90 protein-coding genes (2 of these 90 running past the window's edge) are annotated in these 115,343 nt (G+C 67.7%); 42 read left to right on the top strand and 48 right to left on the bottom strand.

From position 1 onward, the window contains the following. From murJ to EAX62_RS17025, 4 genes are all read right to left on the bottom strand, one after another. Positions 1-3,549, bottom strand: partial view of a murein biosynthesis integral membrane protein MurJ gene (murJ, locus tag EAX62_RS01735; protein ID WP_121899951.1) — the 5' portion only. The gene continues 6 nt to the left of window position 1, outside the view; only the first 3,549 of its 3,555 coding nucleotides appear in the window; the start codon lies at positions 3,547-3,549; its stop codon lies beyond the left edge, outside the window. Further along, entirely contained in the window at positions 3,546-5,492 is a 1,947-nt protein-coding gene (locus EAX62_RS01730) for a DUF6049 family protein (protein ID WP_121899950.1), read from the bottom strand. Before EAX62_RS01730 ends, murJ begins: the two co-directional genes overlap by 4 nt. Next, positions 5,489-6,931 (bottom strand): CCA tRNA nucleotidyltransferase, encoded by a 1,443-nt coding sequence (locus EAX62_RS01725; protein WP_121899949.1) that lies wholly within the window; start codon positions 6,929-6,931, stop codon positions 5,489-5,491. Before EAX62_RS01725 ends, EAX62_RS01730 begins: the two co-directional genes overlap by 4 nt. A gap of 355 nt (positions 6,932-7,286) precedes the next feature. Then, positions 7,287-7,514 carry a hypothetical protein gene (locus EAX62_RS17025; RefSeq protein ID WP_233557762.1) on the bottom strand — a complete coding sequence of 76 codons (228 nt, stop codon included), beginning with the start codon at positions 7,512-7,514 and terminating at the stop codon, positions 7,287-7,289. Between EAX62_RS17025 and EAX62_RS17430 the strand changes: the two genes are divergently transcribed. The 5 genes from EAX62_RS17430 to EAX62_RS01700 are packed head-to-tail and all read left to right on the top strand — an operon-like array spanning position 7,477 to position 13,591. Further along, positions 7,477-8,511, top strand: coding sequence for a peptidoglycan DD-metalloendopeptidase family protein (locus EAX62_RS17430; protein WP_407703304.1), 1,035 nt, complete (start codon positions 7,477-7,479; stop codon positions 8,509-8,511). The genes EAX62_RS17025 and EAX62_RS17430 overlap by 38 nt on opposite strands. Positions 8,512-8,534: 23 nt before the next feature. Continuing rightward, positions 8,535-9,413, top strand: a complete 879-nt coding sequence (locus EAX62_RS01715; RefSeq protein WP_121899948.1) for a mechanosensitive ion channel family protein — start codon at positions 8,535-8,537, stop codon at positions 9,411-9,413. Between the two features lie 47 nt (positions 9,414-9,460). After that, the gene (locus EAX62_RS01710) at positions 9,461-9,877 is read left to right on the top strand and encodes a DUF5318 family protein (protein WP_121899947.1); all 417 of its coding nucleotides are present in this window, start codon (positions 9,461-9,463) and stop codon (positions 9,875-9,877) included. Next, entirely contained in the window at positions 9,870-12,167 is a 2,298-nt protein-coding gene (locus tag EAX62_RS01705) for a transglycosylase domain-containing protein (RefSeq protein WP_121899946.1), read from the top strand. Before EAX62_RS01710 ends, EAX62_RS01705 begins: the two co-directional genes overlap by 8 nt. A gap of 29 nt (positions 12,168-12,196) precedes the next feature. Further along, on the top strand, positions 12,197-13,591 hold the full coding sequence (locus EAX62_RS01700) for a hypothetical protein (RefSeq protein WP_121899945.1): 1,395 nt from the start codon (positions 12,197-12,199) through the stop codon (positions 13,589-13,591). 23 nt (positions 13,592-13,614) lie between these two features. Here the strand turns inward: EAX62_RS01700 and EAX62_RS01695 are convergent, their stop codons facing one another. The 3 genes from EAX62_RS01695 to EAX62_RS01685 all read right to left on the bottom strand — a co-directional run bounded on the left by EAX62_RS01695 (position 13,615) and on the right by EAX62_RS01685 (position 18,356). After that, positions 13,615-14,637 (bottom strand): alanine racemase, encoded by a 1,023-nt coding sequence (locus EAX62_RS01695; RefSeq protein ID WP_121899944.1) that lies wholly within the window; start codon positions 14,635-14,637, stop codon positions 13,615-13,617. A gap of 1 nt (position 14,638) precedes the next feature. Continuing rightward, the gene (locus EAX62_RS01690; protein ID WP_121899943.1) at positions 14,639-15,778 is read right to left on the bottom strand and encodes a lipid II:glycine glycyltransferase FemX; all 1,140 of its coding nucleotides are present in this window, start codon (positions 15,776-15,778) and stop codon (positions 14,639-14,641) included. A gap of 61 nt (positions 15,779-15,839) precedes the next feature. Beyond that, positions 15,840-18,356, bottom strand: a complete 2,517-nt coding sequence (locus EAX62_RS01685; protein WP_121899942.1) for a sodium-translocating pyrophosphatase — start codon at positions 18,354-18,356, stop codon at positions 15,840-15,842. 238 nt (positions 18,357-18,594) lie between these two features. Here EAX62_RS01685 and EAX62_RS01680 point away from each other — a divergent pair, with 238 nt between their 5' ends. Then, positions 18,595-18,942 carry a GntR family transcriptional regulator gene (locus tag EAX62_RS01680; protein ID WP_121900941.1) on the top strand — a complete coding sequence of 116 codons (348 nt, stop codon included), beginning with the start codon at positions 18,595-18,597 and terminating at the stop codon, positions 18,940-18,942. On the opposite strand, the gene EAX62_RS01675 is transcribed toward EAX62_RS01680, so the two are convergent. Both EAX62_RS01675 and EAX62_RS01670 read right to left on the bottom strand, forming a co-directional pair. Continuing rightward, a complete protein-coding gene (locus EAX62_RS01675; protein WP_121899941.1) occupies positions 18,932-19,564 on the bottom strand; it encodes a maleylpyruvate isomerase family mycothiol-dependent enzyme in 633 nt (210 codons plus the stop codon). The genes EAX62_RS01680 and EAX62_RS01675 overlap by 11 nt on opposite strands. 41 nt (positions 19,565-19,605) lie before the next feature. Then, positions 19,606-20,022, bottom strand: coding sequence for a DUF6578 domain-containing protein (locus EAX62_RS01670; protein ID WP_147453968.1), 417 nt, complete (start codon positions 20,020-20,022; stop codon positions 19,606-19,608). Between the two features lie 263 nt (positions 20,023-20,285). Between EAX62_RS01670 and EAX62_RS01665 the strand changes: the two genes are divergently transcribed. After that, positions 20,286-23,291 carry a hypothetical protein gene (locus EAX62_RS01665; protein ID WP_121899939.1) on the top strand — a complete coding sequence of 1,002 codons (3,006 nt, stop codon included), beginning with the start codon at positions 20,286-20,288 and terminating at the stop codon, positions 23,289-23,291. 139 nt (positions 23,292-23,430) lie between these two features. On the opposite strand, the gene EAX62_RS01660 is transcribed toward EAX62_RS01665, so the two are convergent. Next, the gene (locus tag EAX62_RS01660; RefSeq protein WP_121899938.1) at positions 23,431-24,903 is read right to left on the bottom strand and encodes an MFS transporter; all 1,473 of its coding nucleotides are present in this window, start codon (positions 24,901-24,903) and stop codon (positions 23,431-23,433) included. Positions 24,904-25,122: 219 nt separating this feature from the next. Between EAX62_RS01660 and EAX62_RS01655 the strand changes: the two genes are divergently transcribed. Next, the gene (locus tag EAX62_RS01655; RefSeq protein WP_147453967.1) at positions 25,123-25,665 is read left to right on the top strand and encodes a hypothetical protein; all 543 of its coding nucleotides are present in this window, start codon (positions 25,123-25,125) and stop codon (positions 25,663-25,665) included. Between the two features lie 247 nt (positions 25,666-25,912). Next, on the top strand, positions 25,913-26,440 hold the full coding sequence (locus EAX62_RS01650) for a GNAT family N-acetyltransferase (protein ID WP_121899936.1): 528 nt from the start codon (positions 25,913-25,915) through the stop codon (positions 26,438-26,440). 26 nt (positions 26,441-26,466) lie between these two features. On the opposite strand, the gene EAX62_RS01645 is transcribed toward EAX62_RS01650, so the two are convergent. Further along, positions 26,467-27,309 carry a phosphoenolpyruvate hydrolase family protein gene (locus EAX62_RS01645; RefSeq protein WP_121899935.1) on the bottom strand — a complete coding sequence of 281 codons (843 nt, stop codon included), beginning with the start codon at positions 27,307-27,309 and terminating at the stop codon, positions 26,467-26,469. Positions 27,310-27,336: 27 nt separating this feature from the next. Further along, entirely contained in the window at positions 27,337-28,572 is a 1,236-nt protein-coding gene (locus EAX62_RS01640) for a Tm-1-like ATP-binding domain-containing protein (protein ID WP_121899934.1), read from the bottom strand. Between the two features lie 183 nt (positions 28,573-28,755). Here EAX62_RS01640 and EAX62_RS01635 point away from each other — a divergent pair, with 183 nt between their 5' ends. From EAX62_RS01635 to EAX62_RS01625, 3 genes are all read left to right on the top strand, one after another. After that, positions 28,756-30,000 carry an exonuclease SbcCD subunit D gene (locus EAX62_RS01635; RefSeq protein WP_121900940.1) on the top strand — a complete coding sequence of 415 codons (1,245 nt, stop codon included), beginning with the start codon at positions 28,756-28,758 and terminating at the stop codon, positions 29,998-30,000. Further along, complete coding sequence (locus tag EAX62_RS01630) at positions 30,000-32,999, top strand: AAA family ATPase (RefSeq protein WP_121899933.1); 3,000 nt, start codon at positions 30,000-30,002, stop codon at positions 32,997-32,999. Before EAX62_RS01635 ends, EAX62_RS01630 begins: the two co-directional genes overlap by 1 nt. Before the next feature lie 267 nt (positions 33,000-33,266). Further along, positions 33,267-33,833: an HdeD family acid-resistance protein gene (locus EAX62_RS01625; protein WP_158600459.1), complete on the top strand. Its 567-nt coding sequence runs from the start codon at positions 33,267-33,269 to the stop codon at positions 33,831-33,833. Positions 33,834-33,854: 21 nt separating this feature from the next. Here EAX62_RS01625 and EAX62_RS01620 read toward each other — a convergent pair whose 3' ends face one another. Together EAX62_RS01620 and EAX62_RS01615 are read right to left on the bottom strand one after the other, a co-directional pair. Beyond that, positions 33,855-34,181 carry a hypothetical protein gene (locus tag EAX62_RS01620; protein WP_121899931.1) on the bottom strand — a complete coding sequence of 109 codons (327 nt, stop codon included), beginning with the start codon at positions 34,179-34,181 and terminating at the stop codon, positions 33,855-33,857. A 201-nt stretch (positions 34,182-34,382) separates the two neighbouring features. Further along, positions 34,383-35,396 carry a DUF2332 domain-containing protein gene (locus EAX62_RS01615; RefSeq protein ID WP_233557759.1) on the bottom strand — a complete coding sequence of 338 codons (1,014 nt, stop codon included), beginning with the start codon at positions 35,394-35,396 and terminating at the stop codon, positions 34,383-34,385. A gap of 48 nt (positions 35,397-35,444) precedes the next feature. Between EAX62_RS01615 and EAX62_RS01610 the strand changes: the two genes are divergently transcribed. Continuing rightward, positions 35,445-36,332 (top strand): pyruvate, water dikinase regulatory protein, encoded by an 888-nt coding sequence (locus EAX62_RS01610; protein WP_121900939.1) that lies wholly within the window; start codon positions 35,445-35,447, stop codon positions 36,330-36,332. 203 nt (positions 36,333-36,535) lie between these two features. Beyond that, positions 36,536-39,190, top strand: a complete 2,655-nt coding sequence (ppdK, locus tag EAX62_RS01605) for a pyruvate, phosphate dikinase (protein WP_121899929.1) — start codon at positions 36,536-36,538, stop codon at positions 39,188-39,190. A 21-nt stretch (positions 39,191-39,211) separates the two neighbouring features. On the opposite strand, the gene EAX62_RS01600 is transcribed toward ppdK, so the two are convergent. Then, positions 39,212-40,237, bottom strand: a complete 1,026-nt coding sequence (locus tag EAX62_RS01600) for a zinc-binding alcohol dehydrogenase family protein (protein ID WP_121899928.1) — start codon at positions 40,235-40,237, stop codon at positions 39,212-39,214. Positions 40,238-40,498: 261 nt separating this feature from the next. Here EAX62_RS01600 and EAX62_RS01595 point away from each other — a divergent pair, with 261 nt between their 5' ends. Then, positions 40,499-41,200, top strand: coding sequence for a pentapeptide repeat-containing protein (locus EAX62_RS01595; RefSeq protein ID WP_121899927.1), 702 nt, complete (start codon positions 40,499-40,501; stop codon positions 41,198-41,200). Here EAX62_RS01595 and EAX62_RS01590 read toward each other — a convergent pair. The 5 genes from EAX62_RS01590 to yaaA all read right to left on the bottom strand — a co-directional run bounded on the left by EAX62_RS01590 (position 41,169) and on the right by yaaA (position 46,980). Further along, positions 41,169-42,131 carry a 1-phosphofructokinase family hexose kinase gene (locus EAX62_RS01590; RefSeq protein WP_121899926.1) on the bottom strand — a complete coding sequence of 321 codons (963 nt, stop codon included), beginning with the start codon at positions 42,129-42,131 and terminating at the stop codon, positions 41,169-41,171. The two genes, EAX62_RS01595 and EAX62_RS01590, sit on opposite strands and share 32 nt — an antisense overlap. A gap of 7 nt (positions 42,132-42,138) precedes the next feature. After that, on the bottom strand, positions 42,139-42,279 hold the full coding sequence (locus tag EAX62_RS01585) for a methionine/alanine import family NSS transporter small subunit (RefSeq protein ID WP_121899925.1): 141 nt from the start codon (positions 42,277-42,279) through the stop codon (positions 42,139-42,141). Continuing rightward, positions 42,276-43,847 carry a sodium-dependent transporter gene (locus EAX62_RS01580; RefSeq protein WP_121899924.1) on the bottom strand — a complete coding sequence of 524 codons (1,572 nt, stop codon included), beginning with the start codon at positions 43,845-43,847 and terminating at the stop codon, positions 42,276-42,278. The genes EAX62_RS01585 and EAX62_RS01580 overlap by 4 nt, the downstream gene beginning before the upstream one ends. Before the next feature lie 169 nt (positions 43,848-44,016). Next, the gene (gene acs, locus EAX62_RS01575; protein ID WP_121900938.1) at positions 44,017-45,915 is read right to left on the bottom strand and encodes an acetate--CoA ligase; all 1,899 of its coding nucleotides are present in this window, start codon (positions 45,913-45,915) and stop codon (positions 44,017-44,019) included. 294 nt (positions 45,916-46,209) lie between these two features. Next, on the bottom strand, positions 46,210-46,980 hold the full coding sequence (gene yaaA / locus EAX62_RS01570) for a peroxide stress protein YaaA (protein ID WP_121899923.1): 771 nt from the start codon (positions 46,978-46,980) through the stop codon (positions 46,210-46,212). Between the two features lie 121 nt (positions 46,981-47,101). Here yaaA and EAX62_RS01565 point away from each other — a divergent pair, with 121 nt between their 5' ends. Next, positions 47,102-47,797, top strand: a complete 696-nt coding sequence (locus EAX62_RS01565) for a GntR family transcriptional regulator (RefSeq protein WP_158600457.1) — start codon at positions 47,102-47,104, stop codon at positions 47,795-47,797. A gap of 30 nt (positions 47,798-47,827) precedes the next feature. Here the strand turns inward: EAX62_RS01565 and heR are convergent, their stop codons facing one another. Both heR and EAX62_RS01555 read right to left on the bottom strand, forming a co-directional pair. Next, positions 47,828-48,673: a heliorhodopsin HeR gene (gene heR, locus EAX62_RS01560; RefSeq protein WP_121899921.1), complete on the bottom strand. Its 846-nt coding sequence runs from the start codon at positions 48,671-48,673 to the stop codon at positions 47,828-47,830. Between the two features lie 134 nt (positions 48,674-48,807). Then, complete coding sequence (locus EAX62_RS01555; RefSeq protein WP_121899920.1) at positions 48,808-49,755, bottom strand: carbamate kinase; 948 nt, start codon at positions 49,753-49,755, stop codon at positions 48,808-48,810. 63 nt (positions 49,756-49,818) lie between these two features. Here EAX62_RS01555 and EAX62_RS01550 point away from each other — a divergent pair, with 63 nt between their 5' ends. The 6 genes from EAX62_RS01550 to EAX62_RS01525 all read left to right on the top strand — a co-directional run bounded on the left by EAX62_RS01550 (position 49,819) and on the right by EAX62_RS01525 (position 58,968). Next, the gene (locus EAX62_RS01550) at positions 49,819-50,424 is read left to right on the top strand and encodes an ankyrin repeat domain-containing protein (protein ID WP_121899919.1); all 606 of its coding nucleotides are present in this window, start codon (positions 49,819-49,821) and stop codon (positions 50,422-50,424) included. Between the two features lie 4 nt (positions 50,425-50,428). Further along, positions 50,429-51,283 carry an oxamate carbamoyltransferase subunit AllH family protein gene (locus EAX62_RS01545; protein WP_158600455.1) on the top strand — a complete coding sequence of 285 codons (855 nt, stop codon included), beginning with the start codon at positions 50,429-50,431 and terminating at the stop codon, positions 51,281-51,283. Beyond that, positions 51,283-52,842 carry an acyl-CoA synthetase FdrA gene (fdrA, locus tag EAX62_RS01540; RefSeq protein ID WP_121899917.1) on the top strand — a complete coding sequence of 520 codons (1,560 nt, stop codon included), beginning with the start codon at positions 51,283-51,285 and terminating at the stop codon, positions 52,840-52,842. Before EAX62_RS01545 ends, fdrA begins: the two co-directional genes overlap by 1 nt. After that, positions 52,839-54,257, top strand: coding sequence for a YlbE family protein (locus tag EAX62_RS01535; protein WP_199711058.1), 1,419 nt, complete (start codon positions 52,839-52,841; stop codon positions 54,255-54,257). The genes fdrA and EAX62_RS01535 overlap by 4 nt, the downstream gene beginning before the upstream one ends. Positions 54,258-54,317: 60 nt before the next feature. Next, positions 54,318-55,988, top strand: a complete 1,671-nt coding sequence (locus EAX62_RS01530; RefSeq protein ID WP_199711057.1) for a hypothetical protein — start codon at positions 54,318-54,320, stop codon at positions 55,986-55,988. 214 nt (positions 55,989-56,202) lie between these two features. Continuing rightward, positions 56,203-58,968, top strand: coding sequence for an alpha/beta hydrolase-fold protein (locus EAX62_RS01525; protein ID WP_158600453.1), 2,766 nt, complete (start codon positions 56,203-56,205; stop codon positions 58,966-58,968). Here EAX62_RS01525 and EAX62_RS01520 read toward each other — a convergent pair. The 9 genes from EAX62_RS01520 to EAX62_RS01480 all read right to left on the bottom strand — a co-directional run bounded on the left by EAX62_RS01520 (position 58,961) and on the right by EAX62_RS01480 (position 69,682). Further along, positions 58,961-59,794: an HpcH/HpaI aldolase/citrate lyase family protein gene (locus tag EAX62_RS01520; RefSeq protein ID WP_121899915.1), complete on the bottom strand. Its 834-nt coding sequence runs from the start codon at positions 59,792-59,794 to the stop codon at positions 58,961-58,963. The two genes, EAX62_RS01525 and EAX62_RS01520, sit on opposite strands and share 8 nt — an antisense overlap. Next, positions 59,791-60,993 carry a CaiB/BaiF CoA transferase family protein gene (locus EAX62_RS01515; protein WP_121899914.1) on the bottom strand — a complete coding sequence of 401 codons (1,203 nt, stop codon included), beginning with the start codon at positions 60,991-60,993 and terminating at the stop codon, positions 59,791-59,793. Before EAX62_RS01515 ends, EAX62_RS01520 begins: the two co-directional genes overlap by 4 nt. Then, entirely contained in the window at positions 60,990-62,924 is a 1,935-nt protein-coding gene (locus EAX62_RS01510) for an SUMF1/EgtB/PvdO family nonheme iron enzyme (protein ID WP_121899913.1), read from the bottom strand. The genes EAX62_RS01515 and EAX62_RS01510 overlap by 4 nt, the downstream gene beginning before the upstream one ends. Continuing rightward, the gene (locus EAX62_RS01505) at positions 62,921-64,330 is read right to left on the bottom strand and encodes an ADP-ribosylglycohydrolase family protein (RefSeq protein ID WP_121899912.1); all 1,410 of its coding nucleotides are present in this window, start codon (positions 64,328-64,330) and stop codon (positions 62,921-62,923) included. The genes EAX62_RS01510 and EAX62_RS01505 overlap by 4 nt, the downstream gene beginning before the upstream one ends. Beyond that, the gene (locus EAX62_RS01500) at positions 64,327-65,469 is read right to left on the bottom strand and encodes an ADP-ribosylglycohydrolase family protein (protein WP_199711056.1); all 1,143 of its coding nucleotides are present in this window, start codon (positions 65,467-65,469) and stop codon (positions 64,327-64,329) included. The genes EAX62_RS01505 and EAX62_RS01500 overlap by 4 nt, the downstream gene beginning before the upstream one ends. Before the next feature lie 77 nt (positions 65,470-65,546). Further along, positions 65,547-66,869 carry an ABC transporter substrate-binding protein gene (locus EAX62_RS01495; protein ID WP_121899911.1) on the bottom strand — a complete coding sequence of 441 codons (1,323 nt, stop codon included), beginning with the start codon at positions 66,867-66,869 and terminating at the stop codon, positions 65,547-65,549. Positions 66,870-66,895: 26 nt separating this feature from the next. Further along, complete coding sequence (locus tag EAX62_RS01490) at positions 66,896-67,723, bottom strand: carbohydrate ABC transporter permease (RefSeq protein ID WP_121899910.1); 828 nt, start codon at positions 67,721-67,723, stop codon at positions 66,896-66,898. Further along, positions 67,723-68,649, bottom strand: coding sequence for a carbohydrate ABC transporter permease (locus EAX62_RS01485; protein ID WP_121899909.1), 927 nt, complete (start codon positions 68,647-68,649; stop codon positions 67,723-67,725). The genes EAX62_RS01490 and EAX62_RS01485 overlap by 1 nt, the downstream gene beginning before the upstream one ends. After that, positions 68,642-69,682 carry a LacI family DNA-binding transcriptional regulator gene (locus EAX62_RS01480; RefSeq protein WP_121899908.1) on the bottom strand — a complete coding sequence of 347 codons (1,041 nt, stop codon included), beginning with the start codon at positions 69,680-69,682 and terminating at the stop codon, positions 68,642-68,644. The genes EAX62_RS01485 and EAX62_RS01480 overlap by 8 nt, the downstream gene beginning before the upstream one ends. 221 nt (positions 69,683-69,903) lie before the next feature. Between EAX62_RS01480 and EAX62_RS01475 the strand changes: the two genes are divergently transcribed. Further along, positions 69,904-71,484 carry a cation:proton antiporter family protein gene (locus tag EAX62_RS01475; protein ID WP_121899907.1) on the top strand — a complete coding sequence of 527 codons (1,581 nt, stop codon included), beginning with the start codon at positions 69,904-69,906 and terminating at the stop codon, positions 71,482-71,484. Positions 71,485-71,625: 141 nt separating this feature from the next. Here the strand turns inward: EAX62_RS01475 and EAX62_RS01470 are convergent, their stop codons facing one another. The 3 genes from EAX62_RS01470 to EAX62_RS01460 are packed head-to-tail and all read right to left on the bottom strand — an operon-like array spanning position 71,626 to position 74,601. Beyond that, on the bottom strand, positions 71,626-72,459 hold the full coding sequence (locus EAX62_RS01470; RefSeq protein WP_121899906.1) for an ABC transporter permease: 834 nt from the start codon (positions 72,457-72,459) through the stop codon (positions 71,626-71,628). After that, on the bottom strand, positions 72,446-73,387 hold the full coding sequence (locus EAX62_RS01465; RefSeq protein ID WP_121899905.1) for an ABC transporter ATP-binding protein: 942 nt from the start codon (positions 73,385-73,387) through the stop codon (positions 72,446-72,448). The genes EAX62_RS01470 and EAX62_RS01465 overlap by 14 nt, the downstream gene beginning before the upstream one ends. Next, on the bottom strand, positions 73,384-74,601 hold the full coding sequence (locus tag EAX62_RS01460; RefSeq protein ID WP_121899904.1) for a LolA family protein: 1,218 nt from the start codon (positions 74,599-74,601) through the stop codon (positions 73,384-73,386). The genes EAX62_RS01465 and EAX62_RS01460 overlap by 4 nt, the downstream gene beginning before the upstream one ends. 91 nt (positions 74,602-74,692) lie before the next feature. Between EAX62_RS01460 and EAX62_RS01455 the strand changes: the two genes are divergently transcribed. Together EAX62_RS01455 and EAX62_RS01450 are read left to right on the top strand one after the other, a co-directional pair. Beyond that, on the top strand, positions 74,693-75,346 hold the full coding sequence (locus EAX62_RS01455; protein WP_121899903.1) for a response regulator transcription factor: 654 nt from the start codon (positions 74,693-74,695) through the stop codon (positions 75,344-75,346). Beyond that, positions 75,343-76,713, top strand: a complete 1,371-nt coding sequence (locus tag EAX62_RS01450) for an ATP-binding protein (RefSeq protein WP_121899902.1) — start codon at positions 75,343-75,345, stop codon at positions 76,711-76,713. The genes EAX62_RS01455 and EAX62_RS01450 overlap by 4 nt, the downstream gene beginning before the upstream one ends. Here EAX62_RS01450 and EAX62_RS01445 read toward each other — a convergent pair. After that, positions 76,703-77,392: a FadR/GntR family transcriptional regulator gene (locus EAX62_RS01445; protein ID WP_121899901.1), complete on the bottom strand. Its 690-nt coding sequence runs from the start codon at positions 77,390-77,392 to the stop codon at positions 76,703-76,705. The genes EAX62_RS01450 and EAX62_RS01445 overlap by 11 nt on opposite strands. 128 nt (positions 77,393-77,520) lie before the next feature. Between EAX62_RS01445 and EAX62_RS01440 the strand changes: the two genes are divergently transcribed. The 5 genes from EAX62_RS01440 to EAX62_RS01420 are packed head-to-tail and all read left to right on the top strand — an operon-like array spanning position 77,521 to position 85,024. Further along, the gene (locus tag EAX62_RS01440; protein ID WP_199711055.1) at positions 77,521-79,194 is read left to right on the top strand and encodes an L-lactate permease; all 1,674 of its coding nucleotides are present in this window, start codon (positions 77,521-77,523) and stop codon (positions 79,192-79,194) included. A gap of 29 nt (positions 79,195-79,223) precedes the next feature. After that, positions 79,224-79,994 (top strand): (Fe-S)-binding protein, encoded by a 771-nt coding sequence (locus EAX62_RS01435; protein WP_233557758.1) that lies wholly within the window; start codon positions 79,224-79,226, stop codon positions 79,992-79,994. 2 nt (positions 79,995-79,996) lie between these two features. Further along, positions 79,997-81,499, top strand: a complete 1,503-nt coding sequence (locus EAX62_RS01430; RefSeq protein ID WP_121899898.1) for a lactate utilization protein B — start codon at positions 79,997-79,999, stop codon at positions 81,497-81,499. Between the two features lie 17 nt (positions 81,500-81,516). Further along, complete coding sequence (locus EAX62_RS01425; protein WP_121900935.1) at positions 81,517-82,161, top strand: LutC/YkgG family protein; 645 nt, start codon at positions 81,517-81,519, stop codon at positions 82,159-82,161. 1 nt (position 82,162) lies between these two features. Further along, a complete protein-coding gene (locus EAX62_RS01420; RefSeq protein ID WP_233557757.1) occupies positions 82,163-85,024 on the top strand; it encodes an FAD-binding and (Fe-S)-binding domain-containing protein in 2,862 nt (953 codons plus the stop codon). A 36-nt stretch (positions 85,025-85,060) separates the two neighbouring features. Here EAX62_RS01420 and EAX62_RS01415 read toward each other — a convergent pair whose 3' ends face one another. Next, positions 85,061-90,571: an ATP-binding protein gene (locus tag EAX62_RS01415; protein WP_233557756.1), complete on the bottom strand. Its 5,511-nt coding sequence runs from the start codon at positions 90,569-90,571 to the stop codon at positions 85,061-85,063. Positions 90,572-90,927: 356 nt separating this feature from the next. On the opposite strand from EAX62_RS01415, the gene EAX62_RS01410 reads away from it, so the two are divergent. The 5 genes from EAX62_RS01410 (at position 90,928) to EAX62_RS01390 (ending at position 93,890) form a co-directional block, all read left to right on the top strand. Then, positions 90,928-91,578 (top strand): TasA family protein, encoded by a 651-nt coding sequence (locus tag EAX62_RS01410; protein ID WP_158600451.1) that lies wholly within the window; start codon positions 90,928-90,930, stop codon positions 91,576-91,578. 132 nt (positions 91,579-91,710) lie between these two features. Continuing rightward, on the top strand, positions 91,711-92,268 hold the full coding sequence (locus EAX62_RS01405; RefSeq protein ID WP_121899895.1) for a hypothetical protein: 558 nt from the start codon (positions 91,711-91,713) through the stop codon (positions 92,266-92,268). Between the two features lie 23 nt (positions 92,269-92,291). Further along, the gene (locus tag EAX62_RS01400) at positions 92,292-92,849 is read left to right on the top strand and encodes a signal peptidase I (protein WP_121899894.1); all 558 of its coding nucleotides are present in this window, start codon (positions 92,292-92,294) and stop codon (positions 92,847-92,849) included. A gap of 70 nt (positions 92,850-92,919) precedes the next feature. Then, positions 92,920-93,204, top strand: a complete 285-nt coding sequence (locus EAX62_RS01395; RefSeq protein WP_121899893.1) for a hypothetical protein — start codon at positions 92,920-92,922, stop codon at positions 93,202-93,204. Beyond that, a complete protein-coding gene (locus tag EAX62_RS01390; RefSeq protein ID WP_121899892.1) occupies positions 93,201-93,890 on the top strand; it encodes a response regulator transcription factor in 690 nt (229 codons plus the stop codon). The genes EAX62_RS01395 and EAX62_RS01390 overlap by 4 nt, the downstream gene beginning before the upstream one ends. 48 nt (positions 93,891-93,938) lie before the next feature. Here the strand turns inward: EAX62_RS01390 and EAX62_RS01385 are convergent, their stop codons facing one another. Beyond that, positions 93,939-94,214 (bottom strand): hypothetical protein, encoded by a 276-nt coding sequence (locus EAX62_RS01385; RefSeq protein ID WP_147453966.1) that lies wholly within the window; start codon positions 94,212-94,214, stop codon positions 93,939-93,941. A 119-nt stretch (positions 94,215-94,333) separates the two neighbouring features. Here EAX62_RS01385 and EAX62_RS01380 point away from each other — a divergent pair, with 119 nt between their 5' ends. After that, on the top strand, positions 94,334-95,080 hold the full coding sequence (locus EAX62_RS01380; protein ID WP_121899890.1) for an FMN-binding negative transcriptional regulator: 747 nt from the start codon (positions 94,334-94,336) through the stop codon (positions 95,078-95,080). Between the two features lie 113 nt (positions 95,081-95,193). On the opposite strand, the gene EAX62_RS01375 is transcribed toward EAX62_RS01380, so the two are convergent. Next, complete coding sequence (locus tag EAX62_RS01375) at positions 95,194-96,651, bottom strand: L-lactate permease (protein WP_121899889.1); 1,458 nt, start codon at positions 96,649-96,651, stop codon at positions 95,194-95,196. A gap of 260 nt (positions 96,652-96,911) precedes the next feature. Here EAX62_RS01375 and EAX62_RS01370 point away from each other — a divergent pair, with 260 nt between their 5' ends. Further along, positions 96,912-97,247 (top strand): hypothetical protein, encoded by a 336-nt coding sequence (locus tag EAX62_RS01370; RefSeq protein WP_121899888.1) that lies wholly within the window; start codon positions 96,912-96,914, stop codon positions 97,245-97,247. On the opposite strand, the gene EAX62_RS16625 is transcribed toward EAX62_RS01370, so the two are convergent. From EAX62_RS16625 to EAX62_RS01345, 6 genes are all read right to left on the bottom strand, one after another. Next, positions 97,248-97,394, bottom strand: a complete 147-nt coding sequence (locus EAX62_RS16625) for a hypothetical protein (RefSeq protein ID WP_158600449.1) — start codon at positions 97,392-97,394, stop codon at positions 97,248-97,250. A gap of 58 nt (positions 97,395-97,452) precedes the next feature. Continuing rightward, positions 97,453-98,886 (bottom strand): glycoside hydrolase family 5 protein, encoded by a 1,434-nt coding sequence (locus tag EAX62_RS01365; RefSeq protein WP_158600447.1) that lies wholly within the window; start codon positions 98,884-98,886, stop codon positions 97,453-97,455. Between the two features lie 110 nt (positions 98,887-98,996). Further along, a complete protein-coding gene (locus EAX62_RS01360; protein WP_121899886.1) occupies positions 98,997-100,595 on the bottom strand; it encodes a sulfatase-like hydrolase/transferase in 1,599 nt (532 codons plus the stop codon). Between the two features lie 103 nt (positions 100,596-100,698). Further along, a complete protein-coding gene (locus EAX62_RS01355; RefSeq protein WP_121899885.1) occupies positions 100,699-102,405 on the bottom strand; it encodes an FAD-binding oxidoreductase in 1,707 nt (568 codons plus the stop codon). Beyond that, a complete protein-coding gene (locus tag EAX62_RS01350; protein ID WP_121899884.1) occupies positions 102,402-103,235 on the bottom strand; it encodes a lysophospholipid acyltransferase family protein in 834 nt (277 codons plus the stop codon). Before EAX62_RS01350 ends, EAX62_RS01355 begins: the two co-directional genes overlap by 4 nt. A gap of 3 nt (positions 103,236-103,238) precedes the next feature. After that, on the bottom strand, positions 103,239-104,015 hold the full coding sequence (locus EAX62_RS01345) for an SDR family NAD(P)-dependent oxidoreductase (RefSeq protein ID WP_121899883.1): 777 nt from the start codon (positions 104,013-104,015) through the stop codon (positions 103,239-103,241). 196 nt (positions 104,016-104,211) lie between these two features. On the opposite strand from EAX62_RS01345, the gene ilvD reads away from it, so the two are divergent. Then, the gene (gene ilvD, locus EAX62_RS01340) at positions 104,212-105,921 is read left to right on the top strand and encodes a dihydroxy-acid dehydratase (RefSeq protein WP_121899882.1); all 1,710 of its coding nucleotides are present in this window, start codon (positions 104,212-104,214) and stop codon (positions 105,919-105,921) included. A 62-nt stretch (positions 105,922-105,983) separates the two neighbouring features. Here the strand turns inward: ilvD and EAX62_RS01335 are convergent, their stop codons facing one another. Both EAX62_RS01335 and pta read right to left on the bottom strand, forming a co-directional pair. After that, positions 105,984-107,180: an acetate/propionate family kinase gene (locus tag EAX62_RS01335; protein ID WP_233557755.1), complete on the bottom strand. Its 1,197-nt coding sequence runs from the start codon at positions 107,178-107,180 to the stop codon at positions 105,984-105,986. A 21-nt stretch (positions 107,181-107,201) separates the two neighbouring features. After that, on the bottom strand, positions 107,202-109,262 hold the full coding sequence (gene pta, locus EAX62_RS01330) for a phosphate acetyltransferase (RefSeq protein ID WP_121899881.1): 2,061 nt from the start codon (positions 109,260-109,262) through the stop codon (positions 107,202-107,204). Positions 109,263-109,363: 101 nt separating this feature from the next. On the opposite strand from pta, the gene aspA reads away from it, so the two are divergent. After that, on the top strand, positions 109,364-110,791 hold the full coding sequence (gene aspA, locus EAX62_RS01325) for an aspartate ammonia-lyase (RefSeq protein WP_121899880.1): 1,428 nt from the start codon (positions 109,364-109,366) through the stop codon (positions 110,789-110,791). A 66-nt stretch (positions 110,792-110,857) separates the two neighbouring features. Here aspA and EAX62_RS01320 read toward each other — a convergent pair whose 3' ends face one another. Continuing rightward, positions 110,858-111,802 carry an NAD(P)-dependent oxidoreductase gene (locus tag EAX62_RS01320; protein WP_121900932.1) on the bottom strand — a complete coding sequence of 315 codons (945 nt, stop codon included), beginning with the start codon at positions 111,800-111,802 and terminating at the stop codon, positions 110,858-110,860. 14 nt (positions 111,803-111,816) lie between these two features. Beyond that, complete coding sequence (locus EAX62_RS01315; protein ID WP_121899879.1) at positions 111,817-112,605, bottom strand: deoxyribonuclease IV; 789 nt, start codon at positions 112,603-112,605, stop codon at positions 111,817-111,819. 252 nt (positions 112,606-112,857) lie between these two features. Here EAX62_RS01315 and EAX62_RS01310 point away from each other — a divergent pair, with 252 nt between their 5' ends. From EAX62_RS01310 to EAX62_RS01300, 3 genes are all read left to right on the top strand, one after another. Further along, positions 112,858-113,979, top strand: a complete 1,122-nt coding sequence (locus tag EAX62_RS01310; protein ID WP_233557754.1) for a winged helix-turn-helix domain-containing protein — start codon at positions 112,858-112,860, stop codon at positions 113,977-113,979. Positions 113,980-114,148: 169 nt separating this feature from the next. Continuing rightward, a complete protein-coding gene (locus EAX62_RS01305) occupies positions 114,149-114,934 on the top strand; it encodes a transporter substrate-binding domain-containing protein (RefSeq protein WP_121899877.1) in 786 nt (261 codons plus the stop codon). Then, positions 114,934-115,343: the 5' portion of an amino acid ABC transporter permease gene (locus tag EAX62_RS01300; RefSeq protein ID WP_456119767.1), read on the top strand. It continues 244 nt past the right edge of the window; the window shows 410 of its 654 coding nt (coding positions 1-410); it begins with the start codon at positions 114,934-114,936; its stop codon lies off the right edge, out of view. The genes EAX62_RS01305 and EAX62_RS01300 overlap by 1 nt, the downstream gene beginning before the upstream one ends.

Raw genomic sequence — 115,343 nt, 5'->3', positions numbered from 1 at the left:
GTTGACCACCACGTTGTTGATCTGCGCCTGGTAGCGGGACGTGCTGACCTCCGGAAGGTTCGTGAGGTAGAGCAGCAGGTACCGGGTGTTCGTGGCGGCGTCGGGGGTCAGGGTGGTGGTGCCGGGGGCGTCGGCCTGGCTGGCCACCACGGTCCACTCCGACTGTGAGGCCATGGGGGCGGCGTCGACGCCCGCCTCAGTGGGGACGCGTAGCTCAACGGTGGCGCCGGGGGCCGCGAAGAGCACCTCCACGGACGAGACGTCGCGGTTTTCCCCGAGGTCGAGGACGATCCCCACACCCGGCTTCAGGCCGCCCAGATTGGGGCGGTTGTGGTACTCCAGCGTTGCCCAACCGGTGGCGGGGTCGTCGTCGAACGCGAGCGGCACCTTGGGGGTGTTCTCCTCGTCGTTGCCGCCGTCGGCCTGCGGATCGAAGTCTGCGCCGGCGACGATGGCCAACTGTCCGCCGGGGGTCTGGCTCGCCGAGGCGGAAGTGGTGATCTCCGGCCCCGCGTCCTGCTGGCCGGCGCGCTGGGACGCGACGACGACGAGTGTCACCACCAACGTGCCCACGGCGAGGGCGGCGATGATCCAGAGCGCGGGACGCCCTGTGGACATCAACCGTCGCTGCTCCTCGAGTGGGCTCTCCCGGACGGGTTCGGCATCCTCGGGGATGAACTCATGGGTGGCCGCCTCCGCGAAGGCCTCCCCGTGGAGCGATTGGTGGAGCGCCGCGGACCCCGCCACAGCCAGGGGCGACGGCGTCGCCGTGCTGTCACCGCCGTAGCGGATCCTGTCCTCCAAGTCGGGTGACGGGTCGGCCGTGCCGAGCACGGACGCGAGCGCCGACGCCAGCTGGGCTGCGGTGGTGATGCGGCTCTCGCCGGCAACCTCCCGGTCGGTGAGGATGGTGGTGCAGATCCGGTCCAGGCGGGCGGGGACGTCGGCGCGCAGCCTGCGGGGGCCGACGAGCGCGCCACCGATGACCGGGGCGGCTGGGAGGCCCCACGCTGCGGTGCCCGGCCAGTGGTTGGACAGCAACGCGTACAGCAGCGCTGCCATGGCGGTGACGTCCGAGGACTCCTTCGCGCTCCAGCTGGAGGGCCGCTCACCCTGGGCCAGGACCGACTCCACACCGAAGCCCACGAGCCGGACGGCGCCACTGGAGGTGATGATCACGTTCTCGGGTGTGACCTGCTCGTGGAAGAGGCCGTTGACGTGCATGGCGGAGAGGGCATCGGCCAGTTCGCGCACGATCCACGCGGCCTCGAGCGTGCTGAGCTGCTCCTTGCCGAGGAGCTGTGACAACGGTTTGCCGGCGGCGAACTCGCACACCACGTACCCGCCCACTGCGCCCCCGTCGTCGATGGCGACAGCGTCGAGGACCCGAAGGAAACGGGAGTCGGTGGCGGAGGCGCCGGTGCGGGCGGCGTCGAGCACTGCCGGGATGCGGGGGTCCCCGGCCGGCATGACGTGGGCGAGCACGTCGCGGGACAGCTGGAGGTCGTGGGCACGCCAGCTCTCGATCCCGGCTCGCCGGGCCATCGGCTCCTCCAGGCGGTACCGGGTACTCAGCAGTTCACCGGACTCCCCGAGCAGTGGTGCGTCCTGTTCTGCGGGCTCCTCGACGGCGTCGCCCGCATCCGTGTCGCCGGTAGTGGCGTCGAAGCGATCGTCGTCGATGTCCCCGGGTGCGACGTCGTCGATGATGGCCGGGCGGATGGCGGTGTCCACCATCGACTCGGGATCCCAGGGGGTGGGTGCCTCGGTGGGCTCCTCGTCGTCCTGGATGGCGGCGTGCACCTGGGTGGGCATCATGTCCTCGGCGATGGCACCGGAGGAGGGGAGGTCGTGCTCGATGTCCTGCGGCTCGTCGGAGACGGCGTTGGAGGAGCGGCGACCGCGTCCCAGTCGGGTGCGGAGGAGCTCGGTGACGCTGCTCAGCTCGCGGACCTGCAGCAGTTTGCCGACAACGGCGTAGACGATCCCGATGATGGCGAGGCCGGCGAAGACGGCCAGCAGTGCCCCCACCTTGCTGTCCTGGAATGCGCCGAGCAGGCCGCGGGCCGCGAAGTAGGCGCCGATACCGCCCAGCGAGGCGCCGAGCACCAGTCGGACGATGTGCAGACCCATGTCGGCGCCGTCGAGCGCGGGCACGTCACGCTTCAGGAGTCTCCAGCTCAGCACCACACCGATGGTGTAGGCCAGTGAGTACGACAGGGCCAGGGCGGGGGCGGACAGGTTCGGATCCCCGGCCCACCACACCAGCAGCAGGGCACCGCCGGCGTTGACTGCGGCGATGACGCACTGCAGGAAGAAGGGGGTGCGGGTGTTCTCCATGGCGTAGTAGGTGCGCAGGCACACGAACTGCACGGTGAACGGCACGAGGCCCACCGCGAACGCGATGAGGGTGAGGGCCACGAACTGGGAGTCCTGGGCGCCGCGTCCACCGCCGAAGAGCAGCTGGGTGATGGGCGCGGCCAGCGCGATGAAGCCGACGGTGGCAGGCACAAGCGCCACCAGTGCCAACCGCATGGTTTTGGTGGCCTCGGCCGCCACACCCACCATGTCCCGGGACGCCGCCAGCCGGGAGGCGTTGGGCAGCATGGCCGTGGCCAACGACACCGTGATGAGCGAGTGGGGGAGGATCCACAACAGGTGGGCGTTGGAGTAGACGGTCAGGCCGGCACCGCCCTGGGCACCCTCCGCCGTGGCGGCTGTGGCGAGACGCTGGACGACCACCAGTGCGAGCTGGTTCACCGCCACGAAGCCGAGGGTCCACTTCGTCAGGGAGAAGGTTTTGCCGAGACCGGTGCCCTTGAGGTCGAAGCGGGGCCGGAACGTGAAGCCGACCTTCCTCAGGTAGGGCAGCAGCACGGCGGTCTGGACGGCGATTCCGACGGTGCTGCCGAGCCCCAACGTCCAGATCTGGGCAGTGGTGAAGGCCCCCGAATGGTCGCCGCCGCTACCCCACACCACCAGGTAGGTCGACAGGACCAGGATGGCGATGACGTTGTTGGCGATGGGTGCCCACATCATGGGGCCGAACTTGTCGCGTGCGTTGAGGACCTGCCCCAGCAGGAAGAACACGCCGTAGAAGAAGACCTGCGGCAGCGTGAGGTAGGTGAGCGCCACCATCGACGCATACTGGTCGGCCAGCTCCGGGGCACGCCATTGGGCGCCCGAGTAGATGGTGGTGACGACAGGGGCTGCCAGTGTCACCAGCACGGCGACCACGCCGACGATGAGCATGAAAGCCGTCATGATGCGGTTGGTGTAGGCCTCGCCGCCGTCGTCGTCGTGCTTGATGGCCCGCACGATCTGCGGCACCAGGACGGTGTTGAGCGCCCCACCCGCGAACAGGATGTACAGCGAGTTGGGCACTGATGTGGCGAGGCTGAAAATGTCGGCCTGCCGGGTGGTGTTGCCGAGGATGAAGACGATGAGCATCACCCGCACGAGCCCCAGGATCCGCGAGATGAGGGTGCCGGATGCCATCAGCGCACTCGCTGAGACCAGCTTCTTGGTGGTACTGACCTGGCTGCTCATGCGTCCTCCTTGGAACGTTCGGCCTGCACCGCTCTGATCCGCCACACGGTGCCACCCAGCACCACAGCCCCGGAAACGATGATGATGATCCAGCCGACACGGCCGAATTCGGTGGCGGTGATGTCAATGGCGACGGGGGTGCCGAACCTGGCCCCGCCGCGGGTCTCCATGTGTCCGTGCACCGTGACGACTCCGTTGCTGGATGCCTGCGGTGCCAGGATCATGGTGAGATTCTCGCCCGGTTCCAGCGTCTTGAACTCGGTGGCGGGCACCGCGATGCGCTGCGGGCTCTCGCTGTCGAACACGAGCCGCAGCGTGACGGCCACGTCCAGACCGTTGGTGATGCTGACGGGGAAGTCGTTGGTGCGCGACCCCATCACGAACTGGCTGGCGGCGCTGATGGTGATCTTTGACGGGTCCACCTCGGGCGGCGCGTCGGCGGCCAGCCAGGCGAGGGCGGTTGTCTCGGAGGTGAACGCGGACGACATGGCGGCCACGGCCACCCGTTCGAGCTGCGGTCGGTCGTCGTTGCCCGTGAGGTCGCGGCGGAAGGAGGCGTTGTCCATGAGAGTGGCCACGCGCGTCGACAACGCCTCCCAGAGGGGCGCATCCACGGCGTCGGTGAAGGTCGCGGCTGCGTCGTCGGAGGGAATGGCCACCCCGGTGCGGTGGGCTGGTAGGACCTTGGCGGTCGTGGCCTCAGCGACGCTCCGGGCCAGGTACGTGGGGGGTGTGGAGGCCACGGCCTCCTGGGCAACGCGTCGCCCCAGTTGTTGCGCTGTCGTGTTGTCCCCTCCGGGGCCCATGCCGGGCAGGGCCACGTCGTCGACCTGCACCACCCGCACGGGGCCGATACTGCCGCCGCTGGTGTTGAGGGCAAAAACTGTGGTGACCCCGAGCTCGCCGAGTTCCTTCACCAGGTCGGGGCTGGCGGAGGCCCCCAGGTTCGCGGCGAGGGGCAGGCGGCGCAGGGTGTCGTCTGTCACGGCATCGTCGGCCCATTGCAGGGCCTCCCTCAGATGGCCGGACTTCTCGGCGCGGGGGAGGTCGACGTCACCCCAGGGGAGTCTCAACACACGGCCGTCGCTGATGAGCGTGTCCATGCGTCCCGCCCATGCACCGGCGACCTCGTCGGCGGGGGTCAGGACGCCGTTCACCATGTGCTCCTCGGACAGCGCCCGCACATCCATGAGCAGCATGGGGTCGAGCAGCACGGTGGAGTCCGCGGCCTCGGCGGCGGCCAGGAGTTCACCCAGGTCGTTCGACAGGGAGGTGGCCAGGGAGTCGTCGACGAACCCGCCGTCCTTCGTCCGCTGCGGTTTCGCAGTGAGGGCGACGACGCGACTGGATTCCAGCGGGGCGGTGGCGGCGGCCACGAGGATGCGGCCTCGTCCCACCACCTGCTTGTCGCCCTCCTCCGGGATGCCGCGGACCTGGACACCCACGAGGTAGGCGGCGTTGTCCGCGTCGAATCCCAGCTCACCGACGGTGGCGTGCACGGTGAAGGAGGCGCGCTCACCCGTTTCGAACCAGTCCTCCCGCGAGATGACCTGGGTGTGGCCGGACTCCTCCGTGTAGGGCGTCTCGCGTTCCCCCTCGGGCACCGTCGCGGGGGATTCCAGCGTTTCCGCCAGCGCAGAGTCGGTGGTGATCGGCGTCGTGGACTTCCAGAACTCCACCGTGGTGTAGCGGGTGCGGGAGGTCGACGTGTTGATGATGGTGCCGCTCAACTCCACCACCTGCTCGGGATTGGAGAGGTCCATGACGGGGGTGCTGTTCGCGGTGATGCTGACGTCGAAGAGTGCCGGCCCCTCGGCGTGAGCCAGCGATGCTGTGAAGGCCAGTGCGGGGATGACCAGCGCCGATGCCACGAGGGCACGCAGGATCCACGGGGCTTTCGGCACCGCTCCATCGTAGACGTCCATCATCTCCGGCGGGGTCACGCCTCCTGCCGCGAGCCCCACCAGTCCAGCAGGAGCGCCTCGGCCTCCGCCCTGTCGCAGGGGCCGTTCTCCGTACGATGTTCCAGCAGGAAGCGGTACGCCTCACCCACCTCACGGCCCGGAGGGATCCCCAGGATCGCCATGATCTCGGTGCCGTCCAGGTCCGGGCGCAGCGAATCGAGCTCCTCGGCCTTGGCCAACTCGTCGATCCGCCACTCCAGCTCTTCGTAGTTGCGGCGCAGTCGGGTGGCCTTGTCCCTGTTGCGGGTGGTGCAGTCGGAGCGCGTGAGGATGTGCAGCCGCTCGAGCTCGTCGCCGGCGTCGCGGACGTAGCGGCGGACCGCCGCGTCGCTCCACTGCCCTTCGCCGTACCCGTGGAAGCGCAGATGCAGTTCCACCAGCTTCGCCACCGACTTGATGACCACGTTGGGGTAGTTCAGCGCCCGCAGCCGCCGCTTCACCTGTTTGGCGCCCACGATGTCGTGGTGGTGGAACGTCACCTTGGAGCCCTCGAAGCGGCGGGTGTCGGGTTTCCCGATGTCGTGCAGCAGTGCCGCCAGGCGCCCCACGAGGTCCGGGGCGTGGCCGCGGGCCTTCTCCAGATCGATGGACTGCTCCAGCACCGTCAGGGAGTGCTCGTAGACGTCCTTGTGCCGGTGGTGCTCGTCCAGTTCCAGTTGCAGCGCCGGCAACTCCGGCAGCACGTACTCGGCGATGCCGGTGCGCACCAGCAGGTCCAGACCGGCGCGGGGGGAGTCGGTCAGCAGCAGGCCGGACAGCTCCGCCTGGATCCGTTCAGCCGAGACAATGGTGATGCGTTCCGCCATGTCGGTCATGGCGGCCACCACCTCCGGCGCCACCTCGAACCCGAGGCGGGACGCGAAGCGGGCGGCGCGCATCATGCGCAGTGGGTCGTCGGAGAACGACGTCTCGGGTGCGGCAGGGGTCCTCAGGACGCCCTCCGACAGGTCCCGCAGTCCGTCGTAGGGATCCACGAACTGTTTCGTGAGGACGTCCACGGCCATGGCGTTCACGGTGAAGTCCCGGCGGATGAGGTCGCCCTCCAGTGTGTCCCCGAACGCCACGACGGGCTTGCGGGACTCGCTGCGGTAGATGTCGGCGCGGAACGTGGTGATCTCGATCTGCCATTCGTCGCGGCCGTCACGCTTGAGGGCGCCGATGGTGCCGAAGTCGCGGCCGATGTCCCACGTGGAGGGGGTGAAGCGCTTCAGGAGCTCATGCGTCAGGTCTGGCTGGGCGGAGGTGGTGAAGTCCAGGTCGCGTCCGAGGCCGCCGAGGAGTGCGTCGCGCACCGAACCGCCCACCAGGTACAGGCGGTGCCCCGCGTCCTCGAACAGGTGTCCCAAGTGGTCGATGATGCCCGAGATGCGGAGCAACTGCTCCACGGCATTGCTCTGGGCTTGGGTGAGGCTTGGCATGGGCGCTCATCCTACGCCCATCCTCTGGGGACGAAGCGTTCACGGGTTCTGCACGACACGCCGCCCGGGGTGCACCAATCTGCCCTGACCTATGGCGGACTACGGGTGATGTGTGCTTCGATGGTGCCCTACGCGGCAACGATCGGCCGAGGAACACGGCTCGGGGGAGTCTCATGCGAGTGCAGGGCATCAAGTCGCTGGTGGCGGCCGTGTCTTCCGTGCTCACCGTCGGCCTGGTCCTGTCCATCGGCAGCCAGCCGGGCGATCTCGCGGCGGTACCCGTGGCACCGGCAGCCCACGCCGCCGCCCCCCGCGTTCTCACCACGACGCTGCCCGACCTGCCGAGTCTCTCCCGTCATGTCCGCGCCCCTGTCAGCGACGACCTACCGGGCATCTTCTCCTCCACGGCTGCATCCGGGTATGCCACCAGCCAGCCGCCGGAGGAGGCCCCGGGCGAGGACACGAAGGTGCTGATCACACCGTCCAGTGTCCCCACCATCGCCATTCCCTCCGTGACGAAGCAGACCTCGGGGGCGCTCCTGTCGATGCCCATCCAGGGGCGCAAGACGTCACGGTTCGGCATGCGGTTCCATCCCGTCCGCCACATCTGGAAACTTCACTCGGGCCTGGACCTCGCCGCCCCGTGCGGTACCCCCGTCGGTGCGGCTGCGCCCGGCACGGTGGTGCGCACAGGGTGGGCCGGAGGCAATGGCATCCAGGTCAAAATCGACCATGGCACCATGGCCGGACACCGGGTCATGACCACCTACAACCACCTTTCGGCCATCGGCGTCAGCGTGGGTCAGAAGGTGGAAACACACCAGGGGGTGGGCCGGGTGGGCACCACCGGCTTCTCCACGGGGTGCCACCTGCACTTCGAGGTCATCGCCGACGGCCAGTTCACCAACCCCGAGCCATGGCTGAACGGCAGCGCCGTCGTGGTGGACACCCAGGGCATGGGCACGGGCCAGGCAGTCATGTCCGGCTCGACGAGGCCGGGCACGCCGTCCTCCACGCTGCCGGTGTCACCCACCCGGACAGCGTCCCCCTCACCGAGCCCGTCAAACTCCCCGAGTCCGAGCGGGGCGCCGTCACTTTCCGCTTCGCCCTCGCCCTCGGCGTCGACCAGCCCGAGTCCCAGTGCCTCGCCCAGCGTGACCGGGTCGCCCAAGCCGTGCAGCAGCCCGTCGGTCAAGCCCTCCCAGGCACCCACGCCCTCGCAAAGCCCGTGCGCATCGGCGAGCCCATCCCCTTCCCCATCGGCGTCCACGCTGCCCGCTTCTCCGACACCCACGCCCAGCGATTCACCGGACCCGTCGGCCAGTGGCTCACCATCCTCCACCGGCACCCCGGCCCCGTCCCCCTCCACTGCGCCGCCGTCGAGCAGCTCCGCGGCACCTGTGACCACCAGCGCGCCACCGCCGTCGAGCCCCGGCACGGACAGCAGCGTCACGCGCACCATGAGCGAGTCCGCGCCGGCCGCACCCGCCACGTCCACGACGCCCCCGGCTGATTCCCCGCCGGCCAGCACGATGAGCGTGCTGCCGCCCCCCGAGGGGGACTCGACTCCGCAGATCTGATCCCGGGCAGGCATCATGGCTCCATGACCGATCTCACCCAACGGCTCGTCTACCTCGCCGTGGTCCTGGCCTTTGCCCTGGTGCTGCGCGTGGTGCTGGTGTTCCTCATCAAACGCTCCGTCAAGGCGCTCCTGGCGCGTGGACCCGCGACGCAGGCGGGCGCCGACCCCAACCTGGGCACCCGCACGAAAATGGCGATCGCCCGGGCCAGCGGGCTCAGCATCGAACGGCAACGCCAACGCGTCACCACCCTGGGGTCCCTGTTGCGCAACGTCGTCGACGTCGTGATCGCCGTCATTACCCTGCTGACCGTCCTGTCCATCATCGGCATCCCCATGGGTCCCCTGCTCGCCTCCGCCGGTGTCGGTGGTGTGGCCCTCGGCTTCGGGGCCCAGTCGCTGGTCAAGGACTACCTGTCCGGGATCTTCATGCTGTCGGAGGACCAGTTCGGCGTCGGGGACCTCATCACGGTGGGCGACACGAAGGGCACCGTTCTGGAGGTCTCACTCAGGGTCACGAAGCTCCGCGACCCCATGGGGACCGTCTGGTACATCCGCAACGGGGAAATCCTGACGCTCGGCAACATCTCCCAGGGCTTCTCCGCGGTCCTTGTGGACATCCCCGTGGCCATCAACGAGGACCCGGAGAACGTGATGGCGGTGCTGGGCCGGGCGGTCGCCGGCATGCAGGAGGACCCGCAGTGGGCCGACGTCCTCATGGAGGAGCCGTCGGTGGTGGGTGTCGACTCCATGTCGGGCGGCACCATGGTCATGAAAATTGCGCTCAAGACGGGCCCGAACCAGCAATGGGGTGTCATGCGCGAAGTGCGGCAACGCGCACAGAAGGCCCTGGCCGAGGCCGGTGTCCGCGGCCCCATCCTGTATCCCTCCACCCCCCAGTAGAAACACTTCACTTCCTGGCACTCGCCTGGCCATTTACCCTTGACGTGATGTGGTCGCGTAGGGAAGTGGTGGATTATTCGCTCCAACGGCGTGCGACTCTTGAGTCGTGGCGTCGCACTTCTCGCGCCGTCAGGGCGGACGTATGTGACGCGGAACCCATTCTCATCCGCTCCGCGCTGCACCACGGCACGGAGGTCGACACGCCCTGCCCCATCTGTGATCACGAGCGCATGTCCCACCTGAACTACGTCTTCGGTGACCAATTGGGGCAGTATTCAGGACGGATCAGGTCGACGGTTGAACTCGAGGACATGCAGGACGAGTTCGGCGAATTCAAGGTGTGCGTGGTCGAGGTGTGCACCGAATGCGGCTGGAACCACATGATCATGGCCTACCTGTTGGGGGACGGCCACAAACGCAAGCCGCCTCGACGGCGCAAGACCGTGGAGGACATATATGGCTGAGGTAAAGCGCGGCAAGCGCACGAGGACGACCGCCCGGAAGGTGTGGGGTCGGATCGGGCTGACAGCACTCGTCGCGTTCCTCGTCCTCGGCCTGTCCGGGATGGGCGCATTCCTGTACGTGTACTCCACGACGGACCTGCCGGACCCCAACAGCGACTTCACCACCAACACCACATTCATCTTCTACAACGACGGGCGCAACCAACTCGGGTCGCTGGCAGTGCAGAACCGCGTGACACTGGCCTATGCCGAGATGCCGCAGGTGGTCAAGGACGCCGTCGTCGCCGCCGAGAACCGCACCTTCTGGACTGATCCCGGATTTTCCATCCGCGGCATCGCCCGGGGAGCCTGGAGCATCGCCCGCGGCGGCGAGGTGCAGGGCGGCTCCACCATTACGCAGCAGTACATCAAGATCCTCTACCTCGACTCCGAGCGGACCCTCAGCCGCAAGGTGCGGGAGCTGATGCTGGCCATCAAGATGGGCCGCGAACTCCCGAAGGAGGACATCCTCGAGGGCTACCTCAACACCATCTACTTCGGTCGCGGGGCCTACGGCATCCAGGCGGCTGCCAAGTCGTTCTTCCTGAAGGACGCCAAGGACCTGACCATGCCCGAGGCGGCAGCCCTGGCGGCCATCCTCAACAACCCTGCCGGGTTCAACCCATCGGGTGGCGAGAAGAAACTCCAGGCGCTGCTGGGTCGCTACCGCTACGTCCTCGACGGTCTCCAGGAGACGGGCAAGATCACCGCCGCCGAGCATGACGAGGCCTACGCAGCACTTCCGGTGTTCCCTGAGGTCCCCGTGAACAACCGCTACGGCGGCCCCAAGGGCTTCCTCATCAAAATGGTGGAGGACGAACTGGCGGCGAAGGGCTTCGACGAGGGCCAGATCAACGGTGGCGGGCTGAAGATCACCACCACCCTGAACAAGGGGATGCAGACGTCTGCCCAGACCATCGCCGCCGACTACGCCAAGAAGGCCGCGGAGGATGCGCGCAAGCCCCAGAACCCGGCGGACCTGCACGTGGCCATCTCATCGGTGGACACCGCCACCGGCGGCATCCTCGCGCTCTACGGCGGCGCGGACTACGTGTCCAACTCCCGCAACTGGTCCACCACCAAGCGGCCGGCCGCGTCGACGTTCAAGGCGTTTGCCGCTGTGGCCGGCATGCGCGAGGGCTTCTCACTGAAGTCGGTCCTCAACGGTGACACCTTCACGCCGCGCGGCGACTCCAAGACCATCCGGAACGAGTTCTCGTACCAGTACGGCCCCGTGACGCTGCGACGAGCCATCGCCGAATCCATCAACACGGCGTTCGTGGACATGACCGAGCAGATCCCCGATGGTCCGCAGAAGGTCATTCAGGCCGCCAACGACGCGGGCGCCCCCGGCGTGACCGACGAGGCAGGCTGGAGCCCCAACAACCGCATCGCGCTCGGCGCCGCGGAGGTCAGCCCCGTCAACATGGCCAACGCGTACGCCACGTTCGCCGACTCCGGTCAGTACAAGCCGGCCCACATCGTCGCCAAGGTGGAGGACGCCGACGGCAAGGTGGTCTACGAGGCAGACACGAAGCCGGAGCAGAACATCGAGCAGAACGTGGCCGCCAACCTCACCGACGCGCTCACCAGCGTCGTGTCCGAGGGCACCGGCCGCAAGGCGTCAGCGCTGGGGCGCCCCGTGGCCGGCAAGACCGGCACCAACGGCGTGAACGACGACATCACCTCCGCATGGTTCGTCGGGTACACACGCCAGATCTCCACGGCTGTCATGTATGTGGCCGGCGACTCCGGCAACGAGGACCTCGACAACTACAAGCGGCCCCAGGACTCGACGTTCTTCGGGTCCTCGTACCCGCTCATGACGTGGGTTGACTTCATGCAGGAGGCCACCGACGGCATGGAGGTGCTGGACTTCGACAAGCCCAAGAAGCTTGAGGGCAAGGCTGAGACCAAGTCCCCCGAGAAGGAGTCCTCACGGCCGGCCGAGCCCATCGATTCCCCGAGCGCCACGCCCACTGAGTCGGCGACCCCCACGGAAAGTCCGACTCCCAGCGAGACCCCCACCGAGGTACCCTCCGAGACCCCGACGCCCAGCACACCGGAGACCACCGAGGCACCCTCGACCCCCGAACCCCAGCCGACGCAGACCACGAGGGCCCCTGAGTCGACGCCGACCACGCAGAAGCCCACGGCCGAGCCCACCAAGCAGCCCACCAAGAAACCGACGCAGGAGGCAACAGCGCCCCCGCCGCCGGCCGCCAGCGGCAATCCCGGCGCCCAAGGGTGAACGGGCCGTCGTAGCCTAGTGTTGTGCCCGTGAAGAACGCGTTGCTGCCGGGACTCGGCGGGCCCATGGGGCGCCACGCCAAGGCGTCCGGTCCCTGGTTCAACCCCCTGCCATGGACGATCCTGGTGGCCAGTGCGGTGTTCGCCGTCCTGGCGGTGCGGCAGGTGCCGTGCATCCAGACTGACGCCACCAACCGCGTCGATGCCTTCGTCCGCCTCTGCTACTCCGACATTCCGCTGATGTGGACCGGGCAGGAGTTCGGGCTGGGCAACCCGCCGTTCGGTGGCGAAACCATGGTGTTCTCCCCGGTGCTCGGGGTACTGATGCTGGTGGCCGTGAAACTCGCCGGCGCGTTGGGCGCCGTGATCAGTCCCGACGCTGACGTGCAGGTGCAACTGGACGGTGCCCAGGTGTTCTTCGCGGTCAACGCTGTGCTGCTGTTCGTGTTCTTCCTGGCCTGGGTGGTCTCCATGACCCTCATGGGACGTGAGTCGCGCGGTACGTACCGCAGCTGGGACGGGATGCTCATCGCCGCCGCCCCCGTGGTGCTCGCCAGTGGGCTCATCCACTGGGATCTTCTCCCCATCGGCCTCACCGCCATTGGGCTCTATCAGTTCTCCCGTCGCCGGGTCATCGAGAGCGGCATCGTCCTCGGCCTTGCCGCTGCCGCGGGCACCATGCCGCTGGTGGTCATCCTCGCCGTCACCATCTGCATCGCCCTGAGGGGGCGGGGCAGGCATGTACTCCAGTTCCTCCTGCCAGCCGCGGTCACGTGGGGGGTCGTGCACCTGCCGTTGCTGCTGCGCGACTGGAAGCCGGTACTTGCCTACTACCAGGGGCAGGTGGGTGGTGAGTCGTCGTACGGCTCGCTGTGGTTCTTGCTGCAGCTCGTCGGCTGGAACGTGCGCGGCGCCGGATATTTGGGCTTTGCCCTGCTGCTTGTCGTCCTGTCCGTCACCATCGGCTGGCTGTTCGCCACACGGCTGAAGCCACGCGTGGGGACCCTCGTCGGCATCTTCGTCTTCGTCACCTGCATGCTGGGAGCCGCGTTCTCCCCCCAGACGGCGCTGTGGCTGCTGTTCGCCCTCGTGCTGGCTCGGCCCCTGCGACGCGAGTACATCGCGTTCACGGTGGTGCAGGTGGTGTACTACGTCGCCATCTGGGGGTACCTCTCGGGCCACCTGACCCCGGAGAAGACCGGGAACCCGCGGCTCTACTTCCTGGCCATCGGCCTGCGGCTGCTCGTGGAGGCGGGGCTCGTGGTGCTGTTCTACCGCGACATCCTGCGTCCCACCAACGACCCCCTGCGGGCGCCCGACTGGAGCGACCCGCTGGGTGGTGTCCTCGTCGACGGCGAAAACCTGGATCGCCTCGACGACGGCGGAGACGTACCGGCGACACAGTCGCCGCACCTCGTCTCCTGAGCCTTCGGTCCAGCGGGTGGAGCCTAGGTGAGGATGACCTCGTCGAAGGAGGTTGTGGTCATACGGCAGGTGACGGGGATTTCGTCGCCCACCTCGACGCCCGGCTCGGCGCCCGTCATCCACAGCATGGAGCTGTGCATGTGCGGGGGCTCCGCGAAGGGGCGTTTGCGGCCGGCGATGGTGAACGGGGACAGGGTGCGGCCCGCCGCCGCCATGAGGCCCTCGGCCACCGTCACGCCACGCTGCCGCAGGCTGCGTTGCGGCACGGGCGCGGCCAGGGCGATGCCGTGGGCTGTGCCGCCGCTGACAATGACGATGAACCCGTCCCGCGGTGCCTTGGTCTGGTGGTAGCCGAGCCGCTCGCCGCGGCTGATGCGGTGGACGTCCAGGACGGTTGCCGTGGTCTCCAGCGCCGACGGCGCACCCAGCCACAGCCGGGTCCCGATGCGCATGCGCGTCTGGACGCCGACGCTGGTCCGCAGCACCCGGTAGTCGGCCACCGACAGGTGCGACATCCAGATGGCGCCGCGACGGCACGACAGGGCCATGCTGGCCAGAGCCGTGGCCTCCTTGAGGGAACCCTCGGAGGGCAGGTGGATGGACCAGCCCTCGAACTGCAGCGTCCCCAGGTCCAGCGGCAGGTCGCTGCCCAGCATCCCGTGGCGGTGCATGGACGTCTGGATCTCCAGCTGCACCCGGGCGTGGGGGTGGGAGTGCTGGATGGACTCCAGGTCGGAGGCACGGGAGACCATGGTGATGACCCGGGGGTCCGCCAGCAGGTCCGTGGCGGCTGTGTCGCCGGGGCGCCACGGGTTCAGCACCACGACGTCGCGGTTCCAGCCGGCGGCCCGCACCGTGGCCACCTCCTGCGCGATGCCGACGGCGAGCGCGTCGGTGCGGAGCTTGGAGGCCTCCACCGCAAGGACGTCGAGGCCGAATCCGTAACCGTTGCCCTTCGCCACGGGGACGGCACCGGGGACGTCGGCGATGAGGGAGCGTTGGTGGGCGCGCCACTGGCTGGTGGCAACGGTCAGTCGTAGCGTCATGTCAGCGCCGCTTCATGTAGGTGAGGAATGCGAAGTGGAGCGGTTTGTTGATGGCCCTGTCCCATTCGCCGAGGTGCGCGACGGCCTCCCCGCCGGTGCCCACCTTGAACTGGATGAGGCCGATCTCCGGGTCGTCCGCGCCGACGCCCTCGGTGATGCCGCGGAGGTCGTAGACGTGGCAGCCCCTGGCGGCGGCGTCGCGGATCATGCGCCACTGGACGGCGTTGGAACCGCGGACGTCACGCTTGGCGGTGGTGGAGGCGCCGTAGGAGTACCAGGCGTGTGTGCCGACGCGGATCATGGTGGTGGCCGCCACGAGGTCGCCGTCGTGTTCGGCGAGGTACACCTGCATGCGGTCCTCGTCCTCGGCGTTCAGGGCGTCCCACATGGTCTCGAAGTAGGACAGTGCGCGGCCGGTGAAGCCGTCGCGCTGCGCGGTCTCGAGGTAGATCTCGTGGAACCTGGCCAGGTCGGCGCGCTCGCCGGTCCTGACCTGGACGCCGGCCTTCTCAGCCTTCTTGATGTTGCGGCGCCACAGCTGGTTCATGCCCTTGAGGAGTTCGGCCTCCGTCCTTGCTGTCCCGTCGGTGTGGAGGAGGGGGAGCTGGAAGTTGAACATGGGCTGGCCTGCGGCGAAACCCTCGTCGCCGTCACTGGTGGTCCAGTTGCGGTGCTGGAGCAGTCGCAGGACACGGGTGGCAACCAGCGACGTGTCGTCCGGTTCCACCTGGGACAGGCGGGTGACGGCGTCGTCAGCGATGGCGGCCTTGATGGTCTCGGCGGACCACCGGCGGTGCACGATGGCCGGGCCGATCCGCACGGCGAACGCCCTCGCCTTCTTCGCGTAGGCCACGAGTGCGTCGAGTTGCTCGTCGACGTCGGGGCGCGCCCAGTCAAGCACCGGACCCTCGGGGAGGTAGGCCAGGTAGCGCTTCAGCTTCGGCAGCTTTCGGTACAGCACCAGGCCGACACCGATCAGCTGGTCGGCGTCGAACCAGCCCAGCGACTCACCCCTCCACTCCTTTTTCACCGATGCCCACGCAGGAGTCTGCAGGAAGCTGGCGGATCCGCGCTCGGTGATGAAGGCGAGATGCTCCGCTGCGGGAATGGGTTTGACCGTGATGCTCACGCACCCCAACATATCCTGCCGGGCCACGTGGACCCCGGGCAGAGAGCGGTGTAAGGGTGATGCAGCTCATCGGTCAGCGCTCGATGGCATGGACCTCCGGGGTGCGGTCGATGACGATGTCCTCGATCGTCTCGTTGATCCGCATGCCGTAGAACGAACGGTGGACGAAGAACGCGGAGATGAGGAAGAACACCACGGCAAGAATGCCGGTCAGCAACCGGCCGCTCGTGGCGGTGAGTTCCACGGCGAGCGCGACGGCCAGCAGACCGAAGAGTGTCGTGAACTTGATGACGGGGTTCAGGGCGACGCTCGAGGTGTCCTTGTAGGGGTCGCCGACGGTGTCACCCACGATGGTGGCCTCGTGCAGGGCGGTGCCCTTGGCGTGGAGGTCCACCTCCACGAGCTTCTTGGCGTTGTCCCATGCACCACCGGCGTTGGCCATGAAGATGGCCTGGTAGAGCCCGAACAGGGCCATGGAGATCAGGTAGCCGATGAACAGGAACGGCTCCACGAAGGCGAAAGCCAACGTCGCGAAGAAGATGCCCAGGAAGATGTTGAGCATGCCCTTTTGTGCGTACTGCGTGCAGATCTCCACCACCTTGCTGGAGTCCTTGTCGCTGGCGCGGTTGGATCCGTCGAGCTTGATGTGCTCGCCGATGTACTCCACGGCACGGTAGGCGCCGGTGGTGACTGCCTGGATGGAGGCGCCCGTGAACCAGTAGATGACTGCGCCGCCCAGCAGCAGTCCGAGGAGGAACGGGGCGTGCAGGAGGGAGAGTTTGTCGACGTCGGTGGTCAGACGGTCCGTGAGGCTGATCATGATGGAGAAGATCATCGTCGTCGCCCCCACGACGGCGGTGCCGATGAGGACGGGCTTGGCGGTGGCCTTGAACGTGTTGCCGGCGCCGTCGTTGGCCTCCAGCAGGTACTTGGCAGTGGTGAAGTTGGGTCGGATGCCGAAGTCGCGCTCCAGTTCGTCCTCGATGCCGCCGATGTCCTCGATGGTGGAGAGCTCAAACACCGACTGGGCGTTGTCGGTGACGGGGCCGTAGGAGTCGACGGCGATGGTCACGGGGCCCATGCCGAGGAAACCGAACGCCACGAGGCCGAACGCGAACACGGCCGGGGCGATCATCACGTCACCCAGGCCCATGGTGGAGATCCAGTAGGAGACGGCCATGAGGCCGGTGATGGCCATGCCGATCCAGTAGGCCGAGAAGTTGCCCGAGACCAGGCCCGACAGGATGCCGAGCGACGGGCCACCCTTGTTGGCGGAGATCACCACCTCCCGGGTGTGGAGGGAGTTCGTGGAAGTGAACACCTTCACCAGTTCCGGGATCAGCGCCCCGGCCAGGGTGCCGCAACTGACGATGAGCGACAACTTCCACCACAGCCCGTCACCCAGACCGCCGATGAGCAGCACCGAGGCGATAAACGTCGAGAGTATGCAGACCAGCGAGGTGATCCATACCAGCGAAGTCAGGGGCGCCTCGAAGTCCATTTCGGTGGCGTCGCGGTAGCGGGAACGGGTCAGGGCACTGTTGATGAAGTAGGAGATGCCGGAGGCCACCAGCATGACGGCCCTGATCACGAACAGCCACACCAGCAGCTGAACCTGGACGGTGAGGTCGTCGACGCCCAGCAGGATGAAGGTGATGAGCGCGACGCCGGTGACTCCGTAGGTCTCGAAACCGTCGGCGGAGGGACCCACGGAGTCGCCCGCGTTGTCGCCCACGCAGTCGGCGATGACGCCGGGGTTGCGTACGTCGTCCTCCTTGATGCCGAAGGTGATCTTCATGAGGTCTGCGCCGATGTCGGCGATCTTGGTGAAGATGCCGCCCGCGATGCGCAGCGCTGAGGCGCCCAACGACTCGCCGATGGCGAACCCGATGAAGCAGGCGCCCGCCACTTCGGCAGGCAGGAACACCATGATGATGAGCATCATCGCCAACTCCACGGAGATCAGCACCATGCCGATGCTCATGCCTGCGCGCAGTGGGATGTCGTGGCACGGGTATGGCTTGCCGGCCATGGCGGCGTGGGCGGTGCGGGAGTTTGCGAACGTGTTGATGCGGATGCCGTACCAGGCCACCGCGAAGGAGCCGCCCATCCCGATGAGGGAGAACAGCACGACGATGGCCGTGCGGCCGATGCCGATCTGCTCCAGGAACAGGTAGTAGAGCACGATGATGGCGGCAATGAACGCCCACAGCACCAGGAGAAACTTTCCCTGCTGCTTCAGGTAGGTCTTGCACGTGGCGTAGATGAGCTCGGAGATTTCACGCATCGACTGGTGGACGGGCATGCTGCTCAGCTGGCGGTACGTGAGGATGCCGAACACCAGACCCAGCGCACACACGATCAGGCCCAGACCCAGGAGGACGTTGCCGGGCAGGCCGAGGAAGTTCACGGACGCGAAGTCGGGGAGCTTGAGGTTCGCCTCGCCCATTTTCTGGGCCTGGCCGGGGGTGTCCGGCGTGGTCGCGCACGACGTCAGCGCCACAGAGCCCAGAGCGAGCGCCACCACCGCCCAACGAGGACGTCGTCCAGTGCCAGTGGTTGTCTGATCCGTCCGCGGTGTCGCGTCCATCGTGTCCACTCCTCAAGAGGTCCACCGACGGCGCCATTACCGCCCGTGGGCCTGATGCTACGCCGGGGGTTCTGGTGCGGTGAAGGGGGGTGGGTTTCCGCCGTGGACTGCCACACGGCTACGCTGTTCGGCGAACTGTGTCAATACATAATGGGGGTCGCGATGCGCATCAGCGCCGGGTTCGTGATGATGGTGACATGTGCCCGCCGCCGTCGGGGCAACGACGGAAGCTTTGCTGATGCTGAGCATTGATCCCGGCTCGTCAACGCCACCGTTCGAGCAGCTTCGCCAGCAGATCACGGTCCAGGTTGGGACGGGTGACCTGGTGCCCGGTGACCGCCTTCCCACGGTTCGTCGACTCGCAGATGATCTGGGCATCGCACCGAACACCGTGGCGCGTGCCTACCGGGAACTGGAGCTGGCAGGGGTCCTGGTGGGACGGGGACGTGCCGGCACGTTCGTGGCCGACGACAACGAGAACCAGGCCGCAAAGGCCGCCGCACGCGCGTACGCCGACACGGTTCGATCCCTGGGGCTCGATGCAGCGGAGGCCCTGTCGTTGGTCCAGCGGGCGCTCAAGGGTTGATGTGGTGGCACCGACCTCGCAGGACGGTGACCGCGTCGCCGGTGAGGTCGTCGCAGAAGACAGCGCGGCCAGCCATGGCCATGGTCAGGGCCAGCGTCGTCCCCCGGACCAGAGGCCCTTCGCCGGAGGAGAAGGGGCCGTCGATGGCCTCCAGTCGGAGGCCCTTCGCGGCGCTGCGGCTGGGGACTGCGAAGTCCCGACTCGCGTAGAAGCGTGCAACCTCCGTGACCACCTCCACGGGAGGTGTGCGGTCGATGCCGAGTGGACGCCGGATGTCGGCCGTGTGGACCACCACCTCGCCGAGCCAGGCGGCGGCCGGCCCCATGGGGGCCGTGGTGCTGGGGATGATGCGACGAAACTCCGCCAGGGTGTCGGCGTTCGTCGCGCCCAGATGCTCGGCGAGCCGCCGCTGGTTGTGGAGGCCGAAGTCGAACCGGGCGCCCAGCACGCTGCGGAACCACCGCAGCCGTCCCACGCTGGCCGCCGCGCTCATGTGTGCGACGACTTCCCGGATCGTCCACTCGCCACACAGTGATGGTGAATCCCACTGGGTGTCGTTGAGAGTCGCGAGGTCCTCGGCGAGGGCGCCCCTTTCGGCATGAATCAGGGGCCACAGGTCCATGGCGTTCCTTCCGTCGTGGGGCAGTTGCCCGCCACCCGAGCCTATGAGAAAGCTTCGACTATGCGGACGATCCATCCCGTGGTTGATCCGGTGTGCGGTTGCTCCGGCCAGATCGACGGGACCGTGTGCACAACGGCCGCACCTCGCTCTGGAACACTGCCTGTTCCTGACGGGTCAGTGGGCTGGACGTAGCGCACCGAGACGTGCTCAATGCGCTGGACGACGCCACTCATCCGGGTCCATTCGGGGGCGTCGGCGGGTTCCGAGTGTCCGGCATAGGTGTCGAGCTGCAGCGGGACTGACCGTCGGTCGGCGAAAAGTTTCGAGATCCAGTCCTGGTCCATGGGCACGAGGTCCCACATGACTGTTTCGCCGAGCAGGACCTGACGACGGTCCTCGGCGACTTGCCATTCCCACAGCCACACATCGACCTCGCCCGGGCGAAGCGGTGGTGACACCACTCCCGTCCCTGTCCCCCGGGATGCCGCGGAAGGGGTTGTGGTCGGCGCGCCACCAGGCGCTGGCGGTTCGTATGAGTAGAAGCCAAAATCGTCGATGTGCGACGATTCGATGGACGGCTCGCAGGGTTGTGGACCGTCTTTCGGTGTGGAATCCTCGTCGGCGGGCACTCTGGAGATCCTACGACGCCTTCGGCTCCCGCTGTTGGCCTCATCTATTGATGGATCCTCCGGAGCGCGGTCACGCGGACGATGATTGCTCCATGGATGCGCAGTCAGCGGAGGCTGTGGCCTCGGAGGTCCGCAGCGAACTCCCCACACGTGAGCTCGTGCTCGTCACCGTCATCGTGGGCGTCTACATCGCGCTTGGCGAGGTGGATCGGCTCATCTCCCGCGTCTCCAGCGAGGGCTACGCCGCCAGCATGTCAGCGGCCAGCGCGGTGCACTCCCCCGTGCCGTTCCCGACGTCGCAGTCCCATCCCTGGCTGACACTGCACAATCTGGGGTCCAGCGCCGACGGGTTCGTGTGGGCCTACACGGTGATCGACTCCGGGCTGGCCCTCACCTACGGCTTCTTGCTGTGGAGTCTGCTGCATCAGCTGCGCAAGCGCCGCGTCATCTCCTACTGGGCCCCCGTCAGGGTGCTCACGAGCGTGCGGCCGGGACTCGCCTGGGCGGCGGCAGCGTTCGACATCCTGGAGAACGTCCTGCTGCTCCTGATCGTGGTGACAGGTTCCCCACAGACGGACATGAGCCCTGGTCTGGCGCTCGCCGCCAGCGTCGCCACGGACCTGAAGTGGGTGGCACTTCTGATGGCTGTTGTTCCCCTGCTCTACGCCGCCGTCGCCACGGTGCGTGGGCGGGCGTGGATGGGGCGGTGGGGGCAGGCGCTGTACAAGCAGCGGTTCTCCCTACTGGCGGTGGTGCCCATCGCCGCGCTGGCACTGGTCCCGGGGCCGGGAATCTTCGACCAGCTCCCCGACGTGCAGCGGTCATGGCTGGAGGTGGGCAACGGCCGCGGGTACGCCGGGCTCGTCCACGCCAGCGTGGCTGTCGTGGTGTTGGGTGTGGTGACGTTCGGGTTGTTCATCCTCGGACGACTCTTCACCGACGACGCGATCCGCCGCTCGCTGGACGCCGGTGACCGCCCCCGCACCCTGCTGTGGCAGTGGTTGTTCGGCCCCGTGGTGGCGGGGGCCGCGGCCGTCGTCGTCGTCATCGTCCCCGGCGGCTCCATCAGGTGGCTGCCGCTGATCGCGTTCTGCTCCGTGCCGCTGATCATCGTGGGGGTGTCGTGGTGGCTGCGCACACATCGCAGCCAGCTGAAGCCACCGCCCGCCGTCGCGCGGCCGCTGCCCATCTCCGAGATCTGGCGGGTGGGGGACATGCTGGCTCTGGCCGGTGTGGTGGTGGCCTCCCTAGGGTTGCTGCGCTCCTACACCGTGCTCCTGATGCTGTGGGAGGGCAACGTCGCCCAGTTCATGATGCCGGTCATCGGTCTGGTGTCGGCAGCGCTGGCGTGGCGGCACGGGGTGTGGGCCCTGACGTGGTTCGGGTCGAAAATCCCGCTGGTGCGAGAACTCATCACACCGGCTGTGGGCGCGAACCTCGCACAATCCTCCACACTCGCAGCGCAAAGTCACGTCCCCGTGAGGCCCGAGCAGCGCGGCCCCTGGCTGCTCGCCTGGGTATGCATCCTTTTCAGCACCGTCTTTCTCGTCGTGCTGGCCGTCGCGCCCGTGCCGGTGGCGGCAGCAATCGGGGTCCTCGGCGCGGTGATGGTGGGACTCGGCCTCCTCATGCTGCTGGTCGGCGCGTCAGCGGCGGTGCATGCCCTGTGGGCGCCGCCGGAGATCTTCTGGACCAAGTGGCTGCGGATACGCGAGTCGCCGGTGGTCACGCTCGTCACCATCGCAGTGGTGGCAGCCTCCGCCGCCGGGAGCAGCCCTGACATCCATGGCATCAGGGCCGACGCCTCCACCCCGGCACCCTCCACCACATACGCGGCCGCCGTGGCGCAGTGGCAGGAACGCACCACCGATTGTCTCGTCACCGCGCCCAACGGCACCCGGGCACGCCCGATGTTGCTGGTGGCCGCCAAGGGCGGGGGCATCCGAGCGGCCTACTGGACCGCGGCAGTCCTGAAGGTGCTGGCCGAGAACACCGACTGCGGCATTGCCTCCATCGCCGTCGCCTCCGGCGTCAGCGGCGGGGCCGTCGGACTGGAGGTGGCGAGGGTGGTCCCCGTGGATGCCTCAGCCGAGGCGGTGTGGCAGATGGGCGACGGCAACGCCCTGTCCCAGGCCAGCCTGGGATTGCTCGTCCGCGACCCCGCCTTCACCGTCACGGGCGTGCCGCCCCTCATCGACGGCCGGTGGCTGGACCGTGCGGGGCTCATGGAGACGGCGTGGGAGGAGAAGGTGCCGGCGTTGGCCGGCGACTTCTACGCACCCCCCACCGACGGCGGTCTCGACGCCCCGTTGGTCCTCAACTCCACGGACGCCACCTCCGGTTGCCGGGTGCTGGTCACGCACCTGGCGGTGGGTGTCGACGCCGATGCCGCGATCCGCTGCACGGACGCCGGGGCACCGCTGGCCTACAGCCGCGACATCCGCACCTACATGCCACGGGCAGGTGTGGAGCCGGGACTGGATGATGTCTGCCTGCGCGGGCTCCGAGGCTCCACGGCGGCCATGCTGGCGGCGCGATTCCCGTACGTGACACCCTCGGGTGTGGTGGGCCCCTGCGGTGCCACGCCTCGCGCCCAGCTCATCGACGGCGGGTACGCCGAGGGAACAGGCCTTGGGTCCCTGGTGGACATGGCACCGAAGCTCTTGGCGAAGGTGCCCGAGGACGTCCCCGTCCTCCCCATCGTGGTATTCCTCGACAACGGCCGCGGTGGGGACCTCCTGCCCACGCCTCCCCAGACCCGTTCCGAACTGCTCATCCCGCCGTTGGGTTCTCTCACGGCCGGCAAGACCCAGAACTCGACGGCCGCATGGCTCCAGCGCGCGCAGGCCCTGGCTGCGGGGCCCAACGTCGTGAAGCCAAAGGTGTTCGTCATCGCCCAGGGCAGCGCGCCTGCCGTCGAGGCGCCACTCGGCTGGGTCCTGTCCCATGCAAGCAGGGCGGACATGGACGGCTCACTCGACGAGCAGGTGCTGGCTGCCTGCCAGGGCCAAGCGGTCGTGGATGATCCGGGGGAGGCGCAGAGCCAGAGCCACCCCAACCTGCAGGTGCTGCTCAGGCTGTTGGGGTCGTGCGAGTGAGTGGGTGATGCGGTGATCGATCGGCCCCACCACGCTCTGAGGAGTATCAATCCATGATGTGGGTGAACACCGCCGTGGCGCGCGAAGTGAGCGCGGAACTGGAGCGTCAGGACCTCACACCCACGGCACTCACCTGCACCTATCCACGGCCGAGCGATGGATGGCTCCGCCGCAGGCGCAGGTCGTTGTAGGCGACGAACAGGGTGGCGACCACCACCAGCATGATGGCGGCGAAACCGGCGATGAGCGCCCAGGACCAGCCGCTGCTGGCAAGCACCCTGAACGCCAGCGCCGTGATGACGGCGATGCCCACGGATGTGCCGATCCGCTGCCCGGTCTGCATGATGCCGCCGGAGCTACCGGCGTAGGACAGCGGCACGTCGGCAAGCGTCAGGGTCTGGTTGGGGCTGATGACCATGCCTTGCGCGACCCCTATGAAGCAGAGGCTGAGCAGCAGCCACCATTCACTCACGGTGCCGAGAGAGTGCAACCACACCACGAGGATGCTGCTGAAGAGCCCGACCAGCGCCACATACAGCCCGCCGATCACGAGCCGTCGGCCCAGTCGGGCGACGTGGCGGCCACTCCACAGCGCGGCCAGACCGGACAGGATCGCACTCGGCAGACCGATCAGGCCCGCAGCCAGTGCTGTGTGACCCAGACCGTCCTGCATGTAGAGCGCGATCAGCACCCAGACGCTGGTGATGCCCACGAAGTACAACGACACGAGCAGCGCGCCGTTGGCGAAACTTGCCACGCGAAAGAGGTCCAGGTCGACCATGGGGCTGCGGTCGTGCCGCTTCTGCCGTCGCTCCCACCACAGCCACACCGCCACGAGAGCAAGACCAATCGGCAACGACACCCAGGTCCACGCTCCAGCCCCGGCTTCGACGAAGGGCAGCAGGAGTGCCAACACAGCGAGCCCCAGGAGCACGGCCCCACCGGGGTCCAGATCGCGGATCACCGACGGCGCCCGCGCACCCTCGGCCGGCTGATGGCCGAACAGCGGCTTGGGGAACCAGCGCGCCGCCAGCGCGATGGCGGCGATACCCACGGGCAGGTTGACGAAGAACACCCACCGCCAGCCGTGCTCCATCCCGAACGCCTGGATCAGCAGCCCGCCAAGCACGGGGCCAATGGCCACCGAGACTCCCACGGCTGCGCCGAAAAACCCGAAGGCACGTCCGCGTTCCTCACCACGGAAGTGCTGCTGGATCATCCCGACGGCCTGCGGGTTCAACAAGCCGGACCCGATTCCCTGGAACGCACGGGCGATGTTCAACGTGGTGGCGTCCTGCGCCAGCCCACAGGCCATCGACGACGCGGTGAAGACCGCGACCCCAGCGATGAACAGTGCCCCGCGACCGTAGAGATCACCTGCGCGTCCCGCCGCCACCAACCCGACCCCGAACGCCAACGCGTAGCCGGAGAGTACCCATTGCAGCTGCGACTGGCTGGCGTCGAGGCCCAACTGGATCGAGGGGAGGGCCACGTTGACGATGCTCACATCAATCAGCGACATGAAAAGCGCCACCATCAGCACCGCGAGGATGAGCCAACGCCTCGGGTCGGGAGAGTAGTGCTCCCCGGGCGGACGGAGGGATGGCTGCATCACCAAACTCTAGTCCCGCTGCCGGACCAGGCCCCCGGTGTGATGGCTGTTCCACACACTATGTACAAGTGTTCTATAAATGTCAGTGGTGCGCGGGATCATGGAACATGGACACGGAGCGGGCGAACACGGGATCAGCGGCGAGCCTCGGCGCTGGGGATACTGGCGGATCCTGCGACGGCGTTGTCGTGGCTCACGGCAAGCGCAGCCTCCCAGCCCATGACTCCCGGCTCGCCGCGACCGTGGAATCCCAGGGGTCGAACCGTCGTGTACGTCCATCTCGCGGAGGAGACACTGGTGGATCCGGGGTCCGGGGTGGCGCGCATCGAGGGCTTCGGTCCGCTGACGGCGGCGTCGTTGCCGGAGTTCCTGGCCGGCACGCGCGTCACCGTTCGACCTGTTGTCGATGACTCGAGCATCCCTGCCGTGGACTCCTACGAGATCCCCGAACAGGTCCGCGACGCCGTGAGACGACGGTTCCCGTGCGAGGCGTTTCCCTTCAGCTCCAGCAGTTCTGAGCACCTGGACCTGGACCACCTCGTGGCGTATCGGTTCGGCCACCTCTGGAAGACCGGGCAGACGAGCGTCACGGGATTGGCCCCCTGTGCACGGCTCGTGCACCGGGCCAAGACGCTGGGCGCCTGGAAGGTCCGCCGCAGGGGGCTGGCCGAGTTGTGCTGGACGTCACCGCTGGGCAGGACCTACATCGTGGGTCCGCGCGGGAGCAGGCCGTCTGCCACGATGGTGCGACGGCGAGAATAGTCCGAACCAGAACGAATCCGCGTGGGCCACGGAGGCCATGCAGGGGAGCGACGTCGTGAGCGAGGCCAGGGGCCGAGACCCAAACTCGTGGTGATCCTCCGACCACCAAGGCCGGGTGGGACCCGGAAATGGCGGGTCGTTCATTCCAGGGAGCCAGCCCCGAGCATCGGAGCTTTCGATGGTGTCCGCCCACGGGGAACGGAGACGGCATAGTTGTGGTCACCCACCCAAACGGAAGGGCGCGATCATGACGGACGAGAGTCCTTCGGGCCCACGCGTGCCGTGGCTGCCGCAGGACTGGCAGCATCCCGTGCGCGTCGAGCTGGCCACCGGCCACCACCTGCGACCCATCCGCGCCGACGACACGGAGCTGGACATGCCCGCCGTCATGGGCTCGCGTGAGCGGCTGTGGTCCATCTACGGCGAAGCCTGGGGCTGGCCCCCGGCCACGATGACGGCCGAGCAGGATCGCGAGGACCTCCAGCGCCACGCCGAGGAGATCGAGGCGCACGAGTCGTTCAACTACGCGCTCCTCGATGCCCACGAGACGGAGCTGATTGGCTGCCTCTACATCGACCCGCCCGAAAAGCCGGGCGCGGACGCGGAGATCTCGTGGTGGGTGCGCGACGAGTACGTCGGCTCACCCGTCGAGGAGGCACTGGATGCACTGGTCCCGACCTGGATTGCCGAGGACTGGCCACTGACGGCGCCCCGCTACGTGGGCAGGGACCTGACGTGGCAGGACTGGATGGCGCTTCCTGATCTCGAGGCCTGAGCAGCAGCGATGCGTTCGCTGCCCGGTCAGCTGCCTGACCGATGCGGGCGTCGGGTGAGGTTCGTGAAGGCCTCCGTCTGCTGCCGGATGCCGACTTCGGTGGGGAAACGTTCGATGGAGCTGGCCCCGTAGAATCCGACGATGCCCTCGGTGTTGTCCAGGACGTACTGGGCGTCCTCGGGGTTGGCAATCGGTCCGCCGTGGCACAGGCACAGGATGTCCGGGTTCACCCGTCGTGCGGCGTCTGCAAGGCTCTGGACCTTCTTCGCTGCCTCCTCCAGCGTCATGGCGGTCTGCGCGCCAATTGTTCCGGAGGTGGTCAGCCCCATGTGGGGGACGAGGATGTCAGCCCCCGCACGGGCCATGTCGGTGGCTTGGTCCTCGTCGAAGACGTAGGGGGAGGTGATGAGATCCATCTCGTGCGCCGTACGGATCATGTCCACCTCCAGGCCGTAACTCATGCCGGTTTCTTCGAGATTGGCCCGGAACACCCCGTCGATGAGGCCCACGGTGGGGAAGTTCTGCACGCCGGCGAACCCGATGTCCTTGATCTGCCGGAGGAAGTGGGGCATGACCCGGAACGGGTCGGTGCCGTTGACCCCGGCCAGGACGGGGGTGTTCTTGACGACGGGAAGGACCTCGCTGGCCATGTCCATGACGATGGCGTTGGCGTCGCCGTAGGCCAGCAGCCCTGAAAGGGAGCCCCGTCCCGCCATCCGGAAACGTCCGGAGTTGTAGATGACGAGGAGGTCGATGCCCCCGGCCTCGGCGGATTTGGCGGTGATGCCTGTTCCGGCGCCGCCGCCGATGAGGGGGCGTCCCTGGGCAATCTTGTCGCGGAATCTGTCGAGGATTTCCTGGCGTGACATGAAGTCGTTCTCGCTTTCGCTGGGGGATCAGGTGTGATCAGGTGTGGTGCGGGTGATGAGTCGGTGCAGTGCCTCGGCGGCGGAGCGGCCGAAGCCCGGGTCGTTGATGGCCTGGTCCAGTTCGTGGACCATGACGTGGGTGCCCTCCAGACCTGCGCGGATCTCGTCGAACAAACCGGCGTCGGCGTCGGCGTCGCGGAACGGCCCATTCTCGACGTCGATGCCGGAGACCCCCCGAAGAGGGATGAACACCTCCGTGGGGCCGGTGGCTTTCGCGAGTTTCCCGGCGATGCGGCGGCCGAGTTCGCGCATCTCCGACTCAGTGGTGCGCATCAGCGTCACCGTGGGGTTGTGGACGATGAAGTGTCGTCCGGCAAACTTTTCCGGCACGGTGTCCTCGGGCCCGAAGTTGACCATGTCGAGGGCGCCGAGGCTCACCACTTGGGGGACCCCCTTCACGCCCGCCATCTCCAGGCGATCAGGACCGGCGGAGAGGACCCCACCCAGGAGGTCGTCGCAGAGTTCGGTGGTGGTCAGGTCGCACACCCCGGCCAGGAGGCCGGACTCCACGAGCTTCTCCATGGCGCGCCCGCCCGAGCCGGTGGCGTGGAACACCAGAACCTCATAGCCCAGTGCCGTGAGGGTTTCGCGGGCCTCATCGGCAGCGGGCGTGGTGAGTCCGAACATCGTGAGGCCGATGTGTGGTTTCCCGTCCGGCGTGGACGTGGAGCGTTCGGCGTGCACCTTTGCCATTGCTGCGATGGCTGCGGCGGCGTTGCCCATGACCATCTCGGAGATGCTGTTGATGCCCGCCACGTCCACCACCGAGTACATCAGTGTGCTGTCCACCTCACCGACGTACGGTGTGACGTCCCCGGAAGCCATCGTCGAGACCAGCAGCTTGGGGAATCCGACGGGAAGGGCCTGCATGGCGGGGGCAGCCACGGACGAGCCACCCGAGCCACCCACCGCCAACAACCCATGGATGCCGCCCTCCTCCGCGAGTCGACGGACGACGGCTGCGGCGCCACGGCCCATGACGGTCATCATCTCGCCGCGGTCGTGGTGTGCACGCAGTGCCTGGACGTCCTCCCCGGCCTCCCTGATCACCTCATCCGAGCTGATGTCGGCCAAAGGACTCCGCGAGAATGACCCCACGTCAATGGTGAGGACATCCACACCATGCTCGATGAGGCGCTTGGTGAGCCACCGGTATTCCTCGTCCTTGGTGTCCAACGTCCCCAACAGGGCAACCGTCGCCATCTCGATGCTCCTTCGTGTGATGATCACCCACCCTATGAGTCTGCACGCCCCCCTGCTGGACAAGCGGGTAAGGCCGGTGTTGCCGTTCAGTCGCAGGTCCTCGTGGAGGGTGTGGGGCAACCCTTGTGGGGCGCGCCGGGACCCCTGTCCGATCCTGTCGGTGGCCCCGGTTACGGTGATGTCATGCGGCTCCTCCACACCTCCGACTGGCACCTGGGCCGCACCCTGCACGGCGTCGACCTCATGGAACACCAGGCCGCCTTCCTCGATCACCTCGTTGACGTGGTGCGCAGCGAGCAGGTGGATGCCGTGCTGGTGGCCGGCGACGTCTACGACCGCGCCATCCCACCCGTGGCCGCCGTCGAGCTGCTGAACGACACGTTGCTCCGGCTCACGGAACACACTCGGGTGATCGTCACGCCGGGCAACCACGACTCCGCCACTCGGCTGGGTTTTGCGGCGTCGCTGCTGCGTGACCGCCTCGTGGTCCGGTCACGACTCGAGAACGTGGGCACCCCCGTCGAGGTCCCGAGCCTCGACGGCGAATGCTCGGCCCTGGTCTACGCCGTGCCCTACCTTGACCCCGACATGGTCCGGCACCGCCTCGCCGGCCCCGAGCTCGACGGCGGCGGCGCGCCCATTATCCCCGCCCGCTCCCACGAGGCCGTCGCCACCGCCGCCATGCGCCGCATCCACGATGACCTCCGCACCCGCCGTGGCGTCGGTCCCCGCATCCCGGCCGTACTGATGGCGCACGCGTTCGTCGTCGGGGGCGAAGCGTCCGAGTCCGAGCGCGACATTCGGGTGGGCGGCGTCGACTCGGTGCCGCTGGGTGCTCTCACCGGCCCCGGCAGGGACGCCGCCACGGACCTGAGTGCTCTGGACTACCTTGCGCTCGGCCACCTGCACGGGCCGCAACGTATCGGGCGCGACCTGGATCCGCACCGGCGCGGACCGGTCGCGCGCTATTCCGGCTCCCCGCTGGCGTTCTCCTTCTCGGAAATGCACCACACCAAGTCCAGCGCCCTGGTTTCCATGGATGTGGACGGCGTCAGCGACGTCCAACTCGTGGGTACGCCATTACCGCGCCGCTTGTCGGAGGCCAGCGGAACCCTCGAGCACCTGCTCTCCCGCGCGTTCGACGAGCAGGCGCAGGACTGGGTGCGCGTCCTCGTGACCGACACCGTGCGCCCCGCGCAGCTCCACGCCAAGGTCAAGGACCGCTTCCCGCACGCACTGGTTGTCCAGCACCGCCCCGCGCAGCCCGTGGGCACCGATCCGTTGCGTGCCGTGACCGCGGCGCACGACCCCGTGGAAGTCAGCGTCCAGTTCGTGACCGACGTCAGCGGCGCCTCACCCTCCACCGCCGAGACCGACGTGCTGCGCCGAGCCTACGAGGCGGCCCTGGCGGGGGAGCGGAGCGCCTGATGAGGATCCACCACCTCCACATCGAGGCCATCGGTCCGTTCCCCGGGCGCCACGACATCGACTTCGACACACTCTCCGCCGGTGGCCTGTTCCTGCTGGAAGGGCCCACGGGTGCCGGTAAGTCCACCCTCATCGACGCGATCACGTACGGGCTCTACGGCACCCTTGGCAAGGCGCTCGACAGCCGGCTCCCGTCCGCGCACGCCCCCTTGGCCGACCCGGTCATCGAGGTGGTGTTCTCCACGAACGCCGGCATCTACAAGACGAGGCGAACGCCGCCATGGGATCGCCCCAAGAAGCGCGGCGACGGCTTCACACCCCAGAACGCCACCGCGAAGCTGTGGAGACTCTCCAGCGTAGAGGACACCATCGGCGAACCCGTGGCCGGCAGCGCCCAGGAGGTGGGGGCCGAGATGCAGAGGATTCTCGGGCTCACCCGCGACCAGTTCATGCAGACCGTGGTTCTCCCGCAGGGCCGGTTCTCCACCTTCCTGCGGGCCAAGCCGGACGAGCGCGCCGCAGTGCTGCGGGACGTCTTCGGCACCGCCATCTACCAGGCAGTGCAGGACCAGTTGGCTGAGATGGCCCGCACCGCCAGGCGTGACATCACCGTCGCCCAGGGCGAGGTGAGTTCGGCCCTGAGGTCTTTCGCCGGTCTCCTCGCCGACGATGACCCCGCCGTCCGAGAACTCTGGGAGGCCGGCTCAGCCCTTGACTCCGACGAGATGACCCGCCTCGCTGACAACGTTCAGGCCGGCCTGGGGCGGCAGTGCGCTGAAGCCGACGGCGTGCTGACGGTGAAACACGCTGAAGAGGTTGCGGCACGGGCTGTCCTTGAAACCCGGAAGGAGTTGCACCGCGCGCTGTTGAGGCGCTCCTCACTCATGGCAGAGAACGCAGGGCTGCTCCAGGAGGGTGAGGGGATCGCCATGGACCGTGACCGTCTCGCCGGGGCGCAGCGTGCAGCCACTGTCGCGGGTGCGCTGCGCTCGCACGCGGCCGCGACCTCCGGCATGGAGCGTGCCTCCCAGGCCGTGACCACGGCGTGCTCAGAAGTCCGGCTTTCCGTGGACGACGACCTCGCCGAGGTCAGCGACATCCCCACCCTGCGTGCCACCATCGACCATGTCACCGGCGAGCGTGGTGGCCTCATGGAGCTGGTGCGCCTCGAGGCAGAGCTCCCGGCGCGGGCCCTCGAACTCGGAAGCGATGAGGCACGGCTCGGTCTCTCACGGGCAGCTCTCGAGGAGAAGCGCGCGCAGCTCGGGAGCCGTCCCGCCGTGCGTGACGGGCTCACGAATGCGCTGGAGGATCTGCGGTACACCGCGACACCGGTGGCAGTGGCCCACCAGGTGATGGAGCAGCGTCGCGCCATCAGGGACGCGGCCCACCGTGCGTCGGCGCTTGCGAAGCAGCTCGCCGAGGCCTTGGCCTCCCTGACCAGGGCTGGGGACGTGGCCAGGACGGCCACCGAGCAGGAGAGCGTCATCCGCCTGCGCTGGATCAACAGCACCGCAGGCTCCCTGGCCGCCGACCTCGAGGACGGGTGCCCCTGCCCTGTGTGCGGCGGGACCGAGCATCCGAGCCCGGCCCCTGAGCTGCCGGGCCACGCCAGCCTCGAGGATGCGGATGCAGCCACGAAGCGACGCCAGCAGGCGGTCTCGGCACTGCAGGAGGCAGACCGTGCGCACGTCCGGCTGGCCGGGGACCTCACTGCGCAACAGGAGGCGGCACGGCACACGGGCCTGCGGGATGCCGACACAGCCCTGGCCGTTGCCGAGGCGGATGTCTGCACCGCGCAGGAAACGGTCCGACTCATCACGATGGCAGAGAAGGCTGTGGTGGAGTTCGACGCCGGGACCGACACCATCAGGGCGGGGGTCGCAGCAGCCGAGACCAGCACGGCCACCACCGCTGAGCGGCTGCGGGGCGAGCGCCAGAGGCTTCACGCCGACGAGGGACGATGCCGTCTCGCCGCCACCGACTGCGGAAGCGTGGCGGTGCGCGTCGAACTGCTGGATGCCCGCCTGGCCCGGGCCAGGCAACTGGTGGGCACCCGGCAGGAGCACCACGACGCCGAGTACCGGCTCACCGACGCCTCAGCCACGCTCGACGAAGCCCTGCGTGACGCCACGTTCTCGGATGCCGACGCCGCACGCGCCGCCCAGATGGGAACCCTCGAGTCCGCCGAACTCCACCAACGCCTCCGTAGGTACGACGCCGATCTCGCCCGCGTCTCCAACGGGCTGGCCGAGGAAGCCGTTGCCAGCCTCACGGGAGACGAGGTGGCCGACGTCCCGGCAGCCGCCGCGGCGCACGACGCGTGCCAACACGCCCTCATGGCTGCCTCGGCCGCCGGAGCCACCGCGGCGGCGGCACTGGAGCAGTGCGATCGCGCCCGGCGCGTACTCGTGAAGGTCCTCGCCCGTCACCAACGGTTGGCCGAGGACGCCGCCCCCGTGGTGCGCATGGGGGAACTGGCCAACGCCGGCGAGGGCAACGTGAAGTCCACCACCTTGTCCACTTTCGTCCTGCTGCGCCGATTCGAGGACGTCGTCGCCGCCGCCAACGACCGTCTCACGGTCATGTCCGATGGTCGCTTTGCCCTTCTCCGGATCGACGAGCGGGAGGGCAGAGCCCGCAGGGCGGGACTCGGGCTGACAGTGCGCGACCACCACACGGAGACCAACCGCGACCCCCACACGCTGTCCGGTGGGGAGACGTTCTACGTCTCCCTGTGCCTGGCGCTGGGGTTGGCTGATGTCGTCACCAGCGAGGCCGGCGGCATCAGTCTGGACACGCTGTTCATCGACGAGGGTTTCGGGTCACTTGATTCTGAGACGCTCGACGGTGTCCTCGGTGAGCTTGCCCACCTCCAGGCCGGGGGGCGCGCCGTCGGGATCGTCAGTCACGTGGCGGAGTTGAAGGCCCGCATCCCCGAGCGTGTGGAGATCACTCGCCGGGCCGACGGGGGTTCCACGTTGGTCGTCAGGGCCTGACGCATCCGCGGGATGCCCGACGTGGGGCGGCTCTCAGGTGAGCCCGGCCTCCACCCACACACTGACCCGATCGTTGTCGGCGTCGATCCGGAGTCCTCGCAACGTGACCGACACCAGGTCCTCCTCCAGGCCCATGGGGGCGGAGAGTTCCCGGTTGATCCGGCCGCGGAAACGGCTGGTTCGATGGGAGGGCGATGGGGCCTTTCTCCTCTGACGGTCCCGGTCGCTGGAACAATGGTGGGAACAGCTGCCGAGGGAGGACGTGCCATGAACAACCTTCTGGACCTCACGTGGAAGATCGCGGTGACGCGCGGCGTACTGGGCATCATCTTCGGCCTCATCCTTGCCGTCTGGCCCACCACCGCACTGGTTTTCGTGCTCCTGTGGGGCATCTTTGTGCTCCTGGACGGTCTCGGCTGGTTCGTCACCGGTTTCTCCAAGGGGCAGAGCCCGGGAAACCGACTCACGGCGATCGCGCTGGGGGTACTGGCCGTGGCGGCGGCCATCTTTGCCATCTCCCGGCCGGGCATGACGGCGGCCGCCCTCATCATCGTCGTGGGTATCTGGCTGATCATCCGCGGCGTCGTTGGTGCCGCCATCGGCATCACCGGCGCCACCGGCGCGCCGCGTGGGTTGGTGTTGCTGGGTGCTGTGCTGGACATCCTGTTGGGTGTCCTGTTCTTCCTCAACCCGTACGGTTCTGCGACGGTGATCGTCGTCCTCATCGCCATCACCATGCTCATCTGGGGTGTGGTCTTCCTCACCCTCGGCTTCCTGCTGCGCAAGGGTGCCAAGGCCCTGCGAGTCGACCCTCGAGGCTTCCCCCAGCCGTGATGCCGCAGGGGAACGGGCGCCTCATCCGCCGCTCGGTGCACTAGTCGCGGGCACTGCGTCGGAGGCGTCCGCCGGAGGGGTGGTGGCGTCCGGGAGATCGACGGCGAGCTCGTCGAGCGCCACCACGATCTGGTTGGCGAACGTGGCGGAACCGTCGCTCGAGCCGCCGAACAGGAGGCCGATGATCCGCAGGTCGAGGTCCAGGACCACCGATCCGGAGTCACCCTGGTCGGAGAACTGGGCGGACTGTGACGCGTCGGTGTCGATGCGTATCTGGCGGCGAAGGGTGCGCATGCCGATGCCGTCGCCGTGGTCGATGCTCAGTGACGCGTCGACGGAGGCCACCATTTCCGAACGTGTGGCCCGTGGTGCGGCCGCGCTTCTTCCTCGTCACGGACACGACGATGCCCATCTCGCCGGTGGGTTCACCACCGGTGACCTTCTCTCCGATGTCGACGCCCACCACACCGGGTCGGGCGAGGAGCTCGTCCTCCATGGCCTCTTTGATGGGGCGGATCTCCGCCCTCCTGTGGTCGTCCTGGCCTGTGATCATGGTGAACTCCTGGAGCGGTGGGAGCGGTCGCATGCGGGGAGTGCGTCGATGGCAGCACCATGGGGGTCCGTCAAGGCGTGCGGAATGCCGTCCACGGAGAGCAGGAACCGACCGTCATCGTGGGTCGTCGTGGTGAACGGATGGGGCAGGTCCACGACGCTCTGCCCCTCGTTGCTGATCCAGTGCCCCTGCAGGTTCGTGACCGTCTCCACGAAGCGTGAGCGGTCCTCGGCCTGAAGATAGACCAGCACCGCGGTGTGGAAGACCACCAGCGTCGCGTCGGCGGGGGCCTCCGAGGCCAGCGCGGGGAGGGCCTCGTTCAGATCGCCGCGCACCAGCCGCGGCGGTCTCATCCTCGCCAGGGCCACGGCCGTGCCCAGCCGCGCGCGCCGGTCCTCCTGACCTGGCCAGACCAGCGTTTCCAGCCATGCGCATTCGTCAGGGCTGGTGACATCCACCGGTGCGAGATCGATCCCTGCCCGCCAGAGGATGTCGGGCATGGCCGGTTCCGGGACGCCGGCTCCCAGGCGGCACGGCAGGATCACATCCGACGGCCCGTCATCCGGGTCCAGGGAAGGGCCGTTGTCGTAGCGATAGGAGTAGAAGTCGGGGAGCAGGCACAACCCGGCCGATGCTCCCACCTCCAGCAGGGCCAGTGGTTGGGGCAGGTTCGCGAGGTAGGGCAGCAGGACGGCGCAGCGGCCTGCCTCGTTGGTCTGGGTTGCCCGAGCCAGAATCGTGCACCGCACCTGTGGCCAGCGCTGGAGGAGGGTTGCGCGGAAGGAGTCGTAGGTGGTGTGGGCGCCGTGCCAGCGCGCCGCCGCAAAGACCAGGTTGGGTTGGCGTTTGGGATGCGGCAGGGTCTCCAGTCGCTGGATGATCTGCTCGTCCAGGCTGACGCGTTGCGCCCAGTCCATGTAGATCGGCGACAGCGACACTGCCTCCCGGGCGGCGAACCGGCTGTAGCTCTCGGCGATGGGTGACTGCCCCAGATGTATGGATGGGTCCACCCAGACCATTGTGCCCCTGCCGTGGGGGCCCGTGGCTACAGTGAGGTCATGTCAGCAGAGCTGCTGGAGATCCACATCGTCGCCGACTCCACGGGGGAATCGGCGGTCCGTATTGCACGGGCGGCTGTCGCACAGTTCCCTGAACACCACTTCACCTTCGTGCGCCACCGCAGGCTCAGCACCGTCGAGGCCATGCTGAAGGTGATTGCGACCCTGCGGGAGCGGGCGGGCAAACCGACGGCGGTGATGTACACGCTCGTCAACAAGGAACTCGCCGACCTCATCGACGGTGCCTGCAAGGAATTGGGCCTGCCCCACGCCGACCTCATGACCGGCCCCATGGTGGCGCTCGAGGAGCTGACCGGCACCCCCGCCGACATGGTGCCCATGCGGCCGGTGGGGGTGGAGGCGGACTACTTCGTGCGGATGTCGGCCATCGACTTCGCCGTCCGCAACGACGACGGGGCGCTTCCTGAGGCGTTTGCCGAATGCGACATCTGTTTGGTGGGGGCGTCTCGATCCGGCAAGACACCGCTGTCCATCTACCTGGGCTACCTCGGATACAAGGTGGTCAACGTCCCGCTGGTCCCGGGGATTGACCCGCCGTCGCAGCTGTTCGAACTGGAGCGGTGGCGCATCGTGGGACTCACCATCGACGCGGAGCGGCTGCTGATGATCCGCAGCCAACGGGTCAAGGGTCTGGGCGGGTTCGGCAACAAGGACGGCTACGCCGACCTGGCCAAGATCTACGACGAGCTCGACGAGGTGGGGCGGATCCAGCGCAAACTCAGCTGTCCCATCCTCGACACCACGGGTGTGGCACTGGAGGAGGCGGCCGCCCGCATCATCGACATGGTCGACACCAGGGCCAAGAAGATGGGACAGCGGCTGCGCAAACCTGCTGGCACCACGTCGTTGAGCCCGCCGCCCGCCTGAGAGGCCACTGCAGGTCAGTCACGAGCTAGTGCGGCAGCGGCAGCGGTCCCGGCGGGCACCAGCGCCGTACGTGCCGCCACGGGCCGGTGAACACGATGAGTTTGCCGACCCGCCCACGGTGGGTGAAAACACAGGGATACGCTGGATCGACCGGGACGAGGAAGTCCTGACAAGTTGAGTCGATCTAGGGAGATACGGCGAACATGAGCGAGCAGCGTTTCATCTATGACCTCTCCGACGGCGACGCCACCATGCGCAACCTGCTGGGCGGCAAGGGCGCGGGCGTTGCGGAGATGGCCCGGGTCGGGGTGCCTGTGCCCGACGCCTTCACGGTCACCACGACGGCGTGCGTCGCCGCCATGGAAAACAACGGCACGTGGCCGGACGGGTTGAAGGAGCAGATCAAGGAGGGCCTGGTGCGGCTGGAGGAGCGCACAGGCAAGAAGCTCGGTGCCAGCCAGAACCCGCTGCTGGTCTCTGTCCGCTCCGGAGCCGTGCATTCCATGCCGGGCATGATGGACACCATCCTCAACCTGGGCATGTCCGACGATTCGGCCAGGGCCATGGCCGAGGAGACAGGGAACGCACGCTTTGCGTGGGACTGCTACCGACGCTTCATCCAGATGTACGGAGAAGTGGTCGAAGGCGTACCCGGCCACGCCTATGAGGATGCCCTCGCGCAGATGAAGTCCGACCGTGGCGTCGAACAGGACACCGATCTGGACGCCGACGACCTCAAGGAACTGGTGGCCACCTTCAAGGAGATCTCCTCCGAGCACCTCGGTGGCGACTGGACCAACGACCCACGAGAGCAGCTGGACCGCGCCATCGACGCCGTGTTCCGCTCGTGGGGCAATCCGCGCGCCGAGGTGTACCGCAGGGCCAACAATATTTCCGCCAAGCTGGGCACCGCCGTCAACATCATGCAGATGGTGTTCGGCAACGGTGGCGACACCTCCGGCACCGGCGTCTGCTTCACCCGCAATCCCTCCACGGGTGAGAAGGCGCTCTACGGCGAGTTCCTCGTGAACGCACAGGGTGAGGACGTCGTGGCGGGCATCCGCACCCCCCGCCCCCTGGAGGAGATGGAGGAGATCCTCCCCGAGGCGTACCACCAGCTCGTCGACACCATGCACAAGATGGAGGACCACTACAAGGACATGCAGGACATGGAGTTCACCATCGAGAATGGCAAACTCTTCCTGCTCCAGACGCGCAACGGCAAGCGCACAGCCGCCGCGGCGTTGAAGGTGGCCTCCGATCTGGTGGATGAGGGCGTGCTCGACAAGCACCAGGCGCTGCTCCGTGTGGAGCCTTCCCAGCTGGACCAGCTCCTCCACCCCGCCATCGACCCGAAGCACGGCCGACGTTCCATCGCCAAGGGCCTCCCGGCATCGCCGGGTGCTGCCGTCGGGGAGGTGGTCTTCGACGCCGACACTGCTGCCGAACGCGGCGCCAAGGGTGAGCCGGTGGTGCTGGTGCGTTTCGAGACCACCCCCGACGACATCCACGGCATCATCGTGGCGCAGGGCATCCTGACCGCCCACGGCGGCATGACGTCGCACGCCGCCGTTGTGGCCCGCGGCATGGGGAAGCCCTGCGTCGCTGGCGCCCAGGGCATCCGCATTGATCCCAAGGGCAAGACGCTCACCATCGGGGACCATGTCTTCAAGGAGGGAGACACCATCACCCTCGACGGCACCACCGGCAACGTCTACGGGGAGGCACTCGAACTGGTGCCGCCGCAGATCAACGCCGACTTCCGACGCATGGTGGCCTGGGCCGACGAGGTGCGGGCCCTGGGGGTGCGGGCCAACGCCGACAACTTCGAAGACGCCACCAAGGCCCGGGAGTTGGGCGCCGAGGGCATCGGGCTGTGCCGCACGGAGCACATGTTCATGGCCGCCGACCGGCTTCCCGCGGTGCGGAAGATGATCCTGGCGGACTCCCCGGAGGAGCGGGCAGCCGCACTCGAGGAGATCCTGCCCATGCAGCAGTCGGACTTCGAGGGCGTCTTCACGGCCATGAAGGGGCTGCCCGTGACGGTGCGTCTGCTGGACCCACCGCTGCATGAGTTCCTGCCGGACCTGACGGAACAATCGCTGAAGGTGCAAAAGCTCGAGTTGGAGGGTGGCGATGCCCAGGAGCTGGGGGCCGCTCGAGCGACGCTCGCCCAGGTCAGGCGACTCCATGAACTGAACCCGATGCTCGGGACGCGAGGCTGCCGGCTGGCAATGCTCTATCCGGAGATCCCGGAGATGCAGACCAGGGCCATCGTGCGGGCCGCCCTGGCGGTGCTGGAGCGGGAGGGCGAGACCGCCGAGATCGAGATCATGATTCCGCTCGTGGCACTCACTGAGGAGTTGAAGGTGCAGCGGGGCATCGTCGAGAAGACGATGGCTGACGAGCTGAAGACGTCGGGCAAGACGCTGGACGTCACCATCGGCACCATGATCGAGCTGCCGAGGGCCGCGCTACTGGCCGACCAGATCGCCGAATACGCCGACTTCTTCAGTTTCGGCACCAACGACCTCACGCAGACCACCATCGGCATCTCCCGCGACGACGCGGAGAACGGCTTCCTCACCAACTACGTGGTGGACCACGTGCTGGAGCGGAACCCGTTCGAGTCCATTGATGTGGAGGGTGTGGGCCAGCTCGTGCGGATGGGGGTGGAGCGGGGACGCAGCCGCAAGCCCAAGCTGAAGACGGGTGTCTGCGGCGAGCACGGCGGCGACCCGGACTCCATCGAGTTCTTCCACTCCGTGGGGTTGAACTACGTGTCCTGCTCCCCGTTCCGTGTGCCGATCGCCCGCTTCGCTGCGGCCAGGGCGGTGCTGAACGAGCGCCGGAACTGAGGGCGGGCCACCTCTGGGGGGTCAGCCCTCGAGCACCAGCTTGCCGACCATGGTGGAGCCCTCCAGTTGACGGTGGGCCTCGCGGAGGGTTTCTGCCGTCACCCCGTGGAGCGTGCGCGTGAGCGTCGTCCGCAGGGTGCCGGCGTCGAACATCTGGGCGGCCGCGTCCAACAGCTCTCGCTGTGCTGTGCTGGTGGGGTCAAACAGGGGACGGGCGAACATCGATTCCCAGTGCCAGGTCTGTGCCTTGGCCTTCAGCGGACCCACGTCGAAGCCCTTGGGCCCGTCGATGGCCACCACCTGACCGTGGACTGGCATGAGGTCGGCGTAGACCTGCTCGTTGCCCGCTGAGAAGGGCGAGAAGATGTGGTCGACGCCAGCAGGCGCCACCGCCATGACCTCCTCGCGAAGGTTGTGATGATTCACCACGTGATGGGCACCCATCGCCAGTGCCCATTCCCGTGACTCGTCACGCGATGCCGTGGCGATGATGGTGACCTGTGTCAGTTGGCGGGCCAGTTGCGTCACCATCGACCCGACGCCTCCCGCGCCGCCCACCACCAGCAGGGTGCCGGAGCTCTCAGATGTGAGCTGCATCCGGTCGAACAGGGTTTCCCAGGCGGTGATGGTCGTCAGGGGAACGGCCGCCGCCTCGGTGAAGCTCAGGGAGGACGGTTTGTGGCCGACGATCCGCTCATCCACCAGGTGGCGCTCAGCGTTGGTTCCGGGGCGGGCGAGGGTTCCGGCGTAGTAGACCTCGTCTCCAACGGCGAAGGCCGTCACCGCGGAACCGGTCTCCACCACCACCCCCGCGGCGTCGTAGCCCAGGATCTTGGGGGCGGTAGCCGTGTCGAAGGCGACCCGCGTCTTCAGGTCGACGGGGTTGACGGACACGGCGCGCACCTCCACGAGGAGATCGTGCTCGCCCGTCGGTCCCAACTCAACCTCCACGTCCGCGAAGGATGACGGGGCGTCGACGTCGCCGGGCTTCAGTGCGGCCACTGCACGCACGGTGCGGGACTGGGTGGTGGCGTCGGGGGTGCTCATGGTGGGTTCCTCCTGTCGTGGTGCCGGGGTCAGCCGTCGATGCGGACGTCACCGGTGTCCACATTGACCTGAACCTCCAGCTTCCATCTGGTGATGCGGCCCCGGACGGCGCCGAGAGCCCTTGTCCCGGGCAGTCTCCCATGTCATGGGCGGGGAAGGGTCGATGGGCTGTTCATTCTCGGTTGTGTCGTCCCGGGCTGGTGGGGGTGGGCTCACGATGCGTTTTTCACGGCGCTTGGCTGCGCTGCATAGTGTGAGGCCATGCCAGCAGCCCCCAGCGTGCCATCACCCCGAATCGACCCCCTCGTCCTGGAGAACCTGTTCGACGGCGAGCCAGACCTCCTGGGGCATGGCGCCGACCTGGACGCCCTGCGCTTCGCCGGCATTCGCAGCGAGAGGGTGGACCTCAAGGGGAGCACCATCTTGGGCTGTGAGTTCGAGGACGTGGTGGCCGACGAGTTCAGCGTCGCAACGTCGCGCCTTTCGGAGACGCGGTTCGCTCGGATGGGGGTGACACTGCTGCGCATGGCGCGCTCGGTGCTGCGGGACGTCGAGTTCGACGGCGGGCGGCTCGGTGCCGTCGAGGCCTACGACCTGCAGGGCAAGGCCGTGCACTTCCGTGGCTGCCGACTCAACTACCTGAACCTGCGGGGATCCAAGCTGGCCGATGTGGCGTTCACGGACTGCCAGATCGACGAACTCGACCTCGGGCAGGCCACCGCGCAACGGGTCCAGTTCGCAGGTACGCGCATCGGGATCCTGTCGCTGCACGGCGGAACATTCACCGACGTCGACCTGAGGGGTGCCGGCCTGGAGGTGGTGAACGGTGCCTCCTCGCTCAGGGGTGCCACGATCTCACCGGAGCAGCTGGTGGGGCTGGGGCCGCAACTGGCGGAGGAAGCAGGGATCCGGGTCGCGTCCACGGCCCTGCTCAACCAGCGGGGTGCGGTGAACCAGCGGTGATGGCGACCGCGGCCATGTTCTCGACTGCTCGGACACGGAGGGCTTCGCCCGACAGGCCCGCCACGTGCGCCGCCGCGGCGGCCAGGGCGTGGCGGAGGCAATCCTCGTCCGACCCGCCGTCGAACAGTCCCCACACCAGGCCCGCGACGAAGGCGTCGCCGGCCATGACCGACTGCACGGGCCCGTCAACAGGGCAGGTCATGGTCACCACCTCGCCATCCCGCAGGAACGACGCGCCCCTCCTGCCCAGCGATACCAGCGGGATCCGGACCCCGGTGGAGGCCAGGAGTCTCAACGCCAACGCGACCTGGGCGTCCGCGGCCGCTGCGGTGACTTCGGGAAGCGCGAGGATCTCCTCGTCGTTCGGCTTGAACGCCAGTACCCCGGTCACCGCCAGGGCCTCCCTGAAGGCGGCACCCTGCGCGTCGACGATGACCCGGGCGCCCTGCTCGAGGGTGTCCCGCGCGAACCCGGCCCAGGTGTCGTCGGGTAATCCCGAGGGTGTGGAGCCGTTGAGTGTCACCACGTCCCCACCCTCGATGTCCTCCAGCAGACGCTGCAGCAATGGCCTCACCGCATCGGGGCCGTCGACGGTGTAGCCGGGCGCCACGAAGTGGGCGGCCACGCGGTGGCCGGACCCGTCGATGAGGGTGAGGTTGTGTCGTGTCGCCCCCGGGACGGCAAGGAGGTGATGGTCCAGCCCCTCGAGCGCGAGCCGCCCGGAGTATGCGGGGAGGTCGCTCTCACCGATGAGGGCGTACGCACGGACCGGTACTCCGAGGGCGTGGGCGGCGCGGGCGCAACTGATGCCCTTGCCCGAGGGCACGGAACGAAATGCCGTGCTGCGCCCCACACCGCCCCACGACAGGTCGTGGACGGTGAAGCAGTCGTCGTACCCGGTGTTGAGGGTGACGGTGCGGAGCGTCGGCACGGCTGGGTCAGGTGCTGCTGGGGGTGTGGGGCAGGTCCTCGCCCGCGGACTGGTCGGGACGGCGGAAGAGGTTCACGGCTGCTGCCACGAGCCCACCCCACACCAGGGCGATGGCGACGATCAACATGATGAGTGCTTCGGGATTCACTTGGTCACCCCCTCGGCGCGTGCGGCGATCTCGTGCTCGTTGTGCTCCTCGTTGAACTCCACCACGGCGTTGCGTCGCCAGGGCAGGAGCGTGAGGACGATGGCAGCGACCACCAGAGCGCCAGCCATGCCCCAGCCGAAGACGCCCAGCATCGACAGCGAGTAGTCACCGCCGCCGTAAGGTTCCTTGATTTTGGAAGCGAACTCGCTGTAGAGGATGTACCCGAGGACAACGGGCACCAGCAGACCCACCACCCACATCCAGAACTTGCCGGCGGGGAAGCTGGAGAAGCGGTCCAGGTGGCGCTGCAACTGCGGCAGCTTCCGGACGATCCACGCGATGGCAATGACCGAGGCGAAGGCGCCGGCCAGGATGCCGAACTTGTTGACGAACTCGTCGGTGATGTCGAGGAAGTACAGCCCCGTGGTGGTGGACAGCAGCGCCAGGGAGATGACGGCCATGGGGATGCCGACCACCGCGACGGCGACGGGCTTCGGGATGCCGATCTTGTCGCGGACGCCTGCGATCACCACCTCCATGATCGACATGAGCGACGTCAGGCCAGCCACCACGAGGGAGCCGAAGAACGCCACTCCCATCAGGGCACCCAGGGGGGCTTCGTTGATGATGGTGGGGAAGGCGACGAAGGCCAGGCCAATCCCTGCGACTGCCACGTCGCTGACGCCGACACCGGCCGAGTTGGCCATGAAGCCGAGGGCGGCGAAGACGCCGATGCCCGCCAGCAGTTCGAAGCTGGAGTTCGCGAATCCGACGACGAGGCCGGAACCTGTGAGGTCGGTCTTGCGCTTCAGGTAGGAGGAGTAGGTGACCATGATGCCGAAGCCGACGGACAGGGAGAAGAAGATCTGCCCGTAGGCGGCCGCCCACACGCGCGGCTCAGTCAGCTTGCTCCAGTCCGGGGTGAACAGGGCGTTGACGCCGTCGAGGGCCCCCGGCAGGAACAGGGACTGGCCCACGAGAATGAGGAACATGACCAGGAGAAGGGGCATGAAGATGAGGTTGGCGAAGGCCAGACCCTTGTTGACACCGAGCGCGACGATGACGAGCGTCACCACCCACACCACGGCCATGGGCAGCAGCAGGCCGGGGACGAAGTCGAAACTGACGGCCGGCTTCTCGGCAAGGTGAAGGAAGTCCCCGTACAGGAATGCCTGTGGGTCATTGCCCCATGCCTTGTCAATGCTGAACCACGTGTACATCGCCGCCCAGGCCACGATGGCGGCGTAGTAGATGGCGATGACGAAGCACACCAGCACCTGCCACCAGCCGAGCACTTCGGTCCAGCCACCGAGCCGCCGCATCGCCAACGGGGCGCTGCCGCGGTAGCGGTGGCCGATGGCGTAGTCGAAGAACAGCAGCGGGATCCCAGCGCTGACGAGGGCCACCAGGTAGGGGATCATGAAGGCGCCGCCGCCTTCGCTGAACGCCACGTAGGGGAAGCGCCAGATATTGCCCAGGCCCACGGCGGAGCCGATGGCGGCCAGGATGAAGTAGTTGCGGGAGTTGAACATCTCCCGTTTGGGTGCCTTGGTGGCGGCCTGTGACATGGGTCCTCCGGCTGTCCTGTGTGGGGCCACGGCGACGTCGTCGGTTCCGGGACTCCCAGCCCGCCAGTGTGCCGGGCTTGCCGAATTCAACCACAGGGGTTCGCCACGGGTGGGAAACACCGTCGATTTCTGGACGCGCCGGAGATGACCCGGGTGCTCGGGTACCGCCTCACTCCTCGAGCGTCGTGAGATCCCCCTCGTCCTGACCGAGCGCACGGGCGCGCAGTACCCGCCGCATGATCTTGCCGGAACGCGTCTTCGGTAGCTTCTCGACGAACTCGATGCGCTCCGGCTTGGCGATGGGGCTGAGGTGCTTCGCGACGTGGTCGCGCAACTCCTGCTCCAGTGCCTGGCTGGGTTCCCGGCCCATGGCCAGCACCACGTACGCGTGGATGGCATTGCCCTTCACCTCGTGCGGCAGGCCGATGGCGGCTGCCTCCACAACTGCGGGATGACCACCCAGCGCCGCCTCAACCTCGGCGTTGCCCAGCCGGTGGCCCGAGACCTTGATGACGTCGTCGGTGCGGCCGATGACCCAGAAGTAGCCGTCCTCGTCACGCTTGGCCGCGTCGCCCGTGAGGTAGCGGCCGGGGAACTTCGCCCAGTAGGTGTCGATGTAGCGCTGCTCGTCCTTGAAGATGGTGCGGAACATGGCCGGCGCGGGGTTCTTCAGCACGAGCAGGCCTTCAGTGCCGTCGGGTACGGGGTGGCCTTCCTCGTCCACGACCTCGGCGTCCTGCCCGAACACGGGACGCCCCGCCGCGCCCGGCTTCAGCGGCATCGACGGCACCGTCGTGATCTGGAACATGCCCGTTTCTGTCTGCCACCAGGTGTCCATGATGGGGCAGCGCCCACCCCCGATGACCTCGTGGAACCAGCGCCACGCCTCGGGGTTGATGGGTTCCCCCACCGAACCCAGTAACCGCAGGGACGACAGGTCGCGCCGTCTGGGCCATGCGTCACCGAACCGCATGAGCGACCGGATGGCGGTCGGCGCCGTGTAGAAGGTGGTGATGCCGTAGTGCTCGATGAGCTGCCACCACCGGTCCGGATGTGGATAGGTGGGGGAGCCCTCGTACATGAAAACGGTGGCTCCCGTCAGCAGTGGGCCGTAGACGAGGTAGGAGTGGCCGGTGACCCATCCGGGATCGGCCGTGCACCACCAGCGGTCGTCCTCCCGGATGTCGAATGTCTGTTGCAAGGAGGTGTGAACGCCCACCATGTAGCCGCCGTGGGTGTGGAGGATCGCTTTGGGGCTGCCCGTGCTGCCGGAGGTGTAGAGCAAATAGAGCGGATGCTCGGCGTCCACCTGCACGGTCGGGCAGTGGCCGCGGGCTATGGGCAGGGCGCACAGGTCGTGGTACCAGTGGTCCCGCTCGGGGTCCATGGAGACGTCCTGGCCAGTGTTGCGCACGACGATGACGTTCTCGACGGTGGCGGAGAAATGGATGCCTTCGTCGACGATGTCCTTCAGCGGAAACACCTTGCCGTTGACCCACGAGCCGTCGGCGGTGATGACGAGCTTGGACTCCGAATCCTGGATGCGGCTCGACAGTGCATCGGAGGAGTACCCGGCGAAGATCAGCGAGTGCACAGCGCCCAGCTTGGCGCAGGCGAGCATCGCAAACACCACCTCGGGGATGCGGGGGAGGTAGATGGTGACCACGTCGCCCTCGCGCACCCCCATGGCGGTCAGCAGGTTCGCGAACTGTTCCACCTCGCGGTTGAGGCTGAAGTAGGAGAACGTCCGCACCTTCGAGGTGTCCTCACCCACCCAGATCAGCGCCAGTTTGTTCTTGCGGGCGCCACGGAGGTGACGGTCCACGCAGTTGGTGACGATGTTGGTGCGACCCCCGACGAACCACTTGAAGAACGGGGCGGCGCTGTCGTCCAGGACGGTGTCCCACGGCCTCGACCACTCCAGTTGGGACGCCTGCTCGGCCCAGTAGGCCTGGGGATCCGCTGTGGCGCTGGCCTCGAGCGCCCGCCAGTCCTGGACCGTCGCACCTTCCAGCACGCTGGGATCGGGATGGTAGACGAGCTTCTCGGGCGTGGACTCCTCGGACATGTGGGCCTCCATGGTCTTCCTCGACTGGTCAGCGTCCGGCGGGCGGCACCTGCGACGCTCCTTCCAGCACAGTAACCCCGCGACTCCCTCAGGTCGAGGGGTCGGGTGCGATGAGCCTCCGACCGTGCGCCGTCGGCGCGGGCTGATCCTGGACTGCCCACTGATGACGCCGTCGGCATTGCGGCGGCACCACCCACGGACGAATCCGGCGACCTTGCCATCGCTTACCCCCGGGACGGCACTTCAACAACCTGACCTAACTGCCGTCAGCCCGGAATCTCGGCTTCCTTCCCGTCAGCGGACGAAGATCGGGACATCCCTGGTGGATCGGGTGCTGTCGAAGGTGTAGCCGTCGGCCTCGAACTGCGTGACCGCCACGGCGGTGCGCACCCTGTTTCTGACGAGCCACGACGCCATGAGTCCGCGCGCCCGCTTCGCGTGGAACGACACGATGCGTGGCCTGCCGTCGGCGTCGCGGTCCTCGAAGCGGGGGCTGATGATGCGGGCGCCCAGACGCTCCGTGTCGACGACGCCGAAGTATTCGTTGGACGCCAGGTTGACAACGACTCCGGTGCCGGGGGACTCCTCGAGGTCTGCCTTCAGCAGGTCTGTGACCCGACTACCCCACCAGTGGTACAGATCCTTGCCGCGCTCCGTTCTCAGCTTGGTGCCCATCTCGAGCCGGTGGGGCTGGATGAGATCGAGAGGTCGCAGCACGCCGTACAGGCCAGAGAGGATGCGGACTGTCTTTTGCGCCTCCGTGAAGTCGCGGGCGTCGAACGCCTTGGCCTGCATGCCCTGATAGACGTCGCCGTTGAAGGCAAGAACGGCCGGCCGGGAGTTCTTCCGGGTGTGCTCGTCCTCGTAGGCGGCGTAGCGGGACGCGTTCAGCGAGGACAGGTCCTCGGAGATGTCCATGAGCCGCTCGATGTCGACAACGGATTTGCCCCGCATGACGGCGATCAACTGCGACGCATCCTCCGCCATGCGTGGCTGGCTCCGCTTGTGCGTGGGAAGACGTGACTCAAAGTCCAGCGACTTGGCGGGGGAGAGCAGGGCGAGCATGGCCCGAGTCTAGGCGACCTGTCCGGTGCGCTCCCTGCCCCCTAGTCAGGGCTGAGCCGGTCAGATCGGCAGCCGTCAGCTACCCTTCTCGCACAGGACAATGGTCGGAAGGAGCGGTGCCGTGGCGGTTTCGCCCAGTGGTGCTCGCGATGCTCTTCGGCCGGGGGACGTGCAGATGTCACTCGTGGATGTGTCGAAGGACTACATTCGCGCACGCATCACCGCCGGCGAGTTCCCACCCGGATTCCGGTTGAAGGAACGCGAGCTCTCCGCGGAGCTCGGGATTTCGCGCATACCGATCCGCGAGGCGGTGCGTGATCTCTCCACCGAGGGTTTCGTCACGCTGCTGCCGCGGCGCGGTGCCGTGGTCAGTGAACTGGTGCCCGAGGACCTCGACGACATCTTCGAAGTGAGGATGGCGCTGGAGGTCACCGAGTGCGGGCTGGCCGCCCAGAGGGCCAGCGGCGAGGAGATCTCCCGCATGCTCGGCCACGTGAGCGCCGCCAATGACGCCGTGGCCCGCGGCGACCGGGATGCGGTCAATGCCGCCAACGGTGACTTCCACGACGTGCTCGTCGAGATGGGGCACAACCCGGTCCTCGCGCAGGTTCTGGAACCGCTGAGGAATCGCATCCAGTGGCTCCTGCGTCAGAACAGGGACGTGGGAGCGATCTGTCGGGAGCACGAGGAGATCGCCGAGGCCATCGCCGACCGAGACGTGGAGCGCGCGCGGCGTCTGGCGGCCGTGCACGTCGAGACGTCGCGACGGGTTGCCACTGAGGTCCTGTTCGGGCAGCAGGAGGAATCGAGCGCCTGACGCGCTGCTGATCGTCTCCTCACTCTGGTTTCAGCCGATGAGGACGTTGGCGAACACCTGCCAGGCCAGCAGACTCTTGGCCACGAGGCTCAGAACGATGTAGGTGCGCTCACCGGTGAGGTAATCCTGCCAACGACCCACCTGCTTGTACTGGAGCCACTGGTTGATGGCGAAGCTGTTGAAGAAGACGAACAGCGACACGATGATTCCGTAGACGAATCCGGGAGGGCCCTCGCCGCCCTTGACCCCCACGTTGACGATGAGGTAGATCGCGGCGGCAAGCCACGGGCCGATGCCGGCGATGCAGCCGAACCAGAACGGTGTCCACCAGGCGCGCTCCCCGCGGTCGGAGCGCCCGTGCCTGCCGTGCATGAGGCCGTTGTTGCCCATCTCCATGAGCCAGCCGAAAAGGATCATCGAGACGTTGGCGATGCCCAGGCCGATGAGGGCTGCGATGTCGGAGATTCCCAGCACCAGGCTGATGAGGATGATCATGAGGGTCGAGGAGAGGCTGTACTCCACCCATCGGAACCTGTTGCGCCCCTTCGACAACTCGTCGATGTAGCGGGTGAATCCCCAGGGCGAGGCGATGATGAAGTGGAACAGCGCGGAGAGGAAGAGGAACGACGCCGTGGTGATCCCGAGCGGTACGTCGAACACGAGGTTCGTGACGCCCTGCGACAGGGGCGTACCGGGCGGGCCGTTCAGGGCGAAGGTGGACACGGGCAGCGTGAAGTCGTTGCTGAGGACCACCATGGCCGAACCCGACGCCAGGTGGAGGACCCCCATGACCACGTTGAAGATTCTGAGCCGCTTCGCGGCGCGGGAGGGGACGTTGACGGTGGTGCTCTGCAGCTCCAGCGGGTAGACGCTCATAGGAGGAGTGTTTCACTCCTCGAACGATCTGGCGGCGGTGGGCGCGAGTTCGGCGCGGACCTCAGGAGGGACGGGCCCATCGGCGACCTGATGTCGTCGACGGGCCCGCTGCACCGGATGAGTCGTGTGGTTGCTCAGGCCTGGGTGTCGTCCGGGACCACGACGGTGCCGGCCTTGCCGTCGATGGCCTCGGTGATGCTGTCCAGGTTGGTGATGATGCCCCTGCCACCGGTGGTCTCGACGAAGCGGCAGATGGCCTCCACCTTGGGCCCCATGGACCCTGGCGGGAACTGGCCGTCAGACAGGTGGCCGCGCATCTCCGTGACCGGGACGACACCGAGCGCCCGCGCCTTGTCGGTGCCCCAGTCGAGCCAGGCGTTGTCGACGTTGGTGGCCAGGACGAGCACCTCGGCGTCGATCTGGTCGGCGAGCAGGACGGAGTTGAGGTCCTTGTCGATGACCGCCTCCACGCCCTTGAGCTCATGCTCACCGACGCGGATGACGGGGATGCCGCCCCCGCCGCCGGCCACCACGAGGAAGCCCGCGTCCAGCAGCGCCGCGATGGCGGGCGCCTCGGCGATCTCCAGCGGCTGCGGGCTGGCCACCACACGACGCCACCCCTGCTCGCCGCTGTCCACGAAGTGCTGCCCGGACAGTCCCAGTCGCGCAGCGATCTCCGCGCCCACGAAACGACCGATGGGCTTGGTGAACTTCGAGAAGGCGGGGTCTTCCGGGTCGACGACGGTGCGCGAGACCACCACGGTGGCGCGGGTGCTGAGGCCGGCCCTGGACAGGGACGCATCGAGGGCGTTGAGCAGGATGAAGCCGATGGAGCCCTGGGTGTTGGCGACGCACCAGTCGAGGGGGACGGGCGACAGCACCGGGCTGGCGATGTCGTTCTTGGACAGGATGTTGCCCACCTGGGGGCCGTTGCCGTGGGACAGCAGGACCTGGTGGCCCTCGGCAACAAGGGCGGCGATCTGCGGCGTCGCAGCTTCGACGGCGGCGATCTGATGGGCAGGCTGGACGGATTCTTTGGGCCCGGTGAGGGCGTTACCGCCGAGGGCCAACACGATTCTCATGTATGTGGTATACCATATGTCGCAGAGTAACTACGGATTGTAAGAGACAAAGAGGTATCGAACATGAGGACAGCTCCCCAGAAGGCCCATGAGTGGCCGAGCCTGGCAGCAACGGCACCGTTGGAGGAGATCGTCGGCGGATTGGCCGGTCGTGACCTGAACGCCACCGACACGGTGGGACGCACCGCCGTCCTCATCGCGGCCAAGGCGCAGCGCCACGACGTGGTGGCTGCACTCATCGAGGCCGGGGCCGACCTCAACGCGCAGGACAACATCTCCCTGAACCCGTTCCTGTGGGGCTGCATCTCCGGTGACCTGGAACTCGTCCGCATGACGGTCGAGGCTGGAACCGACCTCACACTGGTGACCCGCTTCGGCGGAGCCGGGATCCACCCCCCGGCAGAGAAGGGCCACGTGGACGTGGTCCGGTACCTCGCCGAGGAGACTGACGTCAACGTCAACCTCACCAACATCTGCGGGTGGACGCCCCTGCTGGAGGCCATCATCCTCCAGGACGGCGGCCCCGTGCAGCAGGAAATCGTCGCGCTGCTCCTGGACGCCGGCGCCGACCCCACCATGGTTGACCAGTGGGGCGTCAGCCCGCTAGAGCATGCCCGGGACAAGGGCTTCACCGAGATCGCCGACCTCCTCACGGCAGCCCAGGGCTGACGCAATGGGCGGCACGGTGTTGCATACGACGGCGGTGGTGGGCGACCGCGAGGTGCTCGCCAGCCTGCGCAACCCCGTCCAAGGACAGGTCCACTCGGCCTTCCGTTCCGTCATCAACGTCTCCACCGAGCAGCCCGAACTCCTGTGCCTCACCAGCGCCTCCGTGCCGCGGGGGCCACGCTCGCTCCAGTTGGGTCTGGACCGGATGGACCACTACGGCATCGCCTCCGGCGACCGCGTGGTGGGCGACGGCCACACCCTGCGCGTGGGGGAGTCCCTGGTCATCATCCTGGCCGCCACCCCGGCCTGGGAGGACCCCCCGACGTGCGGCACGCCCGACCTTGAGCGGGTCGAGCAACTCGATGCGTTGATGGGGACACCCCACAGCCTGCTGGGCGCCACCGCCTTCGAGAAGGCCGTTGCGCTGCGTGTCAGGGCGGGTATTGCGTCGCTGCGTGGCGGCGTGCTCGCCGGTGACGACGAAGCAACCCACCGCGCCGCCTTCTCCCTCGCCGGACTCGGCATCGGCCTGACCCCCACCGGCGACGACGTCCTCACGGGGGCGGGGTTCGTCGCTGCCCGTCTCGGTGGCCGTCTCGACGTGCTGCACCGTGCCGTCGCCGACGTCGTCGAGGCCGGACCCACCAACGATCTGTCACTGACGGCACTGCGCTGCGCCCTGCGCGGACGTGCAGTCCAACCCCTTGAAGAGCTCTACTCCTGGCTCTGCGGAGCCTCCACCGACGACCCGGACCACCTGGTGGCCGACGTCAAAGCCATCGGTCACACGTCCGGAGCGGACCTCGCACTGGGTCTGCTCACCGCTGTCCGCCTCCACCAAGAAAGTCGGGATTGTTGATGTCCACTCGGACTCTTGTCAAGAAGAACACCTACATCGACTCCGTGTCGTTGATGTCGATCTCCACGAAGGCCAACGCCCTGGACGGTGTCACCAACGCCGTGGCAGCCATGGCAACGCCCATGAACAAGGAGATCCTCACCAACCAGGGACTCATCACCGCGGAGATCCGGGACGCCACCCCCGGCGACCTGGTCCTGATCGTCGTCACCTCTGACGAGGAGTCGGCCGACGCCGCCCTCGAGGGGCTCGTCGCCCTCCTGGACCGCAAGCCTGCCGCGGATTCGCCTGACTCCGTGACGTACCACACCCTCGCCAGCGCGGCCGAGGCCCGTACGGAGGCCAACATGGCGGTCATCTCCGTGAACGGCGCCTTCGCGGCCCGGGAGGCGCACTCCGCCCTCGACAGCGGCCTGAACGTCATGTTGTTCTCCGACAACGTGTCGCTGGATGACGAGATCGCGCTGAAGAACAAGGCCCACGAGAAGGGCCTCCTGATGATGGGTCCCGACTGCGGCACCGCCATCCTGAACGGCATCTCGCTGTGCTTCGCCAACGAGGTCCGCCGAGGCCGCATCGGCATCGTCGGCGCCTCCGGTACCGGCTCGCAGGAGATGAGTGTCCGCATCCACGACTTCGGCGGCGGCATCTCGCAGCTGCTCGGCACCGGTGGCCGCGACCTCAGCAAGGAGGTGGGCGGCATCATGATGCTCGACGGCATCGCCGCCCTCGACGCCGACCCCGGCACCGACGTCATCGTCGTCATCTCCAAGCCCCCCGCAGCCGAGGTTGCCGCCATCGTGCTGGACCGCCTGGCCGCGTCCGACAAGCCGTCGGTGGCCTGCTTCCTGGGTGCCGGCGAAGACATCCGTGCCGCCGCCGAGCAGCGTGGCATCCCCTTCTTCGACCGCACGAAGCCAGCCGCGCTGGAGGCCGTCAAGCTGACCGGCATCCGCGAGGAGGACCTGGACCTGCACTCCCTCAACTGGCCCCTCATCGAGGAGGTCCGCGGCAAGCTGACTCCGGAAGCAAGGTACATCCGCGCCCTCTACTGCGGCGGCACCATCTGCGACGAGGCCATGTTCCTCGCCATGGAGAAGTACGACGACGTGTACTCCAACATCCGCAAGGAGGCCGAGTTCAAGCTGGGTGGCACCGACCCGTCGCGCGCCCACACGTTCCTCGACTTCGGCGAGGACGAGTTCACCAACGGCAAGCCCCACCCCATGATCGACCCCTCCAACCGCATCGCGCGGTTCATGGAGGAGGCGAAGGATCCCGAGGTGGGCGTCATCGTTCTTGACTTCGTGCTGGGCTACGGCTCCAACCCCGACCCCGTCGGCGTCATGATGCCCGCGTTCCGTGAGGCCAAGGCGCTGGCCGCCTCCGAGGGCCGCCACCTGGAGATCCTCGCCTACATCCTGGGCACCGATGCCGACTCCCAGGACATCGACGACCAGGTCGCCAAGCTTGCCGAGGTCGACGTCACGTGGGCGTCCTCCTCCACCAACACGGGCCTGCTTGCCCGCGAATTCGTCTCGAAGGGAGACCTGGCATGAGCCCCATCACCGACCTGTTCAGCCGTCCGCTGTCCGTCATCAGCGTCGGCGCAGCCATGTTCGCCGAGGACATCGCCACGCAGGGTGCACCCGTCACCCACCTCGAGTGGAGCCCGCCCGGTGGTGGCCGGCCGGACATCGTCGCCGCCCTGACGACCCTGTCGCAGCCCGACATCGCCGCGCGCATCGAGGCTGCCAACGCTGAGGCGCTGGAGCGCATCATCGGTTCGCAGCCGGTCCTCGTGGGCTTCGCGCCTGCGCTGGAGGTGGTGCCCGGCATGACGAAGACCACCATCCTGCACGCCGGCCCGCCCATCGAGTACGAGCGCATGGCCGGCGCCATGAAGGGTGCCGTCACCGGCGCCCTGGTCTTCGAGGGCCTTGCGGCTGACATCGAAGAGGCCGACGTCGTCGCCCGCTCCGGCACGATCACGTTCTCCCCGTGCCACGAGCACGACTGCGTGGGCTCGATGGCGGGCGTCACATCCGCGTCGATGTTCATGCACATCGTGGAGAACCGCCCCTACGGCAACCGGGCCTTCACGAACCTGTCGGAGCAGCTCGCCAAGATCCTGCGGATGGGCGCCAACGACCAGAGTGTCATCGACCGCCTGATCTGGATGCGCGACGTGCTCGGCCCCATCCTGCGTGAAGCCATGATCTCCGCCAAGGAGATCGACCTGCGCATGATGCTGGCGCAGGCCCTCCACATGGGTGACGAGGCGCACAACCGCAACAACGCCGGCACCGCACTGCTGATCCAGGCGCTGACTCCCCACATCCTGAACTCGTCGTTCTCGACGAAGGACCAGCAGGACGTCTTCAACTTCGTACTGAGCTCGGAGTACTTCTCCGGGCCCACATGGATGGCCGCATCCAAGGCTGCGCTGGATTCCGCCAAGGGCATCAAGGACTCCACCGTCGTGGTGGCCATGTGCCGCAACGGCGTCGACTTCGGCATCCGCGTGGCCGGCACCGGCGACCAGTGGTTCATCGGGCCTGCACAGTTCGTGGAGGGTCCCCTGTTCGCGGGCTTCACCGTCGCGGACAAGGGCCTGGACATTGGCGACTCGGCCATCACCGAGACCTACGGCATCGGCGGCTTCGCCATGGCCTGCGCCCCCGCCATCGTCCCGCTCGTCGGCGGCACCGTGTCGGAGGCCATCGAGTACTCACGCTCCATGATGCAGATCACCACAGCCACCAACCCCAACCTGACCATCCCGATTCTGGGGTTCAGGGGGGTCGCCACGGGCATTGACGTGCGGAAGGTGGAGGAGACCGGCGTGCTGCCCGTCATCAACACCGCCATCGCACACAAGGAGGCGGGCATCGGCATGATCGGCGCTGGCCTCACCCACCCGCCGCTCGAAGCGTTCCACGAAGCCACGCTCGCGCTGGCTGCCTCTTTCTGACCGACCCAGGTGGGCGCCGACGCTGGCGCCCACCTCCCATCCACAAAGGGTTCCCCCGTCATGGCCACTGCCACAACAGTCAACGCCACCACCTTCACACCTCAGTTCTGGGCAAAGGGGGACTGGGCCGCCTACTTCGGGCTCCTCGTCAACAACCTGACCAACCTGCTCACGATGATTGCCCTCCTGACGGTGGTCGTGGGACTGCCTTCCGAGATGGTCCTGGGGCGGATCGCACCGGCCTTCGGGCTTGCCATCTTCGTGGCCAGCGCCTGGTACACGTTCCTGGCGTACCGGATGGCCAAGTCCACCGGTCGCACCGACGTCACGGTACTGCCGTCCGGGCCCAGCGCGCCGTCGATCTTCGCGGTGACGTTCCTCGTCCTGATGCCCGTCTACCAGACCACCCAGAACGCAGAGTTCGCCCTGGGCATCGGGCTCGTCTGGTGCGTGCTGGAAGCGTCGATCCTCATCGTGGGGTCCTTCGTCGGTGACGCGCTGCGCCGCCTCATCCCCCGCACGGTGCTCCTGTCCTGCCTCGCGGGTCTGGGGCTGCTGCTGTTGGCCATGAACCCGATGCTGCAGGCGTTCTCCGCCCCGGTGGTCGGTTTCGTGGTCCTCACGCTCATCTTCATCAACTGGTTCGGCCGCAAGCCGTTGTTCAAGAAGATCCCCACCGGCCTCCTCCTGCTGATCGCCGGTTCCGGTCTGGCGTGGGCCTTCGGCCTCCAGTCCACGGAGGCGATTTCGACAGCGGTCCAGCAGGCCGGGTTCCAGGTCCCGACGCTTCACGTCACCAACTTCCTGGACGGACTGCCCAACGCGCTGCCGTACCTCGCCTCGGCCCTGCCGCTCGGCCTGGCGAACTATGTCTTCGACCTTGAGAACATCGAGTCGGCACACGCCGCAGGTGACCCCTACAAGACACGTTCGGTGATGCTCGGCAACGGCATCACGTCGCTCATCGGCGCGGCATTCGGCAACCCCTTCCCGGTCACCGTCTACGTCGGACACGTGGGCTGGAAGGCGCTGGGCGCCCGCCTGGGCTACTCCGTGGCCTCCGGTTTCAGCATGCTGATCTTCGGCCTGTTCACACTCGGCGGACTGTTGCTCGCGATCATCCCGATCTCGGCCGTGGCGCCGATCCTCGTCTACATCGGCATCGTCACCGCCAATCAGGTGGTGAGGGAAACGCCACGAGTGGAGGTGCCTGTGATCTTCGTGGCGCTGTTCCCATGGATCGGCAACTGGGCCCTCACGCTGGTCGGCAACGTCTTGAAGGCGGCAGGCACCACTCCGGGGGAGGTGGGATCGGAGGCGCTCACGGCGGCCGGTGTCGAGTGGGAGGGGCTGATACATCTGGGAAACGGTGCCCCACTGGCGTCGCTGATCTGGGGTTGTATCGCCATCTTCGCCATCCGCAACCAGCCCATCGCGGGTGCGGTCACGGCCGTCATCGCGGGACTGATCTCCGGTTTCGGATTCATCCACGCCGCCTCGGTGGGCTGGGGCAACGGCACGACGATGACGGTGATGGTTGCCTACCTGATGGTTGCCGGGGTGTTCCTCCTCAAGTGGCTCACGGATCCGAAGAACCGGGAAGCCGTCGACATGCCCGTGGATGAGGCCCCCGACGAAGTTGTCGTGGAGATTGATTCCGACGACGTCAACGCCGCTGAAGTGGCCGGTACCGGCTCCACCTCTGACCAGGAGACCGCCATCAGGATCTGATGTCGCGTCACCTCTCCTCCCGCTGCGGCGGGCCCGTTCCCCCCCGACGGGCCCGCCGCGGCGGGTTTTTTCACCTCTCGCCCCGTCGTGCATGCGTCGTCGACTGCCAGTGTCTCTGCTCCCGATGAGTGCCGCGACGACCCTTGACAGGTTCCACGTCGGGAATCTACGATTGGGACGTTATGTAAACGTTTACAGTAGGGCGGAGACGACGATGTCACAGGTCCAGAACAATGGTGCACGACGCTGGGGGATGCCGATTCTGGGCGCCACCCTGGCGGTGGCGAGCTGGGGCATGGTGGCCTCCCCGTCGCGAGCAGATGATGTGGTCGAGGGGAGCATCGTGACCAGCAGCATGCCAGCCGCCTCGGCCGGTCTGGCCGTCGACTACAACGTGTACCTGCCGGCTGGCTATGACGCCGGGCAGGAACGCTACCCGAGCCTCTACCTGTTCCACGGGCGGGGCGACACCATGGCGGCATGGCCGCGCGTGAAGTCCACACTCGACGAGATGATTGCCGACGGGGAGATCCCCCCGGTCGTGGTGATCATGCCCGACGCCCCCTGGAGCGAGGGTGGCAGCTACTACGTCGATTCGGACTTCGACGGCGGCGGGGGACTGCCCGCTGGGCAACAGGTGGAAACCGCCATGACCAAGGACCTGGTGACTTACGTGGACACCACGTACCGCACGGTGGCCAGCCGCAACGCCCGCGCCGCCGGTGGATACTCCATGGGCGGCTACGGAGCCCTTCGCTACACCCTTGCCCACCAGGATCTTTACGCAGCAGGCATCATCTTGAGCCCCGCCGTGTACATCCCCACGCCCCCCGCAGACTCGTCGGCGCGCGAGTTCGGCGCCTTCGGCTCCGGGACCTCCGTGTTCGACGAGTCCATCTATGAGCAGAAGAACTATCCAGCCCTCCTCCCCGGTCTTGACCCGGCGACGCCGACGCACCTGTTCATCGCCGTGGGGGACGACGAGTGGATGAACCCCGACCCCGCGGACGCGGACCACGACCTCGACTTCGAAGCTGCCCGGCTCTACAACACCGTGCGGCGGTCGCCGGCCATCACGGCGGAACTCCGAGTCCTCAACGGCGGGCACGACTGGGACGTCTGGGGCCCTGCCTTCCGTGAGGGTGTGGCCGACGTGATGGGTCACGTACGAACCTCCGACCCACAGCCTCTGGAGGGATCCCTGCTCGGCACCGTCGGCGATGACCGCGCCGGCGGAATCGTTCCCGGGGCCAACGGCGGCGAGGTCGTCGCACTCAGCGTCGCGGGCGAGTTCGAGGGTCTCGCGCCCCAGGGTGGTCTTGATGGCGTGGTCGTCTCGCGGGACGCTGACGGCAACACCGTGTGGTCGACGTCCCTGGCGACGTCGGAGAATGACCGCATCTACGGCGTGGAGGCGGGGCCCGGGAACGACCACTACGTGGGCGGCTACACCCGTGGCGACCTCGACGGCGACCACGCCTCGCCCGCGAGTGACGACGGGTTCGCGGCCCGCGTCGCGGGTGATGGGGGACTCACCTGGGTCACCCAGTTCGGTGACCCGTCGGCCGCCGACCGGGTCTACGCCACGGCGCCATCGGTGCAGGGCGGCCTCCTGGTTGCGGGCTACACGAAGGGGAGCCTGTCCGGGCAGCCGAACGCAGGGGACAAGGACGCGTTCCTGGCGCTCATGACCCCGGCAGGAGAGATTGCATGGAGTGACCAACTCGGTGGCACGGGGGAGGACAAGGGGCTGGCTATTGCCCAGGCACCCGACGGCGCCGTCTACGTGGGCGGGTTGGCCTCGGATGCCATGCCCGGAGCCCAGTCCCTTGGCGGACTGGACGGTTGGCTGGCCAAGTACACGTCTGAGGGGGTACGGGAGTGGGTCACGCCGGTCGGTACCTCCGGTGACGACCAGGTCTCCGCGCTGGCGATCACGCCTGACGGCAACGTGGTGGTGGCGGGGTTCACCTCGGGTGCCCTCGGTGAGGCGTCTGCGGGCGGCAACGACGCGTTCCTGCGCAAGGTCAGCCCGGAGGGTGACACGCTCTGGAGCACCCAGGTCGGCAGCCCCGGTGACGACCGCGCCACGGACGTCGCCGTCGACATGACCGGGACGGCCACGCTTGCTGGACACACCGACGGGCGAATCGGCGTCAGCGCGGGGGGCACAGACGTGTTCACCTCCACCATCGACGACTCCGGGCACATCCTCGGTCAGCGTCAGGTGGGCACGTCGGAACGCGACGGCGCCGACACCTACGACGAGGGGAACCTCTACGTGGCGCTCGGGAGCGATGGCGACGTCGTGCTCACGGGGCTCACCTACGGCTCCACCACCACCGCCACCAACAAGGGGGAGGGCGATGTGTTCGTGGTGAGGTTGGGGACCGGCGACGGGCCGGAACCCACGCCGAGCCCAACCCCGAGCACCTCACCCAGCGAGACCCGGAGCCCGACACCCACATCGAGTACGTCCCCGATGCCCTCGCCCAGCCAGACGACGACGATGACCTCGCCGAGCCCTTCGTGGAGCATGAGTGACGGTGCCCCGAGCGGTGGGCAGACGGACCTGTACTCGACGCCAGGGCTGCACCACGTCAATGGTCGGTGGTGGTTCACCCAGTGCGAGGACTACTCCCGCACCATCCGCTGCCGCACCGAGATCTGGGCCACCCAGATGAGCTGGACCGGCGGCAAGCTCATGAAGCAGAACGGCTGGTTCTTCAACAACCTCACCTACCTGCCCCGCATGAAGCGCCAACAATGGGCCGGCAACCCGCTGGGCTTCACCGGTGCGTGGACCTCCGCGGACGGTCGCATGTGGCGCACCGAGTGCGACACCCCGCGCACCGGCGGCAACGGGTGCCGCAGCTCGATCCGGACGCGCACCGTGGTGGCGTCGCAGACACCGGGTGGCGGGTACAGCTACACGATGGAGTGGACGTGGGTGGTCAACAACATCGTTCGCTTCAGGTGAGCCGATCCGCCAGGGCCACGGTTTCCTCGGCGCGCCGCACCATGGCGGCGTCGAGGAACCGGCCGTCGGCCAGCACCACGACGCCGTGACCGGCCGCCGTGGCCCCGGCGATGCTGGCCAGCACCTCCTCGGCCCGTTCCAGCTGTTCGGGTGAGGGGAGGAACGCCTGCTCGATGACGACGAGTTGCTTCGGATGGATCGCGACCCGGCCCACAAAGCCCAGCCGTCGACCATCCCTGCAGGATTGCTCGAGCGCGTGTTGCTCGGCCAGGTTAGTGAAGGCGGACATCGCGGGGGCGCCGAGACCTGCCGCCCGGGCCGCGTTGACCAGCCGGGAACGCGCCCACCCCAGTCCGTCGTCGTCGTCGACGCCGAGGCTCGACTTGAGGTCCGCCTCTCCCAGCCCGATGCTGGCGACGCCTGCCATGGCGATCCGAAAGGCGTGCTCGATGCCGAGTGCCGACTCCAGCAGGGCGTGGATGGCCCGGTCGCCGACCACGTCGGCGACGGTGCGGACGTCCTCGTCCGACTCGACCTTCGGGAGCCGCACCGCCACGCAGCGGTCCAGCCGCGCCACCATGGCCAGGTCCTCGTCGAACCATGTCGTGCCGATGCTGTTGATGCGGACCTGTACCCTCCGGCCCGGGTGCTGGGCCAGCAACGACTCCATCAGTTCCGGCAACCCCTGCCTCGCGTCGCCCTTGCCGCCCGCAGCGACTGCATCCTCCAGGTCGACCAGCACCACATCGGCACGGGACGCGAAAGCCTTGGCCACCAGGGCGGGGCGGTCAGCCGGTGCGTACAAGAGGGTCAGCGCGGGTTTCATATGGATCCTTCGTGGCGCATCAGGGCGACGTCTCGTGGACTGAACCCAAGTTCGGCAAGCACTTCGTCGGTGTTCGCGCCCGGTGCGCGGCCCGTGAAGCGGACCGGGGGGACGCCGTCGGAGAGACGAAACAGTGGGCCCTGCATGGCGACTTCGCCGAGATCGTCGTCCGGGAGCGTGATGATGGTGCCCAGTGCCTCGTACTGGGGGTCGACGGAGATGTCGGCGGCATCGTAGATGGGCGCCACGGCCGCCTGGGCCTCCTCGAACTGCGCCACCACGTCGACGCGGTCCCGCGCCACGATCCACGCACTGACGGCTTCGTCGAGTTCCGAGCCGTGCGCAGCCCTCCCGGCGCCGCTGGCGAACCACGGCTCGTTGATGAAATCGGGTCGTCCCACCAGCGTCATCACCCGTTCCGCGATGGACTGCGCGGAGGTGGACACCGCCACCCATTTCCCGTCCCGGGTGCGGTAGGTGTTGCGCGGCGCGTTGTTGGACGAGCGGTTCCCGGTGCGGGCCGCCACGGTGCCCAACGCCGCCCACCGCGTGATCTGAGGTCCCAGCAGCGCGAGGATCGGCTCGATGATGGCCAGATCGATGACCTGCCCCACCCCCGAGGCGTCGCGGGCATGGACTGCTGTCATCACCGCGTACGCGGTGGCAAGGGAAGCGATACCGTCGGCAAGCCCGAACGGTGGCAGCGTGGGTGGGCCCCCGGGCTCCCCGGTGAGGGCGGCGAACCCGCTCATGGCCTCGGCGAGTGTGCCGAATCCCGGGCGTCGCCGGTAGGGGCCCACCTGCCCGAAACCGGTGACCCGGGCCATGACCAGGCGCGGGTTCCTGGCATGCAGGACATCGGGCCCGAGATCCCACTTCTCGAGGGTGTCGGGACGGAAGTTCTCAATGAGGACGTCGGCCGTCTCGACGAGGCGCAGGAGCACCTCGCGTCCACCACTGGTCGACAGGTCGGCGGTCACGGTGCGCTTGTTGCGTCCGAGCGTCTTCCACCACAGATTGACGCCGTCCTTGCTGGGCCCGTGCCCGCGCGAGGGGTCCGGTCGGCGCGGATGCTCCACCTTGATGACCTCGGCGCCCATGTCCCCCAGATGCATGGCGGCCATGGGCCCGGCGAACAGCGTGGAGAGGTCGAGTACGCGAAGGTCCGCGAGCGGACCTGCAGTCTCCTGCCCGGTCATGTGGGTGCCACCTCGTCCCAGGCCACGCGGAACCCGATCCGGGGGGAGCGGGCCAGTCCGAATCCGGGAAGCAGGAACTTGAACGAGAAGTCCGGCGACTGCGGGCCCGGCTCGACGTACCAGTCAGATCCCTGCGCCGCGTGGGCGCTCCCGCCCTTGAGGATGACGAACCGCGAGCGGCCGTCGCTGTGCTCGGACTCAGTCCAGTTCCACACCTCGGGCCGTGCCCTGCTCCAGCCGGGAAGGTCTGCGGCGAGTTGCCACTCGTCCTCGGTGGGGAGTCTGCCGCCCACCCACGCGGCGTAGGCGCGGGCATCCGAGAGGTTCATCCCGGTCGCCGGGCCCGTGCCGGGAACCGGCGCGAAGCGTTGGGTGCAGCGCGGCGCGTAGCCACTGTGGTGGACGAATGAGTGGAATTCCTCCGCGGTGATCTCCGCGGAGACCCGTACCGCCGTTGCCAGGTGGGCGACCCGCTCGAGAGTGCGCAGGTCGTGCAGACGTGGTGGGAGGGGCTTCCATTCGTTCACGAACGGTGCCTCCGCGTAGATCCCCGTCTCGCGCATGCGGTACCGCACCGTCAGTGGGTGACGCCCCGGGGGCACGAGGACACCGGTCCTGGAGGCCGGGGGCCCCACGGGGAACGCATCCCCGTGGAGTCGCACGGTGTCGCGGTGGGGGAAGGCTGCATCCGGGTCGTGGGGATGTTCAGCCACCGCGGCGGCCGCCGCAGCAATCTCGGGTGGCACGTCGCCGCGGACACGGGCGATGCCACCGATGGAGTGGGCCGGGATGCACACCTCGGCGCGGGCCGGCTGCCCCGTCACCAGGTCCAGGCTGGTGGCGCCCCCATCCCCGCCGGGGACCGCCAGCATGTGGTCGCTGCCGCTCGTGTTGGCCACTGCCAGGAGTCGGGTCCCACCCAGGACGAATTCCCCCGCCACGAGGTGCTCGCCCACGTCGACGAGCGGTGTCCACTCGCCGCGGACCAGGACGTCGGCCAGCGCCCGCTGCCAGGTGACCATGCGCGCAAGGGTGGCGGCGTCGCGCCGGTTCCAGCCGACCCAGGCGGAGAACACGTTCTCCCACACCATGACTCCCGCGCCGTTCAGCCAGGCGGAGATCAGCTCGCCGGAGTGGTCGCGGTGCCAGCGCCGGACGTGGTGCTGCATGTGGCGGCGCTCGAACCAGCGGGCCTTGAGAACCCCGGGAACCGGTGAGTCGGCGAACCACTGCGCCCAGGAGAGGTGATGGTCCGCTATCCGCTCGAGGGCGAGCTTGGACTCGCCCTCCAACACCACGCCGGGTTTGGCCTGCTGCAATGTGTCGACCAGTGCAGGATCGGCCTCACGGAGGGTGTCGAGGAAGATGCCGTCGGCATCCAGGTGGGCCACGAGTGCGGCAAGCTCTGCCCGGTCCTCCCCGGATCGGCGCGTACCCGTGTCCCACGGGTTGTAGTCGACGAACACACGCAGACCCAGGCGGTGGAGTTCCGCCACGAGCTCCACGATGCCCGGCACGTCGCGATACCAGTCCCACTGGTTGCGGTCATCGATACCGATGACGGGGTAGGCGTGCCACAGCACCACGGCGTCGAGGCCGCCGAAGCGCTGGAAGTCCGCCACCAGCTTTTCCGGGGTGAAACTGCCCGCGTCGAAGTCGTACAGGAGTTCGTCCCACAGCCAGACCTGCGCCACCGTGAAGCAGGTGGCGGCCCAGGCGGAGCCGGGACGCTGGTAGAAGGCGTCGTCGTAACCGAGCCGTTTTCTTGCATCGGCGCGCCAGTCGGTGATCCGGGCACGGAAGGCGTGCCACTGCGCCCGGTCGGAGGGCGCGGACAGGATCTTGCCGTCGTCGAGGTCGGCCAGTGGCGCCCCGGGCGCCCACGGGCGAGGCAGGTCGATTTCGCGGGGTACAAGCGGGTTGAAGCTCACAGCACCACCCCCCGCGACAGACGCTGCTGCGCGACGGCGCAGGTGCGCCGGGTGAGGTCGTCGACGGCCTGCATCGGTGAACCCGGGATGGAGGTGGAGATGGATGGGGGACCGTCCGTCTCGAAGGGGGCGATCCACGAGCGGGGCAGGTGCGCCGCGCCCACCATGGCGCCCAGGACGGATCCGACCGTGGCCCCCGTGGAGTCGGTGTCCCAGCCGGTTGCCACCGCCGCGGCGATGCCCGCCCCGAAGTCGAGGGCTGGCCCGCGTGCGGCCCAGCGCAGTGCGAACGCGATGGTGGCGGCATTGTTGCGTGCATGCACCCAGTGCATGCCGGAAAAACGCTCATGCAGCGCATCCAGGCCTGCCTCCAGGCTGGTGGCCCGGGCAGCGGTGGCGTCACCGAAGCGAACATCGGCGGCGAACCGGGAGTGGGACGGGACAACGGCCACACCGGCGGCAAGGACGCTCGACACAGGATCTGGGTCGTCCGCGCGCACCACGACGGCGGCGCTGCACAGTGCAGCAGACCACATGGCGGCGTACACCCCGGCGCGACGATGCGTCAGCCTTGCATCCACCCAGGCCTGGCGGGCTGCGGCCACGGGGCGGCCCGGGTTCACCCACCCGAAGACGTCGGCGCGGATCAGGGCACCGATCCATTCCCGGAAGGGGTTGCGGTGCTCGGCCACCTCATCCGTGGGCCACGCGTCCAGCAGGTTGCGGTAGGCGGCCCGCTCGGCCGTGAACACCCGTCCCGCGGGCAGGTTGTTCAGCCACAGGGTCGCGACGTCGTCGGTGTCGAAGTTCCCGCCCTCGGCCAGGGCCAGTGCGAGGAGTGCGAAGTTCAGGTCGTCGTCCTCGGGGATGCCGGAGATCGTCTCCGCGAGGGATGTCGGGGCGCTGCGCCGATTCCACGGCCATCGGCCGGCAACATCGTCGGGCAACCCGACGGCTGTGAAGTACCCCGTGATGGGCCAGTTCCCCGTGAAACGTGCAATCTCCTCGATGCCCTGGCGCGGGATCTTCTCCACGGGCTTGCCGAGGACGCAGCCCGCGGAGCGGCCCAACCAGCCGCCGCGAACCCGGTCGTCGAAGTCGTCACCCGCGCCCTCGAGCAGGGGCAGCGGATCCGCTGCGGCGAGGATCTCCTCGATGCCCTCGGGCTGCGCAGGATCCTCCACAGCCGGGAGCGCGTCCAGTTCGTCCAGGAGGCGGCGGGCCAGGTGGCGCAGGTCGGAGTGTTCGTCACTGGCCCCCGACACCGCCGGGACCAGGGATCCACCGGCGGACTCCCAGCGCTCGGAGATGGTGGCCAGCGCCGCTGCATCCCGGCCGAAGGCGGTGCTGGCGACCAGTTCGTGCGCGAGCAGGTCCTCCGGGTGGGCCCAGGTCAGCCGGGTCACGCCATCCCCATCCTCTCCAGGGCGCTCAATCGTTGTCGAGCCCGGTCCGCGTCGCGCCGGAGGATCTCGACTGCCACCTCACCCAGCACCTTCCCGGCGGCGTGCAGATCCAGGCGGGACCCCTCGGAGACGCCCGTGACCCATGCGTCAGGCACGCCGTCCAGGCCCTGCAGGGCAGCACAGATGGCCCCCGCCATGACGGCGATCGAATCAGCGTCCCGGCCGTAGTTGATGGCACCCAGGACAGCCTCCCGGTAGTCGCCCCCGGCGGCCAGAACGAAGCCCAGTGCGACGGGTAGTTCCTCGATGGACTTGATGCGCGAGGGACGCCGGGCCTCCATGGACTGGTTGCGGTAGTCGGGGCCCACGGAATCGTAGGGCGCCACCGCGGCGCGCAGTACCTCGTTGAGGTCGTCGCCGGGTTTCGCCTGTCGCGCAGCCGCCACCACGGCCCCAATGGCCGTGCGGGTCCCGTCGTGTGAAAGATCCATGGCGGCCTCGATGACCGACTCGGGTGTGGCGCCCGGCGTCAGTGCTGCAGCGACGGCGCCGGCGAAGACCCCGGCCGCTTCACGACCGTAGGACAGCTGGTGTGCACCGGCCATGTCGATGGCCTCGGCGTAAGCGGCCCACGGATCACCTGCGTTGACCACGCCGACGGGTGCCATGTACATGGCGGCGCCGCAGTTGACGATGTTGCCGACGCCGGCCTCGCGCGGGTCGACGTGTCCGTAGTGCAGGCGCTGGACCAGGTACTTCTCTGCCAGAAACACACGCTGGAGTGGGATGGTCTCCCGCTCCAGCTCCGGGATCCACACCACCTTGCTGATCATCAGTGGCACGAGGCCATCAGCCATGGCGTAGGCGTCAAGGTGGGTGCGCCGTTCCGCGTAGACGTCGATGAGCAGGTTCGTCATGAGGGTGTCGTCCGTGATGTGGCCGTCCCCCTTGTGGTACGGCGCGATGGGGCGGGCCGTGGCCCATTCCCGGTTGTACGGGCCGACGATGCCGGTGACCGGCCCGCCATGGCGTTGCCGGATCTGCTCCGGGGTCCATCCTTCGGTGGCACCACCCAGTGCATCGGCCACGGCCACGCCCACCACAACCGCCTCTGCACGGGCAAGAAATTCTGTGTTCACGCTGATCCTCTCTTCGTCCCCACTGTCACCCACGTCACGGTGGGGAGCGAGTTGCCCCGCTCCCCACCGGTACCCGATCAACGGTTGATCTGTGTCCAACCGTCGGTCAGGGCCTTGCTCAGCCCATCAGCGTCGCTCTGCCCGGCCAGGAACGTCTGGAACGCGGGGGTGGCGACGGTGTCCTTCCACTGTGTGTAGTTGGGCACCTTCATGAAGGGAGCAGCCTCCAGGTGATCACCGGAGGCGAGGATTTCGGTCCACCCGTCCTTGCCGCCCGTCTGCTCGGCGATCAGGTCCCGCGCAGCCTTGGATGCTGGGATGAGGGCGTCGGCAGTGTTCAGAGCGGCCAGGTTCTCCGCGCTGGCGAAGTAGTTCACGAAGGCGGCGGACTGCTCCACACTCTTGGAATCGATGTTCACCGACAGGGTCTGCGGGTTCGCGGACTGCGCCGCTGACTTCGTTCCTTCAAGGGCGGGCAACACCGCCCACTCAAAGCCCTCGGGGGCGTCCTTGGCGATGTTGGCCGCCTGGTAGGACCCCTGCACCGTCATGGCGTACTTGCCTGCGTAGAACCCTGCCAGGACGTCGCCGCCGGACTGGGTCAGCGTCGAGGGTTCGAGGGACTTGTCCTCAGTGTTCATCGCCATGATCTCGTTGGGGAGCTTGAGTTCCCCGTCACCGATCACCACCTTGGCGGTGTCCCCTTCACCGTCGAAGTAGACGCCACCGTTGCCCAGACCCAGCGACATGAAGGTGGCGGTGGGGGACTTGAGGCCCCACCCCAGACCGAACTGGCCGCCGGTGGTGGCCTGCTTGGCCATGGCCCGGAAGTCGTCCCACTTGAGGGTGTCGCCGGTGGGCACGGTGATTCCGGCGCTCTTCAGCATCTTCGTGTTGGCGAACACCATGTAGGACTGCAGTTCAGTGGGGACAGCGATGATCTGGTCGTTCACCGTGACGGAGTCCCAGATGCCCTGGTTGACGTCGGACTTCATGTCCTCCGAGATGTAGGGGGTCATGTCGGCCAGGTACCCGTCGAGAGCGAACGGGATGACGGAGGCCGCCTCGTAATGGATGATGTCCGGCGCGGCGCCACCGGCGAACTGGGTGACGAGTTTGTCGTAGACCCCGTCCCAACCGGCCGGCACGATCTTCACCTGCACCATCGGGTTCTCGGCGTTCCACTTCTTGACCACTGCCTCCGTGGCCGCGATGGCGCCGGGCTGGTCGGACAGCGACTGGAACGTCAGGTCCACCTTCTCCGCGGGAGGCGCGGCCGACGACACGGCCTCCCCGGGCGACGCCTCCGGTGTGGTCGAACCACCGGTGGAGGTGCAGGCGGTGAGTGCCAGGGCACCCACCCCCACGAGCGCCAGCAACTGTGATGTGCGCTTGTTCATGGTTGTTTCCTTTCGATTGGCGGGCGTTAGCCCTTGACTGCTCCGGCGAGCAGCCCACCTGTGAGTTTGCGTTGCATGAATCCGAAGAAGACCAGGCTGGGGATGGCGGCCATGACTGCGCCGGCCGCCAACGGCCCGAGGGCCACCTTGCCTTCACCGCCCACGAACATCTTGAGCGTGATGGGGAGTGTGTAGTTGTCGGGCGTCTGGATGAGGACGAGCGCGAAGAAGAACTCGTTCCAGGAGGACACGAACGCGAACATGGCCGTGGCCACGATTCCCGGCATCAGGAGCGGGAACACGATCTCTCGCAGCACTTTGAAGCGGCTGGCGCCATCCATCGCCCCTGCCTCCTCCAGATCCTTGGGGATGGCGGCCACGTAGCCCTGGAGCATCCAGAGGGCGAAGGGCATGGTGTAGGTGGTGTAGACGAGAATCAGGCCCAGCAGGGAGTCGACGAGATTCAGGTTCTTCAGGATGATGAACAGCGGGATGATGATGAGGATCACCGGGAAGACCTGGCTCGTCAGGATCCAGCCCACTCCCAGGGTGCGGAGCTTGCCCTTGAACCTGGCGAGGGCGTAGGCCGCGGGGATGGAGACCACGATGACCAGGATGGTCGTGGTCACGGCGACGATGGTGGAGTTCAATCCCGAGCGGACCAGGCCCTGTTTGGCGAGCGCCTCGGGGAAGTTCGCCAGGTGCCAGTCCGTCGGGATGAGGTTGACCCGCAGCGAGTTGAGCTCGGCCGAGGACTTGAAGGCCGCGGAGATCAGCCACAGGAGCGGGAACCCCAGGAAGATCAGGTAAGCCAGTAGTAGGAGATATTGTCCGGGTTTCGTGAAACGTCCCATCAGTCCTTGTCCTTCCTGAACTGGGACCACAAGTAGAAGCTCATGAGGATGAGCACGAAGACCACGAGCACCAACCCCATGGCCGCTGCGTAGCCGAGGTGCTTGCTCTTGAACGCTTCGAGGTAGGTGAACAGCATGGGCAGCATGGTCCTGCCGCCGGGCCCGCCCTCGGTCATGACGTAGACGAGGCCGAACGAGTTGAAGTTCCAGATGAAGTTCAGGCTGGTGATGGCCGCGACGATGGGACGCAGGCTGGGAATGGAGATCTTCCAGAACCGGTTCCAGGCGTTGGCGCCGTCCACCTGAGCCGCCTCGTGCAGTTCCATGGGGACCTGCTGCAGACCGGCGAGCAGGGTGATGGTGGTCTGCGGCATGCCCACCCAGACACCCACCACGATGACGGCCGGCAGGGCGGTGTCGAAGTTGGCGAGCCAGTCGGTGTTCGTGGGTCCGCCGAAGGCACTGACGATGGCGTTCAGCGGCCCGGTCTGCCGGTAGATCAACTTCCACATGATGGCCACGACCACCGGGGGCATCGCCCAGGGGACCAGGGCCAGGACACGGGTGAATCCCTTGAGCCGGAGGTCGGCGTTGAGCAGCAGTGCCAACCCCATGCCCGCGACCAGTTGGAGCACGGTCACGGAGATGGACCACACCAGGCCGATCCGGAACGACTCCCAGAACATCGTGTCGCCGACGAGGCGGGCGAAGTTGTCGAAGGCCACGAAGTTGGACTCCACGTTGCGTCGCAGGGTCGCATCCGTGAACGCCAGCACGATCCCGTTGATGAGCGGGAAGACGCTGAAGATGAGAATGGGCAGGGTGGCGGGGATGACGAGCGCGATGGCCTCGCGCCGCTCGGTCCTGGCGATGGTTGTCGTTTTCTTGCGTGTGGTCACCGGAGGTCTGACAGCGGTGTCAGTCACGGGTTCCTCCTTGGGGTCGGGGAGCGCTGGACGCACGAATGGTGAGCGAGGGATGGATGGTGAGGCGGCTCACGGGAGCCCCCGGATGGGCGATGCGGTGCATGAGCAGTTCCGCAGCGCGGGTGGCCCGCTCGGCCGAGCCGAGGTTCACCGACGTCAGCGGGGGATTGAACGCCTCGGCGAGGTAGGTGTCGTCCATGCCCACCAGGGCCACGTCCTGGCCAACGCGCAGGCCGGCGTCGAGGAGGGCATGGGTGGCTCCGATGGCCAGCAGGTCATTGGCGGCGACGATGGCGTCGAAGGGGCGGGTTCCGGGGCGCGCACCCGCGAGCTCCGTGCCCAGGGCGTCTCGCGCAGCCGCGACGGTGAAGTCGTCCGCGTCCACGAGGAGCCTGTCAGCGGCAGGAACGCCGTGGGCATCCATGGCGGCCATGTAGGCCGTGTGCCTGGCCATGCCGGGTGTGGTCTCTCGTGGTCCGTTGATGAACCCGATGTGGCGCCTGCCTGACGCGCGGAGGTGCTCCACCGCCTGGGCGATGCCATCAGCCGAGTTGGCGCGGACGGAGTCCAGTTCCAGATCCTCCGGGATTGAGCCGATGATCGCTATGGGGTAGCGCGAGGCTCTCAGTGCCGCAAGTACGTCGTCGTTCACCTGGATGGGGCTGATCACCAGACCGTCCGCGAACCCGCGGTCCAGGCTCCTGATGACGTCCAGGATGCCTGCCGGCTCAAGACCCGTCGAGGAGACCAGCAGCCGGTATCCGAGTGGGCGGGTGGCCTGTTCCACGGCACGCATCATCTCGACGTAGACGGGGTTGCCGATGTCGGCCACGGCGAAGAGCAACTGGAAGGTGGCGCCCATCTTCAGTGCCCGGGCGTTGGCGTCCGGTACGTACCCGAGGTCGGCGGCTGCCTGCTGGACGGCGCGCACTGTTTCGGGGCTGGCGACGAGGCCGTTGATGGCGCGGGAGGCGCTGGCGATGGAGACGCCGGCACGCCGTGCCACCTGCGTCAGCGTTGCTCGTGCCGTCATTGGCTGGACCCCGATTCCCTCGTTGGAAACGTTTACACCTGTCGCACCAGCATGGTGGACGGCCCACCTTCTGTCAAGGGAAATCTCGAGGCTTCTTCCCGGCCCCGGTGGCGGCCGTGATCTTCGTGTCCGGTGCACTGCGTCGCCTCCAGGGGTGGGGCGCCGATTGGACACGGGCGTGAAAGAATTGCCGCAGGAGACGACTCGGTGAGGGTGATGGCATGACGACGGTTCTGATCTACTTGGTCGTGGTGTTCGCTGCCGGTCTGCTGGCCATCGGCATCCGACTCCCACCGCTCGTGGGGTTTCTGGCTGCCGGGTTCGTGCTGAACGGACTGGGCGTGCCGGAGATCGGCGGCCTCGGGTTCTTGGCCGACCTGGGCGTCACCCTCATGCTGTTCGCCATCGGGTTGAAGCTGAACGTCCGGACCCTGTTGGGCAGGGAGGTGTGGCTCACCGCCACGGCACACATGGCAGGGTCGGTCGTGGTGGGTGCCGCGTTCCTGGGGCTGCTGTCCCTCCTCGGTGTGTTCGCCGTCGGAAGCCTGCCCATCCTCGGCGTGCTCGCATTCGCGCTGTCGTTCTCCAGCACGGTGTTCGTCATCAAGATCCTCCAGGACCGCGGCGACGAGCAGGCGCTGTACGGGCGGATCGCCATCGGCGTGCTGATCATGCAGGACATCGCCGCCGTGGTCTTCCTGTCTGTGTCCCGGGGTACACCCCCCAGCCCGTTGGCCCTGGGACTCGTCATCCTCATCCCTCTGCTGTGGTGGTTCTTCAAGCGGTTCCACCGGTTGGGTCGGGCGGAGATGCAGGCGCTGTTCGGCATCTTCATGGCGCTGGTGCCCGGGTATGCACTTTTCGAGTACGTGGGGCTGGAGGGCACCCTCGGGGCACTGGTCATGGGCATGGTGCTGGCGTCGCATCCCGGTGCGGACCAGCTCTCCCACAGCCTGTTCACGCTGAAGGAACTCCTTCTCATCGGGTTCTTCGTCAACATCGGTTTCACGGGCCTGCCGGACGCCCAGAACATCATCATCGGGCTGCTGCTACTCCTGCTGTTGCCGCTGCAGGGCATCGGCTACTGGGTCCTGTTGTGGGCCCAGGGGATGCGCCACCGCACGAGCCTGTTGGCCGGCCTCCTGTTGTCCAACTACTCGGAGTTCGGGCTCATCGTCGCGGCCACGGGCGTCACGGCGGGATGGCTGCCGACGCACTGGCTCGTCAGCATCGCCATTGCCGTCGCGGGCAGCTTCGTTGTCTCCGCCATCGCGAACCCGCGCCGGACCTCCGCACTGTCGCAGTTCGCCAGCCGCATTCCGCCGCGCCCACCCGAGAAGCTGCACCACCACGACCGACCCATCCCCATCGGCAACGCCCGGGCGCTGGTGCTGGGCATGGGCAGGGTGGGGAGGGCCACCTACGACCGGCTCGTAGATGAGTACGGCATCAACACCCTCGGTGTGGAACACGACCCCGACCGTGTGGAGCACCTGCTGAGCGAAGGCGTGTCCGTGATCGAGGGTGACGCCACCGACACCGACTTCTGGGACCGGGTGGTGCGCAACGGAAAGATTGAGGTGATCGTCCTGGCCATGCCGTCGCAGCTCGCCAACATCGACGCCCTGCAGGAACTGCGGGAGAGGAAGTTCACGGGAACGGTCGCGGCCGTGGCGCTGTACGTGGACGACGTCGAGGAACTCTACGAACGCGGCATCGACGTGGTGGTCCACATGTACGGCGGCGCGGGACGCGACCTCGCGGACCAGAGCATGGACGCACGGGCCGAACGGGGCCTGTGAGCCACGCTCCACCATCCACACCCTTGCCGCGACGCTCCACACGCACACAGATGGGTGTGATCCCGGGTTCCACGGGGACGTGGTCCCACATCGTCCGCTAACCGGGGAACCCCGCCTCGCGTGAGACGGCCCCGCCGGGTGTCAGGAGGTGACGTCGGCTGTGGTGAAGCGTCCCCACGCCAGCGAGAGGAAGATCGCGACCCATCCCAGCTGGACGAGCATCCCGCTGCCGAGGACACTCCAGTTCACCTCGACGCGAAGGAATTCGGCGAAGTCGAACCAGTGGTGTGTCAGCAGGTACGGGTGGATCGCGGCGAGCTGGGGGAGTGTGTCCAGCACCGAGGACACGACGGCGACGATGGTGGTGGCCGCCATGGCGCCCACGGGGACCTCCGTCAGGGTGGAGAAGAACAGTCCCACGGCCACCAACCCGGTCAGGGAGAGCGCCACGTAGAGCGCAACGCCGAACATGCGTCCCATGCCTTCTGCCAACCCCACCGTGGAACCGGACAGGAGAGTCATGTCCGTGAGGCCGAAGAAGGCCCCGCCCGAGGCGAGGGCCACCGCCGCGATCAGCAGGACCGCGGCCATGGCGAAGGCGAGGGACGCGAGTGCCTTGGACGCCAGCAGCCGGCTGCGGGAGGAGGGCAGGGTGAGGAGGTACCGCAGCGTTCCGGTTTGGGCCTCACCCGCGATGGCGTCGCCGGCCGTGATCCCGACGGTGAGCGGGAGGAGGAATGGCAGGCACAGGAACAATGCGGCGATCACCAGGAACAACCCGTTGCCGGTCACCCGACCGATGAACCCGGGACCCTGCCCGGCCATCCCGGAGTTCTGTGCCACGAAGAGAACGATGGCCAACAACAGCGGCACAGCCGCAAGTCCTGCCAGCAGGGCGATGGTGCGCGGCCTGCCGAAGAGGAGGCGGAGGTCGCTGCGCAACTGTCGCCCGAAGGAGCCCCTAGCGTGCGACATCGAAGCCCTCCCCGGTCAGTTCCACGAACAACTGTTCGAGGCTTCGACGGCGAACATCGAGCCCCACGAGGTCCACGCCAGCGCGGACCAGTGCTGCCGAAACACTCTCGGGAGGTGTTTCCCCGAGGCGGGCGTGCAACTCGACGCCGTCGACCCGTACGTCCAGCAGACCGAGGGCTTCCAGCACCTGTGCAGCTTCGGCGACGTGGTCCGGCGTGGTCGTGACGGCGACGCGGACGTCGTCGTCGGATTCCAGAGCCTCGCGTTCGGCCTGCGCGAGGAGTTTGCCCCTGCCCATGATCCCGATGTGCGAGCAGACCTGCTCGATCTCGGAGAGCAGGTGCGAGGACACCATGACGGTGGTGCCCTCTGCGGAGAGTTCCCGGATCAGGTGGCGCACCTCGCGGGTTCCCTGCGGATCGAGTCCGTTGGTGGGCTCGTCCAGGACGAGGAGTTCCCTGGGCCGCAGCAGTGCCGCCGCCAATCCGAGCCGCTGCTTCATGCCGAGCGAGTACTGCCGGTAGGGCTTCTTCGCCGCCGCCGTGAGTCCGACGCGCTCCAGGGCGGTGTCGATGCGGGTGCGGGACGTGCCCGCCTCGGCGGTGGCGTCGCACGCGTCCAGCCGCACCAGGTTGGCACGGCCGCTGAGGTAGGGGTGGAAGGCCGGGCCCTCCACGAGCGCGCCCACGCGGGGCAGGACACTGCCGCCCTCCTTCGGCATGGGCTCGTCAAGGAGCCAGGCGGCTCCCGCCGTGGGCCTCACCAACCCCAGAAGCATCCGGATGGTGGTGGTCTTGCCGGACCCGTTGGGGCCGAGAAATCCGTAGACGGCGCCGCGTGGCACCACGAGGTCGATCCCGTCCACGGCCACCTGGCCGGAACGGAATCGCTTCGTGAGGCCCTCTGTGCGAATTGCCGGCGCGCTCACGCCATCGCGCGGAGGGTCTCGGCGGGTACGGCGCCCACGAGGACGCGCCCGTCGTTGGTCACCAGGATGCTGAGCAGGGTGGTGCTCAGCAGGCGACCCTCGGGGACCTTGGTGGTCAACTGGTCGTAGAGCACGCCCATGTCCATCCCGGATCCGTCGGAGTGCTCGGGGACGAACTCCTCGAGCATCTTCTGCGCTTCTTCGGAGCCGATGATGCGCTCGCCGGATCCGGTCATGGCCGACGGGTCCTTGGCCAGCAACGCGGCGACGTCGAGGTCCTTGAACTCGACGACGGTCCCCCAGCCGGTTCCCGTCACGACGGGCATCTCATGGGCGGAGCCGGATCCCTTGACGGCCCCGTCGTTCTGGGGCAGCGGGACGACGACCTCGCGCTCGGTGACGCCGGCCGGTGCGGTGAACCCGAACACGGACTCGCTCGGCATGCCGAAGGTGACGTCTGTGAAAGACACCTCGACGGCGGGCGCCGTGTCGTCCTGCGTGCTCCAGGTCTGGACTCGGAGCGGGATCTTGGTCTCGCCGTCGATGGAGAGCACGATGCGCTTCACAAGGGTCTTGTCTGTGGTGGGGGTCACGATGAGCTGGTAGACCTCACGGCCTGCGACGGTGCTCTGTGAGTCGACTCGCACGGTGGAGAATTCCCCCACCCTTGCCAGTGCCTCGGTGGCGGCCTCCTGGGGGGTGGGAAGCTCGGCCTGCTTCTTCGTTGCCTCGACGCGCGCTTGCTCGCCCATCGTCTTGAGGCGTGCAAGGTCGGCGTCGCTGAAGGAATAGTGGACAGCCTCGTCGTTGGAGCTCGAGTACGTCCAGGCTTCGGGGCCGTCGTTGACCACGGAGTACTCGGACATCGTCCCCAGCAGGGCAACGCGGGAGCGGTCGACGCCGTCGGTCCAGACGCGCATGGTGGAACTGCCGCCCAGCAGGGAGATGGGGTCGGCGCCGGTGGCCTCGGTGAACAGCATGTCGGGGAGGCCGAGGCGGGCCGTGTGGACGACCGTGCCGGACATCGCCTGCGGCTTGGCGTCCAGGACCTGGGTCACCAGCTGGTCGGCGGTGACGTCGGGCAGGTCGTTGGAGTCACCGGAGGCGAACAGTGGCTGCGAGAGCAGGGAGACAGCCACTGCGCTGGTCACGGCGATCGGGACCACCCAGGGGGAGCGGAGGAAGTTGCGGCGTGCGGGCGCAGTGCTGGTCATGGGCCCCACGGTAGTCGAGGGGTCCTGTGAGGAGCCTGAGAGCTCGTCGTGTGGGGTGATCAGCGCTGGGAGCCGCTGGCATGATGGGGAAATGCGTGTACTGGTGGTCGATGACGAGCGTGGCCTGACCCGCACACTCCAGCGGGGCCTCGCAGCCGAGGGGTTCGCCGTCGACCTCGCCCACGACGGCGAATCGGGTCTGTCCCTGGCCACCCACGGCGACTACGACGCGATGGTGCTGGACATCATGCTGCCCCGTCGCAACGGCTACGACGTCGTGGCGGAGATGCGGAAGCGGGGGGTGTGGACGCCCGTGATCATGCTGAGCGCCAAGGACGGTGAGTACGACGTTGCCGACGCCCTCGATCTGGGTGCCGACGACTACCTCACCAAGCCGTTCTCCTTCGTCGTCCTCGTGGCGAGGTTGCGGGCACTTGTCCGCCGCCCCGCCGAGGCCCGTCCGGCCGTGCTCACCGTGGGCGGCCTCGAACTCGACCCCTCCACGCGCATCGTCAGCCGCGATGGCGTCGCCGTGGCCCTCACCACCCGCGAGGTGGCGCTGCTGGAGTACCTGATGCGGCACGCAAGTCGCGTCATCGGGAAGGTCGAATTGCTGGACCACGTTTGGGACGGGGCAGGCGAGGACCTCAACGTGGTGGAGGTGTACGTGGGTTACCTGCGCCGCAAACTCGGGCGCGACGTCGTGGCCACGGTCCGCGGCGCCGGCTACCGCGTGCTGGGATGAGCGCACCGGGGCGGCGGTGGGGAGGACTCTCGCTGAGGCTCCGCCTCACGTTGGTGACAGCGGGGCTCCTCTGTCTGGGGCTCATACTGGGCGCCGTCGCGCTCACGGCCGTGGTATCGGCCAGCCGGATCTCGGTCCTCGACGAGGTGGCGCTCGAGCGGGCCAGCACCGTTGCACGGCTCGCCGAGGAGGACAGACTTCCCGAGCCGCTCCCCGTGGCGGAACCGGGCGAGATCGCGCAGGTTCTCGACGGCACGGGCCTGGTGGTGGAGAGCTCCGCCAACGCCAGCCGCACGCTCCCCCTGCTGGCGGCGGACCAGGTCGCCCGGCTGCGTGGCGACGGTCCCGCGACGCTGGCGACCGCCTATGACGACCAGGCGCGCCTCGTGGCGCGTGCAGCAACGTGGCGTGGGCAGCAGGTCACCGTCGTGGTGTCCTTGCCGTTGCGTGACGTCGAGGGTGTGCTGCACGCCCTCCGGGTGTCGCTCGTCGGCGTCGTGCCCACGCTCACTGTCCTGCTGGCACTGGTCATCTGGCTGGCGTTGGGTCGCGCACTGGCACCTGTGGAGCAGTTGCGGAAAGCGGCTGCCAGCGTGGCCCGCGAAGGTGGCCCCGGTGCACTGCCCGTGCCTAACGCCGACGACGAGTTGGGGGCGCTCGCCCGGACACTGAACGAGATGCTGGACCGTCTGGAGCGCGCAGCAGTCCGGCAGCGCAGCTTCGTCGAGGATGCTGCTCACGAACTGCGGTCCCCGATCTCCGTGCTGCGGGCCACCGTGGAGGTGGCGCGCTCCCACCCGGATGCGCTGTCCACGGCAGAACTGGCCGCCGATCTGGAGCCCGAGGTGCTGCGGATGCAGTCGCTCGTGGACGACCTCCTCCTGCTGGCCAGGCTGGGCGCCGCACCCGTCCAACGCATCCCCCAGGATCTGGGAACCATCGTGGGCGACGGCGTCAGTGCCGCCCGGGCCGGGGTGTCCGTGGAGGTGCGGGGGAACGGCGTCGCGTACGCGGATCCCTCCTCCATAGGACGCGTGGTGCGCAACCTGGTGGACAACGCCACCCGGCATGCCCTCACCCGGGTGCGGGTGACGATCTCGGACGGGCGCGTCGTCGTGGAGGACGACGGGGCGGGTATCGCCGAGCAGGATCGCGAACGGGTGTTCGAACGGTTCGTGCGCCTCGAGGAGGCGCGGGACAGGGAGGCGGGTGGCAGCGGGCTGGGTCTTGCCATCGTGCGGGAAATCGCCCGCGACCATGGGGGCGACGTGGTGCTGGGGGAGTCAGACCTGGGTGGACTGTCTGCGACTCTGGTGCTCCCCGTGGAGGGGCCGCGTGGCGTCGGGCAGCCCGCGCTCAGGGTGTGAGCAGGCTGGCCCAGCGCCAGTTGAGGTGGTGCGACATCAGTTCCTGAGCATGGGTGGTCTCGCCGTTCCGGATCCCGGCCAGGATGCCGGCGTGCTGCTCGATCACCATCTGGCGGAAGACCTGCAGGTCCATGTCCTGGGCGGCGGCTCCGCGGACGTCGCGGGCGATGGATTCCCGGACCGCGATGGTCAGCGCCCGGATCAAATGGTTGCCGGAGATCTGGGCGATGGCCGCATGGAACTCTGTGTCCAGTTCGTTGAATCGCCGCAGGGGGGTTGCCGGCCGGGACATTTCGTCGAGGATCACCTGGATGCCGTCGTAGTCCGCCTCCGTGCCCTGGGCGATCGCGGCCGCGATGTTCTGCTGCTCGAGCAGGACGCGGGTGGACAGCACGTCCGCGGGCGAGAACAGCTCGAGTGCCACATGCAGCCGCAGCAGGTTGGTGATGGCCCAGCCGTGCTCACCGGAGATCCGGGTCCCCCCAGTGCTTCCAGCGCCCACGGTCGACTCGATGATTCCCTGTGCCTGGAGTGTGCGCATGGCCTCGCGCACAGCCGTACGGCTGACGCCGAGATCGAGGGCCAGGACCCGTTCGGCAGGCAGCAGCGAACCGACACGCAGGTGGCCGTTGAAAATTTCGTCCTCCACGTGGTGGAGCACGACTTCAAATGCTTTCACCGCACGATTCTAGTCGTCCCCGCACGGTAATCCGGACCCCTCTGCGGCGTGGTGCCGGCGTGTGTGCCAGAATGGTCCTACCAATGGCGACGACGGCGTCGCCCATTTCAGGAACGATGGAGTTACTGATGGAGTTTCAACCGGAACTTGCCCCACTCGGCGGTTTGACCGTGTCAGCGCTGGTCGCTCTCCTGCCCCTGGTCACGATGTTCTTCACCCTGGGCGTACTGCGGTGGAAGGCGTACTGGGCGGGGCTCTCGTCACTTGCAGTGGCCGTCGTGGTTGCGGTGATCGCCTTCCAGATGCCCGTGGGTCTGGCCGCGCTGACGGCCACACAAGGGGTTGCCTTCGGCATCTTTCCGATCACGTGGATCGTGTTGACGGCGGTGTGGCTGTACGAGCTCACCGTCGTGTCGGGGAGGTTCGAGGACCTGCGAGCCACGTTCAACCTCATCTCCGACGATCCGCGGATCCTCGCCATACTGATCGCGTTCTGCTTCGGCGGACTGCTGGAGGCACTCGCTGGGTTCGGTGCACCCGTGGCCATCACCGGTGTGATGCTCATGGCGGTCGGGTTTCCTGCGTTCCGTGCCGCGGCCACCGTGCTGCTGGCCAACACCGCACCGGTGGCCTTCGGCGCCATCGCCATCCCCATCATCACCGCCGGTAACCTCACGGGCATCCCGTTCAGGGAGATCGGCGCCTATGTGGGGCACCAGACTCCCGTGCTGGCCCTCTTCGTGCCGCTCCTGCTGGTGCTCATCGCGGACGGGTGGCGCGGTGTTCGCGAGACCTGGCCCGTGGCGCTCGGGATCGGGTTCACCTTTGCCGTGGCCCAATGGGTCAGCGCCACCTGGCTGTCGGTCGAACTCACCGACGTCATCGCATCCCTCGCCGGCCTCGCCGTCGGCGTCGGCATCCTGCAGTTCTGGAAGCCGCGGGGAACCGAGGAGGCCAAGCTCCGCCTTGCCGGGGTGCACGTGGAGGAGGCGGCGGCGGGTTTCAATTCGACGCTCGATCTGCAACGGCACGAGGTCACCACCCGCCCCAGCCGCGGCCAGATTCTGATGGCGCTGTTCCCCTACCTCCTGATCATCGTGGTCTTCGCCGTCGCGAAACTGGTCAAACCGCTGGAAACGGCCCTGGAGTCCACCACCCTCATGATTCCGTGGCCGGGGCTGCATGGCCACATCCTCAACGGCGCTGGAGAAGTGTCAACCTCGACCATTTTCAAGTTCCAGTGGCTGAGCTCCCCCGGCACGCTCCTGCTGCTCTCAGGCATCGTCGTGGCCATCGTGTACAGGGTCCCGGCGGCAGAAGCGGTGAGAACCTTCGGCCGGCAGGTGCACAAGTTGCGGTGGACCTTCCTGACCATCGGCTCGGTCCTCGGTCTTGCCTACGTGATGAACCTGTCCGGCCAGACCATCACGATCGGCACCTGGATCGCCGGGACGGGCGCAGCGTTCGCCTTCCTGTCCCCGATCCTCGGCTGGATAGGCACCGCCGTCACCGGATCGGACACGAGCGCCAACGCACTCTTCGCCACCCTGCAACAGAGCGCCGCCGAGAATGCCGGTATTGACCCCACCCTGCTGGTGGCCGCCAACACGGCAGGTGGTGTAGTGGGCAAGATGATCAGTCCGCAGAACCTGGCAATTGCTGCCACCGCAGTGGGGCTCGTCGGGCACGAGTCCGACATCTTCCGCAAGGTCGCATGGTGGAGTGTGGGGCTGCTGTTGGCCCTGTGCCTGCTGGTGGGGCTGCAATCCACACCCGTGTTGTCATGGATGCTGCCATCGTGACAATGGGAGAGAGTACAAAGGAGAACCTGATGACCGCATCACCGCAGGGACGCCCCGGGCACGGGCTGACGGTGGCACTGTTTGCCACCTGCATCAACGACACCATGTTCCCGGGGACGCCCCGGGCCACGGTGGAGGTGCTGGAGCGCCTCGGCTGCACCGTCGTCTTCCCGCGAGAGCAAACCTGCTGCGGGCAGATCTTCACCAACACCGGCTACTTCGACGAGGCTGTCCCCAGCGTGCGGACCTACGTGAAGGCCTTCGGGGGCTACGACTACATCGTCGGCCCCTCCGGAAGTTGCGTTGGGGCTGTCAGGGATCAACACCCGATCCTGGCCCAGCGCAGCGGCGACGCAGGTCTGCAACGCGAGGTGGCCCAGGTCGCCCCCCGGACCCTTGATGTCAGTGAGTTCATCGTGGACGTGCTCGGGGTCACCGACGTGGGCGCGTACTTCCCCCACCGCGTGACCTACCACCCCACCTGTCACTCGCTGAGGGTCGTCAAGGTGGGCGATCGGCCCTACACATTACTCAGCAAGGTACGTGGACTGGAGCTCGTCGAGCTGCCTGACGCCCGCCAGTGCTGCGGATTTGGGGGCACATTCAGCCTCAAGAACGCCGATGTCAGTGTGGCCATGGCCGCCGACAAGGCACGCAATGTCGCCTCGACCGGCGCGGAATACCTCGTGGCCGGGGACAACTCCTGCCTGATGAACATTGGTGGCGTGCTATCGCGGCAGAACGCGGCGGTGAAGCCGATCCATCTCATCGAGATCCTGGCCCACACGGAAGGGAACTGACCATGACGACCGAGCGGCTCACTCCTGCACCACCCCCCGGTGAACTCATCGATTCGCCACGGTTCCCGGTGGCAGCGCGCCGTGAACTCGGCAACGCCCAACAGCGGCGCAACCTCCACCACGCCACCCGCACCATCCGTGACAAGCGTGCGCAGGCTGTGGGTGAGATGGACAACTGGCAGGAGTTGCGCGCTGCGGGCGGTGCGATCAAGAGCCGTGTGCTGCGACATCTACCGGAGTACCTGGAGCAGCTCGAAGCCTCCTTGACGCGCAATGGTGCGACGGTGCACTGGGCCGGTGATGCCGCCGAGGCGAATCGCATCGTCATCGACCTGGTCCAGCAGACCGGCTCGACGGAGGTCGTCAAGGTGAAATCCATGGCCACTCAGGAGATCGAACTCAACGAAGCCCTGGAGGAGTCCGGGATTGCAGCGTGGGAAACCGACCTGGCCGAACTGATCGTCCAGCTGGGCCACGACCGCCCCTCCCACATCCTGGTGCCGGCGATCCACCGCAATCGCTCCGAGGTGCGCGACATTTTCCTGGCCGAGATGGGGAACTACGGCACCCCGCCCCCGCCAGGACTGGACGACGACCCCGTCAACCTGGCCGACGCGGCCAGGGGGCACCTGCGCGAGAAGTTCCTGCGCGCCAGGGTGGCTGTCTCCGGTGCGAACTTCGCCATCGCCGACACCGGATCGCTGGTGGTGGTGGAATCCGAGGGCAACGGCCGCATGTGCCTGACCCTCCCCGAGACCCTCATCAGCGTGGTCGGCATCGAGAAGGTCCTCCCCTCCTTCGAGGACCTCGAGGTCTTCATGCAACTGCTCCCACGCAGTTCCACCGCCGAGCGAATGAACCCCTACACCTCCATCTGGTCGGGAGCCAGCGAAGGTGACGGGCCGCAGAACGTCCATGTGGTGCTGATCGACAATGGTCGGACGAAGGCCCTGGCGGACCCGCAGGGGCGTACGGCGCTCCGTTGCATCCGTTGCTCGGCATGCCTCAACATCTGCCCCGTCTTCGAGAAGGTCGGTGGGCACGCCTACGGCTCGGTCTACCCCGGCCCGATCGGTGCGATCCTCAACCCGCAGATCCGCGGTACCGATTCTGCGGTGGACCGCTCGCTGCCCTTCGCCTCCACCCTGTGCGGGGCCTGCACCGAGGTGTGCCCCGTGATGATCCCCATCGCCGACCTGCTGGTGCACATGCGGAGCAAGGTGGTGGACGCCAAGAAGGCTGAGAACACGGGTGTCCACCTGCCACATGCCGAGCCGGCCATGATGAAGGCAGGCGCATGGGTCATGGCAGACCATCGGCGACTGGAAGCAGCGCAGCTCGCCACCAAGACGAGTGGCAAGGTGCTGGGGCACTTCACCGATCACATCGGAGCGTTGCCGTGGCCCCTGTCGAAGTGGGCCAACGCCCGCGACACAGCCAACCCGCCGACGCAGACCTTCCGCGACTGGTGGAAGGCCAACCGAGCCCAGGAGGAACAGAAGTGAGCGCCAAGTCGGAGATCATGCAGCGCATCCGCACAGCCCTCGAAGATGTTCCCGACATCCCCGCCGTGGATGATGTCCCCGTGCCCTGGGAGTTCGGTCGCGCGGTGGACCTGTCAGCGGCCGGCGAGATTCTGGACGTCTTCGTGGAACGGGTGGAGGACTACCACGCCACGGTGGTGCGCTGCCCGGCAGCTGACCTTCCGGTGGCGATCGCTGATGGGCTGCGGGCCACCGGTGCCACCAGCGCTGTCGTACCGGAGGGCCTCAATCCAGACTGGCTGAGCGCCGCCGATGGTGTGCGGTTCACCGTCGAGACGATGCCACATCTGTCCCCCCACGAGCTGAACCGCATCGACGCCGTGGTCACCGCCTCGGCGGTGGGAGTGGCCGAAACCGGGACCATTGTGCTGGACCATTCCGCGGACCAGGGACGTCGTGCCCTGACACTGGTGCCGGACCGCCACATCGTGGTGATTGGGGCGGACCAGGTGGTCTCCGGTGTCCCGGAGGCTGTCGCACTGTTGCGCCCTGCGGTGGAGGCGGGCCGGCCCCTGACGTGGATCAGTGGCCCCAGCGCCACGAGCGACATCGAACTCTCCCGGGTTGAAGGCGTGCACGGGCCGCGTCACCTCTACGTCATCCTCGTCCAGGAAAGGCCCTGACATGACCGTCACCGCGCACGACGAGAAGATGGATGCGGTCATACGGGACCTGCACACGGCGGTGGACGACAGGTTGTCCACCCGCTTGTTTGACCGTCGTCGGATGGCCCACGACGCCTCCCACTACCTGCTGGAACCGTTTGCCGTGGTCGTTGCCGAGAACGCAGAGGATGTTGCCGCTGCTGTCCGGATCGCCCACCAGCACCAGCGCTCCGTGACGTTTCGCTCCGGCGGCACCAGCCTCAGTGGACAGTCGGTCAGCGACGGGATCATCATCGACACGCGCCAGCACTTCCGAGGGGTTGAGGTGCTGGACGGCGGTGAGCGGGTCCGATGCCAGCCGGGTGCCACGGTGCGGCAGGTCAATGCCCGCCTGGCCCTGTACCGACGCATACTGGGCCCGGATCCGGCCAGCGAGTCCGCCTGCACCATCGGTGGCGTGGTTGCCAACAATTCCAGTGGGATGAGCTGCGGCACCATCGCCAACACCTACGAGACGCTCGACTCCCTGCGCTTCGTCCTGGTCACCGGGACCATGGTCGACACCAGCCGTGAGGACTGCGACCAGGCCCTGCGTGCCGCCGAACCCGAACTGTGGCGAAGCCTCGCGGAGTTGAGGGACCGGGTCCGGTCCAATCCGCAGTCGCTGCAGCGGATCCGCCACCAGTTCTCGATGAAGAACACGATGGGCTACGGACTGAACTCCCTCGTGGACTTCGACGAGCCGGCCCAGATCCTCGCCCACCTGATGATCGGGTCGGAGGGCACCCTGGGGTTCATCCTCGACGCCACCTTCGTGACCCTGCCGATCCATGCGCACATGGCCACCGCGCTGTGCATCTTCGATGCACCGGAGGATGCCACGGCCGCGCTGCCCTCCCTGGTGGCGCACGGCGTCCGCACAGCCGAGTTCATGGACGCGGCGTCGCTGCGTGTCACCCAGAGGGGATCCCGCAAGGTCCGTGCTCTGGAGGGCCTGAACGTGGATCGGCACACCGCGCTGCTGGTCGAGGTTGCGGGGGACAGCGTCCAGGAGATGGATGAGCTTCACCACGGCATCTCTGCCCTGTTCGGCGGCTTCCGCGGGCTTGCGCAGGACACCCGGTTCACCACGGACCCGGTGCTGCGGGCCGAATGGTGGCACGTGCGCAAGGGCCTCTACACGGCGGTGGCCGGAGCCCGCCCATCCGGTTCGACAGCCCTGCTGGAGGACGTGGTGGTACCGATGCCGCAGCTGGCGGACACGGTGTCGGCACTGACCAGGATGTGCAACAGCTACGGCTACGACGACGCCGTGCAATTTGGTCACGCCAAGGACGGCAACCTGCACTTCATGATCAACCCGAACCTGAGCGACGAGACCCAACTCGGCACCTACGCCCGGTTCACCGACGACCTCGTGGATCTGATCCTGGAGGCCGATGGGTCGCTGAAGGCCGAGCACGGTACGGGCCGGATCATGGCGCCGTTCGTGCGGCGGCAGTACGGGGATGAGCTGTACGACGTCATGGTGCGGATCAAGAGGGCCTGCGATCCCGGGAACACCCTGAACCCGGGTGTCATCATCACCGAGGACGCCCACGCGCACCTGCGGGACCTGAAACCCGCCACCCTCGTCGACGCCCAGGTGGACCGCTGCGTCGAGTGCGGCTACTGCGAACCCGTCTGTCCCTCCAAGGACCTGACAACCACCCCCCGTCAGCGGATCGCCATCCTGCGCGACATGAGCCTGATGAATCCCGAGCAGCGTGCCGAGATGGAGAAGGACTACGACTACGACGCGATCGACACCTGCGCCGTCGACTCGCTGTGCATGATCGCGTGTCCCGTGGACATCGACACCGGCGTCTTCATGAAGTCCCTCCGCACACAACGGTGGTCCAAGCCGGCGCAGAAGGTGGGGGAGACCCTCGCGAAGCAATGGGGCCCCGTGCTGGGAGGGCTTCGCGCAGGCATGCACGTTGCCGATCACGTGCCCAGCGGACTGCTCACCGGAATCACCCGCGCCGCCCGCATCCCCCTGTCGAAGGACCTGATTCCCCTGGTGGGGGACGACCTGCCCTCGGCGGGGGCGGATCGCAAGGTGATGCGCACGTACGCATGCGTCACACGTGGCGACGATGCGGAGGTGGCCTTCTTCCCCTCATGCCTCTCGGAGATCTTCAGTGCGGCCGATCCGCAGTCTGCGGGTGCCGCGGGCAGTTTCCTGCACCTGTGCGGGGTCGCGGGTGCGAAGGTGCGGGTCGTCGACGGGGTCGAGAAGCTGTGCTGCACCACGGTGTGGAGTTCGAAGGGGCTGACGCTCGGCCGCGACGAGATGGCCAGGCGAACCGCGGAGGCGGTGCTGACAGCCACCGACCAGGGCCGGATCCCGGTGGTCAGTGATGCCAGTTCCTGCAGCCATGGTCTGCACGAGATCGGCGGGTACCTGCGGCAGGCCGGCGAGGATGCGCTGGCGCAACGGTTCGACGCCGTCCATGTGATGGATTCCACCCGCTACACCGCCGAGCGTCTCCTGGACCGGCTGGGCCCGGTGCGGCGCCTCGCCTCGGTGGTGCTGCATCCCACCTGCACGGATCGACACGAGGGCAACGTGCCCGCACTGCAGAAACTGGCTGAGGCCTGCGCCGAGGAAGTGGTGGTGCCCATCGACGCCGGCTGCTGCGGCTTTGCGGGCGACCGGGGCATGCTGCACCCCGAACTGACCGCGTCCGCGACCCGGGCGGAGGCCGCTGAGGTGATCGGCGGCACCTACGACGCCCATCTCTCCAGCAACCGGACCTGTGAACTGGGGATGAGTCGCGCCACCGGGAAGACCTACCGGCACGTGCTGGAGGTACTGGCGGAGATGATCGAGTCGTGAACAGCTGGTGGTGAGGCGCTGCCCGGTTCCGGGGGCTCAGGCAGACGGCGCGCCCCTGCGGACCCCGGAATGGTTCTCGATGGTGTGCACGATGGAGGGTCGCAGTTCCGCGAGCGTGATCACCCTGTCCACCGAGCCCACCCTGACGGCCCTGTGGATGTTGTGGACGCCGTCGAACTCGGCGGCAACCTCGGAGATCTTCTCGGCCCGCACCGCGGCGCGGGCGTCGGAGAGTTCCACGAGGAGTTCCGCGTGTGCCTCCGGCGCCGCGTCGCGGAGCATCGCCTGCAGCGAGGCCACCCGCGGGTCAGCGCCAGTGCGCTTGTCGACGTCGCGCGCGAAGACCACTGCGGCTGCCGGGGCGCCACCGATGACGGAGGCGTACGAACCCTCGAGCGCCAGGACGGTCATGTTCTCGTTGAGCCTCTTGGAGAACACCACGAAGGCGCCACCGTGGTAGCGCGAGATCACGACGAACACGATGGGGCCGTCGAAGTTGACGATGGCCCTCCCGATCTCGGCGCCGTACTCCAGTTGCAGGTTGCGCATCGACTCCGGTGACCCGTCGAAGCCGGACAGGTTGGCCAGCACCACCAGGGGCCGGTTGCCCGATGCTGCGTTGATGGCACGCGCCACCTTCTTCGACGACCGCGGGAACAGCGTGCCGGCCGTGAACGTGTCGGGGCCGTCGGTGGGAGGGAATCCGGCGCGCGGCACGGGGGTGGACTCGACGCCCACGACGCTCACCGAGTGCCCGCCCACGCGCGCGTCGATGACGACGGCGGTCTCCGCCTCGGCCATGCCCGCCCAGCGCTCCACGCGGGGGTGGTCCTGGTCGCACACCGAGGCGATGACGGTGCGGATGTCGAACGGCTTCTTGCGGTCCTTGTTGTACTCCGCGGAAAAGATCTGACCCACCGTCGCGAACTCGCCCGCGTGCGGGTACGAGGACACGTCACGCTCGACGGGGTCGCTGGTGGGTGCACGGCGGGGCCCCGTCTCGCCACTGGCCACGAACGTGTGGTCGTAGTGGGAGATCAGAATGGCCATGGCCGCGCCCAGGTCACGCGCCCAGTACTGCGCCTGGCCGTTGGGGCCCATCACCCGGTCGTAGCCGCCGATACCGAAGTTGTCCTCGGCGGAGACGCCGCCGGAGAAGTCCAGCGACTGCTTGCCCGTCAGCACCATGGCCGAGTCGGGGGTCATCACGAGGATGCCCTTGGTGTGCATGAGCATGGTGGCCTCGGCGTTCCAGTACGGCTGGGCGCCCACGTTGATGCCGGCCACGACGACGTTGATCTCGCCGCCCGCCTGCGTGAACTCGACGATGCGACGCAGCGCCGCCCCCACCCAGTCCATGTTCTCCGTGCCGGAGTCCATGGAGATGCGGGCTCCGGAGGAGAGTGTGAACCACTCCACAGGGACGCCCAGCTGCTCGGCCAGGTCGATGGCCGCGATGATGCGGGCGCACTCCGGCTCCGCAACGGCGCCGAGCCCCCTGGTGGGGTCGCCCGAGAGCACGATGCGGGTGATGCCCTCCGGGTGGAGCGTCGTCGGCGTGGTGACGCGGGCGGCGATGATGCCCGCCTTGTTGAGGCCCGGTTCACGGTCCACCTCCACGAGGCGGCCGTCGGCGTCGAGGTCGAGTTCCGTGAGGGTGCCGCCGTCGCCGGCCAGCGCCGACGTCAACTCATACGGGTACACGAGTCCGCGACGGCGGGCGCGCAACACCTTGCCGGCGTAGTCGTCGAGGGGTTTCAGGGGCTCGGAGGGTGGGGCCGTGATCGTGGTGGTCACCCCGGCGCCGGGCTGGGCGTGGAAACGCACCGCCAGGGGGATGAGCCGGTTGCCGCGGACGAACCGACCCTGACACAACACCTCCTCGATGCCCGCGCCGTCGGAGAGCGGGGTGATCCGGTCCTTCAGCGGGGTGATGTCGGCGAGGTCGGCGTCGATCTCCGGCCACACGTGCACCCAGACGTGGTTCACGTCCAGGCGGGCGCCGGCAGCTCCGAGGGCGGAGCGGGTGCGCCGAATGGCCTCCAGGCAGTTGGCAACGGCCCGCTCGGCGTGCGGGATGCTGATGAGCGCACCGCTGTCGTCGCGGATGACGGCGAGCTGGCGGACCTGCGCCATCGCCACGAGGCGGCGGTCGCCGGGGTTGGACTTGGCGACGCAGTCGAACAGCAGCACGTCGGCGGGCGCGGGGAGGCGCGTGGTGTGGAACTCACGCAGACGCCACAGGTCCAGTTGCCGCCCAGCCATCGGGTGCAGGTCGCGGATGCGTTCGTCCTCCTCAATCCCTTCCGCTGAGAACAGGAACGTGCGGTAGTCCACGGTGCCGTTGTCCGTGCACACGCCGACGGCGACGCGGTGCACCGCCGGGTCCCACGTCCAGGACCGCAACCGCCGGAGGAGTTCGTGGGACAGCTCATCCCCGTCGGGGTGACCCGGCCAGGCCACGTACAGTTCGACGACGGCGTCGTGGCCCGGGGTGCGGGCGGCCACCTGCTGGGCCACCAGTGTTGCGAGCGCGCCGTCGGCGGCCAGTTCTTCGGCCGTCCCGACCGTCCCCACGAAAAGGCGCGGACGGCCGTCGAGGACATGGTCGGCGACGATGACGGAGCGGCCGTCCACCGTGAGCCTGGTCACACCCGTGAGTTCGTGCTCGCTGTAGTACTTCCGCAGCAGCACCTCCAGCATGGGCTCGTGGGCGGGTGTGCCCGGGCCCAGCCGGGTGGCCAGAAAGTTTGCGGTCCATTCCGGGATGGCGGCCAGCGTCGCGATGCGCTCGTCGTAGTCGGGGGCATCCGGATGCTCGGCGAGGTACTCGACCTCGTCACCCACCCCGGCCACGACGGCGACCCGCTGCTCGTCCACCAGCGGCTGGTCGAACCAGCGGAACCGGACGGAGCGGGCCAGGTCACCCACGGCGGGGAACCGGAGCTGGGTGGCGCGCACGAGGCGTTCCAGCTGGGCACGCGCGGAGGCGGCACGGTCGGTGTCGGGGGCTTCTTCCGCAATCCAGCGGTCGAGGATGCCGAGCACCAGTGGCACGTCGGAGGCGATGCGTTTCTGCGCCAGGAAGATGCGGAAGACGGCCCCCTCCAGCTCCGGTGAACGCTCCAGCGTGTCGACGCCGTAGTGGCGCAGGGCGGCCGACAAGCGGTCGACGAACTGCGTGGGAAGCCCGGCGCGTTCGGCATCGAGCGTGGTCAGGTATCGGTGGAAGTGCTCACGATCGGAGTGCACGCGAAGTTCCGTGCTGCTCTGCTCGTCGAACGGACGGTTGCGGCTCAGCTCGGCAAGGTCGGCGAACAGCCTCAGTAGCTGGATCTCGTCGGCCATGACGTCGGCCCCGGCGGCCAGCGCCTCCTCCCGGACCTTCAGGTAGCTGGGCAGCGTCGTGGAGGACGGGTCGATGTCGAAGCCCATGAGGGTGGCAGACAGGTCCGCCACCAGGGTGTGTGCCCGTCCAGCCGGGTCCGGGCGCTCGTGGCGGGTGGGGACGTACACGGCGGTCGCCTCCACGGCGGCCACCTCGACGCCGTCGCCCAGGGGCTCGAGGCGCACCAGAGGCGCCATGGACTCCACCTGTGAGCCCGTCATGACGAGCAGTTCCCTCACGCGGGCGGCGAAGGGTGCGTGGATGGCGGTTTCCATTTTCATGGACTCGAGGACGACGATCGTGGCGCCGGCCTCCACCACGTCGCCGACGGCAACCGGAGTGGCCACTACGAGGGCGGGGGCGGGGGAGCGCATCACGCCGCCCTCGTCGCGGGAGACGCGGTGCGTGACGCCGTCCACCTCGATGAGGTGGAGGGGGCCGTGCATGGCGGAGATGATCCGGTGGTGTTCGTCGCCGACGGTGATGCGGCCGTGGACGTCGTCGAGGCGGTTGATCTCGGCCTCGGTGGGCTGGCCGTCGACGACCACCCTGTAGCGGCCGGGGGCGATGGCGTAGGTGGTGACTGTGTGGGCGGCGCCGCGCAGCTTCAGGTCCACCTTCAGCCCGGAGCCGTGCTGCGTCTGCGGCCGGCCACCGCGGGCCGTGGCCAGCAATCGTTCGGTCTCGAAGGAGGTGGACTCCTCGTAGGCCTCGATGGCGGCCACCACGAGCGCGACACCGGCGTGCCGGTCCGCCACGAGGCCGCCGTCGGCGCGGATGCGGTCGATCCAGGCGGTGTCGGCCCAGTCCTGACCCTCGGCCGGGCCCGTCACCTCGCGGTGGCGGAGCAGTTCCAGGATGAAGCTCTTGTTGGTGGCGCCGCCGTCGATGACCACGGTGGTCTCCGCCATGGCGCGGCGCAGTCGGCCGAGTGCCTCGCTGCGCGTGCGGCCGTGGGCGATGATCTTGGCGATCATCGAGTCGAAGTCGGCGGGGATCGTGTCACCCTCCGTCACGCCCGTGTCGACGCGGATGCCCGGCCCTGCGGGCAGGTCGAGACGGGTGATGAGGCCGGGGGCGGGAGCGAAGTCGCGGTCCGGGTCCTCGGCGTTGAGGCGAGCCTCGACGGCATGACCGAACTCGGTGGGTCGCTCCTCCAGACGACCTCCGGCCGCCACATGGATCTGGGCCCGGACGAGGTCGAACTGGTTGGTGACCTCGGTGATGGGATGTTCCACCTGCAGGCGCGTGTTGACCTCGAGGAATGCGAACAGCTTCTCGCCGGGGTGGTAGAGGAACTCCACCGTGCCGGCCCCCTCGTAGCCGACGGCCAGCGCCAGGCGCTCCGCGGATGCCTTCACCTCGTCAGTCTGCGCACTGGTGAGCAGGGGGGAGGAGGACTCCTCGATGACCTTCTGGTTGCGGCGCTGCACCGTGCAGTCGCGCACCCCGATGGCCCACGCCGTGCCGTGGCTGTCGGCGATGAGCTGCACCTCGATGTGTCGGGCACCGGTGACAAGCTTCTCGAGGAACACCACGCCGGAGCCGAAGGCACGCTGCGCCTCGTCGCGGGTGCGCTGGTACGCCTCGGTGAGTTCCTCGGCCGAGGTGACCTTGCGAATGCCACGGCCGCCGCCACCCGCGGTCGCCTTCAGCATGAGGGGGTAGCCGACGCGCTCCGCGGAGGCGAGCGCGTCGTCGAGCGTGTCGACGGCGCCACGCGACCACGGCGCCACGGGGACCCCGACCTCCTCGGCAATGAGCTTCGAGCCGATCTTGTCGCCCAGCTTGCGCATGGCGTCGCCGGAGGGCCCTATGAAGGTGATGCCCAGGGAGTCGACGAGGTCCGCGAAGGCGGCATCCTCTGCCACGAAGCCCCAGCCCACCCACACGGCGTCGGCCCTGACCTCGGTGAGCACGCGGGCCAGGAGTTGATGGTTGAGGTAGGGACGCTCCGAGGCTGGCCCGATGGGGTACGACTCGTCGGCCTCGCGTGCGAACATGGCCGAGCGCTCGGCGTCGGTGCACAGGGCGATCGTGGTGACCGGCTCCCGGTCAGGATGCTCCGCGTTGAGATCGCGGACGGCATGGATCAGCCGCATGGCTGCCTCACCGCGGTTGACGATGGCGATGCGCTTGAACACCTGTTGCCTCCTCATGTCCACACAACCAGATGTGGATTCGATCAAATCTGTCAGTCCGGGCGTGGGTTGCGCGACTCAGGATGCCACCTTGCGATGCAATCGACGCTCCGCGACAGGCCCAAACAAAGTTGCGGCCCGATGGTTGTGGGAAAGGTACAAGCCGAGCGGGCCGCCGTGCACTTCCCGCATCGCCCCACCATGGCACCGCCATCCCACGCCTCCCCTCCCAGTGTTCACAAAATGTGAGGAAGCCGAGCCTGATCAGTGAGGACCGGGTGCCGCAACAGCAAACTTTGCACGGTTGTGTAAGGGACATCAGCAACGAACACCACCGGGCGGCAACGTCGCCCCACATGCTCAAGGAGCCCACCATGGACCGCATCAAGATGAAGAACACCCTCCGTATCGGCGCCGTCGCCCTCATCGGCCTCTCCGCCCTCTCCATCGGCGCCAACGGCGTCTACGCCACGCTGAACGCCAAGGCCACCAACGTCACCCCGCAGGTCGCCGACAGCGGCACCCTCAGCCTCACCATGATCCCGGGCACCGGCTCCGCCGGCTTCGGCACGAAGATCGACAACCTGGCTCCCGGTGACGTGTCCAACCGCTACGTCGACCTCACCAACGGCGGCACGCTCGCCTCCACCGGCCTCAGCCTGGACGTCGTCGCCACCGGCACCCCGTCCCTCATCACCGACGGCTCCACCAGCAAGGCGCTGCGCGTCACGGTCAAGTCCTGCCCGGTCGCCTGGGACCTCACCAACGGCACCTGCACCGGCACCACCAAGACCGAGATCGCCGCCGCGCCGCTGTCCTCGCTGTCCGCAGCCCGCGCCTTCACGACCACCACCGGTCTCACCGTCGGGGCCATCAGCCGCCTGCAGGTCAGCATTTCGCTGCCCGACCAGAGCGAGACAACGCTCAACGGCGTGGCCCCGGTGGGCACGGTTCAGGGTGGCTCCGTGAGCCTGACCTACTCCTTCACGGAGGCTCAGGCCAGCCCCGCCACCACCAACCGCTGATACACAGCCACACAGACCATGTGGGTGCGGTCCGGGGGGGACGCACCCACCCTCACCCCCGAAGGCAGGTGGGCGCGGCTCGGGGGAGCCGCGTCCACCGCTGCACCCAGCACCGCTGAAGGAGAGAGGAAGATGATGAAGCACACCCGCTCGGCCAGCGCCGTCGCTGCTCTGCTCGCCGTCCTCCTTCTCCTCCTGGTACCGAGCACCGCCGCGGCCCAGACAAGGGCGGCGGCTCGCTCTGCTGTTGCGGTCACTGCAGCAGGTTCGTGGGGGGCGGTGGCAGCACCCGTCGGCGGTGCCCCCGTGGCGGGAAGGTCTTTCACGGCCAGCACATCCGCCTTCGTCGGTCTCTCGCAGGACTTCGACGTGGTCAACCTCGGGACCCTGCCGCTGGTGGGCCACACATTCCAGATCAGGACGGACCCCGGTTTTGCCGGTCCACGCAATCCCACACTGACCGTGGTGCTCTGCCCCACCGGGGCCTGGAAAGCGGGTAGGTGTGCTGGCGGCGAGGTGTCCCTCGGGACAAACACGTCCGGGAACTTCACCTCCACTGTGCCGCTGGCTCCGGGCGGGCGCTACAGCGTCAACGTGAGCACCCCGTGGTACTGGGGGGCGTTCACCTCCACCGTCAACGTCTCCGTCGCTCGGGACCACGTCCGCGCAGCCACCCTCACCAACAACTGATCCCCGTAGAAAGAACTGCCACCATGAACCCTCGCCACGCGTTCGCCACCGAGACCCGGTCATCCTTCGCGCGCGTCCGCTCCGTGATCGGCTGGATGCTGCTGGTCGTCGTGGTCGGGGCCGCCCTCACCGTCGCGCTCGCCACGACCGTGGGTGGCTACCACGCCACCCGCGTGCTCTCCAACAGCATGCAGCCGGCCTTCAGCGCGGGAGACCTCGTCATCGTGCGCGACGCCCCCGTCACTGCCATCGAGAAGGGCGACGTGGTGGTTCTGCCGGACCCCAACAGCTCCAGCATGTTCATCCACCGACTCACCAGCGTCGATCGTGCGGCCGGTCACACCACGGTCACCACCCGGGGCGACAACAACCCCGCCCCGGACGCCTGGCTGCTCGACGTGACGTCGAAGACCGTGCCTGCGTACGTGGCCGTCATCCCCATCCACGGACTGCACCTGCCGGTGCTCCCGCAGGCGACGTCACAGTTGCTGCTGGCGGCAGGGCTGGGCATTGTCGCCCTCCTCATCGGCCTGCCCAGCGGCCCTCGTCCCGCGCGCGCCGCCCTGGCCGACGCCCGGTAGCCCCTCGGCGGTAGTCTCTCCCTCACCAGGGCGCCCCCCAGCCCTGGACGAGGGCACATGAGGAACATTCATGATTGACGACGTGGCACCGCAGGCTGCAGATTTCATTTCTTCCCGGCGTGAGGCAGTGGCCCGCACGGCAGCACAGGAGCTGCGGCAGGCCAGCATGACCGAACTCCCCGCATTGACGCACCGACTGGCCGGGAAATTGGGCGTGTTCGGGTACGAGTCCGCTGGCGACGCCGCACGACGGCTCATGCTCGACCTCCAGGACGGCGTCGATGAGTCACAGGTGCCCGGCAGAGTGGCAGACATCGTGGCACTGCTCGACGCGGACCTCCGGGAGGTGTCGTGAACCAGCCACTGGTCCTCGTGGTTGAGGACGACCCCGACCTGCGTGAGCTCATGACTGTGACACTCACCAACTCCGGGTACCGGACGCTGGAGGCGAGCAACGGCGAATCAGCGCTTGAGAAGTTCCACACACATGCACCCCACCTCGTTCTCCTCGACATCTCGCTCGGCCCCCACACCATCGACGGGCTGGAGGTGTGCCGACGGATCCGTCGGGACAGCGACGTCCCCATCGTGTTCCTCACCACCCATGGCGAGGACATCGACCAGATCATCGGGTTCTCCACGGGCGCCGACGACTACCTCACCAAGCCGGTCAACCACCGCCTCCTGCTGGCGCGGCTCGCCGCGGTCCTGCGTCGCCAGGAGGGGCCACGGCGCACGACGGAGGCCACCCGGATCGGGCATGGGGGCATCGACATCGATCTCAACGCCAGGACCGTCACACTGAACGATCAACTCGTGGACCTGACCCGCATCCAGTTCGACCTGTTGGCCGCGATGGCGGAGAACCCCACGCGGGTCCTGACCCGGGAGCAACTCGTCGAACGCGTCTGGGGGGAGTGGTACGGCAACGACCACCACCTCGACGTGCACCTCTCCAGGCTGCGCCACAGGGTCACTGCGGCAGGCGGCCCTCGCGTCGCGCACGCGGTGCGCGGGGTGGGGTTCCGCTTCACGTCCTGAGCAATGGGTGCCGGTCCACTCGCCGCTGTGACAAGGACCGGCAAGGATTCAGGATTGGGGCAGGTCGGTGTGCCGGGTCCAGTCCTTGACCATGCGCAACAGCGTGGTGAGGTCACCACGCAACGCCTCGGTGCGCTCCCGCACCACGCGGGCCCCGCGGCATCCCTGGCTGTCCGGGAGCACGCCATCCTCCAGCAGCCCCAGCCAGCCCTCGATCACGGCCATGTGCGTGGTCACCACGTGCTCCTGCCGCACGACGGCGTCGAGGAGCGCGTCGAGGGACTGCTCCTGGTCGTGTGGGCCCGGAGGCTGTGGAGTTGTCACGTTCCCCAGTCTGGGGGGTGGACATGGCGGGCCTTTGACGGTTGACTCACAGTTCCCTCACCATGTGAGGACTGGGCTTGGATACGTGGTGGAACACCGGTCCCGATAGCATCTCCTGCATGGATCCTGTGCCGCTGAGCCGTGTCTACTGCCCCGCCAGTCAGCGCGTCGACGACTGGGAACAGTGCCGGGCACTCCTCGATGACGTGGGTGCTGCCTCGTGGATCACGGGCGGCCACGGCGTTCCGAATGTCACGCTGCTGCCCACGATGTGGCGCGGTTCGCTCCTCCTGGCCCATGCCGCCGCCCACAACCTCCAGTTCGACCTGCCCGAGGCCACCCCGGTGCCGTGTCGCGTCGTGGTGCAGGGCCCGCACACCTACGTGACGCCGCGCTGGTACCCGAGCGTCCAGCCGCCTGACCTCGGCGGGTCCGCCCGCGGCCGGGCCGAGTTCAGGGGCGTGGGGACGTGGGACTACACGCAGGTGCAGGTGGCCGGCTGGCTTCGTGTGCACCGTGACCGGGACCGGTTGCGCACCGAGGTCATGGATCAGGCCGAGCAGCTCGACGCCGCGCGTCTGGTGGAGACGCCGCACGTGGGTGATGCCGTGCGCGGTCCGTGGAACCGGGACGAGGCGCCGCACGACTTCACCGACGCCATGCTGCAGGGCATTGTCGGGCTGGAGCTGGAGATCACCGACGTGGTGGGGCGGTTCAAGGTGTCGCGCAACCGGACCGCCGTGGACCGCGACGGCGTGGTGCAGGGCCTGCGTGAACGGGGCCGGGACCGTGACCACAGGGTTGCCGACGAGGTGGCCGCCGCTCCGCCGCTGCCCCGCGGGGTGCAGGGTCCGTCCACCCCGTGACGGATAAGTGTTACCAGATAGGTTTCCCGGCGTACTGAGGCCCAGAAATCGAATCCTGGGGCACATATCCGTCACGAACCATGGGCATGTTCGCGCAAGACGCATGAAAGTACTCAGGTCATGATGACGGTGAAGAAGAGTCCCATGAGAGCCAGCAGGAGTACACCGTTGGCCATCACCACGGTCTTCATGACCTCGCTGGTGGTGGCGACGTCGACTTCCACGTGACCGGCTGCCCCGGTGGGTCCCGGGGAGCTCTGGGCCAGGCTGACGGCGAGCGCCAGACGCGGCGGATTCACCATCACCGCCGAGGAGGCGGCAATCATCACCACCGCAAGGACCTGGGCGGGGTCCATTCCCAGTCCGGTGGCGGCGTCGCTCAATCCCGGCGCCAGCATTGCGGCCGACGCTGAGTTGGATCCGGTTACGTATCCGGCCAGCGCGCTGATCAGCGGGGTGGCGATGGCGAACCCCGAGCCGAGCCCGGCGACAGCGCCCGCCAGGACGGCGCTCATGCCGTTCAACGACAACACTCCGCCGAAGGCGACGAACAGCGTGGTTGTGAGGGCGACGGGGACTGCCCGGCGCCACCCCTCCCGCCGAGCCGTTGAGACGATCCGTCGCTCCGCACCGAGGAGTCGTGGGGCCACGAACACGGTCACGGTCAGCCAGAACGCCGGCCCGGAGAGAACCTCGCCGATCTTGCCGATGTCGAGGAGGCGCACGATCACCGCGGAGAGCAGGAGCCCCGCCCCGAGGAACACGTACGGTGACAGCGCTCGAAGAACGGTGCCATCCATCCGGATGGGCTGTCCGTGCTTGAGGCGGCCCATGAGCAGGAGGGAGACGATGGCCGCAACTGCGCCGGACACACCCGCCAGGGGCGGACCCAACAGCCAGCTGACGCCCAGGATGACCAGCCACATCGTGATGACGGCGACGGCCGCCTCACCAACGTGAGCCCTGGCCTCGCGCCTTCCGACACCCACCACGAGGATGGCGACGCTCATGATGACGATGAGGGGGAGCGAGAGCACGGCGATCCACAGTCCCAGGGTGTGGAAGGACACGTCGCCCAGTTCAGCCATGATCAGGACTGCCGGGGCCAGGGATCCCCACGGACCCAGCAGAATGCCGAGCAGTCCGATTGTTGCGGATTGGCGCACCGAGAGTCCGATACGAATGAGCAGTGGCACCGACACGATCAGGCCCAGGCCCCACCCGATGATCGTCTCAGCGAACGGTGCCACACCGAGACCGACTATCAGGATCGCCCGACCCTGGTTGTGCGCGGACTGTTGCAGCCACTCCGCAATCCGTGCCTGCGCCCCCGTGGCGGTGAGGAGTTCGGCGAGGCTCGTACCGCCGATCACGATCACCACGACAATCAGGATCGTCTCCCCGAGCGCCGGCCCGAGCTTCACGAAGTCGGCCATCAGGATGGGGAACCAGAGGAGCGAAAGCACAGCTGTCAGTGCGAGGGTGATCAGCACCACCCGGAGGGTGGGAATTTTCAGGATCATCAGCAGCACGACAGCGACGATGGGCAGGGCGGCCAGCAGCAGGCTCAACGGTATGGCTCGGCTTTCTGTGTTCGATGGGCAATGTCAGCGTCCCGAGGAAGCTTCCCACAGTTGCTTCCGGGGTTGTCGGTGGTACCTCCTCGTTGCTCACGGTGCAGCCGCAAGGTTGCCGGTGGGAGGCGGAGGATGCAGGGCTTGGCGCCCCAGACACTACGATCAGCCGGGGCCCGGCAGCCATGGCTCGTTCGTGACGCTACCTCCATGCCGCCACCCAGCACACATCCCGAACAAGACCCTTGGAGGACTTCATGACCAGCACACCCGGACACCAGGATCCGCGTCAGCCCTTCGTTCCCGGAAGCCACCGTGCGGGTCCCCAGCCTCAATTCCACTCCACGGTTCCCTTGCCGAGGGGACCCAACCCCCTGGGCGTCGCGGCGTTCGCAGCGGCGTCCCTGGGATTGGCCGTCACGATGTGGCGGGTGCTGCCGCCCATCGTCGGCCTGATTCTGCTGACGATCGCCATTGCCCTGTCGCTGGTGGCGCTGTTCCAGAAGGGGAAGTCCAAGAAGCACGCTGGTGCAGCGCTGACCCTGTCCATCCTGGGTGGCCTCGTGGCTGTGGTGGTCCTCACCGTGTCCTGATCACGTGAACCGTCGCGCCTGTCGCGGTGCTTCGTCGCGACGGGGGTCGGCATCGTGGGGATTCAGGTCCTCCTCCGATGCCGGGTCCGGTCCGATCACGTCGGTGCAGAACTTCACGTACGCGTTGTGGATGATGACGTGGGACATCCACGCCGCAGGCAGGCGCGTCGCCAGCAGCGCGCGCTACCGCAGCGTCAGGGCCATGTCAGCGCCAGGTGGCGGTCAGGCTGAACCGTCCGGCGGCCGCCTCAACCAGAACCCGGTCTGCAGTGCGGCTCACGGGCGTGCCCACCCCGTTGCACTCCACGGCCACCTCCGTCGCCGCGGCATCGGGGAACCAGAACTCCGAGGGCACTGAGCAGCCGCGGCCCTGCCACACTGCTGTGAACCGATCGCCGTCGACACACCAGGAGATGGCGTCCCCGGCGAAGGCAATCGGCCGGGGACGCCTCAGTGCGACGGCGGCCTCGGAGCCGGCGAAGTCCTCGGCCCAGGACCAGTAGGTCCACGACCAGCCGAGGGTGTCGAAGGTGTCCAGCAGGAACGTGGCGTGGTGGGCCACGCCCACGGCGTCACCGAAGGCGCCCCACGCGCCCACCAGCACGGGTGCCCCCAGCCGTGCCTGGGTCTCGGCGTGCCGGGCGAAGATGGTGCCGGCCCGGATGTTGCTCGAAGCAGCGATGGCCGGTGTGTCGACCGTCAGGTCGTAACCGTGCGGCGAGTACACCCAGGAGTGGTCGTTGAGAGGCGGCTGCCCCGACGGTATCCCGAGGTTGGCGAAGTACGAGTGCTCGCGCACCAGCAGTGAGTCGGGATCCACGGCCCGCACAGCGGCGGCGACCCGTGCCATCATCGGCGCCACGGCCTGCTTCTCGAACGCGGCCAGCAACGGCGCCACGGTGTTGCCGATGGCCCGGTGCACGGCGACATCGTCCAGCCGTTCCAGCTGGGACAGCTTCGTGTCGGGCTCCATGAACTCGGCCGCGATCTGGTTGTGGTCCTGCCCGGTGGCCGCCCCGAAGGCGTGCATGAGGGCACCGAAGACCTCCTTGGACGCCGTGCCGGGGGTGGGGTCGTTGAGGATGTCGTAGCCGATGAGGGCCGGGTGCCCGCGGAACCGTTCGGCGACGTGGGCCCACATGGCGGCGAAGGAGTCCTGCAGGCCGATCCCCTCCGGGCCCGGCGCATTGGCCCAGAACGCGTCGAGGGCGCCGTGGACCGCTGGGCTCGTGAGGTAGGCGTCGCTCCACAGGTCGGTGGCCTCGAACCTCTCGTTGGTGAGGGTGGCCCAGCCGGGGGCGCCGTCGCAGAACGACTGTGAGTACAGGTCCTGGTGGGCATCCAGCACCACGCCGATGCCGTGCTCGCCCAGCAGGTCGAGCTGGCTGGCCAACCACGCGAGATAGTCCTCCGAGTAGACCCCCGGCTCCGGCTCGACGGCGGCCCAGATCATGCCGAGGCGCACGACGGTGAACCCGCGAGCGGAAAGATCCGCGACGTCCGCGGTGCTCCACGGACCCATGAACTCCTCAGCGTCCCTGGCACCGGGTCGTCCCTTGTGGACCAGGTTGATGCCGTGCAGCACCCGTTGGCGCCCGTGCTCGTCCCGCAGGACTGAGCCCTCCGTGTGAAGTCGCATGCCTACCCCCTCTGGGCGCATCATTGCTGCCCGGACGCCACAACATAGTCAACGGGGCCGGGGATTTTCGGGTGCAGTGCAATCTTGTGCAACGGCCGTATGACGGGCGCTCAGGAGTGGAAGGCGTCAAGGAACCTGTCGCGGACGGAATCCATCCGCCAGAGCGGGGCGTCCGGAGCCGGTATCAGGCCCTCATCCCAGCCCCACTCGTCGATCTGCTCAAGCACGGCTGGGTCTCTGGCGATGATCGTGATGGGTACGTCATGCCCGCGGTCTGTGCCCGTCACGATGGTGGCGGGCTGGTGGTCGCCCATCACCACCACGACTGTGTCGTCGTCGCCGTGGGCCTCCAGGAAGGAGAACACGGAGGCCAGCGAGTACTCGATGGAGTGGGCATAGGCGGCCCGCGTGGCGGCGACACCAGAGGGGGCAGTCCTCTGGGGCATGGCTCCGTAGACGGACCCGTCGCCGATCTCCTCCTGCGGGACCAGTTGCGGCAGCGGCGCCCATGGGGCGTGGCTGGAGACCAGGTCCACCTCCGCCATGATCGGCTGACGATCAGCGGTGGCCAGTTCCAGCCGGTGGAGGGCCTCCAGCGTGTACTGGTCCGGGATCGTCGGATATCCGAAGCGAGGTCCCGTGTAGCCGACGTTGCGGGAGTCGTAGAGCTGGTCCCAGTGATAGAACGAACGCCGCCGCCAGTCCGCCGTGTTGGCGGGGACGTCCACCACAGTCCGCCAGCCCGCCCTGGCGAAGGCATGGCTGAGGGTCAGTCGGTCGCTGTCCAGGAGGACGTCGTAGCGTTGCGTGCTGTCCACCCACAGGCCGGACTGCAGCGTCGAGTGCGCCAGCCAGCTGGTCCCCCCGACGGTGGGGGAGGTGAGGAAGGCGCTGCGGGAGGCGAAGCCGCGGGCACGCAGACTGCCGCCCTCGGACGTGAGGAGTTCCCTGATGCCGCCGGAGAGTTCAGGGTCCTCCAGCGCCACGCGCCCGTAGCTCTCGACGAACACGAACAGGACGTCCTTGCCGCGCAGACCTGCGAGGAGCTGGTCGGAGAGCATCGAGCGGAGCGGGTCCTGCGCCGCCGCGGCGGAAAACTCACGCTGGTCGCGTAGGCCCTGCGGGATGGCGGCCACCTGGCGGTACGCGTACTGCGACGCATCACTCGAGGCCAGGGGTGCCCCGCCGACCTTCACGCCGCCGAGGGCGAGCACCAGCCAGATCCCAGCCAGGACGACCGTGACGCGTCGCGCCGTGAACCGGTGCCGCGAGGCGGACCCGGCGATCCGCGCCACGGCCAACGGCATGGCCACGAACAGGCCGAGGATGACGACCCCGGTCAACGCCAGCAGCCCCAGCCCTGCTGCCCGGCCGACGGCGTCGAGCACGAGTGTGGCGCCGGAGGCGATGTTGCCCCAGTCGACCACAGGGTTGAAGGGTCGCCCCAGCGCTTCCAGAAAGCCCATGTCGAGGAGCCTGAGGACGCTCAACCCAGCCAGGAGGACACCGGCGACGACGGCCACCACCGCGCGGGTTCGCGATGCGCGGCCGGGTAGCACCACCAGGAGGGCCAGGAGACCCACAGCCTCCAGCGGCAGGCGGGCGAAGGTTGCGGGCTCCACCTGATGAACCGCGCTGGGAAGGGTCAGCGCGCACCACAGCAGCGTGGCCGCAAGCCCCGTGAGGAGGATGCCACGGGCCGCCTGCATCCCGGCCTCCTCGCTGGACGAATTCGGATGGGTGGTTGACGTTCCCGTTCGACGACGAACGGGAACGTCAACCACCCTGGCCCTTCGGCGGCCTGCCTTTCGGTCAGGCGTCGGCGGAGTTGCTGCTGATGCCCGGCTTGCCATCGTGGATGATCTTGCCGGGGTTCAGGTTGTTGCCCGGGTCGATGCCCTCGAACAGCGTGCGCTGCATGTGGACGCCTGCGGGGGAGATGTCCTGGTCCAGCCATGGGCTGTGTTCCTCGCCCACACCGTGGTGGTGGGAGACGGTGCCGTGGTTGTCCATGAACGACTGCTGGATGGCGCGCTTCACCGCGTCGTAGGAGACGAGGTTGTCCTCGGAGTCATCCGCAATCGCGAACGTGAAGTACTGGCACGCCCCCGAGTGGTAGGAGTGGCTCAGGTGGCAGAACACCACGCCCCGCACACCGCGTTCCTCCAGTGCCTTGTGGGCAGCCGCGACGGTGTTGGTGTGGATTTCCAGCGCGTGGGCCCATGGGGTGGTGGTCTCCGACACGTCGGCCACGAGGCCGTGGTCCAGCATGAAGTCGCGGATGTAGGGGGTGTCGTACTTCTTCTGGTCGTACAGCGAGCCCGGACCCTTGCCCACGCCCATGCCGTTGTTGGCCTTGATGATCTTGGAGACCAACCCCTTGTGGTACCTCACGTGGTTGGCGCTGCCCTCGAAGCCGACGAAGGACATGCAGATCCCGTCGAGGTCCCATCCCTTGCGCTCCATGAGCTTCTGGATGGCCTTGTTGGCGAGTTTGCCGACGCGACCGGAGGCCTTGCCGTTGGCCATGATGTACTGCGTCTCCAGCGGATCGGAGACGCGGGCCAGGATCACGTTGGCGTCGGAGGCGGCGATCTGCTCGCACGCCTTCAACCCGTCGGCGTAGGTGGCGAAGAAATATGCCTGCAGCTCGCGCTGCTCGGGGATGCGGTGTACCTGCACCCAGGCCTCGGTGATGATACCGAGACGACCCTCGGAACCGAGCACCATCTCCCGGACGCTGGGGCCGGACGACGTCGACGGCAGAGGCCGGAGCGTCAGCACCTGCCCGGGCATGACCATGCGCAGACCGCGCACGATGTCGGAGATGTCGCCGTACTTGTCGGACTGCATACCGGAGCTGCGGGTGGCGATCCAGCCGCCCAGAGTCGACCAGACGAAGGAGTCGGGCTGGTGGCCCATGGTCCAGCCCCGGGCCTGCAGTTGGTCCTCCATGTCGGGGCCGAAGACACCGGCCTGGATGCGGGCCATGCCGGAGATCTCGTCGATCTCCAGAAGGCTCTTCATGCGGCCGAGGTTGGCGACCACCACGTTGCGGGGCTCACCGGGAACAGCCTCGGTGGCAGCGACGATGTTGGAACCGCCGCCGAACGGAATCAGTACGAAGTCGTCCTCGACCGCGGCGTTGACGAGGGCAACGACCTCGTCCTCGTCGCCGGGGTACACCACGACGTCCGGCACCCGGCCGAGTTCGCCGCGACGCACGCGGACGAGGTCGCGGACACCCTTGCCGAAGGCGTGCACCACGCGGGTTTCGTCGTCGGTCTGCGCGTACGTGGCGCCGACGATGCCCTCCAGTTTCGTGCGGAGCTCATCGGTGAGCTGCGTGGCGGGCACATCAAGGGAGGAGAACGGCGGCACCGACGTCTTGGACACGTTGATGTCGACGCCGACGATCCTCTTCACGAAGGGCGCGAACTTCGGCTTGTCGTGGTGACTGTAGGCCTTGCCTTCCTCGCCCCAACCCCACCACTTCTGCTGCTTCACGCCTTCGATCATTGGTCCTCCTGCTTGTTCGCACGTTGCCTGGCGTCGTCGGCCAGCGCAGTGATCTCATTTTTTACGGACTTCTCCAGGGCCACCACGCGGGCGTACTCGGCCAGGGTCTTGGCGCCGTAGGCGCGGGCCGTCGAGTCGTGGAGCTCGAGCACCTGACGGCGCATCCGCTCGCTGAACTCGTGGGCAATCTCGCCGGGCAAAGGATGCATCGGTCGGCCGATGACCACGTGCACCTCGGGTCGGCCCCGCGGCAGGTGCTTCTGGTGCGACGGCCATGCTGCGTAGGCGCCGACGAGGGCGATGGGCACGGCCGGGACGCCACGGGAGATGCAGAGCGCCGCCACACCCGGCTTGAACGGGGCCATGGCACCGGTGCGGGAGCGCGTGCCCTCGGGGAAGATCAGGAGGGGGACGCCGTCGGCCAGCAGGGAGGCGGACATGCCGCGCTTCTGGCTGCGTTTCGACGTCTTCGGCTCGCTCCTGTCCTTGCCGCGGTCCACGGGGAAGCTGTTGAAGAACAAGGCCATCGGGCCTGACTTCCACCACTTGTCGTAGAAGAAGTCCGCTGCCGCCCCGGTGGCCAGATAGCGCGACAGCCGGTTCGGCAGAGCACCGAAGATCAGCGGGGCGTCGAGGTGGGACGAGTGGTTGGAGAACGCCACGAACGCCCCATCCAGGGCGTCAAGGTTCGCGGCTCCGTGCACGTGCACGCGCAGCAGTCGCCAGACATACGGCTTCAGCAGCATCAGCTGCGCCGTTTGTCGTGTCGTCGCGTTGACCTTGGACGAATACCGTCCGCTCAGGTCCTTCTCTCTGGCCACAGTGGAAATGCCTCAGCGCTTCTTACGGCTGTTGGTGAGCTTGACGGAGAACCACCGGATGAATGCGCGGGGACCGTGGTCGGCCAGGAGCATGGCAGCCTTCCACTTCCATGTCGGAATCGACTCGAGTTTGCCCTTGTCGACGTCGGCGAGGCACTCGCGGATGAGGACGTCAGTGTCGATCCACACGATGTCAGGCAGGGAGTGGGCCGTGATACCGGCCCGCTCATGGAACTCGGTGCGCACCCATCCGGGCAGCAGCGCGGTCACGGTGACGCCGGTGTTCCTGAGTTCCAGCGCAAGGCTCGTGGAGTATGTCCGGGCCCAGGCCTTCACGGCGGAGTAGTTGCCCGTGAAGATGACGGACGACGAGGAGGCAACATTGATGATCTGCCCCCGGCCGCGCTCCCGCATGGCCCGGCCCGCAGCTCCGCCCAGCACCAGCAGTGCAAGGCACATCACGTCGAGGGCCTTGGCGTGCGTCTCGACGTCATCGGGGTTCAGCACGGTGGAGTGCAGACCGAAGCCGGCATTGTTGATGAGCATGTCGATGGGGGCGTCGTCCGACTCCACCCGCTTGGCCACCCGGGTCATGTCGGCACGGTCCGAGAGATCGGCTGACAGGGTCTCCACGGTGATCCCGTGCGCCGTCCGCAACTCCTGTGCCACCTCGTCGAGTCGCTGCGCGTCACGTGCGACGAGCACCAGGTCCGTGCCCCGGCTGGCGAGTTCGCGCGCGAACGCCAAACCGATGCCGGAGGTGCCGCCGGTGATCAAAGCTGTGGCCATGGTGCCTACGGTATCCCCCCGGCCGAACCCGTGGAAGCTGGTACGGGTGGCCGGTGTGGCGTTGGTCGCAATCCCACAACAGGGGAAGTCCCCACTTGTGCACTTGGAACAGTCGTCGGCGACGACGGGCAGTGGACGCCCTCCAGGTGATGGGCGAACGAGGACCCCGGTGACCGGTGAGAATTAGACTGCCCTCATGACCAATGACGCTCGCACAACACCCGACATCAAGCCCCGCAGCCGAACAGTCACAGACGGCCTCGAGGCCACCGCCTCCCGGGGCATGCTGCGGGCCGTGGGGATGGGTGACGCGGACTTCGCCAAGCCGCAGATCGGCGTCGCCAGTTCCTGGAACGAGATCACCCCCTGCAACCTGTCCCTGGACCGGCTCGCGCAGGCCGCGAAGGAGGGCGTGCATGCGGGAGGCGGGTACCCGCTGGAGTTCGGCACCATCTCGGTCTCCGACGGCATCTCCATGGGGCATGAGGGCATGCACTTCTCGCTCGTCTCCCGTGATGTGATCGCAGACTCGGTGGAGACCGTCATCATGGCCGAACGACTGGACGGCTCGATCCTCCTGGCGGGCTGCGACAAGTCGCTGCCCGGCATGCTGATGGCGGCTGCACGCCTGGACCTGGCCAGCGTCTTCATCTACGCCGGCACCATCATGCCGGGCCGCGTGAAGCTGTCTGATGGCCAGGAGAAGGACGTCACCATCATCGACGCATTCGAGGCGGTGGGCGCCTGCGCGCGGGGGCTGATGAGCAGGGACGACGTCGGCCGCATCGAACGGGCCATCTGTCCCGGTGAGGGGGCCTGCGGTGGATACTTCACGGCCAACACCATGGCCAGCGTCGCCGAGGCCATCGGCATGTCCATCCCCGGTTCGGCGTCGCCGCCGTCGGCGGACCGCCGTCGTGACGAAATGGCGCGCCGGGCTGGGGAGGCCGTGGTGGGGATGCTCCGTCTGGGCATCACCGCCCGCGACATCATGACCAAGGAGGCGTTTGAGAACGCGATCGCGGTGGTGCAGGCGTTCGGTGGCTCCACGAACGCCGTACTCCATCTGCTGGCCATCGCCCACGAGGCGGACGTCGACCTGACGCTCGCGGACTTCGCACGCATCGGCGCCAAGGTGCCGCATTTGGCCAACCTCAAGCCCTACGGCCGCTACGTCATGAACGACGTGGACCGCGTGGGTGGCATCCAGGTGGTGATGAAGGAGTTGCTGAGCGCCGGGTTGATCAACGGGGACTGCCTGACCGTGACCGGCAGGACCGTGGCGGAGAATCTGGAGATCCTCGACCCGCCCGCACCGGATGGCAAGGTGCTGCGCAGCGTCGCCGACCCCATCGCCGCCACCGGTGGCATCACCATCCTCCACGGCTCCCTGGCCCCCGACGGTGCCGTGGTGAAGACCGCGGGCTTCGAGACGGACGTCTTCGAGGGCACCGCACGGGTCTTCGACAGGGAACGGGCCGCGATGGACGCCCTGGAGGACGGCACGATCACCCACGGCGACGTCGTCGTCATCCGCTACGAGGGCCCCAAGGGTGGGCCGGGCATGCGGGAGATGCTGGCCATCACCGGCGCCATCAAGGGTGCGGGGCTGGGAAAGGACGTCCTGCTGCTCACGGACGGGCGCTTCTCCGGTGGCACCACCGGATTGTGCGTGGGACACGTCGCACCGGAGGCAGTCGACGCCGGCCCCATCGCGTTCGTGGAGGACGGTGACAGGATCCGCCTTGACGTGTCCGCCGGCACCCTCGACGTCCTGGTGGATGAGGAGGAGTTGGCCCGCCGGGCCGTGGGGTGGGCGCCGCTGCCGCCCACGTTCACCCGCGGAGTACTGGGCAAGTACATCAAGCTCGTCCAGTCGGCCTCGGGTGGGGCGATCCTCGAGTGATGTGAGGAGGCCTGGAAGTGCTCACCGCCAGCGTCGTGGGAACGCGACGGACGCGGTGAGGACTACCGGCCGATGACCGCCATGGTCTCGCGGGCCATGGCGAGTTCCTCGTTGGTGGGAATCACCAGGACGTGGACCTTCGAGTCAGGCGTCGAGATTTCGCGTGCCTCGGTGGATCGCTGCTCGTTGGCGGCGACGTCGAGCTCGAATCCCATGCCCTTGAGGCGTTCGATGACGGGTCCGCGGATGTGGGCGGCGTTCTCGCCGACGCCGGCCGTGAAGCAGACGGCATCCACCCCGCCGAGGATGGCGATGTAGGCGCCGATGTAGCTGACCAGTCGGTGGACGTACACGTCGCGGGCGAGCTTCGCGTCGGCGTTGCCAGCCGCGATCTCGGTGGCCACGTCACGCATGTCGGTGAATCCACACAGGCCGAGCATGCCGGACTGCTTGTTGAGGGAGGTGTCGATGTCGTCGAGGGACATGCCCTTGCTGCCAAGGAACTTGTGCAGGCCGGGATCGACGTCGCCTGAACGGGTGCCCATCACGAGGCCCGCCAGGGGGGTCAGACCCATGGAGGTCTCGACGGCCACGCCGCCGTCGACGGCAGAGATGGAGGCGCCGTTGCCGAGATGGCACACGATGGTCTTCAGTTCACTCAGCGGCCGGTCAAGGAACTCGGCCACCTTCTGTGAGACGTACTGGTGGGACGTACCGTGGAACCCGTACTTGCGGATGCCGTAGCGGGCGGTGACCTCGCGGTCGATGGCGTACGTGTACGCCTCCGGCGGGAGCGTGGAGAAGAAGGCTGTGTCGAAGATGGCAACATGCGGCACGTTCGGCAGCACCAGCATCGCCGCCTCGATCCCCGCGATGGCCGGAGGGTTGTGCAGGGGTGCCAGGTCGGACAGCTCGATGAGGGTGGCGATGACTGCATCGTCGATGAGCACCGACTCCTGGAAGGTGTCGCCGCCGTGGACGGTGCGGTGGCCGACTGCGATGACTTCGTCCAGTGCGGGTCCGTGCTCGTGGAACATCGCCACGACCGCCGCCATCGCCTCGGTGTGGTTCGCGAAGTCCTGGTCCAGATGGAACTTCTGGCCGCCGGTCTCATGGTCCAGCGTGCTGGACCCCTGACCCACACGCTGCACGATCCCCATCGCCGTGGGCTGCTGCGTGTCGGTCTGGAGGAGCTGGTACTTGATGGACGACGAGCCGCAGTTGAGCAGCAGGATCGGCTGGGACACGGTGGAATGCACTTCCTCAGGTTTGGTGGAGCGTCAGTCGTTCTTCTGCGCCTGGATGGCGGTGATGGTGATGGTGGAGACGATGTCATCCACCAGCGCACCGCGGGACAGGTCGTTCACCGGCTTCTTCAGGCCCTGCAGGATCGGTCCGACGGCGACTGCTCCGGAGGTGCGCTGCACCGCCTTGTAGGTGTTGTTGCCGGTGTTGAGGTCCGGGAAGATGAACACGGAGGCCTGCCCCGCCACCTGCGAGCCGGGCATCTTCTTGGCCGCCACCGTGGCGTCGACGGCTGCGTCGAACTGGATGGGTCCCTCCACCTTGAGTTCGGGCGCCCGTTCCTTCACGATGCGGGTGGCCTCGCGCACCTTGTCCACGTCCGCCCCGCTGCCGGACGTGCCGGTGGAGTAGCTGAGCATGGCGATGCGGGGTTCGATGTCGAACGCCAGCGCCGTCTCGGCCGAGGAGATCGCGATGTCGGCGAGCTGCTCCGGGGTCGGGTCCGGGTTCACGGCGCAGTCGGCGTACACGACAACGCGGTTGCTCATGGCCATCAGGAACGAGCCGGAGACCACACCGACGCCTGGCCTCGTCTTGATGAACTCCAGCGAGGGGCGGATGGTGTTGGCGGTGGTGTTGATGGCACCTGAGACCATGCCGTCGGCCAGTCCCAGATGGACCATCATGGTGCCCACGTAGGAGGGGTCGTCGAACTGTGCGCGGGCCTGTTCGAGGGAGATGCCCTTGTGGGCGCGGAGTCGCGCGTACTCGGCCGCGAACTCGTCGAGCATCTTCGGGTCGCGGACGTTCACGAGCCTGGCGTCGTGCAGGTTCAGGCCCAGCTCGGAGGCGCGGCGACTGATGACGGCGGGGTCGCCAAGGATCACGATGTCGGCCACCTGGCGCTGCAGCACGATGGAGGCGGCCGTCAGGACACGATCGTCGGAGCCCTCGGGCAGCACGATGCGCTTCCGGTGGGAGCGGGCCAGTTGCATGAGTTGGTGCTCGAACATGGTGGGCGTGCGGATCTCGGAGCGGGGCAGGTCGATGGCCGCCAGCAGCCGGTTCTCGTCCACGTGGGCGCCGAACAGGGCCCGGGCAACGTCGGTTTTGCGCGACGTGGAGGTGGAGACACCATTGACGCGCTGCAGCCTGGAGGCGGTCGCGAACGTGTCCTCCTGGGTGAAAGCGATGGGGAGGTCCACCTCGACACCGCGAAGGAGCGTGGCGATGGACTCGGGGACCTCGAAGCCACCGGTGAGGATGATGGAGGCCAGCGGGCCGAACACCGACGAGTGGTGCGCCATCAGCAGGCCGGGCAGCAGGTCCAGGCGGTCCGAGGCCATGATGACGGAGCATTCCGGCTTCAGACGGGACAAAAGGTTGGGCAGCGTCATGGCGGCCACGATGGTGTGGACGGCTTCCTTGTCCAGGAAGTCCGCGTTCCCGAGCCAGTGCGTCGCGTTGACTGCCTCCAGTTGCATGCGCACCGACGGCGCGCCGAGCACGGGGTCGTGGGGCAGGACGAAGGCGGCGTCACGGATGTGGGCGACCGCCTCGCGCATGGCCTCCATGTCGTCCGGGTTGGTGCGGGTGATGGCCACCCCCACCACGGTGTTGTGTCGCTCCTCGAAGGACTCGATGGTCTCCTCGACGATGCCGCGCACCTGCTCCGGGGTCCGGTCCGTGGCCCCACAGACGTAGAAGACGGGCGCGTTCAGGTTGGCGGCGATGACGGCGTTGTGGTCCAGCTCGGTGCTGGAGTAGAAGCCGGAGTAGTCGGAGCCCACCACCACGACGGCGTCGCACCGGGCTGCCAGCTCGGTGTACTTGGCCACGATCTTGTCGATGGAGGCGTCGGGGTCCTCCGCGAACTCGGCGTGCGTGACACCGACGGCCTCGTCGAACGTCTGCCTCTTCACAGAGTTCAAATCCAGCAGTGCGAGCGCCACGGCATCGGAGTCCGTGGACTCCACGAGGGGACGGAAGACGCCGACGGTCCGAACCTGGCGGTTGAAGAGTTCGACCACGCCCAGCGCGATCACACTCTTGCTTACCTGCCGCTCCGATGAGGCAATGAATACGCTGCGAGTCACGCCCCCACCCTAGCGCCCCCACATTCTGCGGTGGGGGCCGCCCGCGGGGACGGTGTCTCGCGTACGTTGGGGCCAGGATCCACGTTCGCAAGGAGTCAGCGTTGACACGCACACGAGTTGAGACCGACTTTCTCGGGACCCGGGAGGTCCCGGTGGCCGCCTATTACGGCATCCACACCGTGCGCGCCATCCAGAACTTCGCCATCAGCGACTCCACGATCAATGATCTGCCCCAGCTGATCCGGGGCATGGTGCAGGTCAAGAAGGCCGCGGCCCTCGCCAACCGGGAGCTGGGTGTCCTGGACTCCACCAAAACGGACGCCATCCTGTGGGCCTGCGACCAGATCCTGGATGAGGGCCGCTGCATGGACCAGTTCCCCATCGATGTCCTGCAGGGCGGGGCGGGCACGTCGGTGAACATGAACACCAACGAGGTGATCGCCAACCTGGCGCTGGAACGGCTGGGGCATGCCAGGGGCGACTACCACGTCATCCACCCCAACGACGACGTCAACCGCAGCCAGTCCACCAACGACGCCTTCCCCACAGGGCTCAGGGTGGCGCTGGATGCGGTGCTGGGGCGGCTGTCCGGCGCGGTGGAGGAGCTCGCCAGGTCATTGCGGGCAAAGGGGGCCGAGTTCCAGGACGTGGTGAAGATGGGAAGGACGCAACTGCAGGACGCGGTGCCCATGACGCTCGGCCAGGAGTTCACCGCCTTCGGGGAGATGGTCGACGAGGAACTGCGGCACATCGACTACACCCGCGACGTCCTGCTCGAGGTGAATCTGGGAGCCACCGCCATCGGCACCGGTATCAACGCCCCGCACGGGTACGCGGAGCTGGCCGTCCTGCATCTCAACGAGATCACGGGCAGGCCATGCGTCCTGGCGACCAACCTCATTGAGGCCACGAGCGACTGCGGCGACTACGTGATGGCGCACGCCGCATGCAAGCGGCTGGCCGTGAAGCTGTCGAAGATCAGCAACGACCTGCGACTCCTGTCCTCCGGTCCGCGCGCCGGGTTCAACGAGATCAACCTGCCGGCACTGCAGGCTGGTTCATCGATCATGCCGGCCAAGGTCAACCCCGTCATCCCGGAGGTGGTCAACCAGGTGTGCTTCAAGGTGCTGGGCAACGATGTCTGCGTCGGCCTGGGCGCCGAGGCCGGGCAGCTGCAACTCAACGCCATGGAGCCCGTGATCGCGCAGGCGCTTTTCGAGTCGATCTCCCTGCTGCACAACGCCGCTGACAGCCTGCGCACCAAGTGCGTCGACGGCATCACCGCCAACGCCGACGTGTGCCTGTCCTACGTGCAGAACTCCATCTCCGTGGTGACGTTCCTCAACAACTGGATCGGCCACACCGCCGGCGACGAGGTGGGCCGAGAGGCCGCCGCCACCGGCCGGAGCGTCCGTGACATCGTGCTGGAGCGGGGACTACTCGACGAGGAGACGCTGGAGAAGGTCCTGGCCGTGGAGAACCTGCTGCCTCACTCGCCGGTGCTCGACGGCGACCCGACCCGCGCCTGAGGTGCGGGTGCATGCGCGGCGCCACTGACCCCGTGAATGTTCCCGAACCCCTGACGGGGGTCTCTGTCAGGCGCGCGTCTCGTGGTTGCGCAACTCCCCGCCCGCGCGGAGCGCCTCGACGTTGGCGACGATCAGCTCGGCAGCACCCACGGGGCGTCCACCGGCAGCGTGTGGCGTCACGATGAGGTGGGGCGTGTCCCACAGTGCGGAGTCGGCTGGAAGTGGCTCCTTGGCGGTCACGTCCAGGGCTGCACCGGCGATGCCGCCTGAGGTGAGCGCTGAGCAGAGCGCGTCCTCGTCGACGGTGGAGCCACGGCCCACGTTGACCACCAGCGCCCGCTGTGACATCAGCGCCAACCTTTCGGCGTTCAGGGCGTTCACGGTGTCGGGTGTGCCGGGAAGGATCATGACGAGCAGATCGGTGCGGGGGAGTTCCTTCTCCAGTTCCGCCTCGGTAACCACGTCGAAGCCGGCGCGGGTGCCGGCGGAGCGTGCCACGCCGCGGACATGGGCGCCCAGTGCGGTCAGCAGAGGGGCGAGGGTCTGCCCGATGGAGCCGAAGCCCCAGATGAGGACGTCAGCGCCCAGCAGCGAGGTGATGTGATCCGGGGTGAGTTGCGTCTGCATGCCACCCAGTTCCCCTGCCCACTCGTGGCGCTTCTGCGCTTCGAAGCATGCGGGGAGCCTCCGCAGCAGGGCCAGGATCAGGGCCAGGGCATGCTCGGTGACGGGACCGTCGTGCAGCCCGACGCCGGAGCAAATGGCCACCGACTTGTCGAAGGGGGCCGCCAGCGCGGCGTCGGCGCCTGCAGACAGGGCCTGCACCAGCTTCAGGCGTGGCAGCCGGGCAGCGTCGTCCGCGAGGCTCCTGCTGCCACGGCCCCAGTCCACCAGCACCTCGGCGTCAGTGTGCTCGTCCGGGATGGGGGAGCGGTGGTCATAGCGGACCCCCACCACCCCGTCGGGGAGGCGCGGATCAAGATCGATGGTGTCGGGCAGCAGAACCTTCATGGACCCATCCAACATCACAGGCCGCGCAGCCATGCAATCTCGGACACATGCCCGTCGCCCGGGGTCTCCAGAATGACGGGGGCGTTGGCTCCACGCACCACGGCGGCGATGTCGTCCCGGTTGATCTCTCCGTTGCCGAGTCCCGTGTGCCTGTCGGCTCCGGAACCGGCGATGTCGCGGGAGTCGTTGCAGTGCACCAGGTCGATGCGCCCCGTGATACCGAGGATGTCGTCCACCAGGGTCGCCAGGTCCAGTCCGCCGGCATGGGCGTGGCAGGTGTCGACGCAGAAACCCACCGAGTCGAGGTTGTCGGAGGTGGAGATGGCCTCCCACACGCCCCGGATGGCCTCCAGGTGCCGGGCCATGGCGTTGTTGCCGCCGGCGGTGTTCTCGATGAGGATCGGCACCTCGAGGTTCAGACCGTCGACGGCCTTGCGCCAGTTGTCGTAGCCGACGGCCGGGTCGTCGTCGGCCGTGACGTGCCCCCCGTGCACGATGACGCCACGGGCACCGACGGCAGCGGCCTCGGTGACGGTCTGCTGCAGCAGTTTGCGGGAGGGAATCCGGATCCGGTTGTTCGGGGATGCCACGTTGATGATGTAGGGGGCATGAATGTAGAGGCCGATGCCGGCTTCCTCCGCAGCGGCGCGCAGGGCGGCAGCGCCCCCCTCGTACCGGGTGGCGGGCTTCTTCCAGCTCTGCGGCTCACCCAGGAAGAACTGCACGATGTCGGCGCCGCGTGCCGCTGCCTCGGCGATGGGATCGATCTGGTCGACGTGGGCTCCGATGTGCAGGCTGTTCATGGTCACGAGCCTAGCGTTGCGGCCCGGCGCGATGCCTCTCAGGCGTGGGCGGCTGTGCTCCACGACGACCTCCCCGCCGCAGCTGGTGAACGGTGGCGGCTGCGACAATGACGCATGCCCCGGACACCGCATGAACCACGGCGGAATGTGACGCTGCCCCAGGCCCGGAGGATCGCCGTCGCCGCGCAGGGTCTGGCCCGCCCGCGCCCGGTGAGCGTCACCATGAGGCAGGTCGACGCCACCATAAGGCGGATGGGCACCCTGCAGATCGACTCCGTGAACGTGCTGGCGCGCAGCCAGTTCCTGCCGCTGTTCTCCCGCCTTGGCCCCTACGACCAGACGCTGCTGGCCAGGGCCGCGCACACTGCGCCGCGCCGCATCACCGAGTACTGGGCGCACCAGGCAGCCTTCATCCCCGTGGCGCTGCACCCATTGTTCCGCTGGCGGATGCAGGCGTATGCAGAGGAGGCATGGGGTTCCATCCGGCGTGCGGAGACGCAGCATGCCGGTCTGGTGCATGAGGTGCTGGCCGCCATCGGCGATCTGGGCCCCATCACGCCCAGCCGGCTCACCGTCGAACTCGGTCACGATCCTGCCTCGCTGCGCGCGCACTGGGGGTGGAACTGGAACGTGGTGAAGACGGTGTGTGAGTTCCTCTTCTTCACCGGTCAGATCGCCACGGCGGCACGGACGTCCCAGTTCGAGCGTGTTTTCGACCTCCCCGAGCGGGTCCTGCCAGCCGACGTGCTCGGCGCACCGACCCCGTCGGTGGAGGAGGCTCACCGTCGGCTCGTCGAGATTGCCGCCAGGGCCCACGGGATCGGGACTGTGAAGTGCCTCGCCGACTACTGGCGACTCAAGGCTGCGCCGACGCGCAGGGCCGTCGACGAACTCGTCGAGGAGGGCGCCCTGGTCCCCGTGTCGGTGGACGGGACACCGGCCTACCTGCACGTCGAGGCGGCCGTCCCCCGACGGGTGCGCGCGCGGGCGCTGCTCAGTCCCTTCGACCCGCTGGTGTGGGAGCGCGACCGGGCGCTGTGGCTGTTCGGCTTCCACTACAGGATCGGTATCTACACCCCAGCCGAACAGAGGGTGCACGGCTACTACGTCCTCCCGTTCCTACTCGACGGCGACCTTGTTGGCCGCGTCGACCTCAAGGCCGACAGGGCTTCCGGGCGTCTCCTGGTCCAGTCGGCATGGCAGGAGCCCGGTGCACCCATGGGCACCGCCGAGGAGCTCGCCCAAGAATTGTTTTCCATGGCCGACTGGCTGCACCTCGACGACGTGGTGGTTGCTTCCAAAGGGGATCTGGCAAGGGAACTTGCAGCCTGTTGCGTGCCCGGGATCCATAAAGGAGAGGTAACGGATTGGTAACGGAAGCTCACTGGAGTTCTCCATTGCACCGGCACCTACGTATGGTCGAAAAGTCATCCGCTGCGCCTGAGGACATTTTTTGCTGCCTCGACGCACATGTACACGACCTGCGTGGTGGTGGATTTCCGGCGCGGGACAGGCCTGCGCCGATACTCGAGGAGCGACACCCATGAAGACTTTCCGACAGCATGCACGCGCGGCAGCAGCGGCCCTTGCCTGCGCCGTGGCGCTGACCGCCTGCTCCGGCTCCGGCGGCGGCGACGGCGACGAGGCCAAGCTCATCACGAAGGGCGAACTCGTTGTCGCCATGAGTGGCGAATTCAAGCCGTTCAGCCACTTCGAGAACAACACCCTCACCGGGTTCGACTACGACATCGCAGCCGCGATTGCCGACGAGATGGGGCTCACCCTCAAGCCCGAGACGGCGTCGTTCGCTTCCCTGATCCAGGGCCTGCAGTCCAACCGCTATGACGCGCTCATCGCGTCGATGACGCCCACCGACAAGCGCAAGGAAGTGGTGGACTTCACCGAGTCCTACTACACCGACGGCGCGCAGTACTTCGTCAAGAAGGATTCGGACTGCGAGGCGTTCGACATTGGCTCCGCGACGAAGGTGGGCGTCGCCAACGGCACCACCTACGACCAGTACCTGAAGGACGAGGGCTTCAAGGGCGAGGTGGTGAGCTTCGAGTCCGACATCACCGCACTCGAGGACACCGAGGCCGGCCGTCTCGACGGCACCATCACGGGCCTGCTCGTGGGGCTGTTCCAGATCCAGGACGCCAAGCGCGACATCCGGGCGTGTGGTGAGCCGTTGTACACCGAGTCGCCCGCCGTCGCCGTCGCCAAGGGCAATCCCCTGAAGGCTGACATCGACGCGGCGCTGAAAAGCATCAAGGACAACGGCACCTACGCCGACATCAGCAACAAGTGGTTCGGCGAGGACATTTCCTAGTGAACTTCTTCGAGATGTTCGCGGAGTACGCGCCGATCTTCCTCAAGGCGACGTGGGTCACCCTTTCGCTGACGGCGGTCGCGCTCGTCTTCGCGGGCATCCTCGGGGCGGGTGTGGCGGCCATGGCCATGAGCCGGATCGCGCCGCTGAAGTGGCTGGCGGCCGGGTTCATCGGTCTCATCCGTGGCACCCCACTCATCGCGCAACTGTTCCTGCTGTACTTCGGGCTCTCCAGCATCGTGGTGCTGGACAAGTTCTGGGCTGGAGCCATCGCGCTGGGTGTGCACAACTCGGCCTACATCGCCGAGATCATCCGGTCAGGATTCCAGTCGGTTCCCAAGGGCCTCGTGGAGGCTGCCCGGTCGCTCGGGATGTCCCGTGAGCGGACGCTGCGACGGGTCCAGGCCCC

The organism is Tessaracoccus antarcticus (assembly GCF_003688855.1).
GTDB lineage: Bacteria > Actinomycetota > Actinomycetes > Propionibacteriales > Propionibacteriaceae > Arachnia > Arachnia antarctica.
The sequence above is the reverse complement of the archived record's forward strand: the minus strand, read 5'-3'. Positions and strand labels throughout refer to the sequence as shown.

What these genes read in the sequence shown, in the direction of transcription:
- EAX62_RS01725 (WP_121899949.1), bottom strand. Translation starts at nt 6,931, where the DNA reads ATGCCAAGCCTCACCCAAGCCCAGAGCAATGCCGTGGAGCAGTTGCTC.
- EAX62_RS17430 (WP_407703304.1), top strand. Translation starts at nt 7,477, where the DNA reads ATGCCCATCCAGGGGCGCAAGACGTCACGGTTCGGCATGCGGTTCCAT.
- EAX62_RS17025 (WP_233557762.1), bottom strand. Translation starts at nt 7,514, where the DNA reads ATGCCGAACCGTGACGTCTTGCGCCCCTGGATGGGCATCGACAGGAGC.
- EAX62_RS01715 (WP_121899948.1), top strand. Translation starts at nt 8,535, where the DNA reads ATGACCGATCTCACCCAACGGCTCGTCTACCTCGCCGTGGTCCTGGCC.
- EAX62_RS01710 (WP_121899947.1), top strand. Translation starts at nt 9,461, where the DNA reads ATGTGGTCGCGTAGGGAAGTGGTGGATTATTCGCTCCAACGGCGTGCG.
- EAX62_RS01705 (WP_121899946.1), top strand. Translation starts at nt 9,870, where the DNA reads ATGGCTGAGGTAAAGCGCGGCAAGCGCACGAGGACGACCGCCCGGAAG.
- EAX62_RS01695 (WP_121899944.1), bottom strand. Translation starts at nt 14,637, where the DNA reads ATGACGCTACGACTGACCGTTGCCACCAGCCAGTGGCGCGCCCACCAA.
- EAX62_RS01690 (WP_121899943.1), bottom strand. Translation starts at nt 15,778, where the DNA reads ATGTTGGGGTGCGTGAGCATCACGGTCAAACCCATTCCCGCAGCGGAG.
- EAX62_RS01685 (WP_121899942.1), bottom strand. Translation starts at nt 18,356, where the DNA reads ATGGACGCGACACCGCGGACGGATCAGACAACCACTGGCACTGGACGA.
- EAX62_RS01680 (WP_121900941.1), top strand. Translation starts at nt 18,595, where the DNA reads ATGCTGAGCATTGATCCCGGCTCGTCAACGCCACCGTTCGAGCAGCTT.
- EAX62_RS01675 (WP_121899941.1), bottom strand. Translation starts at nt 19,564, where the DNA reads ATGGACCTGTGGCCCCTGATTCATGCCGAAAGGGGCGCCCTCGCCGAG.
- EAX62_RS01665 (WP_121899939.1), top strand. Translation starts at nt 20,286, where the DNA reads ATGGATGCGCAGTCAGCGGAGGCTGTGGCCTCGGAGGTCCGCAGCGAA.
- EAX62_RS01660 (WP_121899938.1), bottom strand. Translation starts at nt 24,903, where the DNA reads ATGCAGCCATCCCTCCGTCCGCCCGGGGAGCACTACTCTCCCGACCCG.
- EAX62_RS01655 (WP_147453967.1), top strand. Translation starts at nt 25,123, where the DNA reads ATGACTCCCGGCTCGCCGCGACCGTGGAATCCCAGGGGTCGAACCGTC.
- EAX62_RS01650 (WP_121899936.1), top strand. Translation starts at nt 25,913, where the DNA reads ATGACGGACGAGAGTCCTTCGGGCCCACGCGTGCCGTGGCTGCCGCAG.
- EAX62_RS01645 (WP_121899935.1), bottom strand. Translation starts at nt 27,309, where the DNA reads ATGTCACGCCAGGAAATCCTCGACAGATTCCGCGACAAGATTGCCCAG.
- EAX62_RS01640 (WP_121899934.1), bottom strand. Translation starts at nt 28,572, where the DNA reads ATGGCGACGGTTGCCCTGTTGGGGACGTTGGACACCAAGGACGAGGAA.
- EAX62_RS01635 (WP_121900940.1), top strand. Translation starts at nt 28,756, where the DNA reads ATGCGGCTCCTCCACACCTCCGACTGGCACCTGGGCCGCACCCTGCAC.
- EAX62_RS01630 (WP_121899933.1), top strand. Translation starts at nt 30,000, where the DNA reads ATGAGGATCCACCACCTCCACATCGAGGCCATCGGTCCGTTCCCCGGG.
- EAX62_RS01625 (WP_158600459.1), top strand. Translation starts at nt 33,267, where the DNA reads ATGAACAACCTTCTGGACCTCACGTGGAAGATCGCGGTGACGCGCGGC.
- EAX62_RS01620 (WP_121899931.1), bottom strand. Translation starts at nt 34,181, where the DNA reads ATGGTGGCCTCCGTCGACGCGTCACTGAGCATCGACCACGGCGACGGC.
- EAX62_RS01610 (WP_121900939.1), top strand. Translation starts at nt 35,445, where the DNA reads ATGTCAGCAGAGCTGCTGGAGATCCACATCGTCGCCGACTCCACGGGG.
- ppdK (WP_121899929.1), top strand. Translation starts at nt 36,536, where the DNA reads ATGAGCGAGCAGCGTTTCATCTATGACCTCTCCGACGGCGACGCCACC.
- EAX62_RS01600 (WP_121899928.1), bottom strand. Translation starts at nt 40,237, where the DNA reads ATGAGCACCCCCGACGCCACCACCCAGTCCCGCACCGTGCGTGCAGTG.
- EAX62_RS01595 (WP_121899927.1), top strand. Translation starts at nt 40,499, where the DNA reads ATGCCAGCAGCCCCCAGCGTGCCATCACCCCGAATCGACCCCCTCGTC.
- EAX62_RS01580 (WP_121899924.1), bottom strand. Translation starts at nt 43,847, where the DNA reads ATGTCACAGGCCGCCACCAAGGCACCCAAACGGGAGATGTTCAACTCC.
- acs (WP_121900938.1), bottom strand. Translation starts at nt 45,915, where the DNA reads ATGTCCGAGGAGTCCACGCCCGAGAAGCTCGTCTACCATCCCGATCCC.
- yaaA (WP_121899923.1), bottom strand. Translation starts at nt 46,980, where the DNA reads ATGCTCGCCCTGCTCTCCCCCGCCAAGTCGCTGGACTTTGAGTCACGT.
- heR (WP_121899921.1), bottom strand. Translation starts at nt 48,673, where the DNA reads ATGAGCGTCTACCCGCTGGAGCTGCAGAGCACCACCGTCAACGTCCCC.
- EAX62_RS01555 (WP_121899920.1), bottom strand. Translation starts at nt 49,755, where the DNA reads ATGAGAATCGTGTTGGCCCTCGGCGGTAACGCCCTCACCGGGCCCAAA.
- EAX62_RS01550 (WP_121899919.1), top strand. Translation starts at nt 49,819, where the DNA reads ATGAGGACAGCTCCCCAGAAGGCCCATGAGTGGCCGAGCCTGGCAGCA.
- EAX62_RS01545 (WP_158600455.1), top strand. Translation starts at nt 50,429, where the DNA reads ATGGGCGGCACGGTGTTGCATACGACGGCGGTGGTGGGCGACCGCGAG.
- fdrA (WP_121899917.1), top strand. Translation starts at nt 51,283, where the DNA reads ATGTCCACTCGGACTCTTGTCAAGAAGAACACCTACATCGACTCCGTG.
- EAX62_RS01535 (WP_199711058.1), top strand. Translation starts at nt 52,839, where the DNA reads ATGAGCCCCATCACCGACCTGTTCAGCCGTCCGCTGTCCGTCATCAGC.
- EAX62_RS01530 (WP_199711057.1), top strand. Translation starts at nt 54,318, where the DNA reads ATGGCCACTGCCACAACAGTCAACGCCACCACCTTCACACCTCAGTTC.
- EAX62_RS01525 (WP_158600453.1), top strand. Translation starts at nt 56,203, where the DNA reads ATGTCACAGGTCCAGAACAATGGTGCACGACGCTGGGGGATGCCGATT.
- EAX62_RS01520 (WP_121899915.1), bottom strand. Translation starts at nt 59,794, where the DNA reads ATGAAACCCGCGCTGACCCTCTTGTACGCACCGGCTGACCGCCCCGCC.
- EAX62_RS01515 (WP_121899914.1), bottom strand. Translation starts at nt 60,993, where the DNA reads ATGACCGGGCAGGAGACTGCAGGTCCGCTCGCGGACCTTCGCGTACTC.
- EAX62_RS01495 (WP_121899911.1), bottom strand. Translation starts at nt 66,869, where the DNA reads ATGAACAAGCGCACATCACAGTTGCTGGCGCTCGTGGGGGTGGGTGCC.
- EAX62_RS01490 (WP_121899910.1), bottom strand. Translation starts at nt 67,723, where the DNA reads ATGGGACGTTTCACGAAACCCGGACAATATCTCCTACTACTGGCTTAC.
- EAX62_RS01480 (WP_121899908.1), bottom strand. Translation starts at nt 69,682, where the DNA reads ATGACGGCACGAGCAACGCTGACGCAGGTGGCACGGCGTGCCGGCGTC.
- EAX62_RS01475 (WP_121899907.1), top strand. Translation starts at nt 69,904, where the DNA reads ATGACGACGGTTCTGATCTACTTGGTCGTGGTGTTCGCTGCCGGTCTG.
- EAX62_RS01470 (WP_121899906.1), bottom strand. Translation starts at nt 72,459, where the DNA reads ATGTCGCACGCTAGGGGCTCCTTCGGGCGACAGTTGCGCAGCGACCTC.
- EAX62_RS01460 (WP_121899904.1), bottom strand. Translation starts at nt 74,601, where the DNA reads ATGACCAGCACTGCGCCCGCACGCCGCAACTTCCTCCGCTCCCCCTGG.
- EAX62_RS01455 (WP_121899903.1), top strand. Translation starts at nt 74,693, where the DNA reads ATGCGTGTACTGGTGGTCGATGACGAGCGTGGCCTGACCCGCACACTC.
- EAX62_RS01450 (WP_121899902.1), top strand. Translation starts at nt 75,343, where the DNA reads ATGAGCGCACCGGGGCGGCGGTGGGGAGGACTCTCGCTGAGGCTCCGC.
- EAX62_RS01440 (WP_199711055.1), top strand. Translation starts at nt 77,521, where the DNA reads ATGGAGTTTCAACCGGAACTTGCCCCACTCGGCGGTTTGACCGTGTCA.
- EAX62_RS01435 (WP_233557758.1), top strand. Translation starts at nt 79,224, where the DNA reads ATGACCGCATCACCGCAGGGACGCCCCGGGCACGGGCTGACGGTGGCA.
- EAX62_RS01430 (WP_121899898.1), top strand. Translation starts at nt 79,997, where the DNA reads ATGACGACCGAGCGGCTCACTCCTGCACCACCCCCCGGTGAACTCATC.
- EAX62_RS01425 (WP_121900935.1), top strand. Translation starts at nt 81,517, where the DNA reads ATGCAGCGCATCCGCACAGCCCTCGAAGATGTTCCCGACATCCCCGCC.
- EAX62_RS01420 (WP_233557757.1), top strand. Translation starts at nt 82,163, where the DNA reads ATGACCGTCACCGCGCACGACGAGAAGATGGATGCGGTCATACGGGAC.
- EAX62_RS01415 (WP_233557756.1), bottom strand. Translation starts at nt 90,571, where the DNA reads ATGAGGAGGCAACAGGTGTTCAAGCGCATCGCCATCGTCAACCGCGGT.
- EAX62_RS01410 (WP_158600451.1), top strand. Translation starts at nt 90,928, where the DNA reads ATGGACCGCATCAAGATGAAGAACACCCTCCGTATCGGCGCCGTCGCC.
- EAX62_RS01405 (WP_121899895.1), top strand. Translation starts at nt 91,711, where the DNA reads ATGATGAAGCACACCCGCTCGGCCAGCGCCGTCGCTGCTCTGCTCGCC.
- EAX62_RS01400 (WP_121899894.1), top strand. Translation starts at nt 92,292, where the DNA reads ATGAACCCTCGCCACGCGTTCGCCACCGAGACCCGGTCATCCTTCGCG.
- EAX62_RS01395 (WP_121899893.1), top strand. Translation starts at nt 92,920, where the DNA reads ATGATTGACGACGTGGCACCGCAGGCTGCAGATTTCATTTCTTCCCGG.
- EAX62_RS01380 (WP_121899890.1), top strand. Translation starts at nt 94,334, where the DNA reads ATGGATCCTGTGCCGCTGAGCCGTGTCTACTGCCCCGCCAGTCAGCGC.
- EAX62_RS01370 (WP_121899888.1), top strand. Translation starts at nt 96,912, where the DNA reads ATGACCAGCACACCCGGACACCAGGATCCGCGTCAGCCCTTCGTTCCC.
- EAX62_RS16625 (WP_158600449.1), bottom strand. Translation starts at nt 97,394, where the DNA reads ATGTCCCACGTCATCATCCACAACGCGTACGTGAAGTTCTGCACCGAC.
- EAX62_RS01365 (WP_158600447.1), bottom strand. Translation starts at nt 98,886, where the DNA reads ATGCGACTTCACACGGAGGGCTCAGTCCTGCGGGACGAGCACGGGCGC.
- EAX62_RS01360 (WP_121899886.1), bottom strand. Translation starts at nt 100,595, where the DNA reads ATGCAGGCGGCCCGTGGCATCCTCCTCACGGGGCTTGCGGCCACGCTG.
- EAX62_RS01355 (WP_121899885.1), bottom strand. Translation starts at nt 102,405, where the DNA reads ATGATCGAAGGCGTGAAGCAGCAGAAGTGGTGGGGTTGGGGCGAGGAA.
- EAX62_RS01345 (WP_121899883.1), bottom strand. Translation starts at nt 104,015, where the DNA reads ATGGCCACAGCTTTGATCACCGGCGGCACCTCCGGCATCGGTTTGGCG.
- ilvD (WP_121899882.1), top strand. Translation starts at nt 104,212, where the DNA reads ATGACCAATGACGCTCGCACAACACCCGACATCAAGCCCCGCAGCCGA.
- EAX62_RS01320 (WP_121900932.1), bottom strand. Translation starts at nt 111,802, where the DNA reads ATGAAGGTTCTGCTGCCCGACACCATCGATCTTGATCCGCGCCTCCCC.
- EAX62_RS01315 (WP_121899879.1), bottom strand. Translation starts at nt 112,605, where the DNA reads ATGAACAGCCTGCACATCGGAGCCCACGTCGACCAGATCGATCCCATC.
- EAX62_RS01310 (WP_233557754.1), top strand. Translation starts at nt 112,858, where the DNA reads ATGGGCACCCTGCAGATCGACTCCGTGAACGTGCTGGCGCGCAGCCAG.
- EAX62_RS01305 (WP_121899877.1), top strand. Translation starts at nt 114,149, where the DNA reads ATGAAGACTTTCCGACAGCATGCACGCGCGGCAGCAGCGGCCCTTGCC.